Origin of the sequence: Aeromonas sobria (assembly GCF_000820145.1) — a bacterium.
Classification (GTDB): Bacteria; Pseudomonadota; Gammaproteobacteria; order Enterobacterales; family Aeromonadaceae; genus Aeromonas; species Aeromonas sobria.
The window spans coordinates 1-114,354 of the sequence record NZ_CDBW01000045.1 but is presented as its reverse complement, the minus strand read 5'-3'; the positions used below and the strand labels follow the sequence as shown (position 1 = coordinate 114,354).

107 protein-coding genes, 3 tRNA genes and 1 riboswitch (1 of these 111 only partly in view) are annotated in these 114,354 nt (G+C 60.1%); of the genes, 43 read left to right on the top strand and 67 right to left on the bottom strand.

All coding sequences use genetic code 11. The features are described from left to right. Nucleotides 1-370, bottom strand: the 5' end (the start) of a protein-coding gene (gene murJ / locus BN1135_RS20065; protein WP_042024286.1) for a murein biosynthesis integral membrane protein MurJ. Its footprint begins 1,193 nt before the window's first position; only the first 370 of its 1,563 coding nucleotides appear in the window; the start codon lies at nt 368-370; its stop codon lies off the left edge, out of view. Nucleotides 371-561: 191 nt separating this feature from the next. Here murJ and rpsT point away from each other — a divergent pair, with 191 nt between their 5' ends. Further along, nucleotides 562-825, top strand: coding sequence for a 30S ribosomal protein S20 (rpsT, locus tag BN1135_RS20060; protein ID WP_005892298.1), 264 nt, complete (start codon nt 562-564; stop codon nt 823-825). A 49-nt stretch (nt 826-874) separates the two neighbouring features. On the opposite strand, the gene BN1135_RS20055 is transcribed toward rpsT, so the two are convergent. The 8 genes from BN1135_RS20055 to rppH all read right to left on the bottom strand — a co-directional run bounded on the left by BN1135_RS20055 (nt 875) and on the right by rppH (nt 8,473). Next, nucleotides 875-1,177 carry an ArsR/SmtB family transcription factor gene (locus BN1135_RS20055; RefSeq protein ID WP_042024280.1) on the bottom strand — a complete coding sequence of 101 codons (303 nt, stop codon included), beginning with the start codon at nt 1,175-1,177 and terminating at the stop codon, nt 875-877. Between the two features lie 51 nt (nt 1,178-1,228). Continuing rightward, nucleotides 1,229-2,161, bottom strand: a complete 933-nt coding sequence (nhaR, locus tag BN1135_RS20050; RefSeq protein WP_042024276.1) for a transcriptional activator NhaR — start codon at nt 2,159-2,161, stop codon at nt 1,229-1,231. Continuing rightward, the gene (locus BN1135_RS20045) at nt 2,148-2,555 is read right to left on the bottom strand and encodes a Rossmann-fold NAD(P)-binding domain-containing protein (protein ID WP_042024275.1); all 408 of its coding nucleotides are present in this window, start codon (nt 2,553-2,555) and stop codon (nt 2,148-2,150) included. Before BN1135_RS20045 ends, nhaR begins: the two co-directional genes overlap by 14 nt. After that, on the bottom strand, nt 2,552-3,742 hold the full coding sequence (nhaA, locus tag BN1135_RS20040) for a Na+/H+ antiporter NhaA (RefSeq protein ID WP_042024274.1): 1,191 nt from the start codon (nt 3,740-3,742) through the stop codon (nt 2,552-2,554). Before nhaA ends, BN1135_RS20045 begins: the two co-directional genes overlap by 4 nt. Before the next feature lie 224 nt (nt 3,743-3,966). After that, entirely contained in the window at nt 3,967-4,761 is a 795-nt protein-coding gene (thyA, locus tag BN1135_RS20035) for a thymidylate synthase (RefSeq protein ID WP_042024271.1), read from the bottom strand. Continuing rightward, nucleotides 4,761-5,585 carry a prolipoprotein diacylglyceryl transferase gene (gene lgt / locus BN1135_RS20030; RefSeq protein ID WP_042024269.1) on the bottom strand — a complete coding sequence of 275 codons (825 nt, stop codon included), beginning with the start codon at nt 5,583-5,585 and terminating at the stop codon, nt 4,761-4,763. The genes thyA and lgt overlap by 1 nt, the downstream gene beginning before the upstream one ends. 67 nt (nt 5,586-5,652) lie before the next feature. Further along, entirely contained in the window at nt 5,653-7,932 is a 2,280-nt protein-coding gene (ptsP, locus tag BN1135_RS20025; protein WP_042024266.1) for a phosphoenolpyruvate--protein phosphotransferase, read from the bottom strand. Between the two features lie 13 nt (nt 7,933-7,945). Then, nucleotides 7,946-8,473: an RNA pyrophosphohydrolase gene (gene rppH, locus BN1135_RS20020; protein ID WP_042024265.1), complete on the bottom strand. Its 528-nt coding sequence runs from the start codon at nt 8,471-8,473 to the stop codon at nt 7,946-7,948. A 733-nt stretch (nt 8,474-9,206) separates the two neighbouring features. On the opposite strand from rppH, the gene mutH reads away from it, so the two are divergent. Continuing rightward, a complete protein-coding gene (gene mutH, locus BN1135_RS20015) occupies nt 9,207-9,881 on the top strand; it encodes a DNA mismatch repair endonuclease MutH (protein ID WP_042024264.1) in 675 nt (224 codons plus the stop codon). An 80-nt stretch (nt 9,882-9,961) separates the two neighbouring features. Then, entirely contained in the window at nt 9,962-10,285 is a 324-nt protein-coding gene (locus BN1135_RS20010) for an isoamylase early set domain-containing protein (RefSeq protein WP_042024263.1), read from the top strand. Between the two features lie 103 nt (nt 10,286-10,388). On the opposite strand, the gene rplS is transcribed toward BN1135_RS20010, so the two are convergent. The 5 genes from rplS to ffh all read right to left on the bottom strand — a co-directional run bounded on the left by rplS (nt 10,389) and on the right by ffh (nt 13,902). After that, nucleotides 10,389-10,736 carry a 50S ribosomal protein L19 gene (rplS, locus tag BN1135_RS20005; RefSeq protein WP_005313505.1) on the bottom strand — a complete coding sequence of 116 codons (348 nt, stop codon included), beginning with the start codon at nt 10,734-10,736 and terminating at the stop codon, nt 10,389-10,391. Nucleotides 10,737-10,768: 32 nt separating this feature from the next. After that, nucleotides 10,769-11,518: a tRNA (guanosine(37)-N1)-methyltransferase TrmD gene (gene trmD, locus BN1135_RS20000; protein ID WP_005340400.1), complete on the bottom strand. Its 750-nt coding sequence runs from the start codon at nt 11,516-11,518 to the stop codon at nt 10,769-10,771. Nucleotides 11,519-11,552: 34 nt separating this feature from the next. Continuing rightward, entirely contained in the window at nt 11,553-12,074 is a 522-nt protein-coding gene (gene rimM / locus BN1135_RS19995; RefSeq protein WP_042024262.1) for a ribosome maturation factor RimM, read from the bottom strand. A gap of 24 nt (nt 12,075-12,098) precedes the next feature. Continuing rightward, nucleotides 12,099-12,347 (bottom strand): 30S ribosomal protein S16, encoded by a 249-nt coding sequence (gene rpsP, locus BN1135_RS19990; protein WP_021141082.1) that lies wholly within the window; start codon nt 12,345-12,347, stop codon nt 12,099-12,101. A gap of 178 nt (nt 12,348-12,525) precedes the next feature. Further along, the gene (gene ffh, locus BN1135_RS19985) at nt 12,526-13,902 is read right to left on the bottom strand and encodes a signal recognition particle protein (protein ID WP_042024260.1); all 1,377 of its coding nucleotides are present in this window, start codon (nt 13,900-13,902) and stop codon (nt 12,526-12,528) included. A gap of 202 nt (nt 13,903-14,104) precedes the next feature. Between ffh and BN1135_RS19980 the strand changes: the two genes are divergently transcribed. Further along, entirely contained in the window at nt 14,105-14,893 is a 789-nt protein-coding gene (locus tag BN1135_RS19980; RefSeq protein ID WP_042024259.1) for a cytochrome C assembly family protein, read from the top strand. Nucleotides 14,894-14,935: 42 nt separating this feature from the next. Then, on the top strand, nt 14,936-16,216 hold the full coding sequence (locus tag BN1135_RS19975; RefSeq protein WP_042024258.1) for an HlyC/CorC family transporter: 1,281 nt from the start codon (nt 14,936-14,938) through the stop codon (nt 16,214-16,216). A 31-nt stretch (nt 16,217-16,247) separates the two neighbouring features. Here the strand turns inward: BN1135_RS19975 and BN1135_RS19970 are convergent, their stop codons facing one another. After that, entirely contained in the window at nt 16,248-16,715 is a 468-nt protein-coding gene (locus tag BN1135_RS19970; protein ID WP_042024256.1) for an Rrf2 family transcriptional regulator, read from the bottom strand. 111 nt (nt 16,716-16,826) lie between these two features. Between BN1135_RS19970 and hmpA the strand changes: the two genes are divergently transcribed. After that, nucleotides 16,827-18,020 (top strand): NO-inducible flavohemoprotein, encoded by a 1,194-nt coding sequence (gene hmpA / locus BN1135_RS19965; RefSeq protein WP_042024253.1) that lies wholly within the window; start codon nt 16,827-16,829, stop codon nt 18,018-18,020. A gap of 99 nt (nt 18,021-18,119) precedes the next feature. On the opposite strand, the gene BN1135_RS19960 is transcribed toward hmpA, so the two are convergent. The 6 genes from BN1135_RS19960 to BN1135_RS19935 all read right to left on the bottom strand — a co-directional run bounded on the left by BN1135_RS19960 (nt 18,120) and on the right by BN1135_RS19935 (nt 23,079). Next, complete coding sequence (locus BN1135_RS19960) at nt 18,120-18,788, bottom strand: tetratricopeptide repeat protein (protein WP_139245123.1); 669 nt, start codon at nt 18,786-18,788, stop codon at nt 18,120-18,122. A 310-nt stretch (nt 18,789-19,098) separates the two neighbouring features. Next, nucleotides 19,099-20,034 carry a malate dehydrogenase gene (gene mdh / locus BN1135_RS19955; protein ID WP_042024251.1) on the bottom strand — a complete coding sequence of 312 codons (936 nt, stop codon included), beginning with the start codon at nt 20,032-20,034 and terminating at the stop codon, nt 19,099-19,101. A gap of 222 nt (nt 20,035-20,256) precedes the next feature. Then, nucleotides 20,257-20,919 (bottom strand): arginine ABC transporter permease ArtM, encoded by a 663-nt coding sequence (gene artM / locus BN1135_RS19950; RefSeq protein ID WP_042024248.1) that lies wholly within the window; start codon nt 20,917-20,919, stop codon nt 20,257-20,259. A gap of 3 nt (nt 20,920-20,922) precedes the next feature. Continuing rightward, nucleotides 20,923-21,573 (bottom strand): arginine ABC transporter permease ArtQ, encoded by a 651-nt coding sequence (gene artQ, locus BN1135_RS19945; RefSeq protein WP_042024246.1) that lies wholly within the window; start codon nt 21,571-21,573, stop codon nt 20,923-20,925. 3 nt (nt 21,574-21,576) lie between these two features. After that, nucleotides 21,577-22,314: a transporter substrate-binding domain-containing protein gene (locus BN1135_RS19940; protein ID WP_042024243.1), complete on the bottom strand. Its 738-nt coding sequence runs from the start codon at nt 22,312-22,314 to the stop codon at nt 21,577-21,579. Nucleotides 22,315-22,338: 24 nt separating this feature from the next. After that, nucleotides 22,339-23,079 (bottom strand): ATP-binding cassette domain-containing protein, encoded by a 741-nt coding sequence (locus BN1135_RS19935; RefSeq protein ID WP_042024241.1) that lies wholly within the window; start codon nt 23,077-23,079, stop codon nt 22,339-22,341. Between the two features lie 201 nt (nt 23,080-23,280). Here BN1135_RS19935 and argR point away from each other — a divergent pair, with 201 nt between their 5' ends. Next, the gene (argR, locus tag BN1135_RS19930) at nt 23,281-23,751 is read left to right on the top strand and encodes a transcriptional regulator ArgR (protein ID WP_005340378.1); all 471 of its coding nucleotides are present in this window, start codon (nt 23,281-23,283) and stop codon (nt 23,749-23,751) included. Nucleotides 23,752-23,841: 90 nt separating this feature from the next. Here the strand turns inward: argR and BN1135_RS19925 are convergent, their stop codons facing one another. The 5 genes from BN1135_RS19925 to glnK form a co-directional block, all read right to left on the bottom strand. Then, entirely contained in the window at nt 23,842-24,747 is a 906-nt protein-coding gene (locus BN1135_RS19925; RefSeq protein WP_042024238.1) for a Dyp-type peroxidase, read from the bottom strand. 103 nt (nt 24,748-24,850) lie between these two features. Further along, on the bottom strand, nt 24,851-25,885 hold the full coding sequence (locus BN1135_RS19920; protein ID WP_042024236.1) for an ABC transporter ATP-binding protein: 1,035 nt from the start codon (nt 25,883-25,885) through the stop codon (nt 24,851-24,853). 82 nt (nt 25,886-25,967) lie between these two features. Further along, the gene (locus tag BN1135_RS19915) at nt 25,968-27,593 is read right to left on the bottom strand and encodes an ABC transporter permease (protein ID WP_042024232.1); all 1,626 of its coding nucleotides are present in this window, start codon (nt 27,591-27,593) and stop codon (nt 25,968-25,970) included. Between the two features lie 39 nt (nt 27,594-27,632). Further along, nucleotides 27,633-28,640: a Fe(3+) ABC transporter substrate-binding protein gene (locus BN1135_RS19910; RefSeq protein WP_139245115.1), complete on the bottom strand. Its 1,008-nt coding sequence runs from the start codon at nt 28,638-28,640 to the stop codon at nt 27,633-27,635. Between the two features lie 258 nt (nt 28,641-28,898). Next, nucleotides 28,899-29,237 carry a P-II family nitrogen regulator gene (gene glnK / locus BN1135_RS19905; RefSeq protein WP_005341406.1) on the bottom strand — a complete coding sequence of 113 codons (339 nt, stop codon included), beginning with the start codon at nt 29,235-29,237 and terminating at the stop codon, nt 28,899-28,901. A gap of 201 nt (nt 29,238-29,438) precedes the next feature. On the opposite strand from glnK, the gene arfB reads away from it, so the two are divergent. Together arfB and BN1135_RS19895 are read left to right on the top strand one after the other, a co-directional pair. After that, nucleotides 29,439-29,855, top strand: coding sequence for an alternative ribosome rescue aminoacyl-tRNA hydrolase ArfB (arfB, locus tag BN1135_RS19900; RefSeq protein WP_042024227.1), 417 nt, complete (start codon nt 29,439-29,441; stop codon nt 29,853-29,855). Between the two features lie 31 nt (nt 29,856-29,886). Then, a complete protein-coding gene (locus tag BN1135_RS19895) occupies nt 29,887-30,378 on the top strand; it encodes a methylated-DNA--[protein]-cysteine S-methyltransferase (protein ID WP_042024225.1) in 492 nt (163 codons plus the stop codon). 363 nt (nt 30,379-30,741) lie between these two features. On the opposite strand, the gene BN1135_RS19890 is transcribed toward BN1135_RS19895, so the two are convergent. The 4 genes from BN1135_RS19890 to tapT form a co-directional block, all read right to left on the bottom strand. Then, on the bottom strand, nt 30,742-31,167 hold the full coding sequence (locus tag BN1135_RS19890; RefSeq protein ID WP_042024223.1) for a hypothetical protein: 426 nt from the start codon (nt 31,165-31,167) through the stop codon (nt 30,742-30,744). Nucleotides 31,168-31,363: 196 nt separating this feature from the next. Continuing rightward, entirely contained in the window at nt 31,364-32,137 is a 774-nt protein-coding gene (yaaA, locus tag BN1135_RS19885; protein ID WP_042024222.1) for a peroxide stress protein YaaA, read from the bottom strand. Nucleotides 32,138-32,184: 47 nt separating this feature from the next. After that, on the bottom strand, nt 32,185-33,294 hold the full coding sequence (gene tapU, locus BN1135_RS19880) for a type IVa pilus ATPase TapU (protein WP_042024220.1): 1,110 nt from the start codon (nt 33,292-33,294) through the stop codon (nt 32,185-32,187). Between the two features lie 28 nt (nt 33,295-33,322). After that, entirely contained in the window at nt 33,323-34,357 is a 1,035-nt protein-coding gene (gene tapT, locus BN1135_RS19875; RefSeq protein WP_042024218.1) for a type IVa pilus ATPase TapT, read from the bottom strand. A 39-nt stretch (nt 34,358-34,396) separates the two neighbouring features. Here tapT and BN1135_RS19870 point away from each other — a divergent pair, with 39 nt between their 5' ends. The 5 genes from BN1135_RS19870 to BN1135_RS19850 all read left to right on the top strand — a co-directional run bounded on the left by BN1135_RS19870 (nt 34,397) and on the right by BN1135_RS19850 (nt 37,393). Beyond that, complete coding sequence (locus BN1135_RS19870; protein WP_042024216.1) at nt 34,397-35,098, top strand: YggS family pyridoxal phosphate-dependent enzyme; 702 nt, start codon at nt 34,397-34,399, stop codon at nt 35,096-35,098. Between the two features lie 142 nt (nt 35,099-35,240). Continuing rightward, complete coding sequence (proC, locus tag BN1135_RS19865) at nt 35,241-36,065, top strand: pyrroline-5-carboxylate reductase (protein ID WP_042024214.1); 825 nt, start codon at nt 35,241-35,243, stop codon at nt 36,063-36,065. 11 nt (nt 36,066-36,076) lie between these two features. After that, complete coding sequence (locus tag BN1135_RS19860; RefSeq protein ID WP_042024212.1) at nt 36,077-36,628, top strand: YggT family protein; 552 nt, start codon at nt 36,077-36,079, stop codon at nt 36,626-36,628. Next, the gene (yggU, locus tag BN1135_RS19855; protein WP_042024209.1) at nt 36,628-36,930 is read left to right on the top strand and encodes a DUF167 family protein YggU; all 303 of its coding nucleotides are present in this window, start codon (nt 36,628-36,630) and stop codon (nt 36,928-36,930) included. Before BN1135_RS19860 ends, yggU begins: the two co-directional genes overlap by 1 nt. Nucleotides 36,931-36,973: 43 nt before the next feature. Further along, on the top strand, nt 36,974-37,393 hold the full coding sequence (locus BN1135_RS19850; protein WP_042024206.1) for a DUF4426 domain-containing protein: 420 nt from the start codon (nt 36,974-36,976) through the stop codon (nt 37,391-37,393). Nucleotides 37,394-37,464: 71 nt separating this feature from the next. Here the strand turns inward: BN1135_RS19850 and BN1135_RS19845 are convergent, their stop codons facing one another. The 7 genes from BN1135_RS19845 to BN1135_RS19815 form a co-directional block, all read right to left on the bottom strand. Beyond that, nucleotides 37,465-38,661, bottom strand: a complete 1,197-nt coding sequence (locus tag BN1135_RS19845; protein ID WP_042024204.1) for a NupC/NupG family nucleoside CNT transporter — start codon at nt 38,659-38,661, stop codon at nt 37,465-37,467. A 182-nt stretch (nt 38,662-38,843) separates the two neighbouring features. Next, complete coding sequence (locus BN1135_RS19840) at nt 38,844-39,779, bottom strand: LysR family transcriptional regulator (RefSeq protein ID WP_042024202.1); 936 nt, start codon at nt 39,777-39,779, stop codon at nt 38,844-38,846. Between the two features lie 82 nt (nt 39,780-39,861). Further along, nucleotides 39,862-40,398: a glutathione peroxidase gene (locus BN1135_RS19835; RefSeq protein WP_042024200.1), complete on the bottom strand. Its 537-nt coding sequence runs from the start codon at nt 40,396-40,398 to the stop codon at nt 39,862-39,864. A 58-nt stretch (nt 40,399-40,456) separates the two neighbouring features. After that, nucleotides 40,457-41,020 carry an NnrU family protein gene (locus BN1135_RS19830; RefSeq protein ID WP_042024198.1) on the bottom strand — a complete coding sequence of 188 codons (564 nt, stop codon included), beginning with the start codon at nt 41,018-41,020 and terminating at the stop codon, nt 40,457-40,459. A gap of 227 nt (nt 41,021-41,247) precedes the next feature. Beyond that, nucleotides 41,248-42,381: a glycerate kinase gene (locus BN1135_RS19825; protein WP_042024196.1), complete on the bottom strand. Its 1,134-nt coding sequence runs from the start codon at nt 42,379-42,381 to the stop codon at nt 41,248-41,250. Between the two features lie 9 nt (nt 42,382-42,390). Continuing rightward, nucleotides 42,391-43,653: a GntP family permease gene (locus tag BN1135_RS19820; protein WP_042024193.1), complete on the bottom strand. Its 1,263-nt coding sequence runs from the start codon at nt 43,651-43,653 to the stop codon at nt 42,391-42,393. A 117-nt stretch (nt 43,654-43,770) separates the two neighbouring features. Next, a complete protein-coding gene (locus tag BN1135_RS19815) occupies nt 43,771-44,886 on the bottom strand; it encodes a sugar diacid recognition domain-containing protein (RefSeq protein ID WP_042024191.1) in 1,116 nt (371 codons plus the stop codon). Between the two features lie 209 nt (nt 44,887-45,095). Here BN1135_RS19815 and BN1135_RS19810 point away from each other — a divergent pair, with 209 nt between their 5' ends. Beyond that, the gene (locus BN1135_RS19810) at nt 45,096-45,470 is read left to right on the top strand and encodes a YacL family protein (protein ID WP_042024453.1); all 375 of its coding nucleotides are present in this window, start codon (nt 45,096-45,098) and stop codon (nt 45,468-45,470) included. Nucleotides 45,471-45,523: 53 nt separating this feature from the next. Continuing rightward, on the top strand, nt 45,524-45,820 hold the full coding sequence (locus BN1135_RS19805; RefSeq protein WP_042024188.1) for a hypothetical protein: 297 nt from the start codon (nt 45,524-45,526) through the stop codon (nt 45,818-45,820). 117 nt (nt 45,821-45,937) lie between these two features. Here BN1135_RS19805 and BN1135_RS19800 read toward each other — a convergent pair whose 3' ends face one another. Next, nucleotides 45,938-46,642 carry a substrate-binding periplasmic protein gene (locus BN1135_RS19800; RefSeq protein ID WP_223290169.1) on the bottom strand — a complete coding sequence of 235 codons (705 nt, stop codon included), beginning with the start codon at nt 46,640-46,642 and terminating at the stop codon, nt 45,938-45,940. A 161-nt stretch (nt 46,643-46,803) separates the two neighbouring features. Between BN1135_RS19800 and BN1135_RS19795 the strand changes: the two genes are divergently transcribed. Further along, nucleotides 46,804-47,634, top strand: a complete 831-nt coding sequence (locus BN1135_RS19795; RefSeq protein WP_042024185.1) for a CPBP family intramembrane glutamic endopeptidase — start codon at nt 46,804-46,806, stop codon at nt 47,632-47,634. Nucleotides 47,635-47,637: 3 nt separating this feature from the next. Here the strand turns inward: BN1135_RS19795 and BN1135_RS19790 are convergent, their stop codons facing one another. After that, the gene (locus tag BN1135_RS19790; protein ID WP_042024183.1) at nt 47,638-48,867 is read right to left on the bottom strand and encodes a DEAD/DEAH box helicase; all 1,230 of its coding nucleotides are present in this window, start codon (nt 48,865-48,867) and stop codon (nt 47,638-47,640) included. Between the two features lie 144 nt (nt 48,868-49,011). Between BN1135_RS19790 and BN1135_RS19785 the strand changes: the two genes are divergently transcribed. Next, nucleotides 49,012-49,839: a type 2 periplasmic-binding domain-containing protein gene (locus BN1135_RS19785; RefSeq protein WP_042024181.1), complete on the top strand. Its 828-nt coding sequence runs from the start codon at nt 49,012-49,014 to the stop codon at nt 49,837-49,839. A gap of 76 nt (nt 49,840-49,915) precedes the next feature. Here the strand turns inward: BN1135_RS19785 and tpx are convergent, their stop codons facing one another. Next, nucleotides 49,916-50,416 (bottom strand): thiol peroxidase, encoded by a 501-nt coding sequence (gene tpx, locus BN1135_RS19780; protein ID WP_042024179.1) that lies wholly within the window; start codon nt 50,414-50,416, stop codon nt 49,916-49,918. A gap of 230 nt (nt 50,417-50,646) precedes the next feature. On the opposite strand from tpx, the gene BN1135_RS19775 reads away from it, so the two are divergent. Then, entirely contained in the window at nt 50,647-53,109 is a 2,463-nt protein-coding gene (locus BN1135_RS19775; protein WP_042024178.1) for a zinc/cadmium/mercury/lead-transporting ATPase, read from the top strand. Between the two features lie 200 nt (nt 53,110-53,309). Here the strand turns inward: BN1135_RS19775 and pulA are convergent, their stop codons facing one another. Then, nucleotides 53,310-56,984 (bottom strand): pullulanase-type alpha-1,6-glucosidase, encoded by a 3,675-nt coding sequence (pulA, locus tag BN1135_RS19770; RefSeq protein ID WP_223290168.1) that lies wholly within the window; start codon nt 56,982-56,984, stop codon nt 53,310-53,312. Nucleotides 56,985-57,248: 264 nt separating this feature from the next. On the opposite strand from pulA, the gene BN1135_RS19765 reads away from it, so the two are divergent. Beyond that, nucleotides 57,249-57,662 (top strand): hypothetical protein, encoded by a 414-nt coding sequence (locus tag BN1135_RS19765; RefSeq protein ID WP_042024177.1) that lies wholly within the window; start codon nt 57,249-57,251, stop codon nt 57,660-57,662. Between the two features lie 56 nt (nt 57,663-57,718). Here the strand turns inward: BN1135_RS19765 and dmeF are convergent, their stop codons facing one another. Continuing rightward, nucleotides 57,719-58,681 carry a CDF family Co(II)/Ni(II) efflux transporter DmeF gene (dmeF, locus tag BN1135_RS19760; RefSeq protein WP_042024175.1) on the bottom strand — a complete coding sequence of 321 codons (963 nt, stop codon included), beginning with the start codon at nt 58,679-58,681 and terminating at the stop codon, nt 57,719-57,721. Between the two features lie 71 nt (nt 58,682-58,752). Here dmeF and BN1135_RS19755 point away from each other — a divergent pair, with 71 nt between their 5' ends. Further along, complete coding sequence (locus BN1135_RS19755) at nt 58,753-59,028, top strand: metal/formaldehyde-sensitive transcriptional repressor (RefSeq protein WP_005348831.1); 276 nt, start codon at nt 58,753-58,755, stop codon at nt 59,026-59,028. A gap of 39 nt (nt 59,029-59,067) precedes the next feature. Here BN1135_RS19755 and bcsC read toward each other — a convergent pair whose 3' ends face one another. The 7 genes from bcsC to bcsG are packed head-to-tail and all read right to left on the bottom strand — an operon-like array spanning nt 59,068 to nt 71,180. Next, nucleotides 59,068-62,514 (bottom strand): cellulose synthase complex outer membrane protein BcsC, encoded by a 3,447-nt coding sequence (bcsC, locus tag BN1135_RS19750; RefSeq protein WP_042024173.1) that lies wholly within the window; start codon nt 62,512-62,514, stop codon nt 59,068-59,070. Next, nucleotides 62,496-63,824: a cellulose synthase complex periplasmic endoglucanase BcsZ gene (bcsZ, locus tag BN1135_RS19745; RefSeq protein WP_042024171.1), complete on the bottom strand. Its 1,329-nt coding sequence runs from the start codon at nt 63,822-63,824 to the stop codon at nt 62,496-62,498. Before bcsZ ends, bcsC begins: the two co-directional genes overlap by 19 nt. Nucleotides 63,825-63,827: 3 nt before the next feature. Next, entirely contained in the window at nt 63,828-66,071 is a 2,244-nt protein-coding gene (bcsB, locus tag BN1135_RS19740) for a cellulose biosynthesis cyclic di-GMP-binding regulatory protein BcsB (protein ID WP_042024170.1), read from the bottom strand. Then, a complete protein-coding gene (bcsA, locus tag BN1135_RS19735; protein ID WP_042024169.1) occupies nt 66,068-68,647 on the bottom strand; it encodes a UDP-forming cellulose synthase catalytic subunit in 2,580 nt (859 codons plus the stop codon). The genes bcsB and bcsA overlap by 4 nt, the downstream gene beginning before the upstream one ends. Then, nucleotides 68,644-69,306: a cellulose biosynthesis protein BcsQ gene (bcsQ, locus tag BN1135_RS19730; protein WP_042024168.1), complete on the bottom strand. Its 663-nt coding sequence runs from the start codon at nt 69,304-69,306 to the stop codon at nt 68,644-68,646. Before bcsQ ends, bcsA begins: the two co-directional genes overlap by 4 nt. Then, on the bottom strand, nt 69,303-69,506 hold the full coding sequence (locus tag BN1135_RS19725) for a cellulose biosynthesis BcsR family protein (protein ID WP_042024167.1): 204 nt from the start codon (nt 69,504-69,506) through the stop codon (nt 69,303-69,305). Before BN1135_RS19725 ends, bcsQ begins: the two co-directional genes overlap by 4 nt. A 15-nt stretch (nt 69,507-69,521) precedes the next feature. Next, nucleotides 69,522-71,180 carry a cellulose biosynthesis protein BcsG gene (gene bcsG / locus BN1135_RS19720; protein WP_042024166.1) on the bottom strand — a complete coding sequence of 553 codons (1,659 nt, stop codon included), beginning with the start codon at nt 71,178-71,180 and terminating at the stop codon, nt 69,522-69,524. Between the two features lie 315 nt (nt 71,181-71,495). Between bcsG and BN1135_RS19715 the strand changes: the two genes are divergently transcribed. After that, nucleotides 71,496-72,692 (top strand): amino acid aminotransferase, encoded by a 1,197-nt coding sequence (locus tag BN1135_RS19715; RefSeq protein ID WP_042024165.1) that lies wholly within the window; start codon nt 71,496-71,498, stop codon nt 72,690-72,692. A gap of 179 nt (nt 72,693-72,871) precedes the next feature. Next, nucleotides 72,872-73,804: a LysR family transcriptional regulator gene (locus tag BN1135_RS19710; protein WP_042024164.1), complete on the top strand. Its 933-nt coding sequence runs from the start codon at nt 72,872-72,874 to the stop codon at nt 73,802-73,804. A gap of 63 nt (nt 73,805-73,867) precedes the next feature. Here the strand turns inward: BN1135_RS19710 and BN1135_RS19705 are convergent, their stop codons facing one another. The 4 genes from BN1135_RS19705 to BN1135_RS19690 all read right to left on the bottom strand — a co-directional run bounded on the left by BN1135_RS19705 (nt 73,868) and on the right by BN1135_RS19690 (nt 77,414). Next, entirely contained in the window at nt 73,868-74,191 is a 324-nt protein-coding gene (locus tag BN1135_RS19705) for a DUF1820 family protein (protein ID WP_042024162.1), read from the bottom strand. Nucleotides 74,192-74,329: 138 nt separating this feature from the next. Beyond that, on the bottom strand, nt 74,330-75,232 hold the full coding sequence (locus tag BN1135_RS19700) for a YjjW family glycine radical enzyme activase (protein WP_042024161.1): 903 nt from the start codon (nt 75,230-75,232) through the stop codon (nt 74,330-74,332). A gap of 11 nt (nt 75,233-75,243) precedes the next feature. After that, entirely contained in the window at nt 75,244-76,770 is a 1,527-nt protein-coding gene (locus BN1135_RS19695) for a YjjI family glycine radical enzyme (protein ID WP_042024160.1), read from the bottom strand. Between the two features lie 164 nt (nt 76,771-76,934). Further along, complete coding sequence (locus BN1135_RS19690; RefSeq protein ID WP_042024159.1) at nt 76,935-77,414, bottom strand: L,D-transpeptidase family protein; 480 nt, start codon at nt 77,412-77,414, stop codon at nt 76,935-76,937. A gap of 279 nt (nt 77,415-77,693) precedes the next feature. On the opposite strand from BN1135_RS19690, the gene BN1135_RS19685 reads away from it, so the two are divergent. Further along, nucleotides 77,694-80,861, top strand: a complete 3,168-nt coding sequence (locus BN1135_RS19685; protein WP_042024157.1) for a S41 family peptidase — start codon at nt 77,694-77,696, stop codon at nt 80,859-80,861. A gap of 10 nt (nt 80,862-80,871) precedes the next feature. On the opposite strand, the gene BN1135_RS19680 is transcribed toward BN1135_RS19685, so the two are convergent. Next, a complete protein-coding gene (locus BN1135_RS19680) occupies nt 80,872-82,164 on the bottom strand; it encodes a ferredoxin reductase family protein (RefSeq protein WP_042024155.1) in 1,293 nt (430 codons plus the stop codon). Nucleotides 82,165-82,470: 306 nt separating this feature from the next. On the opposite strand from BN1135_RS19680, the gene BN1135_RS19675 reads away from it, so the two are divergent. Beyond that, nucleotides 82,471-82,704, top strand: coding sequence for a hypothetical protein (locus tag BN1135_RS19675; protein WP_042024154.1), 234 nt, complete (start codon nt 82,471-82,473; stop codon nt 82,702-82,704). An 83-nt stretch (nt 82,705-82,787) separates the two neighbouring features. Here the strand turns inward: BN1135_RS19675 and BN1135_RS19670 are convergent, their stop codons facing one another. After that, nucleotides 82,788-84,653, bottom strand: coding sequence for a M3 family metallopeptidase (locus BN1135_RS19670; RefSeq protein ID WP_042024153.1), 1,866 nt, complete (start codon nt 84,651-84,653; stop codon nt 82,788-82,790). 277 nt (nt 84,654-84,930) lie between these two features. On the opposite strand from BN1135_RS19670, the gene BN1135_RS19665 reads away from it, so the two are divergent. Both BN1135_RS19665 and gbpA read left to right on the top strand, forming a co-directional pair. Next, nucleotides 84,931-86,619: a methyl-accepting chemotaxis protein gene (locus BN1135_RS19665; RefSeq protein WP_042024151.1), complete on the top strand. Its 1,689-nt coding sequence runs from the start codon at nt 84,931-84,933 to the stop codon at nt 86,617-86,619. Between the two features lie 254 nt (nt 86,620-86,873). Continuing rightward, nucleotides 86,874-86,955, top strand: a riboswitch (cyclic di-GMP riboswitch). A 71-nt stretch (nt 86,956-87,026) separates the two neighbouring features. Then, nucleotides 87,027-88,451: an N-acetylglucosamine-binding protein GbpA gene (gene gbpA / locus BN1135_RS19660; protein WP_042024150.1), complete on the top strand. Its 1,425-nt coding sequence runs from the start codon at nt 87,027-87,029 to the stop codon at nt 88,449-88,451. A 73-nt stretch (nt 88,452-88,524) separates the two neighbouring features. Here gbpA and cbl read toward each other — a convergent pair whose 3' ends face one another. From cbl to BN1135_RS19630, 6 genes are all read right to left on the bottom strand, one after another. Continuing rightward, a complete protein-coding gene (cbl, locus tag BN1135_RS19655) occupies nt 88,525-89,472 on the bottom strand; it encodes an HTH-type transcriptional regulator Cbl (RefSeq protein WP_042024147.1) in 948 nt (315 codons plus the stop codon). A 123-nt stretch (nt 89,473-89,595) separates the two neighbouring features. Further along, nucleotides 89,596-90,663, bottom strand: coding sequence for a sulfate/molybdate ABC transporter ATP-binding protein (locus tag BN1135_RS19650; RefSeq protein WP_042024145.1), 1,068 nt, complete (start codon nt 90,661-90,663; stop codon nt 89,596-89,598). Nucleotides 90,664-90,686: 23 nt separating this feature from the next. Next, nucleotides 90,687-91,577, bottom strand: a complete 891-nt coding sequence (gene cysW / locus BN1135_RS19645; protein WP_042024143.1) for a sulfate ABC transporter permease subunit CysW — start codon at nt 91,575-91,577, stop codon at nt 90,687-90,689. Beyond that, on the bottom strand, nt 91,574-92,413 hold the full coding sequence (gene cysT / locus BN1135_RS19640) for a sulfate ABC transporter permease subunit CysT (protein ID WP_042024141.1): 840 nt from the start codon (nt 92,411-92,413) through the stop codon (nt 91,574-91,576). Before cysT ends, cysW begins: the two co-directional genes overlap by 4 nt. Before the next feature lie 270 nt (nt 92,414-92,683). Beyond that, nucleotides 92,684-93,259 carry an RBBP9/YdeN family alpha/beta hydrolase gene (locus BN1135_RS19635; RefSeq protein WP_042024140.1) on the bottom strand — a complete coding sequence of 192 codons (576 nt, stop codon included), beginning with the start codon at nt 93,257-93,259 and terminating at the stop codon, nt 92,684-92,686. A gap of 56 nt (nt 93,260-93,315) precedes the next feature. Then, complete coding sequence (locus BN1135_RS19630) at nt 93,316-94,317, bottom strand: sulfate ABC transporter substrate-binding protein (protein ID WP_042024137.1); 1,002 nt, start codon at nt 94,315-94,317, stop codon at nt 93,316-93,318. 222 nt (nt 94,318-94,539) lie between these two features. Between BN1135_RS19630 and BN1135_RS19625 the strand changes: the two genes are divergently transcribed. From BN1135_RS19625 to BN1135_RS19610, 4 genes are all read left to right on the top strand, one after another. Continuing rightward, nucleotides 94,540-95,802 (top strand): MgtC/SapB family protein, encoded by a 1,263-nt coding sequence (locus BN1135_RS19625; protein ID WP_042024133.1) that lies wholly within the window; start codon nt 94,540-94,542, stop codon nt 95,800-95,802. Between the two features lie 86 nt (nt 95,803-95,888). After that, on the top strand, nt 95,889-96,479 hold the full coding sequence (locus tag BN1135_RS19620) for a sugar O-acetyltransferase (protein WP_042024132.1): 591 nt from the start codon (nt 95,889-95,891) through the stop codon (nt 96,477-96,479). Next, the gene (locus BN1135_RS19615) at nt 96,476-96,814 is read left to right on the top strand and encodes a DUF1294 domain-containing protein (protein ID WP_042024130.1); all 339 of its coding nucleotides are present in this window, start codon (nt 96,476-96,478) and stop codon (nt 96,812-96,814) included. The genes BN1135_RS19620 and BN1135_RS19615 overlap by 4 nt, the downstream gene beginning before the upstream one ends. Before the next feature lie 177 nt (nt 96,815-96,991). Then, nucleotides 96,992-97,204: a hypothetical protein gene (locus tag BN1135_RS19610; protein WP_042024127.1), complete on the top strand. Its 213-nt coding sequence runs from the start codon at nt 96,992-96,994 to the stop codon at nt 97,202-97,204. A 69-nt stretch (nt 97,205-97,273) separates the two neighbouring features. Here BN1135_RS19610 and yrfG read toward each other — a convergent pair whose 3' ends face one another. Continuing rightward, a complete protein-coding gene (gene yrfG / locus BN1135_RS19605) occupies nt 97,274-97,954 on the bottom strand; it encodes a GMP/IMP nucleotidase (RefSeq protein WP_042024125.1) in 681 nt (226 codons plus the stop codon). Between the two features lie 147 nt (nt 97,955-98,101). On the opposite strand from yrfG, the gene nudE reads away from it, so the two are divergent. Continuing rightward, complete coding sequence (nudE, locus tag BN1135_RS19600; RefSeq protein ID WP_042024122.1) at nt 98,102-98,710, top strand: ADP compounds hydrolase NudE; 609 nt, start codon at nt 98,102-98,104, stop codon at nt 98,708-98,710. Nucleotides 98,711-98,747: 37 nt separating this feature from the next. Then, nucleotides 98,748-99,539: a 3'(2'),5'-bisphosphate nucleotidase CysQ gene (gene cysQ / locus BN1135_RS19595; protein ID WP_042024120.1), complete on the top strand. Its 792-nt coding sequence runs from the start codon at nt 98,748-98,750 to the stop codon at nt 99,537-99,539. 29 nt (nt 99,540-99,568) lie between these two features. Here cysQ and BN1135_RS22280 read toward each other — a convergent pair whose 3' ends face one another. Further along, nucleotides 99,569-99,853 (bottom strand): hypothetical protein, encoded by a 285-nt coding sequence (locus BN1135_RS22280; RefSeq protein WP_098972019.1) that lies wholly within the window; start codon nt 99,851-99,853, stop codon nt 99,569-99,571. A 123-nt stretch (nt 99,854-99,976) separates the two neighbouring features. Here BN1135_RS22280 and BN1135_RS19590 point away from each other — a divergent pair, with 123 nt between their 5' ends. Then, complete coding sequence (locus tag BN1135_RS19590) at nt 99,977-101,248, top strand: aromatic amino acid transport family protein (RefSeq protein WP_042024119.1); 1,272 nt, start codon at nt 99,977-99,979, stop codon at nt 101,246-101,248. 75 nt (nt 101,249-101,323) lie between these two features. Here the strand turns inward: BN1135_RS19590 and metJ are convergent, their stop codons facing one another. After that, nucleotides 101,324-101,647 (bottom strand): met regulon transcriptional regulator MetJ, encoded by a 324-nt coding sequence (metJ, locus tag BN1135_RS19585; protein ID WP_042024118.1) that lies wholly within the window; start codon nt 101,645-101,647, stop codon nt 101,324-101,326. A gap of 295 nt (nt 101,648-101,942) precedes the next feature. On the opposite strand from metJ, the gene metB reads away from it, so the two are divergent. Together metB and BN1135_RS19575 are read left to right on the top strand one after the other, a co-directional pair. Further along, nucleotides 101,943-103,115, top strand: coding sequence for a cystathionine gamma-synthase (gene metB, locus BN1135_RS19580; RefSeq protein WP_042024117.1), 1,173 nt, complete (start codon nt 101,943-101,945; stop codon nt 103,113-103,115). Next, a complete protein-coding gene (locus BN1135_RS19575; RefSeq protein WP_042024115.1) occupies nt 103,115-105,565 on the top strand; it encodes a bifunctional aspartate kinase/homoserine dehydrogenase II in 2,451 nt (816 codons plus the stop codon). Before metB ends, BN1135_RS19575 begins: the two co-directional genes overlap by 1 nt. A gap of 92 nt (nt 105,566-105,657) precedes the next feature. On the opposite strand, the gene BN1135_RS19570 is transcribed toward BN1135_RS19575, so the two are convergent. Both BN1135_RS19570 and BN1135_RS19565 read right to left on the bottom strand, forming a co-directional pair. Beyond that, on the bottom strand, nt 105,658-106,923 hold the full coding sequence (locus tag BN1135_RS19570; protein ID WP_042024113.1) for an inorganic phosphate transporter: 1,266 nt from the start codon (nt 106,921-106,923) through the stop codon (nt 105,658-105,660). Between the two features lie 26 nt (nt 106,924-106,949). After that, nucleotides 106,950-107,630: a TIGR00153 family protein gene (locus BN1135_RS19565; protein ID WP_042024112.1), complete on the bottom strand. Its 681-nt coding sequence runs from the start codon at nt 107,628-107,630 to the stop codon at nt 106,950-106,952. Nucleotides 107,631-107,798: 168 nt separating this feature from the next. Here BN1135_RS19565 and BN1135_RS19560 point away from each other — a divergent pair, with 168 nt between their 5' ends. Continuing rightward, nucleotides 107,799-108,767, top strand: a complete 969-nt coding sequence (locus BN1135_RS19560) for a CYTH domain-containing protein (RefSeq protein WP_042024110.1) — start codon at nt 107,799-107,801, stop codon at nt 108,765-108,767. Between the two features lie 70 nt (nt 108,768-108,837). Here the strand turns inward: BN1135_RS19560 and dapA are convergent, their stop codons facing one another. Continuing rightward, nucleotides 108,838-109,710 carry a 4-hydroxy-tetrahydrodipicolinate synthase gene (dapA, locus tag BN1135_RS19555; protein WP_042024108.1) on the bottom strand — a complete coding sequence of 291 codons (873 nt, stop codon included), beginning with the start codon at nt 109,708-109,710 and terminating at the stop codon, nt 108,838-108,840. A 280-nt stretch (nt 109,711-109,990) separates the two neighbouring features. Between dapA and rsmC the strand changes: the two genes are divergently transcribed. The 6 genes from rsmC (at nt 109,991) to BN1135_RS19525 (ending at nt 114,327) form a co-directional block, all read left to right on the top strand. Beyond that, nucleotides 109,991-111,019 carry a 16S rRNA (guanine(1207)-N(2))-methyltransferase RsmC gene (rsmC, locus tag BN1135_RS19550; protein WP_042024106.1) on the top strand — a complete coding sequence of 343 codons (1,029 nt, stop codon included), beginning with the start codon at nt 109,991-109,993 and terminating at the stop codon, nt 111,017-111,019. A 150-nt stretch (nt 111,020-111,169) separates the two neighbouring features. Further along, complete coding sequence (gene glgC / locus BN1135_RS19545) at nt 111,170-112,387, top strand: glucose-1-phosphate adenylyltransferase (RefSeq protein WP_042024104.1); 1,218 nt, start codon at nt 111,170-111,172, stop codon at nt 112,385-112,387. Further along, entirely contained in the window at nt 112,377-113,837 is a 1,461-nt protein-coding gene (glgA, locus tag BN1135_RS19540; RefSeq protein ID WP_042024102.1) for a glycogen synthase GlgA, read from the top strand. The genes glgC and glgA overlap by 11 nt, the downstream gene beginning before the upstream one ends. A 135-nt stretch (nt 113,838-113,972) precedes the next feature. After that, nucleotides 113,973-114,058: transfer RNA gene (locus BN1135_RS19535), tRNA-Leu, on the top strand. Nucleotides 114,059-114,111: 53 nt separating this feature from the next. After that, nucleotides 114,112-114,197, top strand: a tRNA-Leu gene (locus BN1135_RS19530). Between the two features lie 44 nt (nt 114,198-114,241). Continuing rightward, nucleotides 114,242-114,327 (top strand) — tRNA-Leu (locus BN1135_RS19525). Nucleotides 114,328-114,354 lie beyond the last annotated feature (27 nt).

Sequence of the window (114,354 nt, the reverse complement as noted above, 5' to 3'; positions counted from 1 at the left end):
GCCAGTCCCAGAACCAGCCCCAGCCAAACAGTGCAGTCAGCACACCCGAACCCAGCACCCCGAGCAGGGTGACCACCGTCACTATGCCCCCCAGCGTACCCGCCACCGCAGCCAGCAATTCACGCACTTCGCGCTCGTCGCCATTTTTCTTGTACTCCGTCATCACGGGGACAAAAGCCTGGTTGAAAGCACCTTCAGCGAACAATCGGCGCAAAAAGTTGGGGATGCGATTGGCAAAGAAGAAGACATCGGCGGCCACACCTGCACCGAGCAGATTGGCGATGACAACATCACGAACCAAGCCCATTACACGGGACACTAGGGTCATTCCGGACACTATCATGCCGGATTTGATCAATTTCTTACTCAAGACGAGGCCTCTGGAACTGTCAGAATGAAAAGAATGCTGCTAGAATCGGCCGACAGTTTAACCGCCTCCCAACTGACACACCACCGGGAGGCGGTGTTTATTTGCACAAATCATTTGACATTATGTGGTTGAGAAGGCATATTTCCGGGCCTTTTCAATACACTCGCTAAGACAGTTTTAGGAGTTTTACCTTGGCTAACATCAAATCTGCTAAGAAGCGCGCGATTCAGTCAGAGAAACGTCGTCAACACAACGCCAGCCGTCGTTCAATGACCCGTACCTATCTGAAGAAAGTAATTGCTGCAATCGCTTCTGGCGACAAAGCTGCCGCCGTAGCTGCTTTTGCTACCGCTCAGCCGATCATGGATCGCATGGCTACTAAAGGCCTGATCCACAAGAACAAAGCTGCTCGTCACAAGAGCCGCCTGTCTGCCCAGATCAAAGCTATGGCTTAATCAGCCTCGGCTGACTTACGCTAAAAAAACCGGCCTTCGTGCCGGTTTTTTATTTATCTGCGCTGCAATAAAGTCGATGCAGCAAACCGATCACCTCACGCACCTCATGGCTGCGCAGCGAATAGTAGACCGTCTGGGCCTCTTTACGCGTCGTCACCAGCTCATCCCGCCGCAGCAATGCCAGATGCTGTGACAAGGCAGACTGACTCAATCCCAACCGCTCGTTGAGCTCCCCCACCGATAGCTCCCGCGCCAGCAATTGGCACAAGATAAACAGCCGCCGTTCATTGGCCAGCGCCTTGAGCAAGGCCACCGCTTGACTCGCATTGGCCTCCATCTCTTCAAGTTGCATCACATCTCTCCTCTGCCGCTTATCGTCAATGATACGTGCTGACGCATCGTTTTAAAACGACAGGGTCGTTGGCTGAATGGTCGAGAAGTTCTCCTGCCCGGCAAACAGGAAGGTAAAGTCACTCTCGCACACCCGTTTAACCGCCGGGTGCTGGATCATCCGCTCGGCGAAGATAACGTAGTACTCTTCCATCAAATCCAGGGTTTCACCGATTAACATGACACCTTCCCCTTCCAGGATCTCCTCCCGATAGATGGTGGGAGCCATAAAAATCCCTTGATTGAAGAAACCAAAGGCCTTCATCAAGGCCGCATCGTCAAACTCACCGAGGATGCTGGGTGACACCCCCTGCTGCTCGAACCACTGGGTCAACTGGCGCCCCATGGCGGTACGGCGACCGGGGATCAGCAGTTTGCGCTCCTCTAGACAGGCAGGAAAAGGCTTCTCGGGCAATGGTGCCTTACAGAAGAAGCTGACGCCACAGCCCCCCAATCGCTTGGAGAGCAACCCCGCATGCTGGCTGGAGTCCACCGGACAGTCGGAGAGGATCATGTCGAGCTTGTGCTCGCTCAGCTGTTCCAGCAGCAGCTCGTGAGTCGATTCGAAGCAGCGCAGGTGGATGGAGCCATCGTTGGGGATAACGGAGAGCAGCACGCGGCTGGCAAGGCGCTTGGAGAGGGCATCGGCGATGCCGACATCGAACAGGATCTGGCTCTCCTTGCGGTAGTTGACGATATCGAGCATCTCGTAGGAGAGGCTGAACATCTTGTCGGCATAGCGAAACACCAGCTGACCGAGCTCGGTCGCCTCTAGTGATCGCCCCTTGCGCTTGAGCAACTTGCCACCGAGCCGCTGCTCCAGCAGCTTGATCTGACCGGTGACGGTTTGCGGGGTCAAAAAAAGGGCTTCCGCTGCCTGGGTAACGGAGCCCTTCTTCTGAGTCATCCAAAAATAGTAGAGATGGTTGTAGTTAAGGTGTGACATCCGATGGGGTTCCCGCTGTTCGCGGACTCCGGTAGCAGCTGAGTTCAACCGCCAGAATGTCATACATGTCGCTGACCGAGTCAACCTTGTTCGCGCCAAACTGCTCCATCAGGCTGGCCTTTAGGCGTACTTTGTCCGGCATTCGCTCGGCGCAATAGCGTTTGTTGGAATGTTTGACCATCTCGCCAGCCCGACTGCTCAGTGCCCGCTCGGAAAAGGTCTCGCCAAAGCGAGCCTTGGCCTGCTTGTCCCCCAGCAGCAGGGCACTGTCTACCACTCCATTCAGATAGGCAGAGCAGTTCGCCGAGGCGGCGTCCTGCTTGCAATCCTCCAGCCCGCCGGCCCAGGCCGCGGGGGTCAGCAACAGCATCAACAACCCTGTATGTAGCTTCATAGTCCCTCCGTACTCTGTTCCCCTTCACCCTTGGGAAGGGCCATGCGCAAGGCCAGATAGCCGACTACCGCCGCCATGGTGGAGCCCACCAGGATCCCGAGGCGAGAGTAGCTGCCGTAATCCAGCCCACCGTGCTCGAAGGCAAGCGACGCGATAAACATCGACATGGTGAACCCGATGCCACAGAGGATGCTGACCGCAAAAATCTGCTTGAAGTTGACCCCGGGCGGCAACTGGGCGATGCCCAGCTTGACCGACAGCCAGCTGATGGTGAACACCCCGAGCGGCTTGCCGATAAACAGCCCCAGCATGATCCCCATCGGAACCGGACTCATCAGCGCTGACAGACCAATCCCCTCCAGCGATACCCCGGCGTTGGCAAAAGCAAACAGCGGCAGGATCAGATAGGCACTCCAGGGATGCAGCTGATGCTCCAGATACTTGAGCGGCGAAGCGTAACGCTTGCCGTTAAGCGGAACCATAAAGCCAACCACCACACCCGCCAGGGTCGCATGGACGCCAGACTTGAGTACAGCCACCCAGAGCACCAGACCGACCAACATGTAGAGGCTGATCCGATCCTCACCGCGGCGATTCATCCAAAACAGGGTGAGGGTTGCCAGAATACCGATGGCCAGCGCCTCCAGCGACAGCTGCTGGGTATAGAAGAGCGCGATGATGATGATGACACCGAGGTCATCCATGATGGCCAGCGCCAGCAGGAACACCTTGAGGCTCACCGGCACCCGCTTGCCGAGCAGCGCCATCACCCCGAGGGCAAAGGCGATATCGGTCGCAGCCGGAATCGCCCAGCCAGCGCGCGCCACGTCGTCCGAATAGTTGAAAAAGGCGTAGATCAAGGCCGGAGCCAGCATGCCGCCCACCGCCGCGATGGCTGGGAAGGTCGCCTGAACCCGGGTGGAGAGCGCCCCTTCCAGCATTTCACGCTTCACTTCCAGACCAACCAGCAGGAAGAAGATCGCCATAAAGCCATCGTTGATCCACAGCAGCAGCGGCTTGTTGATGTCGAGAGCCGCGATACGCACCTGCACCGGCGTGTCGAGAAACGCCTGATACCCGCCAGCAAGCGCGGTATTGGCTAAAATCATTGCCAACATGGCCGCCATGATCAAAATAATTCCGGAGGCAGCCTCCAGCTTCAAGAACTTTTTGATTACGTCACTCATGGTTAAATTTTCCACCGTATTGCTTTGATTTGAGTCTATATCCTGCAACAACCAATGAAAAATCGTTTCTTGCTGCTCAACACAACGAAAAAACCGAAGGCAAAACAGAACATACCTGCTATAGGCAGGTTTTCGCCTCGTCTCTGACTACCGTCTTATTAATCAATAAAGTGAATTTTCAATTATTCAGCTGCATAAAAAAGGCGCCCTGAGGCGCCTTTCGATCAGATGGCGACGGGCGCCCTGATCCCGGGGTGAGGGTCATAACCCTCGATCTCGAAATCCTCGAACTTGTAGTCGAAGATGGAGTCAGGTTTGCGCTTTATCACCAGTTGCGGCAACGGACGCGGCTCGCGCGCGAGCTGCAGCGCAGTCTGCTCCATGTGGTTGGAGTAGAGGTGCACATCACCGCCGGTCCAGACGAAGTCACCCACTTCCAGGTTGCACTGCTGGGCCATCATGTGGGTCAGCAGGGCGTAGCTGGCGATGTTGAACGGCAAGCCGAGGAAGACATCACAGCTGCGCTGGTAGAGCTGGCAGGAGAGCTTGCCATCCGCCACGTAGAACTGGAAGAAGGCGTGGCATGGGGCCAGCGCCATCTTGTCCAGCTCGCCCACGTTCCAGGCTGAGACGATGATGCGACGCGAATCCGGGTTGTGCTTGATGTCATCCACCGCTTTCTGGATCTGGTCGATGACAGAGCCGTCGGCTGCAGGCCAGGAGCGCCACTGAGCGCCGTAAACCGGCCCCAGCTCGCCATTCTCGTCGGCCCACTCATCCCAGATGCTGACGCCGTTTTCCTTCAGATAGGCGGTATTGGTATCGCCATTGAGGAACCAGAGCAGCTCGTGAATGATGGAGCGCAGGTGGCACTTCTTGGTGGTGACCAGCGGGAAGCCTTCCGCCAGATTGAAGCGCATCTGATGGCCGAACAGGGAGACGGTACCGGTGCCGGTACGGTCTGACTTGACGGTGCCCTCATCGAGGATCTTCTGCATCAGGTCGAGATAAGCTCGCATTATTTCGCCTCCTTGACGGCATTACCAAACAACTGCGGGCGCTTATAGGCAACCCAAATCATCAGGGCACCAACCACTATCATCGGGGTGGAGAGGATCTGGCCCATGCTGATCTCCTGGAAGTAGAGACCAAGCTGACTGTCCGGCTGGCGCACAAACTCCACCAGGAAGCGGAACAGGCCGTAGAACAGCAGGAACATGCCAGAGATGGCGCCGCGCGGCGGGTTCTTGCGCCAGAACAGGTTGAGGATGATGAACAGCACTACCCCTTCCAGTGCGAACTGGTAGAGCTGGGAAGGGTGACGCGGCTCGGGGCCGGCCTCCGGGAAGATGATGGCCCAAGGCACATCGGTGATCCGCCCCCACAACTCGCCGTTGAGGAAGTTGCCGATCCGGCCAACGCCGAGACCAAACGGAATGAGCGGTGCCACAAAGTCGGCCACGGTGAAGAAGTGGCGCTTGGTCTTGTGGGCAAACCAGATCATCGCGGTGATAACCCCGATCAGACCACCGTGGAACGACATACCACCGGTCCAGATCTTGAACAGGTAGGTGGGATCGGCCAGGAAGAGATCGAAGTTGTAGAACAGCACGTAACCGACACGGCCACCGAGGATCACCCCGAGGAAGCCGTAGAACAGCAGATCCGACACCTCGTTACGGGTCCAGCCGCTGTTCGGTGCATCGGCGCGACGGCCGGCAAGCCACATGGCAAAAGCGAAACCAAACAGGTACATGAGACCATACCAGCGTACCGATAGTGGTCCCAAACTGAATGCTACGGGATCAATCTGCGAGAAAACCCAATATCCATCGTGCTGCATAAGCGGCCCCAGTCATAAGAAAAGCCGCATTTTCCGATCATTCGTCAGCAGGGACAAGGCATGATTATCAATCACTCTGTTTCGATTTATGACCGGCTCGCAGCAAACCACCCAAACCATGCTCCTCCAGATAGCGAGCAAACAGGCCGCGCAGCACGTGGGGATTGTCATGTTTGAGGCCATCAGCCATCAGTTCGGTCAACTCGCTCAGGGTGGATTGACGCAGCACGAACTTGATCCGGGCGATGTTGTGAGTGTTCATACTGAAGCGGCGATAGCCCATGGCCAGCAGCAGCAGCACACCGACCGGATCACCGGCCAGCTCACCACACACCGACACCGGCTTCTGGTAGCGATGGGAGGCATCAACCAGCTGTTGCAGGGCACGGATCACCGCAGGATGGAAGGCATCGTAGATATTGGCAACACGGGAGTTGTTGCGATCCACCGCCAGCAGGTACTGGGTCAGGTCATTGCTGCCCACCGACCAGAAGTCGATGAGCGGCGCCATCTCCGGCAAGATAAAGAGGGCGGAGGGCACCTCGATCATCACCCCGAGGCTGGGGTAGCGGATCACCGCATCACGGCTGGCCGCCTCTTCCGACACTTCCCGCCACGCCTGATCCAGCAGACGACGAGAGGCTTTGATTTCGCTGACGCTGCTGATCATCGGCAGCATGATGGCCAGATTGTCCAGCCCTTCGCTGGCGCGCAGCATCGCCTTGAGCTGCACCAGAAACAGTTCGGGGTGATCCAGGGTGATCCGGATCCCCCGCCAGCCAAGGAAGGGATTTTCCTCGACGATGGGGAAATAGGGTAACGGCTTGTCGCCCCCTACATCCAGCGTCCGCATGCAGACCGGCCGGTTGCGGTAGGTCTCCAGAATGCCACGATAGCGGGCGGTCTGCTCCCACTCGGAGGGGAAGCTCTCCTGCAGCATGAAGGGGATCTCGGTGCGATAGAGACCGACCCCGTCCGCTAGCTGATTGAGGGAGATCTCGGTATCGGCACTGAGCCCGGCGTTGAGCAGCAGAGAGACCTTGGTGCCATCGGCGGTTTCGGATGGCAGGTTATCGACGCTGCGCACCAGCGTATCTAGCGCCCGCTCTTCATTGAGCAGTTGGCGATACTCGGTCAGGATCACCTGATTGGGTTCGATGAAGAGATCACCGCTGTAGCCATCGACCACCAACATACGACCGCCGATGTCGCCAAGGGGCAGATCAACCCCCATGATGGCGGCCACCCCCATGGCGCGGGCCAAAATGGCGGCATGGGAGTTGGTGCCCCCTTTGAGCGATACCACCCCGGTCAAATACTCGCGAGGTACTTCTGCCAGAATAGTGGCGGTCACCTCGTCGGCAACCAGCACCACCGGTTCGCCGATGGCGATATGTTCCGGTTCATTTTGCACCAGTCGGCTGATCAGCCGCTGGGCGATATCCTTCACGTCAGTGGAGCGCTCCTGCAGGTAAGGGTCCTTCATCCCCTTGAACTGCTCGATCAAGCGATCGCTGATGAGCTTGACCGCCGACACGGCCGTCCAGTGCTCTTTGCTCACCTTGTTGCGAATGGGCTTGATGTAGCCGGGATCGTTCAGCAGATGGAGGTAGATGTCGAAGATCGCCACCGAATCCTGGCTGTAACTCTCGCGAAAACGCAGCGCCAGACTCTCCAGATCGTGGCGAACCTCCTCCACGGCCAGCTCCAGCCGCGCCAGCTGGTTCCCATGATCTTCATCCTTGCGCGGGGTGATGGACGAGAGCGCCTTGCGCGGCCGCCACACCCAGGCCTTGGCAATGGCAATACCGCTGGCCCCGGCAATGCCACGCAGCGGCTTGCTCCAGTCGGTCTTCTGCAGCCACCCCTTGGCTTGCGCCTGAGCGATACGCGCTGCCAGCTGGGCTGCCAGGGTGACCATGAAGGACTCCTCCCCCTCATCGAAGCGGCGACTCTCCTTCTGCTGCACCACCAGAATGCCGACCACCTGACGCTGGTGCATGATGGGGGCGCCAAGGAAGGAGCGGAACGCCTCTTCGGCAACATCGGGCAGGAATTTGAAACTGGGGTGAGCGGGGGCATCGGCCAGGTTGATCAGCTCTTCTCGCTGGCCCACTAATCCGACGATGCCCTGCTCGTATGGCAGGGTCACCTTATCGACCGCAGAGGATGCCAACCCGTCGGTGGCAGCCAAGCGATAGCGACGCATCTCGGGTTCCGAGACGTACACAGAGCAGCAGTCTACGGCCATGGCCTGCCGGGTCTGGCTTACCAGGGCCTGCAGGGCCTGCTCGAGGGTGTTAGCCTCGGCCATGCTCTCGACGATACGTCTCAGCTCCGTTAACAACTAATAGTGCTCCTTAACGAGGACGGTTACGCCGTCCATCCTTCTTGTTGACCTGTACTGCCGGCACCGGCATCGCCAGCGGGACAAACTCTGTCATGACCCGGCGGTAAACCTCCCGCTTGAACGAGACGACCTGGCGTACCGGGTACCAGAAGCTGACCCAACGCCAATCGTCAAATTCGGGATGGCCATGACAGCCGAACTGGATCCGCGACTCCCTGCCCTGACCCAGTTGTAACAGGAACCATTTTTGCTTTTGGCCAATACAGACCGGTGAACTGTCCCAGCGGACAAGACGTTTGGGTAAACGATACTTTAGCCAGTTACGACTGGTGGCCAAAATGGTCACATCTTCGGGCTTGAGGCCAATCTCCTCATACAGCTCTCGATACATGGCCTGCTCTGGCGTTTCACCATCATCAACTCCCCCCTGCGGAAACTGCCAGGAGTGCTGCCCATAGCGTTTAGCCCACAACACTTGTCCTTCACGGTTACAGATCACGATACCGACATTGGGACGAAATCCGTCGCCATCAATCACGTGATCACCTTATAAAGGCTGAATCTATAAGGAGATTGTTCCACATTCACTCCGTGGCAGCAAACAGGGAGTGAATCCCCTGTTTCATGAATAACTTTCCATTTCAAACATAGTTATAAACAAATTCAACGATCCTCCCGCCCAAGTTGCCCACCCAGACTGTGCATAAAGCTGTTAGCAAACGGGTATATACAGTACTTTTTGACGATAACAAAAAAGCGCCAGCCTGTTCCACCACGCCATGGAAATACAAAAAAACAATTAATATACATAGACTTAAACTATAAAAACCTGCGTTTGATCCCTCGCATCATCCATGCAGGATCCACGATCCTGATTGTGAACAAGTTCAACTGTTCAAAGATCCACCACGACCAAATTATCCACAGGTGTGGCACAGTATCTACTCGGTTAGCAGGGTAAAAATGGGGTTGCATTCACAATTTTTTGTAACATCTCAGAGACTCATCCCACTTTCATCCACTTATCCAAGATTTCTGTGGATAACTGTGTGTAACATCATGCACAAACCCTTGGACAACTATTTAGAGCTCAAGCAGTGCCAGGATCGCCACTCGATAAAATATATAAAACCCTTTAAAATCATTGTGATGAGCCAACAACCCCCAGATTCTCGGTATTTGATCTTATCCACTCTGGATCGGTTATAAAAACAGCGATCCATCTCAGGATCCTCCCCTGTTAGACTATGGCGAGCAAGATGGAGCCAAACATGCCAAGCAATCCTCAATCCGAACAGGAGTTATTGAGCCGGGCCTACGCCATGGCTGGCTTCACGTTGGCACAACTGGCCGCAGAAGCTGGCGTCGCCGTGCCCAACGATCTGCGCCGTGACAAGGGGTGGGTCGGTCAGTTGATCGAGCTGCAACTGGGGGCCAGCGCAGGGAGCAGGCCGGAGCAGGACTTCCCGGATCTCGGCATCGAGCTCAAGACGATCCCCATCGATCCTCAGGGCAAACCGCTGGAGACCACCTTCGTCTGCGTTGCCCCACTGATCGGTGTCAGCGGTCAACGCTGGGAGGAGTCCAACGTGCGCAACAAGCTCTCCCGGGTACTGTGGATCCCGGTGGAAGGCAGCCGCGAGATCCCGGTTGGCGAGCGGCGGGTAGGCATGCCGCTGATGTGGAGCCCGAATGAAGAAGAGGATCGGCTTCTGCGCCAGGACTGGGAAGAGCTGATGGACATGATAGTGCTGGGAGAAGTGGAGCAGATCAGCGCGCGCCACGGTCAGGTGATGCAACTGCGGCCCAAGGCTGCCAACAACAAGGCGCTGACTCGCGCCATCGGCCGCGATGGTCAACCCATCATGACCCTGCCCCGCGGCTTCTATCTCAAGATCGACTTCACCCACAGCCTGCTGCAACGCTATTTTGCCTTGCCGACTTGATCTGCCTTATCAACATCTTTGTCATATGGTGGTATAAAAATAGTCAGTAGCCATTTTTAACTCACAGACAAGGAGGCGTCATGCCACTGATAAAACAGTTTTTGAAGTCCAAGCCCGAGGTCAAGGTGACCTTTGCCGTAGAGAAAGAGGCTGCCGCAGGCGCGGAGCAGGTGATGCTGATCGGCGAGTTCACCCAGTGGCAACCGGTCGAGTTGAAACGCATGAAGAGCGGCGAGTTCAAAGCCACCCTCAATCTACCGACCAACGGCCCGGGTTACTTCGAATATTGCTACCAGCTCATCACGCCGGCAGGGGAAACCCTCTACGAGAATGACTGGGAAGCGGATGACTATGTGCCAGGCCCCTTCGGGCGCGACAACTCGGTGGTACGCGTCATCCAATAGCGACTCAACCCAAGAACCTGATACAAAAAAGGCTCGCCATTGGCGAGCCTTTTCACTACCTGTCGAGCTATTTGCCGACATATCGACACTAATTCGAATCGAATTAGTTGAGCTTCTCTTTGATACGAGCAGCTTTACCGGACAGGTTGCGCAGGTAGTACAGTTTGGCGCGGCGAACATCACCACGACGCTTCAGTTCTACACTGTGGATCAGCGGAGAGTGAGTCTGGAATACACGCTCAACACCTTCGCCGTTGGAGATCTTGCGAACGGTGAAAGCAGAGTGCAGACCGCGGTTACGCTTGGCAATAACGATGCCTTCGAAAGCCTGCAGACGCTCTTTGCCACCTTCTTTAACACGCACTTGAACACGTACGGTGTCGCCCTGGGCAAAAGCCGGGATGTCGGTACGCAGTTGCTCTTGTTCAAGCTGCTGAATAATCTTGCTCATTGTCTTTCCTTACCTAGGATAAACTGAAAACTCTACTTAACGCTGTCACGCACTTCGCGGACATACTCGGCAAGAAGTGATTCTTGCTCGTCAGTCAGAGCTAGGTTGTTAATAAGTTCCGGCCTTCTTTGCCAGGTTCGTCCGAGCGATTGCTTGAGACGCCAGCGTCGAATCACTTCGTGATTGCCGCTTGTCAGCGCCTCGGGCACTGCCAATCCATCCAACACCTCTGGCCGAGTGTAGTGGGGATGATCCAGCAAGCCATCCGTGAAGGAGTCCTGCTCGGCACTGGCCTGATCACCCAAGACCCCGGGGACCAGACGCGAAACCGCATCGATCAGGGTCATGGCAGGCAACTCGCCACCACTTAACACGTAATCCCCGATAGACCACTCTTCGTCGACTTCGGTTTGTATCACGCGTTCATCGATACCTTCGTATCGACCGGCTACCAGAATCAGTTTCTGATTCGTCGCCAGCTCGGTTACGCCCGCTTGAGTCAGCTTGCGTCCCTGAGGGGAGAGATAGATGACTTTCGCCCCGTCTCCCGCCGCTTGCTTGGCTGCATGAATCGCGTCACGCAGCGGCTGAACCATCATTAACATGCCGGGCCCACCACCATAAGGACGATCATCGACCGTACGGTGTTTATCGTGGGTAAACTCCCGGGGGTTCCAGCACTCAATCTGCAGCAGGCCACTCTTGACGGCCCGACCCGTTACCCCGTGCTCGGTAATGGCTCGGAACATTTCAGGGAAGAGGCTAATCACCCCAATCCACATAAGAAACCTCCGGCACCCGTGTTAGCGCGGGAAACTAGAAACCAGGATCCCAATCAACTTCGATTGTTCGAGCAGTCAGATCAATATTCTTGATCACCTGCTCTTCCAGGAACGGAATCAACCGCTCCTTTGCACCAAAGGCATCTTTTACATTGGCCTCAACCACCAACACATCGTTGGAGCCGGTTTCCATCAATTCGGTCACCTTGCCCAGGTCGTATCCCTTGGTGGTCATCACGGAGCAACCAATCAGGTCACGCCAGTAGAACTCACCTTCAGGCAACGCAGGCAATAGATCGGCGGGTACGCCAATCTCGACATTGGTCAATGCCAGGGCATCTTCGCGCACATCGATACCATCGAGTTTGCAGATCAGACCCTTGTTGTGACGCTTCCAGGCCGAGACCTTGAGTTCACGCCACACCCCGTTCTGACTAATCAGCCAGGGGTTGTAATCGAAAATCGCTTCGGCAACATCGGTGAAGGAGTTCACTTTAAGCCAACCCTTGATGCCATAAACGGTACCCAGGGTGCCCAGAACTATAGGTTTTTCCACCTTAACTCCTTACCGTTTGGCTGATTAAGCAGCTTTAGCAGCGTCTTTGATCAGCTTGGCAACGCGGTCAGAAACAGCGGCACCAGTAGCAACCCAATGCTCGATACGAGCCAGGTCCAGGTTCAGCTTTTCGGCAGAACCAGAAGCAACCGGGTTGAAGAAACCAACGCGCTCGATGAAGCGACCGTCACGGGCGCAACGGCTGTCAGAAACTACTACCTGGTAAAACGGACGCTTTTTCGCGCCACCACGTTGTAAACGAATGGTTACCATATCGTCCTCATTAACATCTAATGAACAAGGCCCGCAAACACGCGGACCCTAGCTTAAAATAAGCCGCGTAATTCTACTTGGATTCGTAATAATTGCAACCAAGCCAGCCATTTTTTGCGCAGAACAGCAATGAAAAAGGGCCTGCCACCGCAGACCCCCCATAAACCTACAGGCCGGATCAGAACGGACCGCGACCGCCACCGAAACCCGGGGGCATCATGTTCTTCATCTGACTCATCATCTTGCGCATGCCGCCCTTGCCGGACATCTTCTTCATCATGCGCTGCATCTCGGTGAACTGCTTGAGCAGCTTGTTCACGTCCTGCACCTGCATGCCGGAGCCTGCGGCGATACGGCGTTTGCGGGACCCCTTGATAAGGTCAGGATGAGCACGCTCCTTGGGCGTCATGGAGCTGATGATCGCTTCCATCCGCACGGTAAGCTTGTCATCCATCTGATCTTTCACGTTATCCGGCAAGCCGGACATGCCGGGCAGCTTGTCGAGCATCCCCATCATGCCGCCCATGTTACGCATCTGGGCCAGCTGCTCGCGGAAGTCTTCCAGATCAAAGCCCTTGCCACTCTTGACCTTGTCGGCCAGCTTGGCGGCTTTCTCTTTATCAACGTTGCGCTCTACTTCCTCGATAAGCGACAGCACATCGCCCATGCCGAGGATACGGGAGGCGAGACGATCCGGGTGGAATGGCTCCAGCGCATCGGTCTTCTCGCCCATACCGATAAATTTGACCGGCTTTCCGGTGATGTGGCGTACCGACAAAGCAGCACCACCACGGGCATCACCGTCCGCTTTGGTGAGGATCACGCCGGTGAGCGGCAGTGCCTCGTTAAACGCCTTGGCGGTGTTGGCGGCATCCTGACCGGTCATGGCATCGACCACGAACAGGGTTTCGACCGGCTTGATGGTGGCGTGCAGATGCTGGATCTCGGCCATCATCGCACTGTCGACGTGCAGACGACCGGCGGTATCGACGATCACCACGTCATAGAACTTCTTGCGCGCCTGATCGATGGCGGCAGTGGCAATGTCGACCGGCTTCTGGCTGGCATCGCTCGGGAAGAAATCAACGCCGATGTCGCTGGCCAGGGTCTCCAGCTGTTTGATCGCCGCAGGGCGATAAACGTCGGCACTGACCACCAGCACCTTCTTCTTGCTGCGCTCTTTGAGCAACTTGGCCAGTTTGCCGACCGTGGTGGTCTTACCGGCACCTTGCAGACCGGCCATGAGGATGATCGCAGGCGGCTGGGCAGCCAGGTTGAGCTGCTCGTTGGCCTCCCCCATCACGGTGACCAGCTCACCATGCACAATCTTGATGAATGCCTGGCCCGGGCTCAGGGATTTGGCCACTTCCTGCCCGACGGCGCGCTCTTTGACACGCGCCACGAAATCACGCACTACCGGCAGGGCGACATCCGCCTCGAGCAGCGCCATGCGGACTTCGCGCAGGGTTTCCTTGATGTTGTCTTCGGTCAGGCGACCACGGCCACTGACATTGCGCAAGGTGCGCGAGAGTCGTTCAGTCAAATTCTCAAACATGACGGATTCCGGTTCTTGGCGTAATAAATTGGGGGCATTATAACCCAGAGCGGGCGCGAGGACGATTATTCACCGCACGGCAGCAATAGGGACCTTCTCCCTATATATGGGCAGATCGGCCGTTGCACAACTGGCGAGCACTTCATGTGCAAGGTATACTGCCCCTCTTACCCTCAAAAGCTTGTGTAACAACGACCTGGTTATGATCGTAATCTCTGTTCTGGCCCTGGCGTTCTATCTGCTGGCCATCATCGCCTCCCTGCATCTGTTACTGAGCGCCAAGCCGGTGGGACAGCGCTCCCTGTTTGCCTGTATCGGATTGGCCCTGATCGCCCATGCCAGCTCCCTGGGTTCAGAAATCCTGCAAGGGACTGGCCAAAACCTGAGTATGCTTAACGTCGCCTCGCTGGTGAGTCTGATCATCAGTTGTTTCATGAGCTGTATCACGCGCCGCTTCAACGGCTGGATACTGCTGCCGGTGGTATACAGTTTCTCTGCCCTGCTGCTGGCCGCCAGTGCCCTGATCCCGGGGCGTTACATCACCCATCTTGAGGCCCATCCCCAGCTGTTACTGCATATCGGCCTCGCTTTGATGGCCTACTCGGTGTTGATGATCGCCTGCCTGTTTGCACTGCAGCTTGCCTGCCTAAATAAACAGCTTAAATCGAGAAAAATCAGTAACCTGCCAGCCATGCCGCCGCTAATGACAGTGGAGAAACGGCTGTTCCAGCTGATCTCTGCCGGGGTACTGCTGCTGACCCTCTCCATCGCCTCCGGACTCTTCTTTCTTGAAGACATGTTCGCCCAGGGCAAATCTCACAAGACGGTGCTCTCGATCTTGGCCTGGTGTGTCTACGTGCTGCTGCTGTGGGGCCACCACACCTATGGCTGGCGCGGCCGCAAAGTGATTACCCTGAGCCTCATTGGCAGCTTCATCCTTACCCTCGCCTACTTTGGCAGCCGCTTCGTCAAAGAAGTACTACTGAGCTGACCCTCTCTTTATTTTCGTCACACCATCCAACAGGAGCCCTTTTTGGACAGCATCTCAACGAGCACATTACTGATTGTTCTCGTTATTTTGATTCTCTTATCCGCCTTCTTCTCCAGTTCCGAAACTGGCCTGATGTCCATCAACCGCTACAAACTCCGGCATTTAGCCCAAACCAAACATAAAGGCGCACGCCGCGTCGAGAAAATGCTGGCCCGCCCCGATCGCCTGCTGGGGTTGATCCTGATCGGCAACAATCTGGTTAACATTCTCGCTTCCGCCATCGCCACCATCGTCTGTATTCGGCTGTTTGGTGATCTCGGGGTCGCCATCGCCACCTTCGGCCTGACCCTGGTGGTACTGGTGTTCGGTGAAGTGACGCCTAAGACGCTGGCAGCCATGTATCCGGAAAAAATTGCCTATCCGGCCTCCTGGATCCTCAAAGGTCTGATGGTGCCACTGTCACCGCTGGTCTGGCTGATCAACGGCATCACCAGCGGTCTGCTCAAGATGCTGAAGATCACCCCCAACAAGAATGACTCCCTCAATACCGAAGAGCTGCGCACCATCGTCAACGAGGCGGGCAGCCTGATACCGCAACGTCATCAGGAGATGCTGATCAGCATCCTGGATCTCGACAAGATGCTGGTCGAAGACATCATGGTGCCACGCAGCGATATCTACGCCATCGACATCAACGATGACTGGAAAACCATACTGCGCCAGCTGGCTCACTGCGCCCACACCAAGATCCTGCTCTATCGCGACAACATCGACGACGTTGTCGGCTTTTTGCACGCTCGCGATGCCCTGAGGCTGATGGCCAGGGATCAGTTCAACAAATCAAGTCTGTTACGGGAAGTGGACGAAATTTATTTCATCCCGGAAGGGACACCCCTCAACGTGCAACTGGCCAAGTTCCAGCGCAACAAGGAGCGGATCGGCCTGATTGTCGATGAATATGGCGATATTCAGGGCTTGATCACCCTGGATGACATATTGGAAGAGATTGTGGGTGACTTCACCACCTCCATGACACCAGCACCGAGCGACGAGATCCACCCCCAGCCGGACGGCACGTTTCTGGTGGAAGGCTCTGCCAGCATCCGCGAACTGAACAAGGAGATGAACTGGCACCTGCCCATCGACGGGCCACGAACCCTCAACGGTCTGATCCTCGAGTATCTGGAGGAGATCCCCCAAGCCAACATCGGGCTCCGGCTGGCTGGTTATCCTATCGAGATCCTCGAAGTGGAGAACAACATGGTCAAGATGGCGCGGATCATGCCGGCTTCTTATCTGGCCAAGCCAGACTCACAACATTAAAAAAGGGCTGCCGATGGCAGCCCTTTTCCTATCACTCGTCCTCTTCATCCGGCTCCAGCACCAGGGTCGGGATCAACTCGCCGAACACCTTCTGCAACTCGTCACGGTTGGCCAGCAAGTCTTGCAGGGTATAACTGTCCATCACCGCCAGAAATGCATCCATCGCCTCTCGCAGCGCACTCTTGAGCAAACAGACCGAGACGATGTGGCAAACGGGCGAGCCGCAGTCGATCCCGTCCAGATTGCCTTCCAGCGCCCGGATCACCTGCCCGACATTGATGGTGGCCGGATCGCAAGCCATGCGAATACCGCCATTCTTGCCACGCTGGGATTGCAGATAGCCCAGCTTTACCAGCTGATTGACTACCTTCACCATGTGGTTGCGGGAAACACCATAGAGAGCCGATACCTTGGCAACGCTCGACAACTCCCCTTCCGGCAGGGTGGCAAGATAGAGCAGGGCTCTCAATCCGAAATCTGTATAACTGGTTAGTCTCATAAAACCTGATTAGCGCGATGCGAAAAGTGGAGTATTGATTCAAATCAAATAAACATCTAGGATGCCACTTATTAAATGACATTTTATATGTTCAATTAGAACGAGGCCCCTATGCTAGATCAAACCACAGTTGCCGTCATCAAAAGCACCATTCCGCTGCTCGAATCGGCAGGTCCTGCCCTCACCCAGCACTTCTATCAACGGATGTTCAGCCATAACCCGGAGCTGAAAGATATCTTCAACCTGGCCCATCAACGCAGTGGTGGCCAGCCGCTGGCCCTGTTCAATGCGGTCGCAGCTTATGCCAAGAATATCGACAATCTGGGGACGCTCGCCGGTGCAGTCGAGCGGATTGCGCACAAACATACCGGATTCCTGATCCAGCCGGAACAATATCACATTGTAGGTAGTCATCTCTTGGCCACGCTCAAAGAATTGGGCGGAAGTGCGGTCACCGACGAGGTGCTGGAGGCATGGGGCAAGGCATATGGCGTGCTGGCCGACATCTTCATCGGCCGCGAGCGGGAGATCTATCAGGAGAAGGCCAATCAGGATGGCGGCTGGCAAGGTACCCGCACCTTCATCATCAAAGAGAAGCGGGCCGAGAGCGCCCTCATCACCTCCTTCCTGCTGGCGCCGGAAGATGGCAAGCCAGTCCTGACCTTCAAACCGGGTCAATACCTCAGCGTCAAGCTGGTTCACACCGAGCTCGAATACCAGGAGATCCGCCAATACTCCCTCTCCGATGCACCCAACGGGCAAGACTACCGCATCAGCGTCAAGCGCGAGCCACAGGGTCAGGTCTCCAACCTGCTGCACGATCACCTGCAGGCGGGCGACAAGATCGAGGTGATGCCCCCCACTGGCGACTTCTACCTGAAAGCCGACAGCCATACCCCGGTCGTGCTGCTCTCCGCCGGTGTCGGTGTGACGCCGATGATGAGCATGCTCAACCAGCTGCTGGCAAGCAGCCATCAGGCCGATATCACCTGGCTGCACGCCTGTGAACAGGGCGCGGTGCACGCCTTCCGGGAGGATATTCAGCACAAGTCCAGCCAGCACTCCAACTTGCTGAGCCGGGTCTGGTATCGGGAGCCGGAGGCCAGTGACGTACCGGGCGAAGATTACGACCTTGCCGGCATCATGGATCTGACCGCAGTGACGGAGCGCATCACACCGCAATCCCACTACTACTTCTGTGGCCCAGTCGGCTTCATGCAGGAGATCAAGCGGCAGTTGCTGGCGGCGGGGGTGCCGGCCGGGCAGCTCCATTACGAAGTTTTTGGCCCCCATCAAGATCTCTAAGGCGCGGGCAGCCATATAACAGAGGGAGGTTGCGGCCTGTCATGGCACGGCGGCTGGAACCGGACCCACAGATGCAGATCTGTGGGTCATTTTTTTGGATCAGTGCATCGCCTTGGCGCGGGCTACCACGTTGGCCGGCATCCGGTTACCAAGACGGCTGAGCAGACTCGCCGCCTTCTGGTGCAGCGTCTGGTCACCGATGATGGAGCCATGGAGCCAGCGGTAGGCATCCTCATAATCGAGCGGACTGCCCATCCCCTGCAGCAGCATCTCGACCCACTCGATGCGGGCCCGCAGAAAACCGAGGCTGGCCGCCTCGCGCATCAGGGTCTCGGCTCGCACCAGATCCTTCTGCACCATGGTCCCCTTCCAGTAGTAGCGGCCCAGCTGCTCCAGCGCAGGCGCCAACCCGTGATTGGCGGCCTCCCACATGTATTGCACCCCAAGCTCGGCATTGGGCTTGGTACAGACGCCCCACGCCAGCATATCCCCCCACAGGAATTGATAGGCCGGGATCTTCATCACCGAGGCGCGCGCTTCGATATCCTGAGTCAGCTGACAGCGATCCTGCTTCACCTGAGTGAGATGACGACCCTGCTCAATCCAGTTGAGCAGTTCGTCCTGACGATAGAGCGGCACCGCCTGCAACTCGCCAGCAGCCAGAGGGGCGGGAGTCGCCACCGCAGCGGCAGACTCCGCCGGTTGTGGCAGCGGCGCCGCCCCTTCGCCACTGCTGGCGACCGGCGTGACCGGCTCGGCCGGGAGCAAGACGGGGGCGGCTTCAGGAGGGGTGGCCGTGGCCGCAGACACCGGCGCAGTTGCCATCGCAGCACTGCTTTCGGTCGGCATCGATGCACTGACCGCTGGCGCATCGCTCGATACGGCAGCCGATACCGCCTCGGCGCCATAGAGGGGCGAGCTGAATGCACCGACAAGAACGAGAAGGGTAAGGGGTTTCATCATAAGGATCTCCTGCTGCACTCTGTTATCGGCACCAACCCTCATCCCCTTAGCCTGCGGGCAGATCTCATCAATACAAAAGGGAGCCGAAGCTCCCTTGTTGGCACGGTAGACCCGCTTATTTGACGAAATCGACACCCAGCTGGATATCGGCTTTCAGGGTAGCCAGCATGCCTTCCATCGCTTCCTGCTCGAAGGCGCTCAGCTTGCCGTAATCCAGTACGGTTTCGACGCCGTTCTTGCCCAGCAGCACTGGCTGCGCGAAGAAGGTGGCGTGCTCGCCGTTGCCTTCCACGTAAGCGCACTCAACAACGTTGGCTTCGCCCTGCAGACCCTTGATGAGAGAGAGACCGAAACGGCAAGCCGCCTGACCCATGGAGAGGGTCGCAGAACCGCCACCGGCTTTGGCTTCCACCACTTCGGTACCGGCGTTCTGGATACGCTTGGTCATGGCAGCCACTTCTTCAGCAGTGAAGGAGGCGCCTTCAATCTGGGAGAGCAGCGGCAGTATGGTGACGCCACTGTGACCACCGACCACGTTGACACGTACCTTGTCGACGTTCAGCCCTTTGGCGGCAGCGACGAAGGTCTCGGCACGGATCACGTCCAGGGTAGTAATACCAAACAGGCGGCGCTTGTCATAAACACCGGCTTTCTTCAGCACTTCGGCGGCGATGGCCACAGTGGTGTTGACCGGGTTGGTGATGATACCGATCAGTGCTTTCGGGCAAGTGGCCGCGCACTTCTCGACCAGATTCTTGACGATACCGGCATTGATGTTGAACAGGTCGGAACGATCCATACCCGGCTTGCGTGCCACACCGGCAGAGATCAGCACCACATCGGCGCCCACCAGCGCAGGAGTCGGATCTTCACCGCAGAAGCCCTTGATGGCGACGTCGGTAGGAATATGACTGAGGTCAACGGCTACACCCGGGGTAACCGGGGCGATGTCATACAGGCTCAGTTCGGAACCAGCCGGCAGACGATTTTTCAACAGCAGAGCGAGGGCTTGACCGATGCCACCAGCGGCACCCAGAACGGCAACTTTCATGATCAACTCCATGTTTAAGCGTAGGTTTAAGGTTGTTTATTGTTGTGGGCCCAACCTTAATTGATCCCCCTATAAAAAACAATCTGATAACAGTTGCAGTCGCGGGTTCTGTGAGCAACGAAACAAGCGGGAATAAAAAATAGGGTTAAATACAGAAAGTTGGAGGGGAAGCACAGTTTTTTTGTGCTTCCACTTACCAATAAAGAGGTATTAAAGCGGCACTCAGGATTGAAACGCCAACGCCCGTTTTTCACACCAGCGAAAACCAATTGTTAACAATCCGTTCATCGCCAGATAAAGCCCGCCAGCTACCCCGAACACCGCCAGGGTATCGTAGGTCTGGGCATTCAACCCCTGAGCAAGCCCCATGATATCCATGATGGTGATGGTACTGGCGAGGGAACTCCCCTTGAGCACCAGGATCACCTCGTTGGAGTAGGCGGGCACCAGATGGCGGGCAGCGTGACGCACCTTCATCCAGAGGGTCTGGCCAGCCGAGAACCCCAGCGCCCGACATGCCTCTATCTCACCGGCCGGGATGGCATCGAGCGCCCCCTTGAACAGTCGGGTGGAGTAAGCCGCCGTGTTGAGACCCAGCGCCAGCACGGCGCAAAACCAGGGCTGTTTGAGCAGCGGCCAGAGCGGGCTGGCTTTCAGCCACTCGAACTGACCAGGCCCGTAGTAAATCAGGAAGATCTGAATAAGCAGCGGCGTACCAGTAAAGATCAGCACCCACAGCTGCACCAGCTGGGTCGCCACCGGCAGACGCAACTCCAGCACCCAGGTCATCAGGGCCGCCAATGCGATTCCCAGCAGCAGGCTGAACAGGGTCAGCTCCAGCGTAGTGACCAGACCGCCCAGCAAAGTGACGAGATACTCTTGCATCAGTTAGCCTCCGTAGCGGCGGGTGTAGCGGGCAGCCAGCCCGAGGCCGAACTCACTTACCAGACTGATGGCCAGATAGATAAGGGCGGCGGCGGCATACCAGGTGAATGGCTCATAAGTACTGGCCGAGGCCATCTGCGCTTGGCGCATCATCTCGTTGACCCCGATCAGCGACACCAGCGCGGTATCTTTCAGCAGCACCAGCCACTGGTTGCCAAGGCCCGGCAAGGCGTGACGCCACGCCTGCGGCAGCACGATACGAAAGAAGATATGGCCCTTGCCTAGCCCCAGCGCCAGCGCCGCCAGCCGTTGACCTGAAGGCACCGCATTGAGCGCCGCCCGCAGGGTCTGGGTCGCATAGCTGGCGAACAGCAGGGAGAGCGCCAGCACGCCACAGGCGAACGGGCTGAACTCCACATACTCGCCGGTGATGAGGAACAGCACCTGGGTCGAGCCGAAGTAGATGAACAGCACCACCAGCAACTCGGGCAGGCCACGGATCAGCGTGGTCAGAGTGGCCACCGGCCACACCAGCGCACGCTGTTTGCTGAGCTCGGCGGCACTGAACGCCAGTGCCAATACCATGCCCCCGACCAGTGATGCCAAGGCCAGCCCGAGGGTCATCCAGGCTGCATCCAACAACAGGCTCAACATGGCTTACTGCGCGAAGTATTTGTCGAAGATTTTCTGATAGGTGCCGTTGGCCTTGATCTCGGCCAGCCCCTTGTTCAGCTGAGTCAGCAGCTCCTGATTGCCCTTGGCGACCGCGATGCCAAAGCCGGTACCGAAGTATTTAGCATCGGTCACCGGCGTACCCACCACCGCATACTCCTTGTGCTGCTTCAGCCAGTCGGCAGCGACCGCGGTATCGGCAAATACGCCGTCGGTACGGCCGTTCATCATGTCGAGGAAGGCGCTCTGGTAGCTGGCGTACGGCACGGTCAGCAGACCCTTGCTCACCCAGTTATCCACCAGATAGGACTGGTGAGAGGTACCGTTCTGCACGCCGACGGTCTTGTCGACCATCTCTTCCGGCCCCTTGAAGGCATCTTTCTTGGCCACAAATACCGCCGAGTTCTCGTAATAGATGTCGGAGAAATCGACCTGAGCGGAGCGCTCCGGGGTTACGTCCATGGCGGCGATGGCAGCATCGTAGCGACGGAATTTCAGGCTGGGGATCAGGCTGTCAAAGGCCTGGTTGTGGAAGCTGCATTCCAGCTTGGCCTGCTCGCAGATGGCGCGGGCCAGATCGATGTCAAAACCCTGAAACTCGTTCTTGTCATCCAGGTATTCGAACGGCGCGTAGGTGGCCTCGGTGGCGAACTTGATCTCTTTGGCCATGACGGAGGTACTCAACAGACCCATGGCAGCAACCAACAACAGACTCTTTTTCATGACAGCTTCCTTATCGATTCAATATCAATGCATCAAGAATTCGGCAAACCGGCTGGTTTGCGGGGATAGGAAAATGGCGGCGGTGCCGGATTCGATGATCCGCCCCTTCTCCAGATAAATCACCTGACTGGCCACCTTGCGGGCAAAATCGACCTCGTGGGTCACCACCACCTGGGTAATGCCGGTCTGACTCAGATTACGGATGATCTCGGCCACCTCTTTGGTGATCTCGGGATCCAGCGCGGCAGTCGGTTCGTCAAACAGCAGCACTTCCGGATCCATCATCAGGGTACGGGCAATGGCCACCCGCTGTTGCTGGCCGCCAGATAAACGGGCAGGCCAGGCATCACGCTTGTCGGCCAGCTGCAGCTGGGCCAGCAGATAGGCCCCCTTCTCGATGGCGGCCTCCTTGCTCATGCCGAGCACCTTGACCGGCGCTTCAATCAGATTCTCCATCACAGTGAGATGTGGCCAGAGATTGTACTGCTGGAACACCATGCCCACCTTGCGACGCAGCAGTTGGGACTGGCGGTTGAATTCGGCAGCAGAGAGGGAGTTCGGGAAAGAAAATTCACTTTCGCCAATCCGCAGAACACCCGCATCCGGGGTGTCCAGCAGGTTCATCATCCGTAGCAGGGAACTCTTGCCAGCACCGCTCGGGCCCAGCAACACCAAGGTTTCACCGGGGGATGTCCGAAAGCTGACCTGTTGCAGAACCGGCACCTTGTGCCAGGATTTCTCGATACCTATTAATTCAATACCCATACAGCCCAATTGAATAAGTTTTCAAAATTTCATCCCGATTCTATCCCTAATGAAGGTCGATGCAAGCCATTTTTGAATCAATATGCAGAACAAGCGCCGCTTCCTTGCAAAAAACGGCATATGAATGCAAAATGGCCTCGCTGTTCGTATCTGCCGCCTGTGTCGCACAGGCCGCCACACCTCCTCATTCGTGAGACCAAGATGAAACACAACGACAAGCAAGAAAAACTGGCCAAGGCCTTTAAAGCCTTGCTGAAAGAAGAGCGCTTTGGCTCCCAGGCAGAAATCGTCACCGCTCTGCAAGAGCTGGGCTTCGAGAACATCAACCAGTCCAAGGTGTCGCGCATGCTGAGCCGCTTCGGCGCCGTTCGCACTCGCAACGCCAAGATGGAGATGGTCTACTGCCTGCCGGTGGAACTGGGCGTGCCCACCACCTCCAGCCCGCTCAAGAATCTGGTGCTGGACGTCGATCACAACGGCGCATTGGTGGTGATCCACACCAGCCCGGGCGCAGCCCAGCTGATCGCCCGCCTGCTAGACTCCCTCGGCAAGGCAGAAGGGATACTTGGCACCATCGCCGGTGATGACACCATCTTCATCACCCCGACCAGCGACACCGATATCGAAGAGCTCTACCTCTCCGCCCTCGAGCTGTTCGAACAGACCCCGTAATGGCCGCCACCGCCTCATAGCGGTTAGGCCAGAACGAAAAATCCCGGCCTTGGCCGGGATTTTTGTTTTCTGCAGCTTCGTCAGGCGGGCTTATTTGCCCTGCGCCATCAAAAAGCCTTCCGATGGGGCGAAGAAGGCCGCGCCGGTCACCGCCTTGGTGAAGCGCAGCAGGTGGTCGAAGTGGCTGCCCTCCCCCTTGTACATGCTGGCCAGCATGGCGTTGAAGTGCTGCGGTGTGCGGCAGCAGGAGATGAAGTAGAGCCCCTGCTCGCGCATGGTGCCCCAGGGCATGCTCTGGCGCAGGATCTCCATGGACTCCCCTTTCGGGGTCTTGAGGTTGACCCGCTTGATGTGGGCGGTCAGCGGCTTGGCGGCAGATTCATACTCAATGTTGTCGGGCTTGGTACGACCGATAATGTCTTCCTGCTCTTTTTGCGCCAGCTTCTCCCAGTCGCTCATGGCGTGAACCCAGCGCTGAACGTGGATGTAAGAGCCACCGGCAAACTCGCCTTCCGCCAACAGCGCCACTTCGGCGCGATGCTCATCCTGCGGGTTCTCGGTGCCGTCGACGAAACCGGTCAGGTCACGGCAATCCAGGTTGCGGAAACCGCGCACCTCTTCGGCCAGATCCACCAGTCCGGCCAGCAGCGCCATCACGCGGTGACCGGCGTGGTGCAGCACGTCCACCCGATCAGCACGCAGCTGCACGAAGAGATCAAACGGGGTGTTGGGGGCTTCCTGACCGTTGGCGGATTGCGCCATAAAGCCACGGAACTGGGGCGGACGGGCAGCAGGATAGAGACCATCCCAGGTGTCGGCGCCAACGGCGACCAGACCGCTGAACCCGGCATCGGGGAAATCGGCAGCGACCGCCTGCCACAGGGCGGGCAACTTGGCCAGACGGCCGACCAGTTCGGCGGCATCACCAGTGCGATTGAACATCAGATAGAGGGCGTGCAGATTCGGCTCTGCGCAGATCCCGGCTTGGGCTTTCATATATCTCTCCCCTGAGTAGGCGTTAGCGTTACGGGCTATTTGCGTTGCGCGATTATAAACCAGAGCAGCTCCAGTTCTTTGATTTCACAACGATATCACGCGTTCAGGGTAAAGGGTCAAACAACACCAGCCCATGGGGGGCGACCTTGATGCGGGCCCGCATCCCTGCAAGGGGCTCGCCAATGCTCGCCTCCAGCCGCAGCTCGCCACACTCGAACAGCACCCGGCAGTGATGGCCGAGGAACTGCTGCTCCACCACCTTGAGCTCGCCATCTGCGGCGCTCTCCAGCAGTAGTTGCTGGGGTCTGAGCATCAGTTGCAACTGTTCGCCCACCGCGCGACCATGAGGCTCGCTGCCACAGATGACCCCGAGCGCCGTCTGCACACAGTGGCGGTCCACCACCTCGGCGGCCAGATAGTTGACCCCGCCGAGAAACTCCGCCACAAAGCGGTTTTGCGGGCGGCGATAGAGCTGCTCCGGCTGACCCACCTGCTCGATATGACCAGAGCGAAACAGCGCCAGCCGGTCGGCGAAGGCGAAGGCCTCCTCCTTGCTGTGACTGACGAAGATGGCGCCAATCCCCTGCTGTTTGAGCAGGGCACGGATCTCGAGGATCAACTTCATCCGCACCTGGGTATCGATGTTGGAGAAGGGTTCATCCAGCAGCATCAGCCGAGGCTTGCATACCAGCGCCCGGGCGATGGCCACTCGCTGCTGCTGACCACCAGAGAGCTGGTGCGGATAACGATCCCCCAGCCCCTGCAGATTGACCAGCGCCAACGCCTCATCCACCTGCTGCTGACGAGCACTGCGGTCGAGTTTGGTCAGACCAAAGCCGACGTTGTCGGCCACCGTCAGGTGGGGGAAGAGGGCGTAATCCTGGAAGATCATCCCGATATTGCGCGCCTCGGGCGGCACGCTGGCACCCGGCCCGTCGAGCTGGGTATCGCCGAGGCAAATCGAGCCCTCTGCCAGCGGCAACAGCCCGGCGATAGCCTTGAGCAGCGTGGTTTTGCCGCAACCACTGGCCCCCAACAGGCAGACGATCTCGTTGTCTGCCACCGTCAGGGAGAGCTGTTCCAGCACATTGCGGCCGTTGTAACGGCAACTGACATTTTCAACCTGCAAGCAAGACAAGGCTGACTTCCTCTCGTTTCTGGCGGTGCGCAGCCTTTCGATCAAGCACACCGCATGCAATTTCATTAGCCGACGTGGCGACTCAGTGACCCGGGCTGTCCAGACTGCGATTGACCCAGATCAGCGGCAACAGTCCCACCAGCACGATGACGATGGCCCCCAGCGCGCCGCGCTCCAGCATCTCGTCCGAGACGAACTGGTAGACGTGGGTCGCCAGGGTATCGAAGTTGAACGGCCGCAGCAGCAGGGCGGCGGGCAGCTCCTTCATGGACTCGATGAACACCAGCATGGCCCCGGCAAACAGACCGCGGCGCACCAGCGGCAGATGGACCCGCCGCAACATGGCGCCATCCCCCTGCCCCAGGGAGCGGGCCGCCATGTCGAGACTGGGGGAGATCTTGCCCATGCTGCTCTCCACCGAGCCGATGGCGATGGCCACAAAGCGCACCAGATAACCGAACACGATGGCGGTAATGGTGCCGGTCAGCAGCAGCCCCGGGCCCTGACGCCCCAGCCACTCGGCCAGATCGTTGATGGCAAAATCGAGGGCGGTAAGCGGCACTAGCACCCCGATGGCCAGCACGGTGCCCGGCATGGCATAACCCATGGCGGCGATGCGCAGGGGCAGCAGGCTCTTGATCCCGCCATCGAGGCGGCGGAAGAAGCCGAGCAGCAGGGCAATCCCCATCGCCAGCAGGGCGGTCAGCGCCGAGATGAGCAGACTGTTGCCGGCGAAGCGGACAAACTCCGGCGTCCACGACAATTCGAAGTAGCGCACCCCGTAGTCGAGCAGGATGACAAACGGCAGGCCGAAACCGGCCAGCACCAGTCCCCAGCACCAAAAAGCGGCCAGCCAGCGACTCATCCCCTTGAGCGGATAGCGCAGCGGCTGCTCATGACCCATGGACTTCTGGAACACCTGCTGCCGACTGCGCGAGCGGCGCTCCAGCGCGATCAGCAGCACCACAGCCAGCAGCATCAGGCAGGAGAGTTTGGCCGCGGTGGCCAGACTGCCATAGCCGAGCCAGGTATCGTAGACCGCCGTGGTCAGGGTGTTGATGGCAAAGAAGTGGACGGTGGCAAAATCAGCCAACGTTTCCATCGCCACCAGCGACACCGCCACCATGATAGCCGGGCGTGCCAACGGCAGACTGAGACGGCGGAAGCTCTGCCACGGGGTACAGCCGAGCAGGCGGCTGGAGTGAATGAGGCTGACCGACTGCTCAAGAAAGGAGGCGCGGGTCAGCAGATAGACATAGGGGAACAGCACCAGCGCCAGCACCCAGGCGGCGCCGCCAAGGGAGCGAATGGCCGGAAACCAGTAATCGGCCGGACTGTTCCAGCCAAAGAGAGCGCGCAACCCGGCCTGTAGCGGGCCCGAGTAGTCGAGCAGGTCGGTATAGACGTAGGCGACGATATAGGAGGGCATCGCCATCGGCAGCATCAGCGCCCATTGCAGGGCACGGCGCCCCGGCACCTGACACATGGCCACCAGCCAGGCGGTAGGCACGCCAAACAGCAGGCTGAGCAAGACCACGCCGACCACCAGCCCCAGGGTATTGGCCAGATAATCGAGCAGCACGGTATCGGCGAGGTGGCGAAACAGCTCTCCCTCAGCCGAGAAGGCAGAGAAAACAAGGGCAATAACCGGTAAAGCCAGCAGCAGGGCGGTGGCCCAGCTGCCGGTAATCCATCCAAAATTTTTCATGAGACCACAGAGGTTGATGGGGCCGTTGGCCCCATCTGATTACAAGTCGAACTTCACTTCATCCAGCAACTGCAAGGCGTCCTTGCGGTGCTTGGCGTAATCGCTGACCGGTAGTGCGTCAGACTTGAAACTGCCCCAAGATTTGACCATGGCGGAAGGCTCGACCCCGGCCTTGACCGGATATTCGGCGTTCACGTCCGCATACATGTGCTGGGCGGTATCGCCAGCCAGAAACTCCATCAGCTTCTGGGCGGCTTCTTTGTTCTTGGCATACTTGGTCATGGCCACGCCGCTCACGTTGACGTGGGCACCGCGATCAGCCTGGTTCGGGAAGTTGATATAGACGGCATCCGCCCAGGATTTCTGCGCTGGATCTTTCAACATGGCGCCCAGATAGTAGCTATTGCCGAGCGACACATCACAGATGCCATCCTTGATCGCCTTGACCTGATCCCGGTCGTTGCCCTGCGGTTTGCGCGCCAGGTTGGCCTTGACCCCTTCCAGCCAGGTTTTGGTCTCGGCCATACCGTGATGGACGATCATCGAGGAGACCAGCGCCACATTGTACTCATGCTTACCGCTGCGGGTGCAAATTTTCCCTTTGAATTCAGGCTTGGCCAGATCTTCGTAGCTGATGGTATCGAGCTTGCCGAGGCGCTCCTTGCTCGAATAGATGGCACGCACCCGGGTGGTCAGGGCGAACCAGCGGTTCTCCGGATCGCGATAGCTGGCGGGGATGTTCTCCTGCAGGATCTTGCTCTCAACCGGCTGCACCAGCCCCTTCTCCACCAGATCGGTCAGACGGCTGATATCGGTCGTCAGCATCAGGTCGGCCGGGGAAAGCTTGCCTTCCCGCTCCAGACGCTCGTTCAACCCCTCTTTGGCGAACACCACGTTCACCTTGATGCCAGATTCCTTCTCGAACTGCTGGATGATGGGCTTGATCAGCTCATCCTGCCGGTTGGAGTAGACATTCACTTCCCCGGCCGCCAATGCCGATTGAGCCGCCAACGCAGAGAAAGCCAGTGCCAACATCTTCATTTTCATCATCCATTCCTTGATTTGCTATGCAGAGTGATAACGATTGCCGTTTGCATTCTGCATACATCTTATGAGCGGATCAAGAACGCTCGCCGTCGCCACATCACATATTTAATCTCCCCTAAATGAAAAGGGCCGGATGGAATCCCATCTGGCCGCTTCTTACCAAAACATTATGTAAATCAGGCTTCAATAAGCTCTCACCCATCGGGATTCCCCCGAGCTCGGGAGGTTAGCAGATCTGTACGTCACGGCTGCGGTTCATCACAGCGCCTCGTCGTCACTCTCGCCGGTGCGGATCCGTACCGCTTGCAGCAAGTCGTAGACAAAAATCTTGCCGTCGCCGATCTTGCCGGTATAGGCCGCCTTGCAGATCGCCTCGATCACCCCTTCCACGTTATCATCAGCGGTGGCAATCTCCAGCTTCACCTTGGGCAGGAAGTCGACCTGATACTCGGCTCCCCGGTATAATTCGGTGTGTCCCTTCTGGCGGCCAAATCCCTTGACCTCGGACACGGTCAGCCCTTCCACCCCCAGGTTGGCAATAGCCTCGCGGACATCGTCCAACTTGAACGGTTTGATAATCGCACTAATCAGCTTCATCTGGTTGCTCCCAATCCATGGTGTGTCATGAATCGGGTTTCAATTCTTATGCCAAGTATTTTTATTGTTTTATTTCATATAGATAGACTTTAATGCCTGCGCCATTCGCCAGGCTCATCCCCATAACCGGCCAGCACGCCCCATAATGAGGCACCATGCTGCAGCGGCCAGCGGGTATGCACCAAACAAGAGCAAAACAGCATGTTAGTTATCTCCAACAGCATCACCCTGCCCTGGCATGAGCTGCAATTCCAGACCATGCGGGCACAGGGCAACGGCGGACAGCACGTCAACAAGACCGACTCCGCCGTCTGGTTGCGCTTCGATTACCGCAACTCTCCCAGCCTGACCCCCCTCTACAAGGAGGGCCTCGACAAGCTGAGCGACAGCCGGGTACACGATGGCTTTATCATGATCCGGGTCGAGAGCCATCGCAGCCAGGACATGAACCGCAAGGAGGCGATGAGCCGTCTGGTGGAGTTGCTAAAGAAAGCAGCCTGGCGCCCCAAGGCTCGCCATGCCACCAAGCCGACCCGCAGCTCCCAGCGCAAGCGAGTCGATGCCAAAAAGCGCAAGGGGGATATCAAATCCACCCGCGGCAAGCCGGTTCTGGACTGAGCCACTCCCAGCCCCCAAAGGATGTCAGCCGATGAGATACAGTTTTTGCGACAACGCCCGCGGCCCGCTGCTGGTCGCCATCGACGAGGATGGCCTGCGCCACGTGGAGTTCATGCACGGGGAGCGGCCCGTCATGCCGCACGCTGACTGGCAACGGGATGACAATGCGCTGGCCCCCTATCTCGCCCAGTTCACCGCCTATTTCGCCGGAAAGTTGCAGCAGTTCGACCTGCCCATGGCAGCGAAGGGCACCCCGTTCCAGCAAACGGTGTGGCGCGCCCTGTGTGATATCCCCTATGGCGAGACCGTCAGCTATCTCGAGATAGCCCAAGCCATCGGCAATCCCAAGGCGGTGCGGGCGGTGGGCGCCGCCAATGGCCGCAATCCGCTCAGCATCATAGTGCCCTGCCATCGGGTGATCGGACGCAGCGGCGATCTGACCGGCTATGCTGGCGGTATTCCCATCAAGCGCTGGTTGCTGGCACTGGAACAGGCGGGCGCGACATTCGAACTGGCCCCATGACACTATGACCGTCCATAGAGAGTGACTGGACAATGTAGTGACCAAAATGAAAAGGCTTTCAGCCAGTGACAATACCTTGCTGACAAGATGAACAGAAAATGAAGAATTGCCTCAGAACTACTTCAGATTGCAACGGGCATAGTGACCCTATGCTTGAATGTGACAGCTTATCCGCTTATTCAAGTAGCACCCATGTGACGCTTCCAATCTGTCTTTTTCCCCGCGCCTCCTCTGAGGCGCTTTTTTTGTGCCAACACAACAGGCCAACCCTCTGACTGAGTGACCTGAGCAGCACACGCTCTGCACCAACGCAAAAACAAAGAGGCAAAGGATCATCCTTCGCCTCTTTGTTATCAGGAGTAGCTACTCGCTCTGGGGCAAAAACTGCAGTTCTGGCGTAGAGGAGGTCAGCACATCTGCGCAGTAATCCCAGGTGGATATCCGGTAGTGCTGCAGATCTTCATCCAGATGCAGGCCGTCAGACTCTTGATGGAACCAGCTGGCAAAGCGGGAGGGGGTGATAAGCTGGATCTGCTCTTCGATGGAGTGACTCTCCTTTCCCTCGGTCAAGTCACAATCCTCGACCACCCGCAAAGCGTAGATATGACGAAAATGCACCCGACAAAGAATTTGGGGAGGCAGATCTATGCTCCGCGCCCGGCCCAACATGATGGTCAGGGAGTCGCTCCAGAGATCCTGATGCAGCTCGGCAACGACCAGTCCGGGGGGGAGCTGGCGGGACGGAGCCCAAGGTACGGCAACCTGCCGAATGGCATTTTTCTGTTCCATAACTCACCTCGCAACAACTCACTCCCTGTCTTGAGTCTATCTGAACCACATTGTCCCGGCGAAGACAATCAATGAGCAGTAAAAGCGGGCAATAAAAAAGCCGACGTATCAAACGTCGGCGAATAAAAAGTGCTTACAACAGAGGATTCATATATTCAGACCCGCGAGTCGGAAGATTGGTTCCCTCTTTTTGTAATTAATTTTCGGCGCGTTTAAACATCAAGGTATTGGCGTCCGACTCTTCCGGCACGAAGTAGTAACCCTCCGCGTTGAAAGTGGTCAACTGCTCCACCTCGGTCAGCCGCTGCTTGATGATATGGCGGGCCATCATGCCGCGCGCCTTCTTGGCATAGAAGCTGATGATCTTGAACTGGCCGTTCTTCTCATCCTTGAACACCGGCGTGATGATCCGCCCTTTCAGGCTCTTGGGCCGTACCGACTTGAAATACTCGTCGGATGCCAGATTGATCACTACCTCATCCCCCTGCGCGGCCAGCGCGTCGTTGAGGTGGTGAGTGATCACCTCGCCCCAGAACTGGTAGAGATCCTTGCCGCGGCGATTGTCGAGCCGGGTCCCCATCTCCAGCCGGTAGGGCATAATCAGATCGAGGGGGCGCAGCACTCCATAGAGGCCAGAGAGCATCCGCAGATGCCCCTGAGCGAAGTCCAAATCGGCCTCGCTGAAATCCTCGACGGCCAATCCGGTGTAGACATCCCCCTTGAAGGCCAGCAGCGCCTGACGGGCGTTGGCTGGCGTGAAGTCTGGCTGCCACTCGGCAAAGCGGGCAGCATTAAGACCTGCCAGCTTGTCGCTGATCTTCATCAGACTGGCGATCTGATCCGGGCTCAGTTGGCGGGCCCGGCTAATCAACTCGGCGGAGTGATCAAGCAATTCAGGTTGGGTGAAACGGGGGGTCACCAGCGGTGACTCGTAATCCAGCGTCTTGGCCGGGGAAACCACAATCAGCATAACGTTCCTTTATGGCGAGGGGCCGAACTACAGCACGGCCCCATGATTCATTCATCCAGCGTAACATTATCCAGCATGCCGGTACCGAGAGTATCCTGACCGGAGAGTTTGATTTGCAAGCGCAAATCATTGGCCGAATCGGCATGGGCGAGAGCCTCACTGTAGCCAATCTGGCCGGCACAGAACAGCTTGAACAACGCCTGATCGAAAGTCTGCATGCCCAACTCAGAGGATTTGGTCATCACCTCCTTGAGCCGGTGCACCTCCCCCTTGCGGATGATATCGGTGATCAGCGGGGTATTGAGCAGCACCTCGAAGGCCGCAAAACGCCGCTTGCCATCCATGCTGGGCACCAGCTGTTGGGCAACGATGGCCTTGAGATTGAAGGAGAGATCGAACAGGAACTGACGGTGTTTGTCTTGCGGCACCAGATGGAGAATGCGATCCAGCGCCTGATTGGCGTTGTTGGCATGCAAGGTGGCGAGACAGAGGTGGCCCGTCTCGGCAAACTGCAGGGCAAACTCCATGGTCTCCTGACTTCGGATCTCGCCGATCAGGATCACGTCAGGCGCCTGACGCAGCGAGCTTTTCAGCGCCACATCGAACGACTCGGTATCGATCCCCACCTCTCGCTGGGTCACCAGACAACGGCCATGCTGATGGACGAACTCCACCGGATCTTCCACCGTCAGAATGTGGCCATCGGCATGCTGGTTGCGATAGCCGATCATCGCCGCCTGGGTGGTGGATTTACCCGCCCCGGTGGCCCCGACAAATAGCACCAATCCCCGCTTGGCCATCGCGACCTCTTGCAGGATATTGGGCAGTTGCAGGTCTTCAAAGGTGGGGATGCGGGTTTCGATGCGGCGCACCACCATGCCGGGCTGCTCCTGCTGCCAGAAGGCGCTGACCCGAAAGCGGCCAAGGGCCTCGCGATAAATCGCGTAGTTGGCCTCCTTGGTGCGGATATAGCGCTCGAAGTGATCGCTGCTCAAGGTATCCCTGACCAGCGTCAGCGCCCCCTTCTTGTCTAGCGCCTCCCCCCCCAGCGATACAAGATGACCGTTCACCTTGAGGGTGGGCGGTGAGCCCACCGTCACAAACAGATCCGATCCCTTTCGCTCGACCAGCTGGCTAAGCAGATCATCCAGATTCATTATTTCTCCCTCCCTGGGTTTGGCATCCTTAAATACTGTTGGGATCAACCGCCTTGACCTTGGCATCGAGGGATGCCACCACACCGCGGCTAACCAGCTGTTTCAGACTTTGATCCATGGTCTGCATGCCGTGGGTCATCCCGGTCTGGATCACCGAGTAGAGCTGGGCGATCTTGTCTTCTCGAATGAGGTTACGCACCGCGGGAATGCCCATCATGATCTCGTGGGCCGCTACCCGACCGCCACCAATACGCTTGAGCAGGGTCTGGGAGATAACCGCCCGCAGGGATTCGGAGAGCATGGAACGCACCATATCCTTCTCCGCACCGGGGAAGACGTCGATGATACGGTCGATGGTCTTGGCCGCCGACGAGGTGTGCAGGGTGCCAAACACCAGATGGCCGGTCTCTGCCGCAGTCATGGCGAGGCGAATAGTCTCGAGGTCACGCATCTCGCCCACCAGAATAATGTCCGGGTCTTCCCGCAGAGCCGAGCGCAGGGCGTTGCTGAAGCTCTTGGTATCCCGGTGCACTTCCCGCTGGTTCACCAGACAGCGTTTGTTCTCGTGAACGAATTCGATGGGGTCTTCGATGGTGAGAATGTGGTGGTGGAAGTTCTCATTGATGTAGTTGACCATGGCCGCCAGGGTGGTCGACTTACCAGAACCGGTCGGGCCGGTCACCAGCACCAGACCTCGGGGAAATTCCGAAATTTTGCGAAAAATCTCCGGCGCATCAAGATCTTCCAGGCTCAGCACAGTGCTGGGGATGGTCCGGAATACTGCGCCTGATCCGCGGGATTGCTGAAAGGCGTTAACCCGGAAACGGGCCAGATTGGGCACCTCAAACGAGAAATCGACTTCGAAGTTCTCTTCCAGCTCCTTGCGCTGGTGATCGTTCATGATGTCATAAATGAGGCTATGTACTTCTCGATGTTCGAGGGCGGGCAAATTGATCTTGCGCACCTCACCATCAACCCTGATCATCGGGGGAACACCGGCCGAGAGGTGTAGATCCGAGGCTTTATGCTTTACACTGAAAGCCAATAACTCTGTGATATCCATAGACTTGTCATTCTCCCATCACAAGATCACTAACGAAATATGAACCAGATTGCCCAGCACCTGTTTCAGGTAAAGGAACGTATTGCCCAAGCTGCTGCGCGGGCAAACCGCAACCTGCAGCAGATCCTCCTGCTTGCCGTCAGCAAGACCAAGCCTGTCGAGGCTGTCATGGCTGCCCATGCCGCAGGTCAGCGCTGTTTTGGCGAATCCTACGCCCAGGAAGCAGCGACCAAGATCGATACCTTGCGCCAGCAGCCGGAATATTGCGACATAGAGTGGCACTTTATCGGCCCTTTGCAATCGAACAAATCCAAACTGGTCGCCGAACGGTTTGACTGGGTACAGAGCGTGGATCGGGACAAGCTGATCGACCGCCTCAACAACCAGCGCCCGGCCTGCATGGCACCGCTAAATATCTGTCTGCAAATCAATATTAGCGGAGAGAGCAGCAAATCCGGAACGTCGGAGCAAGAGATTTTCCGTCTCGCCGAACTGGTTTCTCACAGCGAGCGGCTGGTATTGCGAGGAGTGATGGCCATTCCCGAGCACACCAGCGATGAAAATGTATTGGCCACCCAAATGACCCGTATGCAGACTCTGTTCACCGAGCTTGCGCGACAATACCCCACGGTTGATACCCTCTCGATGGGCATGACCGAAGATCTTGAGCTGGCCATCGCCCACGGTAGCACCATGGTGCGGGTCGGCACCGCCATCTTCGGCGCCCGTGACTACTCATAAGCAGGGCCGGCGGATAACAGATACATCCGCCCCTTGCAGCGACTTCATCAACAGGAGCGTTTGATGGAACACCGAATGTTGGCGTTAGCCTGTGCAGGCAGCACAGGCTGTGCCGTGACCGCATGTGCAACAGGAGCATCTGATGCAGCATAGAACTCTGGCCTTTATCGGCGCGGGCAACATGAGCCGCAGCATCATTGCCGGACTGGTCAAGGCGGGCTACCCCGCCGGGCAGATCACTGCCGCCAACCCAAGCCTGCCCAAGCTGCAGGCGCTGGCCAGTGACTACGGCATTCGCATCACCCAGTCCAATATTGAGGCGGCCCGCAATGCCGAGGTGATCGTGCTGGCGGTCAAACCGCAGTTGATGGCGGGTATGTTGGCGGCGCTGGTTGCCGAGCTGGGTTCCCTTGAAGGCAAGCTGCTGATCTCCATCGCAGCCGGTATCAAGGTGGCGCGCCTTGGCGAGATGGCCGGTGGCCACCACCGCATCATCCGCACCATGCCCAATACCCCGGCCCTGCTGGGTCTGGGAATGACCGGCCTCTATGCCCCCGAGCATATTGCCGCCAGCGATCGCGACTTTGCCGAGCAGATGATGCTGGCCGTCGGTAAAACCCTCTGGGTGGAGCAGGAGTCCGGTATTAACGGCGTTATTGCCGCTGCGGGCAGTGCCCCGGCCTACCTCTTTCTCTTTATGCAGGCCATCGCCGAAGAGGCAGAGGCGATGGGCTTCTCACCCGAGCAGGCACGCCTGCTGGTGCAACAAACCGCGCTGGGGGCAGCCGCCATGGTGGAGCAAAACCCAAATATATCGCTGCAGACCCTGCGTGAGCAGGTCACCAGCAAGGGTGGCACCACCTTTGAGGCGATCAACACCTTCCAGCAGCAGGGGCTGATGCCGCTAACTGCCCACGCCATGCAGGCTGCCGTTGCTCGCGCCGCCGAAATGGAAACACTCTTCTAACAGGAGCCCAGATGAACACTGCTTACTTTCTGATTAACACCGTTTTTGATCTCTACCTGATGGTGGTGCTGCTGCGCGCCTGGTTGCAGTGGGCTCGCGCCGACTTCTACAACCCGATGAGCCAGATGGTGGTCAAGTTGACCAATCCGCTGGTGATCCCGCTGCGCCGTGTTATCCCCGGCTTTGGCGGCATCGATCTCGCCTCCGTGGTACTGGCGCTGGTCATCGCCTTCGCCAAGCTGGCGCTGCTCAAGAGCATGAACGTACTGATGGCCGACTGGCTCAACATCAGCCTGTTCGCCGCCCTCACCGTACTGAAAAAAGCGGGCTCGATGATCTTCTGGGTACTGCTGATCCGCGCCATCCTGAGCTGGGTCAGCCAGGGTCGCAACCCCATCGAATACGTGATGCATCAGCTGACCGAGCCATTCCTTGCCCCTATCCGCCGCATCCTGCCGGCACTGGGTGGACTGGATCTGTCGGTGCTGGTCGCCTTTATCGGCCTGCAAGCCATCAACTACCTGCTGGGCGACCTGTTCGGCCAGCTGTGGTGGATGATTTGATGCCAGCCGTCCTGCAACAAGGGGATGAACTGGTACTGCATCTGGTGATCCAGCCCAAAGCGAGTCGGGATCAGATCATCGGATTGCATGGCGACGAGCTGAAAGTGGCCATCACGGCGCCGCCGGTCGATGGCCAGGCCAACAGCCATCTGATCAAGTTTCTGGCCAAGCAGTTCAAGGTGGCCAAGGGGCAGGTCACCATAGTGCGGGGCGAGCTGGGACGGCACAAAACCGTCGCCATCGACAGCCCCAAACAGTGGCCACAAGAAGTGAGTGCACTGCTGAATGACCCGCAAGGCTGAATGAGTCGGCCTGTGCCAACCGTAGATATGAGAGGGATGACAGATGAAAACAGTCTGGATGAGTGGCTTACTGGCACTGCTGATGACCCTGCCACTCAAGGCAGAACAGATGAAGGAGCTGGGGCCCTGGCAGGTTCACTACAGCGCCTTCAACTCCAGCTTCCTCACCCCCGAGGTTGCCAAGGCGTATGGACTGGAGCGCAGCCGCTACAACGCCATCATCAATATCGCGGTACAGGACAAGCAGAAAGTGGCGCAAGCCGTGGGGATCACAGGTGAGGCCAAGAACCTGACAGGCACCATCCGCACTCTGAGCTTTCAGGAGGTAAAAGAGGGGGATGCCATCTACTATCTGGCAACCCTCCCCTACCGCAACGAAGATACCTATCAGTTCACCCTGAAGATCATGGGCGGCGGGCAGCAACAGAACCTCACCTTCCAGCAGACCTTCTACGTCGACTGAATGTGAGCGATAAAAACAACAAGGGCGCCATCACGGCGCCCTTGTTGTTTTCAAATCTGACACTCGCCTGGTTACAACGCGAGGAACAGACCAGCCAGACAGGCGCTCATCAGGTTCGCCAGCACGCCGGAGAGAATGGCGCGCATGCCGTAACGGGCGATGAAGGATTTGCGCTCCGGCACCATGGAGCCCAGACCGCCGATCAGGATCGCCATGGAGGAGATGTTGGCAAAGCCGCACAGAGCGAAGGTCACGATGGCCTTGCTCGACTCGCTCAGGGTCTGATCCTGCACCAGACCAATGAAGGCGACGAACTCGTTGACCACGATCTTGGTACCGATCAGCGCGCCAGCGGCCTGCGCCTGATCCCAAGGCACACCGATCAGCCAGGAGACGGGAGCAAACAGCCAGCCCAGAATGACCTGGAAGCTCAGATCCAGCCCCACCAGACCGCCAGCCCAACCGAGCAGGCCGTTCAGCATGGCGATCACGCCGACGAAGGCCAGCAGGGTGGCACCGACCGCCACCGCGATATTGAGGCCGGACATGGCACCATCGGCCGCCGCTTCGATCACGTTGGTGGCACGGGGGATCACCACATCCTGATGGTGATCGACCTCGCCTGCACTCGGCGGCACCAGGATCTTGGCCATCGCCAGACCGGCAGGGGCCGACATGAAGGCGGCGGCGATCAGGTATTTCAGCTCAACCCCAAGGCTGGCATAGCCCACCAGAGTACCACCGGCGACGGAGGCGAGACCACAGCTCATCACCGCGAAGAACTGGGAGTCAGACATCTTGGAGAGGTAGGGTTTGACCACCAGCGGCGCTTCCACCATGCCGACGAAGATGTTGGCGGTGGCGGAGAGACTCTCGGCACGGCCGGTACCCAGCAGCTTCTGCAAGCCACCACCCAGCAGGGCGATCACCCGCGGCATGATGCCGATGTGGTAGAGGATGGCGATCACCGCAGAGAAGAAGATGATGACCGGCAATACGTTGAAGGCAAAGATGAAGCCCAGCTTGAACTTGGCCAGATCACCGAACAGGAAGGCGATCCCCTCCTGACCATAACCGATCACGCTACTGACGCTTTCGCTGACCCCGTTAAGCACGTGCTGACCGGCAGGCAACCAGAGCACCAGACCGGCAAAGATGACTTGCAGGCAGAGGGCGAGGCCAACTGTTCGCAGCGGGATACGACGACGATTATCAGAACAGATCACGGCAAGCGCCAGGATACTCAGGATGCCGAGCAGGGCAATCATAGGGACTCCATCAGGTGGGGCAAAAGATGGGCGCGGATTCTGCGCCTCTCACCCCATCACTGCAAGTCCGCTTGGTTACAGGCTTGTTGGAAAAAACGTTTGCACGATATCGGTTGCGCCAACTGGCTGATTTGGCTCAATTTTAGTTTCATGCGAAAGCCAGAGTTTTTATATGGAAACGATTATTCCTCCGTGCCGGACAATTTCCCCCCGAGCCAGGGTGCCAACCGCTGCTCCCAATAGGGTTCAGCGCCAAAGCGAGCCTTGAGGAAATCGATGAACAGCCGGATCTTGGGATCCAGGTGTTCGCGCCGGGCATAAACGGCATGCAGCGCCATCTGCTGGTTCGGCCGCCACCCGGGCAGCAACGGGATCAGCTTGCCGCTCTGTAACTCCTTGTCCAGCAGGTAGTTGGCGATATAGGCGATGCCCAGACCGGCCAGCGCCGCATCGCGCACCGCTTCCGCCATATCCACCCGATAGTTGCCCGCCACCTGTACCGTCTGGCGCTCCTTGCCCTGGCGAAACGACCACTGGTGATAGCGGCGTTCGCGGCTCTGGTAGGTGATGCAGTTGTGCTGGGCCAGATCCTTGGGATGGAGCGGGGTGCCGTGACTCAGCAGGTAATCCGGCGAGGCCGCCACCACGAAGCCGATGTCGGCCAGCCGTTGGCCTACCAGCCCTTCGGGCTTGTCCTCATAGGTGGTGAGCCAGAGATCCAGCCCCTCATCCACCAGATTGGTTCTGTGATCGAACAGCGAGACCTCCAGCTCCAGCTCGGGATAGCAGTCCTGAAACCCCTTGAGGTGAGGCAGAACGTGGAGGCGGCCGAATGATTGACCCACCCCAAGATGGAGCACGCCGCTCACCTTGCCGCGCCGCTCGGCGATCATCGAGTCCGCCTCGTGCGCCACCGCCACCAATGCATGGCAGTGACGGGCATACTCCTGACCCAGCTCGGTCAGGACGAAGCGGCGAGTGGTGCGCTGCACCAGCTGAGCACCGAGGGTGGTCTCCAGCAGTGCCAGCTGCTTGCTGATATGGGATTTGGAGACCCCGAGACGACGGGCGGCGGCAGAGATCCCCTGCTCGCGCACCAGCGCATCGAAGATCACCATTTGAGGGAGACGTTGCAGCACAAAATAACCAGATTGAGTGGCGGGAGCCCATTATTCCAGAGCCGCCCGCCAAGGGGTAGGGTCAGAGCCCCAGCGCCCGGGTGATCTGCAGTTTGAGGGGATCGTCAGCCGGATTCTGGTTGGCGCCGTAGCTGGCGATCAGCTTGCCATCGCGCCCCACCAGATACTTGTGGAAGTTCCAGTTCGGCTCATCGCCGTCAGCGGCCGCCGCCAGCCCCTTGAACAGCGGCACCGCATCGGAGCCACTCACCGCCACCCGATTGAACATGGGGAAGGTCACCCCATAGTCGCGACGGCACACCTCGGCGGTCTTGGTCTCGTTGCCCGCCTCCTGCCAGAAGTCGTTGGAGGGGAAGCCCAGAATAATCAGCCCTTTATCCTTGTAGCTCTGGTAGAGCTTCTCCAGATCGCGGAACTGACCGCTGTAGCCGCAATAGGAGGCGGTATTGACCACCAGTACCACCTTGCCCTCGGTCAGCTGACAGAGGTTGTGGCGCTGGGCATTGTTGAGCTCCCGCATCTCCACATTGAAATAATCGGGGCACGCCGCAGAGGCCGCACCTGCCCCCAATAACAGCAACAGAGTGAACCATTTCATCGCCAAGACTCCTTTTGTTTTGTCCATCATACGCGGTTACCAGAGCCGCAGTTCACTCTCAATGCAGGGGAATGCCGGTCAGCCAGCCGTGGCCCCAGAAAACCAGTAATGCGGTAGCCACCAAGCCAGCCACGACGCTGATGCCGGTGCCGGTCCAGTTAGCCGCCGGACGGGGATATCGCTGCCAGTCCCGCACCGAAATCCAGATGATGCTCACCAGCGCCCACAAGCCGATGCCGCCAAACAGCACCAGCGATCGCGCCTCGCTATTGACCAGCAGATGGGCCACCGCCCACAGCAGGGTGCCGAGCAGTTGGGGATGCACCAGCCAACGGCGCAGATGGTTGGGCCCCTGACCGGAAAAGAAGAGGATCAGCGCGAAAGGCATCATCACCGTCATGGTCATCGGCCCCCACTCGGGCAGGAAGTAGAGCGGCAACGAACTGGCACTGCGCCAGCCCGCGATGATGCAGGCGATGGCGACAAACACCAGCAGGGAGAAGAGCCCCTTGTAGCGATTCTCACCCAGCCGCTCGCGCACCCGCGCCCGATGGGCCACGGCAAAACAGGGGTAGAGATGGATCAGGGTAAACAGCGCAACCCCCAGAGTCAGCAGGAACATGAGTCTCTCCTTGTACTTGGTACGACCACTATGCCGCAAAGGGAGAGGTGCGCCTATAGAAAGCAGTGGCACGACGGCAAGCCAGCAGAGGGAGGAAGATAAAAAAGCCGACCTCGATGGGTCGGCGAAAAGTGCTAAGGGCAACCGGATTTCTCATCAAATGAGAATGGCCCCTCACGGGCCAAGGGATGGCCGCCGCCCGAATATCGGGCGGCAACCAAATCAGATCAACGGGGCAGCCGATAGAGCGCGGCCACGTTGCGCGCGGTCAGCTCGATATTGGTGCTGGCGGTGGCCAGTGCTTCCGGCAGGGACATGGCGCGGTTGACCACTGCGAATACCGCATCCAGTCCATGCTCGTGTACCACACCGCAGTCGTCGGTCAGACAACCGGAGATACCGATCACCGGCTTGCCGAACTGCTTGGCGCAACGTGCGACACCGATTGGCGTCTTGCCGTGAATGGTCTGGCTGTCGATACGACCTTCGCCGGTGATGACCAGATCCGCATCGGCCACTTCATCGGCCAGCTTCAAGGCTTCGATCACAATCTGGATACCGGGCTTGAGCTCGGCACCGAGCAGGCCGACCAGCGCGGCGCCCATGCCACCGGCGGCGCCCGCCCCCGGAATATCCTTCACCTGTTTGCCGAGCGCCTGTTCGATGCAGTCGGCGTAACGGGCAAGGTAGCCATCAAGCTGCGCCACCATTTCGGGGGTCGCCCCCTTCTGCGGGCCAAACACCGCGGAGGCCCCTTTCGGGCCGCACAGCGGGTTATCCACATCGCACGCAACCTCGATAACCAGATCGCTCAAGCGCGGATCCAGGCCACTCAGGTCGATGGTCGCCAGCTCGGCCAAACCAGCACCACCCAGCGCAATAGAAGTGCCATCCGCTTTGAGCAACTTGCCACCGAGCGCCTGGATCATGCCGGCACCGCCGTCATTGGTAGCGCTGCCGCCGATACCGAGGATCAGGTGCTTCACCCCCATCTCCAGCGCAGCCAGAATCAGCTCGCCGGTGCCGAAGCTGGAGGTGAGCAGCGGATTGCGCTGCTCGGGCGCCACCAGATGGATGCCGGAAGCGGCGGCCATCTCGATGACGGCGCGCTCGCCATCTCCCAGCAGGCCGACGAAGCCCTGCACCTTGTTGCCAAGGGGCGCTGTCACTTCGACCGGCAGAATGTGACCACCGGTGGCATCCACCAGTGACTGCACTGTGCCTTCGCCGCCATCGGCCATCGGCAATTTGATATAGGTGGCATCCGGCAACACCTGTTTAAAACCGGCCTCGATGGCATCAGCCACCGCCATGGCGCTCAGACTCTCCTTGAATGAATCGGGGGCAATAACAATTTTCATATCAATTCCTTAGGCGAGGCCAAACACGCCAAACATCAGGGTGGAGACAGTTGCAATGGTCAGACCGACCGCAGTTTCGTAAGGGATGAGCTTGAGGCGCTCACCCACGCCCATGTGGACACTGCCACCGGTAGCGTGGAAGAAAGAGCCGTGGGGCATATGGTCAAACACGGTGGCACCGGCATGGATCATCGCCGCCCCGGCCAGACTGCTGATCCCCAGTTCAATCAGGGTGGAGCTGAATACGTTGGAGGCCACCACGGTACCGGCTGTGGTCGAGGCGGTCGCCAGTGACATCATGGCACCGGAGATGGGCGCCAGCAGGTAGGAGGGCAGACCGGAGGCGGTCAGACCGCTGATCAGTACATCTTTCAGGCCGGAGTTGGCGATGATGCCCGCCAGAGTGCCGGTACCCAGCAGCATGATGGCGACCGGCGCCATGCGAGCAAGACCCGCGACCGCAAACTGGTTCACCTTGCTGAACTTGCCCATCATCAGGGCACCGACCAGACCGCCGAGGGGCAGTGCAATCAGCGGGTCCACCACGATACCGGCGACCGGACGCAGGGCCAGCAGCAGGATGGCGACCAGCGGTGCACTGATGGCAGCGGCAAAGCCCGGCAACTTGGCACCGTCAAAGCTCACCACCTCGTCGGCGGCAACCTTGCTGCCCTTGTTGTTCAGACGCTTGGCCAGCCAGTAGGCCATCACCAGACCGAACAGACCCGGAATGATACCCGCCGCCATCACCGAGGTGAGGGGCAGATGGAAGGCGTCAGCCGCGGCAATGGCGTTGGGATTGGGGGACATCACGTTGCCCGCCTTGCCGCCGCCGATCATCGCCAGCAGGATGGCCGCCTTGGAGAGGTCGGCACGGCGGGCAATGGCCAGCGCAATGGGGGCGACAGTGATGACGGCCACGTCCACGAACACGCCGACTGCAGTCAGGATCAGGGTCGCCAGCGCCAGCGCCAACAGGGCACGGGTTTCACCCAGCTTCTTGACGATGGTCTCGGCGATGGTGGTGGCGGCGCCAGATTCGATCAGTACGCCAGCCAACACACCGGCCGCCAGGATCCGCATCACCGCCGTGGTGATCCCTTGGGCGCCACCGATCATCAGGGCAACGGTCTGGGTCAGATCGGCACCGCCAATCAGGCCACCGGCCAGGGCACCCACGATCATGCCGTAAGCCGGCGGAACCTTCTTCAGAATAAGGAAGATGGCGATGGAGAGCGCAGCGATGGCGCCAAGCGCGGTAACTGGGATCATGACGGGCACCTTGGATAGATAGAGTGCTCGCCATTATGGGGATGCCAAGAGATAAATCTTTAGACGAAACGACAAATAACAGGCAGTGAAAATCAGGTTAATTGTAAAAAATCACAATCACATACTCAGATTAAGCCCCAGATAAAGCTGAAATTTGTCGTCTAACTTGTTGAAATTCAACCCGGTTATCTGCTCGATCCGGCCCAGCCGATAACGCAGGGTATTGGGGTGGATAAACAGCGCCTCGGCACAGCGATGCAGATCACAATCCTGCAAGAAATAGTGGCGCAGGGTCTTCTGCAAAGCGCCTTTGGAGTCCTCCTTGGCAAGCCTCAGCAAGGGGGTACGCAACTGATCCGCCTGCCAGGAGTCCATCAGACTCCCCAGCAGCACCGGCAAACGGTAATCCTCAAAGAAGTAGACCTGCTTGCGCGGCGCCTGCCGCATGCCACGGCGCAAGGTATCCCGCGCCGTCTGGTAAGAGCGCGTCAACCCGTCGATGCCAGCGAAGTAATCGCCCACCGCGATATGCACCTTGAAGTGGGGAATCCGCGCCAACAGCTGTTTGATCCGGTTACGTTCCTGATCCGATTGCCAGACACCGTCACAGAGCTGGGCCGGTTTGAGCACCACTATCTCGTCGAGACCATGGATAGCCACTAAATTGTCCCGCTCCGGGTTTTCCAGCTGATGAACCAGCTCTCTTAACCGGGCGGGATCCGCCTCCTCCAGCGCCAGCACGGCCACCACCCGAGGCTGGGCCAGATCCAGCCCGAGAAAACGGGCCGCCTGTTGCAGCTGATCGACCCGCCCCTCGCCACGGATCAGCTGCAGCACCAGCTCCTCCTTGTGGCGCTTGTCCCACTGCAGCTGTTCGGTGAGTGCCGCCTGCTCCAGGATCAGTTCTGCCGTCATCCGCACCAGTTCAGCGTAAGCACGAACTTCCTCCGGATCGCCGGAGATACCGATCACCCCGAGCAGTTCTCCCTGATAGGAGATGGGCAGATTGATACCGGGCCGCACCCCCTTGAGCTGCAGGGCGGTCGCCTCGCTGATCTCCACCACCCGGTTCTCGGTCAATGCCAGCACGGCCCCTTCGTGGCGCTGATGGATCCGCTCCGGATTACCAGAAGCGATAATGAGGCCGCTCTCGTCCATCACGTTGACCGAAAACGACAGGATCTTCATCGCCCGACTGACTATCTGATGGGCAAGGCTCTCATTTAGCTGCATAACATCTCCGGACAATAGGCGGTTCAGACGGTGCTGCCTGGCACCAACCCGCAGCAGATGGGCGCAAAGATGCCACATCATCAAGACAAGCGAGAGGGGGATCGCTAGAATAGGCCACTTTACCCGATGTGTGCCCCGCCATGGAGCAGGAATTGCGTGCTTGCACCCGCCTGTCCGTGATGGCCCATCCCTCCGATATGGACTGCGCTATGGATTATGAGTTTCGCCGCGACCCGTTTGGTGGCTATCGCGCCCGGTTCTCCATGGGCCATGAAGCCATCGGTCAGTGGCTGATCGACGAAGTTGGCAAGGATGAAGAGAAGCTCGACGAGCTATTCTCCATCATTGACCAGCTATCCAACCGCACCCGGGTCGAATACCGGCTCAATGGTGGTGATTACTCCCTGCTACTGACCCATGAAGAGGCGGAGGTGAAAGCCAACGCCCTCAATATCGAGCTGGATGAGGATCTTGACGATCTCGCCTACTACGATGATGAACAGCTGGCCATGTGCGGGCTGGAAGATTTTGCCCAGGTGCTCGGCTCCTGGCGCGCCTTTATCCGTAACGAGGATATGGGCTGATTAACCCAATGTCGGGCAAACTTGCCCTTTTGCCTAACCCAACAGGATTAACTATGTCTATTTACGATTTTGATGACGAACTGCCAGAAGACGAAGAACAGGAATCTACCCAGAAAGCGGCCGTGCCTGCCAAGAAGAAAGGCAAGCAAGTGATGAACACTCAGGTTAACTTGAGCCCGCGCGATGCCAGCCGTTTGAATGGTATCCATATTGAAGCGATCGCCACGCTGGACGACGTCAGCCTGCCGAAGAACGTCATCTTCAAAGCAGGCCTGATCGCCCTGGGTGAGCTGAAAGCCGACAAACGTGCCGATATCATCGCCCGCGTGATCGCTGAATCCGGTCGCTAATCCCCCGGGAAAACCGACTGGCCGGCGTATCGCCCATTGCGGCGATACGAAACGCCGAAAAAATCAAAGCCGGAGCCACTGCTCCGGCTTTGTTGTATCTGTCATCCCCTTCAGTACTTACTGTTGCTCACAGCGAAGCAAGCGGGGCTGCGCCCAGGGCACCAGCTTGTCGTAATAACCGCTGGCACGAGCCGCCGCCAGTGCTTCGTTGAACCGCTCGATCAGCTCGATCCCGCCAGGCATCTGACGCGAAACCAGCAGATAGAAGGTATCACTCTGGCGAAAATAGGGTAACGACTGCAGGTGATGGGGATCGCCAAAGACCGCCATGCTGGCATCTGCCGTGACGGCATCGTTCATCGGCATCAGGTCAACCCGCTTGAGTTCGAGCATGCGCAAGCACTGCGCCAGCGTTTTGGGGCGAGTGAGCTGCAAAGAGAAACTGGCGATCACCTCATCCGCGTGGCTGGTACTCCAGCCGGCGGGAATACAAACCCGTAACCCCTGCCACTTGCCATCAAGCACAGCCTCGCTGCCCCGATAGGTAAACCAGGAGAGGTGATCAATATGGATGGGGGCACTGTAGTAGAAGAGTTTTGCCCGTGCCCGCGTCCAGGCGTAGGGGTAGGTGGCGGATGCCAAGCCGTTGCGAGTCAGCTCGTAACCACGGTTCCAGGGCAGATAATCCACTTTAACCTCGTCATACCCCGCCTCACGCAGCAGGGTCGTCACCAGCCGGGTACTCTGGCCGCCATCCGCCAGCGCAGCGCCGGTATAGGGTGAAAAATCTCCGGTCACCAGCGACAACGGAGCACCGGACACCCATCCACACCAACAACAGAACAACCACCCATAGCGCTTCATCACCACCCCCTTCTTACTCTGTTACTGAGTATAGGAGAGCGGCTTGGAAAACCCGGTCGAGTTGCCTTGCGGACGATGCCCCTGCTAAGGTGCAGCCCTTTCACTACAGAGGTGTTTCGATGTTACCCCTACCCGATACCCTGATCTGGGGCGCACTGGCGCTGGGCACCCTGCTCTGTCTGGCACGACAACGGCTGCCCGGTTTCCTGCTGCTGGCGGTAGCCCTGCTACTGGCGCTCTGGCTGGATCGCATCACCACTGCCGCCCTGTCGGTGTCGCTGGCAGCCTTGTTGCTGGCATGGCGTCTGCCGTCATTGTCCGGCTATGGCCGAACCCTGGCATGGGGAGCCCTGCTGGCATGGGCGGTAGCGCTGACCCTGCACCTGGTTCCCGGTTTCAATAATCTCAAGGTGCTGGATCAGGCGCTGGCGGGCCCCGCCAGCGTGCCGTTCAACATGTACCTGAACCTCGACAAACCGCTGCTCTTCTTCGGCTTGCTGCTGGCCTGCCCGACCCTGCTCGGCAAAGGAGGTGCCATCCGTTGGCGGCCGCTGGCCATGTTGCTGCTGCCGCTGGGGGCCCTGCTGGTGATCGCCTGGCAGTTGGGGGCATTGCGACCGGAAGTGGGACTGCCCCACTGGTGGTGGCTGTTCGCCCTGAACAACCTGCTGTTCACCTGTGTGGCGGAAGAGGCGCTGTTTCGTGGCGCGATCCAGCAGAGGCTGGCAGAACGCTACCGCCCCTGGATGGCCATTGTCGTGGCCGCCATGCTGTTCGGCGCCATCCACCTGCCCGGCGGCCCACTGCTGGCGCTGTTTGCAACCCTGGCTGGCTGCTGCTATGGCCTGGCATTCCAGCTAAGCGGGCGGCTCTCGGTGGCAATCCTGATCCACTTCGCCTTCAACTTCGCCCATCTGGCGCTCTTTACCTACCCGCTGGCACGTACATGACCCTCAGCCGCGTGGCGTCTTGCCTTTGAACGCCTTGACGCTGCGCTTGGCCTGAGTACGACGATTGGCCTGCTTGTCACGGGCCGGGCGCTTTCCCTCGCCGCTGGCGGGCTGGTCGGTCACCGGGAATCCGGCCAGATCGCCCAGCGGCAGCTCGCGGCCGGTCAAGGTCCGAATAGCCGTCAGGATCTCGCTCTCGCCATGGCAAACCAGCGAGATAGCCAGCCCCTCGCGGCCAGCCCGGGCGGTACGGCCAATACGGTGCACATAGACGGGGGCGCTGGCGGGCAAGTCCAGATTGATCACCACCGGCAGCGCCTCCACATGGATGCCACGCGCCATCAGATCGGTAGCCACCAGCACCCGCACCCGACCCTCCTTGAAATCGGCGAGCGCCTGCTCGCGCACCACCTGATCCTTCTCGCCATGAAGGGACGCTACCGCAATGCCGGCTTTAGCCAGCTTCTTAGCCACCCCATCGGCGTCATCCCGCGCACTGATAAAAACCAGCACCTGCGGCCACTCTTGCTCCTTGAGCAAACTGATCAGCGCCGGTACCTTGCTGCTCTTGTTGACCAAAAAGAGCTGCTCTTCAATCTCGTTCACCACGCTGTTGAGCGGATTGGCCTCGATGCGGATGGGCTCGCGCAACAGGCCGTTGGCCAGCGTCTCCAGTTCGACAGGCAAAGTGGCCGAGAAGAGCAGGGTCTGGCGATCCGCCGGAATAAAGCCGAGCAGCGCCTTGATATCGGGTGCAAAGCCCATCTCCAGCAGGCGATCCGCCTCATCCAGCACCAGCAGTTGCAGACCATCCAAGCCCAGCAGTTGCTGAGTCAGCAGATCCCGCAGCCGCCCCGGCGTTGCCACCAGCAGCTGTGGCCCGTGCGCCAGCTCGGCCTGTTGCCGCTCCTGCGCAACGCCCCCACACAGCGTCACTATGCGCAGTCCAAGCGCCTCGGCCCCCTCTGTTAGCGCGGCAGTGACCTGAATCGCCAACTCGCGGGTCGGCACCAGAATCAACCCCTGAACCTGGCTGGAGGCAGGATCCAGCCGTTGCAGCAGCGGTAAACCAAACGCCAGGGTCTTGCCGCTGCCGGTCTGGGCCAGTGCCAGCAGATCCTGCCCCGCCAGTGCCGCCGGAATGGCCAACTGCTGGATGCGGGTCGGGCTGTGCAAGGTGGCTGGCAAAGAGGCCAGCAGAGCGGGATGGAGGGCAAGTTCACTAAAGGTCATGGCGCTACGTCAACAAAGAAGTGGGAGGCGAAGTCTAGTGAGCGGGGGCCGAGAAGTAAAACCCTATCCATGATGGCCCGACCGAGGGGAGCTGGCGGCAGGCTGACTACACTTGAGCTGACTCATTGGACAAAGAGACAAGCCATGACCAGACATATCCCCCTCCTGTTGCTCGTGGCCGTCCTGCTCGGCAGCACCACCCTCGGTCTGTCACAGACCCCGGAGAACGACGCCGCCCCAACTCCGCCCAAACCGCTGCGCATCCTCAATGCTCACCTTGGGGAGCTGCCGGGGCTTATCAACGCCGACAAGACCGGCCCCTTCGTCGATCTGGTGCACGCCATCGACGATCTCTACCCCGATGTGACCATCAAGATCACCATCTACCCCATAGCCCGCGCCATGGCAGGGGTGATTGCCGGCAAGGCTGACTTGGGGCTGCCCGCCATCCGCAACCTCAAGGAGGTCGATATGCTGGCTTATCGTTTCAGTACCCGCAGTTTTGGCAAGGTTGCCCATGTGATTTACAGCAACACCACCCATCCGGTCAGCACAGATATGGCCTACGGCATAGTGCCCACCAAACGGGATCTGCTGATCGAGGCAGTTCCCGACTATATGCCCTTCCCGGTGCAGCGCTCGATGAGTATCGAGCAGTCACTGCGCAAGCTCTCACGCGGCCGTATCGACGCCTTTGTCTGGGCGCAAGAAGAGGCCGACCTGATGCTCAAGCAGCTGGGGCTGACCAATATCAGGCGAGAGTTTTTCGGGGATTTCGAAGATGTCTTCATCATCCAGAAAGGGGCTGATGGTGATGAGATGGACGAATTTCTTCGCCAAGCCATCGATCAGCTGGCCGCCACCGGCAAACTGGCCGAGATCTACCAGAAGATCCACCGCCCCTATGTGGAGTGGCAACCATCCCCGCCCGCCAAGGCTGAACCGGCGACCACCCCGCCCGCAACGCCCTGAACAGGCCATTCCCGCATAAAAAAATCCCGCCAGGGCAGAAACCCTGGCGGGATTTTTCATTTAGCGTAGCGGGAGCTTACAGCGCAGCGAGAGCTGCGGCGTAGTTCGGCTCGTCGGCCACTTCGGCGACCAGCTCGCTGTGCAGTACCTTGTTATCACCATCCAGTACCACGATGGCGCGAGCAGTCAGCCCTACCAGCGGGCCGGAAGAGAAAGCAACACCGTAATCTTCGATGAAGGCAGCGCCACGCAGGGTGGAGAGGGTCACCACCTTGTCCAGACCTTCGGCGCCGCAGAAGCGGGACTGGGCGAACGGCAGATCGGCGGAGATGCACAGCACTACTGTGTTCTCCAGCGCGCTGGCCTGCTCGTTGAACTTGCGCACAGAGGTAGCACAGGTCGGGGTATCGACGCTCGGGAAGATGTTCAGGATTTTGCGCTGACCGGCAAAGCTTGCCAGGGTCAGGTCGGAGAGATCCTTGGCTACCAGCGAGAAGGGCTTGGCTTGCTCACCGGCTACCGGGAAGTGACCAGCGACGGAGACCGGGTTGCCTTGCAGAGTGACTGAGTTGCTCATGTTTTATGTCCTTTTTTATTGGTGTAGTAAAAATCAGGCCTCCAGTATAAGCGTGGCCAGCGCTTACAAACACCCGCCAACCTCAGGGATATACGTGGTAAACGCCCGCTCTCCAGTCGAAACGTCAACACCATAAAAGGGTGTTGACCTTGGATATAACACCAAGGTTTAGACTCCCTCTCAGTAATCAAGGATCTCGCAGGGGCGGGATCCATCAAGAGGGACTCATCATGAGCAAATCCTGCTGCTCCACCCAGCATGCCGCCGCCCCCATCAAGGCCGTCAGCAAGGCGGTATCCGGCCAGAGTGAACATCACCACGATAGCCACTGCTGCGACAACACCACGCCCGTCAGTGGCAGCTCAGCCACGACGCCTCATGAGCACTCATCCCGTGACGGCAATGAATCTCCCGGGGATGAAGAGCCACCCCGAGGAAATTGTCACGATCAGCCGTGCTGCAGTGCGTCCATATCGCCAGCTCATAAACATGCACATGAACATCAGCACGATATGCCACCTGCCGATCCGCTGGTTACGCCTGCGCAAGGCAACAGCCGCCATAGCTGGCAGGTGATGGGAATGGATTGCCCCAGCTGTGCCCGCAAGATCGAGACCGCCGTCAGCCGGGTAAGCGGTGTGCAGCAGGCGCGCGTGCTGTTTGCCACCGAGAAGCTGGTGGTAGATCTGGCCCCCGGCCTCTCCCCCGATCCCGTCACCGCCGCCGTGCTGGCCGCCGGTTTCCAGCTCAAAGGGGAAAGCGCTGGCAAGCAGGCCGCTGGCCGCGAGAAAGCTTCACAGCCGACCCTGCTGGGCAATCTGTTTGGCAAGGTGCTCGGCAACTTTTTCGGCAAATATTGGCAGCCCCTGTCACTGGCCAGCCTGATGCTGGTCGCCGCTCTGCTGCCGAGCGAGCTTGGTCAGCCGCTGTTTACTCTGGCGACCCTGTGGGGTCTGTGGCCCATCTCCCGCAAGGCGTGGGCACTGACCAAAAGCGGCTCCCCCTTCGCCATCGAGACCCTGATGACGGTCGCCGCCGTGGGCGCCCTGTTCCTCGGTGAAACCGCCGAAGCAGCCATGGTGCTGCTGCTCTTTATGCTGGGGGAACATCTGGAGGCCTACGCCGCCGGACGCGCCCGGGCCGGGGTGACCGCCCTGATGGCGCTGGTGCCTGACAAGGCGCTGCGGATCCGCACCACTGCCGAGGGCGAGGTGCGGGAAGAGGTAGCCGCCGATCAGCTGCGTCCCGGCGATGTCATCGAAATCGCCCCGGGTGCCCGCCTGCCCGCCGACGCCCGCCTGCTCGATGCACTTGGCGCGTTTGACGAGAGCGCCCTGACCGGTGAATCCATTCCGGTGGAGCGTCGCCTAGGTGACAAGGTGCCGGCCGGTAGTCTGGCGGCCGATCGGGTGCTGCGTCTTGAGGTGGTCTCCGAGCCCGGCAACAACGCCATCGACCGCATCCTGCACCTCATTGAGGAAGCTGAGAGCCAGCGCGCCCCCATCGAGCGCTTTATCGACCGCTTCAGCCGCTGGTATACCCCGGCCATGATGCTGATCGCCCTGCTGGTCGTCATCATCCCGCCGCTCGCCTTCGGCCAGAGCTGGGACGAGTGGATCTATCGCGGACTGGCGCTGCTGCTGATCGGCTGCCCCTGCGCGCTGGTCATCTCCACCCCGGCAGCGGTCACCTCGGCGCTGGCCGCCGCCACCCGTCAGGGGGCGCTGATCAAGGGTGGTGCCGCACTGGAGCGACTGGCCCATATCGATACTGTCGCCTTTGACAAGACCGGCACCCTGACCCTGGGCAAGCCGCAGCTGACCGAGCTGGTCAGCCTCAATGGCCAGCCGGAGGCCGAGCTGCTGGCACTGGCGGCTGCCATTGAGCAGGGTTCCCACCACCCGCTGGCCCGCGCCGTGGTCGCCAAAGCGAGCGAACAGGGACTCTCGCTGGCAGACGCCCGCGACCTGCGCGCCCTGCCGGGCATGGGCGTTGAGGGGCGCATCAACGGCGAGCTGTGGCAACTGCTGGCACCGAGCCGGGTAGCAACCCTGAAGGCGGAACAGCAGACCCGGATTGGTACGCTGGAGCAGCAGGGCAAGACCGTCGTGGTGCTCTGCCAGAGCAGCGGCGACCAGCCGCTGCCGGTCGCCCTGCTGGCGCTGCGGGATCAGATCCGGCCGGAGGCGGCGGCTGCGCTGCAAGAACTCCATCAGCTCGGGCTCAACAGCATAATGTTGACCGGGGATAACCCCCGCGCCGCCGAGGCGATCGCCACCGAGCTGGGCATGGGCTGGCGCGCCGGTCTGCTGCCGGAGAACAAGGTAGAAGAGATCGCCAAGCTGGCCAGCACTCGGAAGGTTGCCATGATCGGCGATGGCATCAACGATGCCCCCGCCATGAAGCGGGCCAGTATCGGCATCGCCATGGGGGGCGGCACCGATGTGGCGCTGGAGACTGCCGATGCGGCGCTGACCCACAACCAGCTCGGTGGCATCGCGGCGATGATCCGGCTGTCGCGGGCAGCACTGGCCAATATTCACCAGAATATTGCGCTGGCACTGGGGCTGAAGGCCATCTTCCTGGTCACCAGCCTGCTCGGCATCACCGGCCTGTGGATTGCGGTGCTGGCAGATACCGGCGCCACCGCGCTGGTGACCGCCAACGCCTTGCGACTGCTGCGCAAGCGCTAAGCCAGCCGATAGCATCCTGGCCAAAAGCCGTCCCCAACCGGGACGGCTTTTCTCTTGCTCTCCTCCTGACACCTGCAAAGAAAAAGCGCGCCTGCCGGTCGGCAGTCGCGCTTTGCTTACTCTCTCGGAGTTATCCCACCCTTGGCGAGGTGGAATTCAACCCGGGGACGCCGAGCCATCCCCGGACTCAATGGGTTTGCCTATGGCGTTGCATCCGCCACGCTGACGCTCAGGGTCGGCTTCTCCTTGTTCATGGCGGTAAAGACAAACTTGTAGTTGCCCGCCTTGCTCAAGGTCATGCCGACATCACTCCCCCCTTTACACAGGGTAAGAGGGACTGAAACGGTCAACAGGTCGCCCGGCGCACACTTGCCGTAGTTGGCGATATTCCAGCTGGCATCAGCGATCTTCAGCGTCGTCTCGCCCAGCTGCCCCTCGGCAACCGGAGTGGTCTGCTCGTACATATAGTTGCCGCTGAACGCCATCTGATTGACTGGATCCCACTGGCCAAGGAAACCGCGAATAAAGATCCCGGTCGTGCCAAACGGTGGCAGCGTACTCAGGTCGGTCTTCTTGCTGACCGGCAGGCCCGCGCCCTGCGCGCCAGACTGCGGCTTGACGAACACCGCGGCAGACCAGGCACCCAGTGTCAGCTGGCCGTTGTTATAGGCAGCGCCGCTGGCGATGCTGTCGACTGCGCGATGCTTGCTGCTTAGCACCATACCGCTCAGATCGATGGGCTGACCGTTACCGTCAAGGAAGTCACCGATGCTCTGGCTCTGGTTACTGGCGTTGATCATCACCACCAGACCGTCGATGGCAGGATCCAGATCCGCCCCCGCCTTGACGCCATCATCCACCGTCATGACGATGAGGCCCGGTACCTGATCCGGCCCGGTATTGCGAAAATCAACCCGCTTGATCACCTCGGCACCGCTGCCAAGACGCAACAGCCGGGAGGAGTTGCGCAGCTCCGCCAGCTCCTGATAGAAGCTCACCATCTGCGCCATCTCGGCTCCGCTCGGCTTGACGTGCTGGCCCAGCACCTGCTCGATCAGCGGATAGTTGTCGCCATCCTTGTCCTTGCGCGGCAGCCCCTTGTCGAAGTTGTTATCAGTCAGGGTGTAATCGACCTTGTTGTACCAGTCGCCCGAGTCATAGCTGTCCCGCTCCATGGATTTGGAACGCAGCAGCTCGACACCGGCGTGGGTAAACGGAATGCCCTGCCCCAGCATGGCAGTCGCCAGCGATACCCCCTGCATCCGCACCAGATCGGCACCGGCAGGCGCCTTGTAGATCAGGTTGTCGAACAGGGTCTGGTTGTCGTGCTTGTCGACATAGTTCTGCACTTCCACCGGATCCTGGGCATAACCGGCAGGCTGACCGTTGTAGTCGATCTCGGCCCCCTTCTTCGGCATGCCATCCTTATCGGTCAGCACGAACTCCTTGAGGTTGCCCGCCATGCCGAGCCGCACCAGGTCGGACTGGTGCAAGGCTGTTGCCAGCTCCACCTTGCTCATTTCGTTAGGATCAACAAGGGCGCCGTTGCCAAAACCCTGGGTTTCACGAATGGCATCTTTACTATCAAACGGACTGCCGCCACGCACCGCATCCCGCAGCCGGTCAGAGAAGGAGCCGATGCCGGTACCTGCCAGATGTTTCTGGGTCGCCTGCACGAAACGCTTGTCATCCTGCACCTCGCCGAAGTTCCACCCCTCGCCGTAGAAGTACATCTCGGGATTGACCTTCTTCACCGCGGCCAGCGCCTGCACCATCTGATCTTTCGGATGGTGGCCCATCAGGTCGAAGCGGAAGGCGTCGATCTTGTAGTCGCGGGCCCAGGTCACCAGCGAATCATCCATCAGCTTGGCGAACATGGCGTGTTCCGGCGCCGTGTTGGAGCAGCAGGTGGAGTTCTCCACCGAGCCGGTCTCCGGATTGAGGCGCTGATAGTACCAGGGCACTATCTTGTCGAGCACCGACTTGGGCCCCAATCCGGATTCGTTGGTGTGGTTGTAGACCACGTCCATCACCACGTTCATGCCGATGTTCTGCTTGATGGCCTTGACCATCTCGCGGAACTCCAGAATCCGTTTGGTGCCCTCGGCGTTGGTGGCGTAGGAGCCTTCCGGCGTGGTGTAGTGGTAGGGGTCATAACCCCAGTTGAAGGAGTCGACGCCGCGCAGGTAGCCAGAGAGCTCCTGCACCTGCGGATTCTCCTTGCTGTCGCCCCCTTGCAGGTCGGCCAGCACATCGCCCACGGTCTGACCGCTACCGCAGTAAGTGCCAAATTTGGATGTTTTCACATCCGGATTGACCTGACAGAGTTTGCTGAACTCATCGCCGAGATTGGCCACCTTGGCCGGATCCTCGTTGACGGTGGCGATATCGAACACCGGCAGCAGGTGCAGGTGGCTGACGCCGCTTTTTGCCAGGGCTTTCAGATGGTTGACCGGCACAGAGTCGGGCTGGGTCAGGCCGACAAACTTACCGCGTTTTTCTTCATCGGTGGAGGCGTCGTTACCGGTCAGGTCACGGACATGGGCCTCATAGATGGTGATGTCGGCAGGGTTCTGCTGGCTGTGGGGCGCCTTGAGGCTATCCCACCCTTCCGGTTTCAGGGAAGGATCGTCGAGATCCACCACCTGACTGAACTCGGAATTCATCGCCAGACTCAGGGAGTAGGGATCGGTCACCTCGTAGCGCTCCACCTTGCGGCTTAGCGGGTGGTAGACCTCCATGTCGTAGCGGTAGAACTGGCCGACCAGCTCGCTGCCCCCTTCGTAACTCCAGCTGCCGCTGGCGCTGTCGAAGGTCATGGCTACCTCGCCACTCTTCTGGTGGCTGGCGTTGTAGAGAGCCAGCTTGACCGACTTGGCGGTCGGCGCCCAGAGCCGGAAGGTCACCCGGTTGCCCTCCACCACTGCGCCATAGCCAAGCTTGGTCGCCTCGGGGGCATAGAGCGCATCGAGGGCACCGGCGCTCTGCACCAGGGTTGCCCCCTGCAGGATGCCGTCAGCATCGGTACCGATAGCCACCAGTTCCCCCTTGAGCAGGGGCTTGAGATCTTTACCGGCGGGCAGAGCAAAAGCGGCCGCATCCTTGAGGTGCGGATATTTGGCCTGCTGCTCGGCATTGAGGCTGGTCGCCGTCAGAGTGATATAGGGGAAGTCGAACACCCCATCAGCATTGGCCTTGATGGTGCCCGAATCGGTGTAATAGAGACGAACGTGGGGCTTGTCCTTGCCCCCTTGCCAAATCAGGGTATTGCCATCGATCAGATGGGCGCTGGCACCCGCCACGCCGAAGGCGGCGGTGAAGGCCTCGGCACGGCTGCCGAAAACCTCGCTCTTTCCCGCAACAATGGCGACGGTGCGATCCGGATGATCCTGGAAGATCACCTTCATGTTGCCACCAGTCAGGTTGGCCAGATCGCCGTTACGGGCAATGAAGTTGATGCACCCTTCCAGCTTGGCCAGCGGCACCACCCAGGCCGGACCAAAGCTGTCGGCGGAGGCTGGCGTCTTGCTCTTGTCATCCCACCCGGTATTCAGGCCGCTATCGGCCGTTGCGTTGCATGCCTCATCGTTCCAGAGATGGAGACTGTGGCTGTCAAAGGGCGTTTTGGCCGCTTTGGCTACCGACTGGGTATCCACCAACGCGATGACCACCTGATTGTCGCCAGCGACCAGCAACTCTTTGGGGGGATCCATCTTGGGCAGACGGGCAACAGGCCCATCGGTGACTTCAGGGGTAGGCGGTGTAGGGGGGATGGGTTTCACACCGGAGGCATCAGAGCCGTTGTCATTACAGCCAGACAAAAGCGCGAGCAGTGAGGCTGTTACCAGCGCCACTTTGGTCTTTTTCATATCCATGATTTTTATAATTCCCGCTGTAGTTAGTCTCGATAATCGAGCACCCGGTCATTGCCAGGCTGTGCCATATTAATCAGCGAAAATCGATTCAAACGTGAGCAGCACGGCAAAAAAAAGCAACCAGATTCAACAAGATAACGTTTTCAGGTTGAAACTTAGATCCGGCTCACAGACCTCACGGCCATTTGGCCTCATATCTGGAAAACGGCAGTCACAGGGTCAGAAACGCAATGTCTGATCAAGTGGATAGACAAGGAGCAAACAATGAAACGGATTGAAGAACAAGCCAGGCGGCTGGATGAGGAGTATCAGGCGATCGGGCAGCTGTTCGATCAGTTTTGCCAACAAGCCGGGGCGCTGGCCGAGCAGTATCACTTCTTCAACTGGCCCGATTATGAAGACTCGCCCCCGCTGAGCCGCGCCTTCACCCTGCTGGGGGAACCCCGCGAGCTGCGGCTGCGCTGCCAGCCCGGTGAGCGTTCCGCCCTCAATGGCCTGATCCAGGTGATAGGGGCAGATGGCACCACAGATGCCAGCCTCGGGTTTCGCGCCGATGGTCAGCTGCTGCTGGAATCCGGCAAGCTGCTGGACAACCCACCCGGACTGCTGCTCAAGCTGCTACTCGGCGCTGTGTGGCAACACAAGCCCCAGGATGAGAGCACCGGGCAACCGCACTGACATCAGAGAACCAACGGCACTGAAACCAAGGGGGCCAACGGCCCCCGCTATTTATCCTATTCGCTGGCGATCTCGATGGTCACATGCACCAGCTCTTCATGGATCGCCAACCGTTCGCGGATCTGCTGTGCCGGTAGCGGATTGACCATCAGCAAAGAGAGCACGCAGGCATACTGCTGCTGCCCCACCCGCCAGACGTGCAGATCGCGGATATCGGTACCCGGCAGCTCGGCGATGACCTCACGGATCTCCGCCACCAGCGGGGTATCCATCTCGGCATCCAGCAGCACCCGGCCGGAGTCCCGCAACAGACCCCAGGCCCATACCGCTACCAGTCCGGCACCCACTATACCCATCAGCGGGTCGAGCCAGTCAGCCCCCCACAGCATGCCTCCCACCAGCGCCAGAATCGCCAGCACGGAAGTGGCCGCATCCGCCAGCACGTGGATATAGGCGGCGCGCAGGTTGAGATCCTGATGACCGTGGTGATCGTCATGGTCATGATGATGATCGTGGTCGTGATGATCATCATGGTGGTCATGTCCATGGCCGTGGTGGTGATGGCCATGATCATCCTTGAGCAGCCAGGCGCAGGCGAGGTTCACCAGCAGCCCCACCAGCGCGATGGCGATCGCCTGTTGATAGTGGATCGGGCTGGGATCGAGCAACCTGAACACCGACTCGAACAGCATCAACCCGGCCACCCCCACCAGCAACAGGGCGCTGGTGAAGCCACCCAGCACCTCGATCTTCCAGGTGCCGAAGCTGAATCTGTGGTCGCGAGCAAAGTGGCGGGCGGCGCGATAGGCCAGCACCGAGAGACCGAGCGCCAGCGCGTGGGAGCTCATGTGCCAGCCATCGGCCAACAGCGCCATGGAGTTGTAGAACCAGCCGCCACCGATCTCCGCCACCATCATGATGACGGTCAGCAACACGGCCCAGCGGGTCTTCTGTTCGGCCAGCGGATTGCCCTCGTGGATGACGGGTTGATGGCAGTGGGATTGAGCGAGGGATGACATGGATTTCTCCTGAGAGCGATGATGCAATATACTATACCCCAGTATAGTTTTATTGATCGAGAGGATCCGCCATGTCCCACACCATTCACGACAAAAAGAAGCTGCTGGCACGGGTGCGCCGCATCAAGGGACAGGCCGGTGCGCTGGAGAGCGCACTGGAGCAGGAGAGCGACTGCGCCGCCATTTTGCAGCAGATCGCCGCCATCCGCGGCGCCGTCAACGGCCTGATGCTGGAGGTGCTGGAGGGGCATATGCGCGAGCACCTCGGCGCCGCCGATGCCACCCCTGCCGAGCGGCTGGAGGATCTGGATCAGGTGGTCAGCGTCCTGCGATCCTATTTGAAGTAGCGCAATGCAAAGACGCCCGGCAGCAAGCCGGGCGTCTCGTCAATCAAACTCCCCGTAGGGGGTCAGGGGCAGCGGTGGCATATCGAGATCCCCCCGCCACGGCTTGAAGGTGTAGCGCAAAAACAGGGTGGCATGACTGGGGGCATAGTCATCCGCCTGCTGGATATCGATCCGACCGCCGATGCGCCAGTGATCCGTCAGCCGGTGCTCGACCAGCGCGTTGACGGTATAGCCCATGCCACGGCTGCTGCCACCGGCCACGGTGGCATCCTGATCCGGCAAACCATCCGGCAACAGACCGGGCAGAGGATAGCGGCGACTTGCGTTGCTGTGAGAGCGAGACCAGGCGAGCGTCCCGCCCAGATCCCATGACCAGTCGCCACTGCGTTGACTGAATCGCACTGGCACACCGAACGAGAGATAGCGCTCGGGACTGTAATATCCGCCGCGCCCCAGGGTATAACCGCTCAAATCCTGTTCATGGTGCCAAGCCATGACCCGCCCCCCGATGGTTACCCGTCGGTTGGCCTCGTTGATCAGCTTGTAATAACTGCCCCCCATCAGGCGGGTACGCCAGTTATCCGGCACATTCTCGCCTGTCAGCAGGTGCTGTTGCAGGCTGCCCCAGTGACCCAGTGCGCCACCCTGATCATGACTCAGGTTGAGGCGCACGCCGTTGGCCCGAATGCCCCCCCAGCGGATGCCGGTCGCAGGATCCACCGCCCCGCCATAGGAGAGCAGCGAGCTGTTCAGCGGTCGCCGTGACAGGGTGGCGCGCCAGCCAATCTCATGCCACTTGCCGCGCACCGTGGCGCCGCCGACCCAATCCACCACCTCGAACCCCAGCGGTGTGGTGCCGAGATCCGCCTGCCACTGCTCCCCCTTCCAACCAACCGCCAAGGTGTGCCCCGTCGCCTGCTGTGACTCGTTGCCCCAACACTCGCGAGTAGTACAAGTGCCAAAACTGGCGCGGTAAGGAGAGTCAGGGAAAGATCCGGCATCCATCGCCACCCGTTCGATACGGCCAAACAGAGCACCACCGGCCAACGGGGTATCCAGCTGTAACATCTGGGTCAGGGCCTGCAGATCCGAGGTTCCCTCCGATCCCTTGCTCCCCCAATAGTCACTGTCAAACGACACAGTGGTTTGGCTCTGTCGATAGTGGCGGTCAAGATCACGGCGCACGCTGCCGACCAGCCAGTCATCCTGATCCCGACTGAGCGCCCGGGCAGTCAGTGCCGCATCATCCAGCGGCTCAGCGGGTGCCAACCCTGCGGCGGTGAGCGCCTTGCGATCCAGCGCCAGCGCACCCTGCGTATCACCAGTGGCAAAACGCTGGCGAGCTGCATCGCGCCAGAACAGCGCACTCCCCTGGGAAGGGGCGCCAGCGGCCACCGTGGGGGCATAGGCGGTGAAGATGTCGCGGGCGACCCCGGGCTCACCCAACTGCTGATAGAGATTGGCGACCCGGCGGTAATGGTTGAAATCATCACCTACCACAGCGCTTGGCGACCAGACAGGCAGCCAGTGACGGCTCCCTGCCCTGTCTCCCTGCGCTAGCGCCAGTTCCGCCATGCCAAGGCGTGCCCCCTGATGATCCTCGTCGTTGCTCAGGATCCCCCGATAGTAGTGCCCGGCCTGCGACCAGTCACCGCGACCGGCAGCCCAGCCAGCCAGTGTCAGCGCCACCGAATCATCCGGCAGCAGAGGGATCAGCAGACGCTCGGCCGCCGCCACCTCCCCCTTGTCATGGCGTGCTCCGGCCTCTGCCATCAGCTCCCGCCTTGCCAAGCGGCTATCAAGTTGTGCCATCTGGCTGCTCCTGCGCTGGGGGGGCACCTCGGCCAGGATCCTGCGGGCGCGGGATAGCGCACCCTGCCCGGAGAGATAGAGCGCAGTGGCGTAGCGCAACTCACTATCTTGTGGATTGGCTGCCAGCGCACTCTGCAACAACACGCTGGCGGCCGTGGTATCGTTGGCCGCCGCCATGGCGACAGCGGTGCGATAACGCCGCCACGGATCCTCCGGTGTCAATGCCAGCGCGAGATGGCGTTTATTCAATGCCTGCGCCCGATAGCCAGATTGCTCCAGCGCCGCAGCATCCCGCTCCAGCAGATCAGCCCTGAGACGATCCCCCTGTTTTTGCAATGCCGCTGACCCCCCCGAGGAGAGCAGCGCCAGCGCCCGCTCAGGATCCTGCTCCCGATAGAACTCAAACAGCCGTAGCCGTGCCCGTTCATTCTGGGGGGCGATATTCAGAGCCCGCAGATAAGCCTGCTCGGCGGCACCGTGCTGGTGACGTGCCAATTCGCAATCCCCCAGCCCCAACCAGGCTTCCGGCCTGCTGCCATTCAGCCCGATCACTTGCCGATAGAGCGTGGCAGCCTGCTCCCACTGCTGGCTGGCCTGCGCCTGTTTTGCCCGATCGAGGATCAGCCAGTAACGATTGTTCTCCCACTGCCGTTCCCAGCGACCTCGCTGGGGGAGATCGGGATGGCGTAGCAACCGCTCAAACAGGCGGTTGGCCTGCTCACGCTGATGCTGGCGGGCATAGGCCACCCCGAGTACCCCCATCACTTCGGGATCATCCGGGTAGCTTGTTTGCAGCCGCTGCAACTCGGCCAGGGTGGCGCGCTTGTCTGCCGCCCGCGCCAGAATGGCCTGACGCTGACGAAATGCAGGAGAGGCCCAGAGTTCCTCCTGCTGCGCCAGCAGGGTCTGTGCCTCGTCACTGTGGCTGTCCGCCGCAAAGGTGACGATAAACTGCTGCAAGGATGCCAGACTGGCTGAGCCAACCGGCATGCGGCGAATATCCGCCAGCCAGATCCTAGCCGCGCTGTCTCGCGTCGGATGACTGGCCGCCATCTTGTGCAGCAGGGCCATCCCCTCGTCACGATGGCCGGATGAGAGCAGGCGATGAGCCAGCGTGGCACGCAATCTGGCATGCCCCGGGTAACGCAATTCCAACTCCCGCATCATGGCCAGCGCCTCGGCACGGTGTGCCGGGATCCGGTCATTAAGCACCGCATATTCAACTGTTAGCTCCAGGTTGGGCGCCTCATCCCCGCCAAACAGGGCGCGATAGCACGCCCGGGCTCCCTCCAGATCCCCTTCGTTGGCCAATTGGCGAGCCTGCTGTAGCCGGGCTCTCGACGCCGGCTCATTGATCCGCAGGTTGCGCATGCCCAGCCGGTAGAGGGAGGAGTCGGGGGCCAGCTTGCCAAGTCGTTTCAGCAGCGCCTCCGCCTCCTCCAGCTTGCCGCTGGCAAGGGCAAACCTGGCCTGGGCGGCCAGCAACTCGGGATGTTGCGGCGCAATCAGGGAGAGCGAATAGAGTGAGTTGCCGAGCAGATCTTCGTTATGGGTCACTTCCCCCAGCCGGATCTGGGACAACAGCCACTCAACCGGCTCGACCACCGCCATCGCCGGCACGCTGCCCAGCAGGCTGGCCAGCAGCCAGATCAGGGTCAACGGACGCGTTGGCATTCATCACTCCAGCGCGGCAACAGGGTGCCATCGGCTGCGAAACGGAAGCGCCCCTGTGCCCAGCCATGACCAAACAGAGTCAGCACACTGGCGTAATAGCCATCGCCCTGAATAAGGGACTGCTGCGGCAGTTGCGCCGCCAGCGGCAACCCGCTGGCCAGTGGCAGCAGTGCAGCAGCAAAGCCATGATCGCCCCGGCTCAGCACCTCGCCGGTCAGGGTATCCACCCGTTCCGGTACACCCTGCCCAGTCAGCGTCGTCGGCATGGGCTTGACGTGACTCACCTGCGCCGCTATGGCCGGGTCATCCTCGCGTGACGCCTCGCCGGTCGGGGTATCCATCTGTTCCGCTACGCCCGGCTCAGTCAGCGCCGCCAGCATGGGGTTGCGGTGACTCACCAGCGCCTCTCTGGCCGGGTCATCCTCATGCAACACCTCGCCGGTCTGGGGATCTACCGGTTCCGGTACGCCCGGTTCAGTGAGCGCCGCCAGCATGGGGTGGAAATGTCGCACCAGTGCCTCTTTGGCCGGGTCATCCTCGCTCAGCATGCCGAGCCAGAGGTAGACCCGGATCCCGTCATAACTGCCCACGCTGCCTTTCCCTTCGGTCACCTGCCAGCCAGACGCCTGCTGCCAGTCGATCCAGTCAGGGGCAAAACCACGGGGCGCGGTGGCGGTCAGCAGCGCAGGCAACAGGGTGCGCATCTCCTGCCACGGCCCCTGCATGGAAGCAAAACGGGCCAGCAACTGGGGCGGCAGGTAGCTCGGGTTGAGGGTCCAGCGCCCCTCCCCGCTAAAGCCGCGGGGAGCAGGCAACAGCACAGGGCCAAGGCCCGGCAGCCGGGCCACCTCTTCACGGGCGATGCGACGCAGCAGCATGGTACCGATGGATTGATAGCTGTGGTTTTGCCAAAGCCGCCCTGCCTCCAGCAGGCTGTAGGCAATCCAGAGATCCGAATCGGCGGCGCTGTTGTCATCGAGCACGCCGAGGCTGCCATCACTACGCGTCCCCCACTGCCAGGCTGGCAGAAAACCGGTCAGATCCCCTCTGGCGAGCTGCACTTCGGTCCACTGCAACAGGCGTTCGAAGGTCTCCCGATCGTCGTTGACCAGCGCAAAGAACAGGCCGTAGCTCTGCCCCTCCGACGTGGTGATGCGGCGGCCATCGGCAGGATCAATGACCCGCCCCTCCTCGCTGATGTAGTGATCCTTGAACTGCTCCCATTCGGGCCAGTCACAGCCCGCCCGGGCAGGCTGCAGCGAACAGGCCAACAACAGCAGGCAACCCCAGATACGCAACGCGCTTCTCATCTCTTACTTTTCCTTCAAACGACGACGGCTGATCCCGGCCAGCAGGACCCGCAGTCCCCAGCCAAGCAACAGCATGCAAGTCACGGTCAGGCCAACCAGCCGCAATGGATGGTGGGCAAACTGCTGCCAGATGTGCTCCCACCAGGGCAGGTAGCCCACTGTGTAGCGCTCCCCTACCGCCAGACTGCTCACCCCGGATGCCCGGATGATGGCCACCGACCCCGCCACCTGTGACCGCAGATCGTTCTGCTGCAACGTCTCATTGAGCAGCCTGGCGCCAGCGGGGCCATCGGCCAGCATGGCCACCATACTGCGCTGGGGATGGACCGGGGATTGCAGCCCCACAATGGCGGCAATGGCCCGGTTGCCCGTCATGGCGACCCGACTCTCGGGCTGGCGATCGCTGGGGGAGCCCGCCAGCTCCGGCCGGTTCTCGCGTCTTGGCCGGTTGACCCAGCTGCGAGTCGATGCCAACAGGGCATCCGGTTCGGCATCGTGACGAAATTCGGCGGGCAGCTCGCCGATCAGCAAGGTATCGAAGTCGGCCTCCCGCGCCTGCTGCCAATCACTGGTCAGGGTCACCGCCAGCGCCGGATAACCGGTCTCGGCCCCGATAGCCCCCAGGGTATCGAGCAGGGTCGTTATCTGCTCTGACGATGGACTTTGCGGCATCACTATCTGGGTTTGTGAGAGATCAGCCAACCGACTGAAGGGGAAACCGGCGCCGGAGAAGGCCCGCAGATCCGGCATCTCGATAAAATGGCGATAGCCGGTGAAGTCGATGGTCGCCTCGTCATCGATACGCACCAGATGGGGGGGCGGCAGGGTCAGATCGCAGCGCCCCTCCTCATCCCCGCCCATCATCTGGCGCGCATATTCAAACTTGAACCCCAGACTGTTGGCCTGGCTGGTCTTGAGCCCGGGCATGGTCAGCGCCCGGGAGCCGTCATCCCCCGCCAGCCAGAGCGGCAGGGTGAGCCACTGCTGGCCACGGGTTGCATCCGGTTCGAGGGGGTATGACTTCATGAACTGGCCATTGACCATAATGTCCAGTCGGGAGCCGTTGCGCAGGGTCGGCGTGCTGTAGTGATAGTCGAGATTGAGTTTTACCCCTTGCGAGCCCGCCATATAAAGATCGGGGGGCAACCGCAGGGTCAGATTCATCGGCCAGGGGGCATAACCAGAGGCTTGCAGCTGGGTCGGGTAGTCGAGCAGCTCGGCAAAACGCATCGGGCGATCCAGCCGCACCCAGTTGGGCGCGTCATAGGGGACTCTCGGCGCCAGCGGCGTCACGGCATCCACCTGCACACTCTGGCCACGCAGCAACACATTGCCCTGGGCAATCCCCTTGCTGGCGGTGACCAGATCCTGATCATCCCGCCCCAGGATCAGCAGCAATTTCACATAGGGGTTATCGGGGGCACTGATCATGTCGATGGTCGGCCCGCTGACCTCGGGGTAGTCGCGAAGGAACGCGGGGCGCTGCCCGTTGGTCGCGAAGATGATGCCATTGCGCTCCGGCACCCTGTCCATCAGCACCGGAAAGTGCTGCCCGCGCCATTTGGCCTGGACCCCGAACCAGGAGGCGAGGATCGCCGCCGCCTGCTGCTGGACAGAAGATACGTCACCGGCAAACACCATGGGCAGTACCAGCTTGCCCTCATCCCGGGTATCGAGGAAGGGCATGGGAAAGAAGGAGAGCTCGTTGCGCACCGGCAGGGTCTGCAACTGCAGCGTCAACCGGGAGTCACGATTGATGTTGAGCCAGAGGGTATCGCTGGCCGGGTTCTCGCACACCCGCTGATAGTGACCGATGAAGTTGAACTTCAGGTTGTTGAAATCCTTGGCGTAACGGGGCTCCAGCTCGAAACGGGCCTGACTACGCTGCCCCATCTGCTCCTTGGCAAATGCCGAGACCCCCATCAGCTCGTTATTGAAGTAGAGCTTGAGCTGGGAGATCAGCGGCAACAGGGCCGGAGAGGGCGTGAAGTCGACATCGACCAAAGCCTTGGTCACCACCTCATCGCGCCGCACAGTAAAGTCGGCCAACCCATCCGGCAGATTGCCACGCAGGGAGAGGGTGCCTGGTGCGGCAGCCAGCTGCTCGAGGGTCAGCGACAAGGTGCGCACCGGCGCAGGCACGGGCGGCTGCGGCCCCATTGCTGACGAATCGGCAAGCAAGCCGGTGGCGAGCGCCACCGGGGCGGCCAGCAACAGCGGCAGTATTAGGTGTTGTAGTTTCATCATCCTTTCACCGTCTGGATCATCGATGTCGGCAACCGGCCAGCAGGCGCAACGCGACGTGGAATATAAGAGCGCAGCCAGCGGGCCAGGCGTTCGAACTGATTACATAGCGGGAGCAACGGCGTGCCCCGGGAAAAACGCCAATAGGCCCCCCATCCGACCCGGGCAATATCGAGCAAGCTGTGCAGCGGGCGATCCTTGCCAAACCCCTGCTGCCAGAGCGACCAGTTATCGGCGCGAGCAAAAGTGCACTGGATAAAGGCGATGTGTTGCCCTTTATCCATCTCTTCCAGCTCCAGCCCCACGCGATGTGCCATCACACGCCGCACCCGGGCGGCAAAGGCCGACTCCCGCAGGCCATTGCGCAGCAGCAACCAGACCCGGTCGTTCTCCTGCAGGGGCTGCGCCGACGCCAACGCCAGACCGACGCCGCCGTTGGAGTAATCCGTCAGGTTGCAGGGGTAGATAAAGCCGTTGCCCAGCTTGATGGCGGCGCTCATGTTCATCTCCACTCTGGGGTTGCTGCGCACCTGCCTCGCCTCGAATGCCACCGCCAGCGCCCCACCCAGAATGGTCAGGTTGTAGAGGGTCCATACCATGCTGAGCAGCACTGCGGGCACTTCGTCCGCTTGCCCGGCCAGCAGGCGCCAGAGCCCGAATCCCAGCCCGCAGAAGTTGAGCAGAACCAGCACCAGATAGGGGCGTGACAGCGCCAGATCGAGATAGCCCTGTTCGTTCAATCCCCCCTTGGCGGTGACATTGAACTTGCCCCGGTGGGGAGCAAACAGGGCAACCGTGGTGGGCCAGGCGATATACCAGGCCAGCACTGTCTCGTAGACCTCCCCCCAGAAGGAGTGGCGCACCTTGCCCTGCAGCCGCGAGTTGGTGATGGCGCTATGGAAGATATGGGGCAGCATGTAGAGGGCGATGGTCATGGCCGGGGCGTAGATGATGTAGGCATGCAGGATCAGGAAGGCGAGCGGCGCCGTCAGGAAGATCAGGCGCGGGATCCCGGAGAGGAAGTGCAGCATAGCGTTGAAGTAGCAGAGCCGCTGCCCCAGGCTTATCCCTTTGCCAAACAAGGGGTTATCCAGCCGCAGGATCTGCACCATGCCGCGCGCCCAGCGGATGCGCTGGCCGATATGGGCCGACAGACTCTCGGTCGCCAGCCCGGCAGCCTGGGGAATGTTGATATAGGCGGAGTGATAGCCCTTGCGATGCAGGCGCAACGAGGTGTGGGCATCCTCGGTCACCGTCTCCACGGCGATGCCACCAATCTCATCGAGGGCGCTGCGCTTGATCACCGCACAGGAGCCGCAGAAGAAGCTGGCATCCCAGATGTCATTGCCGTTTTGTACCAGACCGTAGAAGAGGGCCCCTTCGTTGGGCATCTTGCGAAAACGGTGCAAATTGCGCTCGAAGGGATCCGCCGAGAAGAAGTGATGGGGAGTCTGTACCAGCCCGAGGGCCGGATCTTTGAAAAACCACCCCACCGTCATCTGCAAGAAAGAGCGAGTCGGCAAGTGGTCACAGTCGAAGATGGCCACCAACTCGCCGCTCGCCATCTGGAGGGCATGGTTGATATTGCCTGCCTTGGCATGCTCATGAGTGGGTCGCGCCACGTAGCGGATCCCGGCCTCTTCGGCAAACTGCCGGAACGCCTCTCTATCCCCGTCGTCGAGCAGCCAGACGGTCAGCTTCTCTTGCGGCCAGTCGAGCGCCAGCGCCGCATAGACGGATCCTTTGACGATGGAGAGATCCTCGTTGTAGGTCGGGATCATCAGATCCACCGTCGGCCAGCACGAACGATCCCTTGGCAGGGGCGCCGGTTTGCGATGCAGCGGCCAGGCGGTCTGCCAGTAGCTCAGCAACAGCACCAGCCAGGCGTAGGTCTCCGCCAGCAGCAACAGCAAGCCGCAAAACAGGCTCACGGGATCGAACCAGTCGAGGGTCGAGGTGTAGCGCCACCAGATATAGCGGCAGGAGACGGTCACCGACAGCACGATCAGCATCAGCGCCGGATAGCGCCCCGGCACCACCCGCAGCAGCAGAGCGATGAGAGCCAGCAACAGCACAAAAAAGAGCTGGGCCTGCGGATCAAAGGGTTGGGTGATGCAGAGCAGCGAAAGCAAGCCTGCCACAGTACCGAGCACCTTACCCTGCCAGCTCAGGGTGCGGGCCGTCAGCGGCGCCTCATAGCGCGCCACCAGATGCCCCGTAACCCGTTGCACTCGCTGCGAGAGCGCCGTGCCAACCCCGGCAAGCCTGACCCGCCAGCGGGAACGGCCAGCGACCCGACTCCCAGCGTCAGCTCGCCAGCAGAGCAGCCAGAGCCCCTGCAGCAACAGCCGCAACGGATCACCGGCGCCGGGGCGCGCGCTCGCCGACGCAAACCGCGCTCGCTGGGCCAGCAACCACTGCCAGTTGGCATTCTCAAGGGGGAAGAGCGCCCAGGCCAGCAACCCGCAAGCGGTCAGGATGAAGGCGGCCCAACGGGAGGCGTGGCGCTGGCGCAGCAGCCGGTAGCGGGTACGGATCCGCGTGCTGGCCTCGGGGGTCACCAACCAGAACAGACTCACTGTGCCAGCTCGCCCCGCAGGCACCAGCTGGCAATTTCCGTCAGTTCATGGGCAATCATGCTCTCTGGTGCATAGGCCCCTGCCGGTTGCTTGGCCGCCAGCGCACAGGCCATGACCTCGTCCCGATGCAACCTGACGCTGAGGATGGGCAGTCCGGCTTGCAGCCAGAGCTCCAGCAGATCCTGCTGCAGGGCGCGGCGACTGCTGAACTGGGTCAACAACAGCCGTTCGTTGGGGGCCAGCTGATGGCGATAGAGCCGCACATGGCAATTGGCATCGGCATGGATCACCGTCAGTTGCAGACTCAACCACGGGAGTGCGAGTCCGGGCGGCATATCCAGCAAGATCAGGTCATATCCCGACAACTGTTGCAGCCAGTCGAGGGCGTCCGACACCTCCGCGCCACCGTGGGCCAGCAGGTCGATATCGACAGCGCAGTTCAGCACCTTGTCGCGCCACTGTTGCGCGGGAGCCGTCAGCTGGCTCCAGCCAGACTGCTCATCATGGGGGCGGCCAAAATGGAGCCCGAGCAGATTATCCTGACAGAGATCGACCACCAGCACCCGGCCCCCCTGCTGGGCAACTGCCCAGGCGAGACCGGCCACGATAGAGGTCGCCCCCACGCCACCGCGCAATCCCCGCACGCCGATCACCCTCATTGGCCGCGGCGCCTCATGTCACACTCGACCAGCAGGGGATACTGCTGGCGGATGGCGGCCAACTGCTCCTCCAGCAGGATATTCTGATAGTTCAGATGCAGGGCAAACTCCTGCTGCAAACGGCCCACATCGCTCTGGCTCTCCTGCTTGCCTGTGCTGGCAGCAAGCGGCGGGTTGACCGTCAACATCCCCTGATTCATCGCTGATACGCTCCGTTAACGGGGATAGGGAACCCAGTCCCCTTTCCCCTGCTTGATGTAGTACTGCCCCTGATACTGGATAACGCTGGCACCCTGGTTTTCAGAGACAGCCGGGGTCTGGGGCAAGTTGTTGAACAGCCCGCCCCAGTCGATGGTGTCGCTACCGAAGTAGTTGCCCGCCACCACTCTGGCGACCAGTTCCGAGACCACCAGCAGACTGCTGGGCTGATCGATGACACGGGTGGGGGCATGCTCTGCACGGGCCCCCACCAGCCGGATACCGACCGGCACCCGGGTGATGGCGGGGCTGGGAATATCGCGCAAGCCGGACATCTGCAGACGATCACCGGAAAGGGCCGCGCCATGCTCCGGCACCATCACCACCATCACCTTGCGACCGGACTGCTCCAGCCGGGTGATGAAGCCATCGAGCTGATCCATCAAGGCACGCAGCCGCGCCTTGAACGGGGCGATCTGCCGGGAGCTGGCCCAGCGATTGCCATCGTGCAGGGTGGTGATGTTGAAATAGGCGATGTTGCGGCTGGATGGACTCTCGACACGTCGCTGCAACCAGCGCGCCAGCAAGGCGTCGCTGTTGGGGATCTCCTCCCCGATAAATGAGGTCACCTCATAGGGCAGACCCTGTTTGTCCATGGGCTCGCTGCTGACCCCGGCGTAAGCCTTCAATGACTTGAGGTCGTTGCCATAGGTGCCCGAGTGATCCATCACTATCTCTTTTGCAAACCCGAGCCGGGCCAGGTTATCCATCAGCAGACACTCTGCCTGGGGCGCCTGATAGAGATCGTGATGGCTGACCTGACCACAGCTGGATCGCAACAATCTGATGGCGGCAGGCCCGCTGTAAGAGGTCGACGAGTTGAAGCTCTTGAACAGAGCGTCGAAGCGGCTCAGCAGGGGATGATCGGTCAGGCCGCTCGCCTCGATATCGCTCCAGGAGAGAGAACAGATTTGCAGCAACAGCACATCAAAGGGTTCAGCGTCAGCTGGCAGGGACGATGCGAAGCTGACCCGCCGATCCCGCTCCGACTGGTAGAAGCGATCCAGATAGCCATTGAGATTGTCGCTGGTCGGCGCAGCCCCCTGATCCAGCGCCTGACTGGCGGTAACCGGCATGGCGGCCACCGCCGCCCCACCCGGCACATTGGCTTGTGCTTGCGCCTCACGGAAGGGAGATTGCAATCCCAGCGAGGCAAGGTGGGGTGAGAGCGTCAGCCACAACAGGGAGATCAGCATCCAGGGGGTAAAGCGCAGCCATCTGGCCAGAAACAGGTACCCTGTCAGCATGACAAAGGCGACCCCCACCATGTTCCAGTTGATGAAACGGCCCAGCAGCTCGAGGAAGTAATCGAAGGTGAACGAGAACACCATCTTGCCCTGCCCCATGATGCTCTCGATCCCCGGCAGCCAGGTGTCGTGATAGAAGAGCCCGACACCTGCCGGCAAGGCGATCAACAACCTTGCCCGCCGCATCAGCGTCGAGGAAAGTGGGAAGAGCAGAAACGCGGCAAAGACCAGATTGGCCAGCGGGTGGAAATTAAGATATCCCCCCCACAACAGCGCCAGTTTGCCCAGAAAATAGAGGTTCCAGCCGCCCAGCCCGCGCCAGTTAGCACCGGGGGCGGTGAGAGAATCAGAAGGTGTATATTGTGTCATAGAATCCGGTCTACCCATCGCCACCGAACCGGACAGTGACCGCTCTGGTATAACGTCTGTAACTAGATGAAATAATTGATGACTCACCATATTAATCGATGAACCATGTACTGGAGCTTAAGCGAGATCAAGGTCAGCACGGGTTTGGTGATAAATCTGGCTATCCCTGTGGAGCGACCGCCAGCCACCACAACTTGAAACCAGGGGGAGATCGGGGATGGATGCGAACTGCTTGAGGCGTAATGGGGATTACGCCATGATGTCCAGCCCGGCTGACCGCCGGTTTTACTGGACAGTCAATTTCAAGGATCCCCCATGTTTGAACACGTCGATGCCTATGCTGGCGACCCTATACTGACCCTGGTCGAGACCTTCCACAAAGACACCCGCGAGCAGAAGGTGAACCTGGGGATCGGCCTCTATTACGACGAGCAGGGCCGCATTCCGCTGCTGCCGTCAGTGCAGCAGGCCGAAGCGCAGCGCGCAGCTGCCCCGGCGCCGCGCCCCTACCAGCCGATGGAAGGCGCCGCCAACTACCGCACCGCAGTGCAGCACCTGCTGTTTGGTGCCGACCATGAAGCGGTCAAGGGGGGACGTATCGCCACCATCCAGACCATCGGCGGCTCCGGCGCCCTGAAGATCGGGGCCGATCTGCTCAAGCGCTACTTCCCGACCTCCGAGGTGTGGGTCAGCAATCCGACCTGGGATAACCACAAGGCGATGTTCGAGGGTGCCGGCATCAAGGTGCACGACTACCCCTACTACGATGCGGCTACCGGCGGCGTGCAGTTCGATGCCATGCTCGACTGCCTGAGCGCCCTGCCAGCCAAGAGCATCGTGCTGCTGCACCCCTGCTGCCACAATCCGACCGGGGTGGATCTCTCCCGCGCCCAGTGGGATCGGGTGATCGCACTGGTGGTCGAGAAGAACCTGATCCCCTTCATGGATATCGCCTATCAGGGCTTCGGTGACGGGCTGGAAGAGGATGCCTACGCCATTCGCGCCATGGTGGCCGCCGGTGTCAGCTTCTTCGTCAGCAACTCGTTTTCCAAGAATCTCTCCTTCTACGGCGAGCGCTGCGGCGGCCTGTCGGTGATCTGCAAAGATGCCGAAGAGGCAAGCCGAGTGCTGGGCCAGATGAAGGCCACCGTGCGCCGCAACTACTCCAGCCCTCCCACTCACGGTGGCCAGATCACCGCGGCGGTGATGAGCCAACCCGCGCTGCACGCCCTGTGGGTCGAGGAGGTGACCGAGATGCGTACCCGCATCAAAGGGATGCGCCAGAAGCTCTATGAGGTGCTGAGCGCAAAGGTGCCGGGCCGCGATTTCAGCTACTTCATCAACCAGCGCGGCATGTTCAGCTACACCGGCTTCACACCGGAGCAGGTGGATCGCCTGCGCGATGAGTTCGCCGTCTATCTGGTGCGCTCCGGCCGCATGTGTGTGGCGGGCCTCAACAGTCGCAACGTCGACTACGTGGCCGACGCCATGGCCGCGGTGCTCAAGGGCTAATCCGTACCAGCCCCGCTTTGGCGGGGCTTTTTTTGTCTGTTGCGTTCACAGTAGCGTCTTGATGGATCTGCTCACCCTCCCCCAGCTGTGAGAGAATGCCAGCGGGTCACCCTCAATCCCCCGTATTGTTGACTCTGTCTATCTTCATCCGCTTATCTTCATCTACTTCAGGAGCCACTATGGATCTGATCGCTCTCTCTCGGCTGGGAGGTCGCCATCTGGTCACCCTGCACCTGCTGCTCGACAACCAGAGCGTCACCCGCACCGCCGAGCGGCTCTGCACCACCCCCTCCACCGTCAGCAAGACCCTTAACCAGCTGCGGGATCTGCTGGGGGATCAACTGCTCTATCGTCAGGGCAACCAGCTGCTGCTCACCCCCATGGCCGATCGACTGGCCCCCACCCTGCACCGGCTGCTGGGGGAGCTGGACGGTCTCACCCGCCAGAATGCCTTCAACCCGCAGCAGTGGCAGGGCAGCTTGCGGCTGGGATTGCGCGAGAGCGTGATGACCTGGCCGGTTGGCCCCATTCTGGGGCAGCTGATGAAGGAGGTGCCGGGCATGGTGCCAGAGATCTGGAACAAGGATGAGAAGGGGCTGGAGGCGCTGGCAGCGGGCAAACTCGACTTCGTGATCCTGCCCCATGACCAGAGCCAACCCTTGCCCCGCCAACCGGGTCTGGTATGGGAGACCCTGCGGGAAGAAAAGCTGGTCTGCCTGCTGCGTAAAGATCACCCGGCACTGACCCAACCCTGGGATCTCGATGCCTACCTGAGCTGGCACCATATCGCCATCCGCGATCAGGAGCTGGCCAACCCCTTCTTCGAGCAGAGCCTGGCCCAGCAGCAGGTGCGCCGCCAGATTGGCGCCACCCTGCCCGATTTTGCCAGCGCCGCGGCCCTGCTGCCCCAGACCGACCTGATCCTCACCGCCATCGGTGGCTGGGCGGCCTGCATGGCCAGCCAGCCGGATCTGGTGCTGCGTCCGGCACCGTTCGATTACGGCAAGGTGAGTCACAGCCTGGTCTGGTATGGCCCGGCCGGAGACGGTTCGGCCCGCCACTGGTTCCGCCAGCGGATCCTGCAACTGGGTCGCGAGTTGATACAACCCTGAGCCGGGCGACAGAAAGAAGAGGTTGATGTTTCGCCGCGGCGAAACATCAACGGCAATGAGATATCAGGGGCGTTTGGTATAGATAGGGCTGGGGAAGGAGGCAACGTTGTTGCCCAGATCCGTGATGCGGGCCGCCCCCTGCTTTCTGACCTGATCGATGCGCAGCACCTGATGCATGGGGATCAGGGTGTGGCGCACATCGGCAAATTCGCTCTTGAGCTTCTCGTGACTGGGATCGACGATGAGCGCCGTGTGGTTGTCCCAGACAAAGTCGGCAATCTCGATAAAACCGAACAGCTGGCCCTGATTGACTTCGCGCACATAGACTTCGTAGCGCTCGCTGTGGCAAATAAACTGAACCCGATATAACGCCTTGCTTTCACTCATGATTATCTGTCATTGAGGGGGAGGAAGATGGCCATTATTCTAGCCGCCGTTGCGCTCCCCTCCAATAGACAGAAATCACAGTTGCATCCTTTCTATGTAACTCCTGATACCAAGCCGGTCACGAAGTGACGCAGTCGCTCAGAGCATCAAGGCAGGCAGTGATACCGGCCCCAATTGCGCCGCGCGCAAGCGGTTGGCCAGCCGCTCCAGCTCGATTTGGCTAGCCTGCGGCCATTGCGCCGCCTCCCCGCGCACCCCGTGGTGGCGAAAGCCGTTGATGCGAATGGGCACTGGCCCAAGCCGCTGCAGGAAGGCGGTGAGATCCGGTTCCAGCTCACCACTCCCATCCAGAAAATCGCTCTTGCCCGGCACATGGAGCAGCCGCAGTTCGGTCAGCTTGCCGTGGCTTGCCAGCAGTTGCAGCGAGGCCAGCACCCGCTCGCGGCCATAGTCGGTCAGGGTGTGATGTACCGAGTCGCGCCACCCCTTGAGATCGAGCATGGCGCCGTCGAGCACTGGCAGCAGCCGCTGCCAGCCGGTCTCGGCCAGCGAGCCGTTGCTGTCGAGCAGGCAAGTGAGATGGGCCAGATCCGGCGCGGCCTTGATGGCGGTAAAGAGCGCAACCACGAAGGGGAGCTGGGTGGTCGCCTCGCCGCCGGAGACGGTAATCCCGCTCAGCAGCGGACCGTAGCGGCGCAGCAGGGCAAGCACCTCGGCCACCGTCATGGTGGCGGTCTTGGGATTGGCACTGCGCGGGCAGGCATCGAGACAAGCGTCGCAGTCGGTGCAGAGCGCCGCCTGCCAGCGCACTCGGCGCTCGCCATGGCGGCCCTCAGCAAGGGTGAGCGCGCCGCTCGGGCAGACCGCAAGACAGTCGCCGCAATCATCGCACAGCCCTATGGTGTGCGGGTTGTGGCAGCCGGGGCAGCGAAAGTTGCACCCCTGCAGAAACAACACCAGCCGGTTGCCCGGCCCGTCGACACAAGAGAACGGCAGCACCCTGCTTACCAAGGCGCTGCGTGTTGGCAAGGCATCAGCCATCAGAAGCGAACTCAATACTCGCAGATGGTCGATTCGTGGGCGACCACTCGCGGTGCCCGCTGACGGATGGCGGTCACTTCACTCGCCTCGGCACCGAGGCAGGTGGTCTGCAACCGCGAGCCCTCCTCTGCGAAGCGGGCCACGTCGCTCTTGCGGATCATGTAGCCGGTCACCCGCACCAGATCGCTGTCGGCCACGTTGGCGGTGAACTCGCGCATGCCGATGGCGAGTGCCCCCTTGCAGAGCTGCAACAGCGCCTGCGGGTTCTGGCGGATGGTGGGATCCAGCGTGAGGATCTCGCTGATCCCCGAGTGGTAATAGCTGTGGTGCGGCGCCAGCGCCAGCACATGACTGGCCGGATCCGGCTCATGACCGTAGGGGATGCGCACCCCGGGGGTGACGGCCACATCGACGCTGAGGCCACCCTGCGAGTGCAGCAGCGCACGGCCACCCCAGGCATGGGTCTGCGGGGTGGTGGTCACATAGGCGGAGAGCTGGGCCGAGATGCGATAGCCAAGTTGGTTCGCCTCCTCGTTGTGGCCGTAGCGATCCGGCAGATTCTCTTTATCCATCAGGATATTGACCGCTTCCGCCATGCCGTAGATACCGAACATGGGGACAAAGCGATCCTCATCCAGCAGCCCCTCTTTCACCAGGAAGCTGTCGAAGAAGCCGGACTCATCATGGAGGAAAGCGGCACGCGCCTCGATCAACTGGGAGGCCAGACGGCAGTAGTGGGGCAGCAGGCAGCCGAGGAAATCATCGATCCCCTGACACTGCTCGGCGACCCGCTTGAGGGAGATACGCACCAGGGTATTGGCGCCACCGGCCTGCGGCAGGGCGTTATAGCAGCTGACGATACCAAAGCCGCGATTGTCGAAGGTGTCGCGATGGATCGGGTAGTTGGCGATGTGCGGCTTGCTGCACTCGGCGATGTTCTTCACCGCCTGCAGCAGCAGGCTGTCAGGGGTCTGCTCCGGATCGTGGAAGAAGGTGAGGTTCGGCGCCACCTGCTTGAGCTCGTTGTCGATGCGCAGGATCAGGCGGCAGATACGGTTGTCATCCGGCCCGATGTTGACGTGCATGAAGGCATCCGGCAGCACCCGATCCAGATAGACCCAGAACCCCTTCAGCTTGCGATAGAGGGTCTCGTCATCCAGCTCACCGACAAACGGCAGCAGCAAATGGTCGAGGCGACCCAGCCAGACCGGCATGCCGGTGACGGAGGGGACATGGTGATAGAGGATGCGCAGGGCGTTGAGCGCCTCGTCGAAATCCTGCGGCGCCGCCAGCTCCAGCCAGGCTGAGCCCTGACTCAGGAATTTTTCATAGTCCGGCAGCACATAGCGCGGCTTGTAGGGAGCATGCCCTTCGAACATGTCACAGAGAAATCCCTGATCCATCGCCTCGGCGACTGCGGCAGGCAGATCGGGGTAAGGCAAGGCATTCTCGGCGGTCAGCGCCAGGGCATGGCTCTTCTGGGCGGCAGAGAGATGGGGATCGCGCACGATGCGCTGACAGGTTTCGATCAAAGACATGGGACACTCCTTCACGGACAGAGCCCATATCCTCACCTTTTGCAGGCTTTTTTTGAAGTGACATTCACAACAATACGAATGTCTCAAAAAGACATCCGCAAGAAAGGATCACACCCTAAACAGAACGGGGGCCTTGTCTGCCGACAAGGCCCCCGTTGCGCGGATCAGGGCTCGATGACGATGGGCGTGCCCGGTTCGATGGCGCTCCACACCTCATCAAGGTCATGGTTGAGCATGGCGATGCAGCCGTTGGTCCAGTTGGATGGCTGCAAGCGGCGGTTGCCAATGCTGTTGCGCTGACCGTGGATCATGATCATACCGCCCGGACGAACTCCCAGCTCATTGGCTCGCTTGATATCATCCAGATTCGGATAGTTGATATGGATGGCTTTGTAGTAGCCGGAATTGGTCTTCTTGTAGTCGAGGGTGTAGCGCCCTTCCGGCGTACGCTGATCCCCTTCCTGCTGCTTGTGCCCCTTGGGCGCCGGGCCCAGTGCAATCCAGTAGCGCTTCAGTTCTTTGCCATCCTTCATCAGGGTCAGGCTATAGGTCGACTTCTTGACCACCACCAAATCGGCTTTTTCGGTAAAGGCAAAACTCAATGCGGGCCAAAGCCCCAACAAACACAGTAATACGGCTCTCATTCCATCCCTCGACAAGCCTCTGGTGCGGGCTTTTCTTGTTACCAGATCATCTGAACTATGCCCGCCGAGCGGCGAGCGAGCGCCATGATATTGGATCGCCATCAATACTCAATATGCCCGGCAAAACATATCTTGCCGCAGCCAGGCCATCAGCCTTGAACGCCGTCATTTTGCGTTGGCAATTAACAGTTAAAACAACAAGATACCAAAAATTATCGCGCTGGCACCCGGGGCAATGATCGGCGAAGATAACACTCCACTCCCCGACAGGATCATGCCATGGGCTCTTCGTGCCGCCTCGCCACCCTGCTGTTCTCGCCGCTGCTGCTCTGGCTGCCCGCTACCTTCGCGGCCGATGCTCTCTGGCTGCGCGAGCCAGCCCTCTCCCCCGATGGCAAGCAGCTTGCCTTCACCTGGCAGGGGCGCATTTTTGTGACCAGTGTCGAGGGTGGCCCCGCCACGGCGCTCACCGGCAACGACTACCTGAGCCAGCGGCCGGTCTGGTCGCCGGATGGCAAACAGCTCGCCTTTGCCGCCAACCTCTATGGCAACGAGGATGTGTTCGTGATGCCTGCCAGCGGCGGCGAGATGGTGCGCCTCACCCGCGATTCGCGCGCTGACCTGCCACAAGCCTTCAGCGCCGATGGCAAACGGCTGCTACTGAGCAGCCAGCGCCCTTGGTCACCGGATGCCGACCACTTCGTGGCCGAAGGGATTCAGGGGAGCGCCCTCTACTGGACACCCATTGGCGGGGGGGCGCTACAGGCGGATCTGCCGTTGCCCGCGACCCTGGCTCGCCCCCATGGGCAGCAGCTCGCCTACCAGATGCCGGCGATGGATCAGCCCTTTCGCAAGCACCAGCAATCGTTCGCGGTGCCCCGCCTCTGGCTGTTTGATGGCCAGCAGCACCAACAGCTCACCGAAGATCGGGTTGCGGCCACCGATCCGGTCTGGAGTGACAAGGGGGATAGCCTCTTTTACCTGAGCGAGCGCAGCGGCGATTTCAACGTCTGGCGCCGCGATCTCGCCAGCGGTCAGGAGCAACAGCTGACCCACTATCAGGGCCATCCGGTGCGGGGGCTCAGCACCTCCCGAGCCGGGGATCTGGTCTGGTCATGGTTGGGCGAACTCTATCGCCTCGATGCTGGCAGCAGCGAACCATACAAGCTGGCTATCACACCGCAGGTGGCCAGCGAACCGGATGAGGAGAGCCAACAGCTCACACTGGCGGACGAAGCACTGGTCAATGAAGAGGGCAATGAGTTGATCCTGGTGAGCGAGGGAAACCTGTTTGCCGTCGATCCCGAACGGGAGCGAGTGCGCCAGCTCACCCGCTCCCCGAGCGAGCAATCCAGCCCCCTCTATGCCGAGCAGGGGCACTCCCTCATCTACCTCTCCGAGCAGCAGGGGCCTGCCGCCCTCTATCGGCTGAACAAGACGCAACCGGATCGGCTATTCAGCGATCCCGGCACCCTCGCCGAGAGCCTGCTGCTGGCCATTCCCGGCAAGGGGATCAGTCGTCCGCTGCTCTCCCCCGACGGCAAGCAGCTCGCCTTCGTGGTGGATGGTCAGGCCATCCATCTGCTGGATCTGGCGAGCAACCAGCAGCGGGAGCTGGTGCCTGCCAGCTTCAACCCCTCGCGCCATGAGGCGCATTTCGCCTTTGCCCCCGACTCCCGCCATCTGGCTATCACCTTTCGCCCCGACTCTGCCCAGCAGGAGATCGCCGTCATCGACACCCGCGCCCCCAAAGCCAAGCCGGTCAATGTCAGCCTCAACGGCTATCAGGATGGGGCTCCAGCCTGGAGTCAGGATGGCAGTGTGCTCTATTGGCAATCGACCAAGTACGGGGTGCTGGCCGCCGATGGCGAACCCCTTGGCAACAACCTGCTCGGCATCTATAGCTGTCGTGCCGCCAAGGCTGACTTTCTGGCAGAACAAGCACCCCCCAAGGAGGGCTATGGCTTTGAAACCGATCGCCTTGCCCATCGAGAGGCACTGCAACTGTTCCCTACCGGCAATCTGCTGGCCAGCCGGATCGTCGATGATCAGCTGATCTACCTGGTGGAAGAGATTGGCGCCAACGAGGAGAGCGAGATCAAGGGGTACGCCAGAGATCTGCGCAAGGGTGATACCAAGCTGCTGTTTGCCGAGCAACCGGGCCCGGCATTGGCCAGCCTCAATCAGCAGGCCACCCTCGCGACCCTGGTACGGGATGGGGAGATCAGCCAGATCACCCTGGAGTCTGGCGAAGCTATCACGGCCCCGTTCACTCTGCAGTCCGATGTCCGCTGGCAAGGACGGATGGAGGCCGCCTTCGATCAAATAGCCCGGCTCACCCAGGATGAGTTCTATCGGGATGATATGAACGGCGTGGAGTGGGATAGCTATGTCGCGTCTTACCGCCGCCTGCTGCCGGGTATCGGCAACCCGCGGGATTTTGGCAAATTACTGGCAGAGCTGGCCGGTGAGCTCAATGTCTCCCACACCTGGGGGGATGGCCCGGCGCCCTTCCCACGCATGGCGGACGACACCGCCAGCCTTGGCGGCTACTGGCAAGAGAGTGAGCACGGGGTAGTGCTCAGCGCCCTGCTGGCGGGCGGCCCGCTGGATCAGGAGAGCGACATTGCCACAGGTGCTCGCCTGCTCGCCATCAACGGCGTGGCAATTGCCAAGCTGGCCGAACTGGATCAGGCCCTCAACCATCAGGCCGGTGCCCGGCTTGCCCTCACCTTCCAGCAAACCGGCAGCAAAGATCCTGACGAGATCGAGGTCTCCGCCATCGACCTGCAACAGGAATATCGCCTGCAACTCGATAGCTGGATTGCCAAGCGGCGAGAGCTGGTCGCACAACTGAGCGATGGCAAGGTGGGCTATGTCTATCTACCGGAGATGAACAGTGCCGTCTATGAAGAGCTGGTGGCGGAGGCGCTCGGGCGACTGCGCAGCAGTGAGGCGCTGATCGTCGATGTTCGCTTCAACAAGGGGGGGTATCTGGCCAATACCCTGGTGGAGTTCCTGACCGGCAACGGCAGCACCAAAGGGATGGCCAGCAGCTGGCCACGGCTTGGCAAGGGAGAGACAGACGCAGCCACCCGCCAGTGGACCAAGCCCTCGGTGGTGCTGGTCAATGCTGGCAGCTACTCGGAAGGGTCGGTCTTTCCCGAATACTACCGCGCCCTGAAGATTGGTCCCATTGTCGGAGAGCCGGTGCCGGGCACCGGCACCATGGTGTATAGCCACGACTCGCGGCTAATCCCGGGGCTGGCCTACGGCATTCCGACCCTGGGGCTGCGCAAACCGGACGGCACCTTCTACGAGAATCAGGAGCTGATCCCGGACCTGCAGGTGCCCCTCACTCCCGCTGACATGGTGGCTGGGCGCGACCCGCAACTGGAGGCGGCAGTACAAGCCGCGCTCAAGCAGTTGCCAGCCAGCCCCCAGTAACGGTCAGAGCTCAACGAAAGCGAAACAGCTCGCGATGCAGACGCCCGTCCGGCAATAGCCGGGTCAGGGCGTCTGCCATCCCCTCGGGCCCGCAAAACCAGACCGACCCAGAGGCACGCTGTGCGACACGAGCCAGATCCAGTCGCTCCTCGACTTTATCCAGATGCAGCTGATAACTCACCCCGGTGCGATGACAGAGCTCGGCCAACCGCTGGTGGTAGACAGCGCCCGCCATATCTGGCGCGCACTGGATCAGGGTGATCCCCTCGCCACGGCCACCTTGTGCCGCCAACGACTCCAACCAGGCGACAAAGGGGGTGATACCGATCCCGGCCCCCAGCCAGAGAGATCTACCCTCCCCAACCGGCGCCACAAAGGCGCCATAAGGCCCGGTCACCACCACACCATCCCCCACCCGAGCCTGTGCCACCAGCTGACGGGTGTGATCCCCGAGCGCCCGCACCGCGATCACCAGTTGCCGCCGATCCGCTGACACCCGCACCAGGGTAAACGGATGTGGCTCCTCCTTGGCATCAAACTCGAAGAAGGCAAACTGGCCTGGGCGATAGTGGGTCAGCGGCCTCTCCAGTTGCATGGTCAGCTCGCAGGTCTGATCCGCCAGCGCCCGTACCGCAATGACCCGGCCCGGATGGCGATCCCGCGCCCCCACTTGCCCCAGCAGAGAGTAGAGGGCGCCGATAGCACCTATCCCGCCAATCAGCCAGATCGACACCCCTACAGGGGTCATGGCCCCCACCTGAGGCAGCAAGCAGAGCCCGTGACCCCAACCCACCAGATAGATGATCGGTGCCAACCGGTGGATCAGTCGAAAGCGGCCATAACTCACCAGTGCCAGCAAGCTCACCACCACCAGCGCGATCAGCAGATAAAAACTCCACTCCCCCAGGGTATTGCCAAGGGCATGGAGCGAGATGCCATTGCCTGCGCCAGCTCCGACACCGCTGGCCCCACGCCGGGCGGGACGACTCAACCAGCCTACCGAGACCGCCCACTTGGGCGCCTCCACCAGCAGCCAGTGAGCGGTCAGCGCCAATGCGCCCCCGATGGCCGTCTGGCGGTGCAATCGCAACATCCGATCCAGACCGCCACACCAGACCTCAAGCTGCGGCAGGCGCAACGCCAGCAACAGCGAAATCGCCATATAGGTCATCCCAAGCAGGCCAGTCAGCAGCAACATCTCATGGCGCCAGGGCCACACCCCGTTGGCATCCCCCGCATAACCCAGCCACCAGATCCCGACCGCTAGCAGTGGCAACAGCCACCACATCCGTTTGCCCGTCATAACATGCTCCTTGGTTCCATCACTGCAGGGCCTCATCTCCCTGCTCATGGCGCCATTAAAAACCCTACTAGTCACAAGACTTTGCCAGAGGGGGAAGGTTGTGTGGCAATGTGTGACAAACGGAAACATCAGAGGAGCCAACTGCCCCCCCCTGCTCACGCTTGCTGGCTCGTCCCCTCTTCACAGGGGATGGGCAACTGTTGTCTCTGCATTGGTTGACACCCTGCCAGAAAAAGGAATCAAATGGGAACTGTTAATATCTGCGGCGAGAAAACCCATTACCCGCCCACGGACAAGGAGAACCCCTTGCTTGCATCCACCGAAAAACGCTTCTGCCCCAGCTGTCAGCGCGAGACCAGCCATGTCGTGGTGCTGGTCGACAAATCCTTTGGCAAACAGCCAACACCGGAGCAAAAGCACAAAGAGTTTATCAAGGACTTTATTACCGGCTGGGCAGCAGGCCCCTTTCTGGCCAACATGGATCGCTTTGAACGCCATGTCATCTGTGAACATTGCGGAAAAAAGGTAATCGATGAGTAGTGAATAATGAGTAAAAAAATGGCAGGAAAGTCCCCCCTCCTGCCAGTTGCCCATTCAGAACAAGCCTGTCTCCATAACATCACTTACTGCACGCGGCTCAGCTCCTCTCTGACATCCCCAACAAAATAGCGCTGGGTAATCCACGCCTCGAAGTCGGCCAGCATGCGGGTTTCCGACTCGCTGTTGTCGGTGATGAGCTCTGCGCCGTGTACCACCCGGATATGGGCGTCAAGCGGGGTGCCCTCACCGTCGGCGGGACGTTGCTGCGCGGCGGCCATGCAGGCCTGAGCCTGTTGCCACGCCTCGGCGGCGCTCAGGTTGCACGCCTCGGCCAGCGGCACAGCGCTGAACCCCTCGCCGGTCAGGCTGCGCAGGGTTTCATCGTGGCTCATACCGTTGCCCGGCCCCCAGTAGTGGGCAGCCAGATCCGGCCCGATGCGCGGGTTGTCGGTGAGGTAGCCATCACGCTTGAGGAAGTAGGCGCGGGTCTGCTCCACCGCCATCAGCGCCAGCAGATAGCCGTGATAGGCGCAGGCCGACTCCTGATTAAGGAGGTGCGGAATGGCCAGCAGCGGACGCGGGCTCTCGACCCCGACAATCTTGCGCTCCCAGTGGCGGGCCAGCGCCAGCACTGCCTCGGGAGTACGCTCAGCCTCATCCATGGCATAGAGATCCCGCTCGAAGTAGGCCACCAGCGCAATCTGGCGCTCGTTGAAGGCACGAAACGGCTGGCGCGCCTCGATCATTGCCTTGATGAGGGCATCGGGGATCGCCTCTCCCGCCGCGTTTCTGGCGTAGCGTTTGAGCCAGTCGGCATCGTCCAGCAGGCTGTCGCAGAACATCGACTGGGTCTCGGCATAGGCCATGGAGGTGGGTGGAAACTCCTGTGAGAAGCAGGGGGCGTTGCCGGTGACATTGGCAAAGTGCGCGGCATGGCCCCCCTCGTGGAACAGGGTATTGAGGCCGTTCCAGCCGCTGCCCACCTGCGCCGGATCGGCGAGGCTGGTGAAGTTGACCACCGCCGGCACCCACTCGCCCTGTTGGAAGAGGCTCGGTACCGGGCCGTGGCAAAAGCCGTTCTCGTATTTCCCCTCCCGGGTCAGCAAGTCGAGCGTCAGGGTCGCGCAGCGATACTGGATACCGAGACGGCGGAAGCTCTCGACCCAATCCTTCAGCGCCCGCGAGAAGGGCACATAGGGGTCGAGCTGGCGGGTCACATCGCCACTGATGGAGTAGCGCAGGTTGTGGGGCAGCAAGGCCGCCTCCCCCTTGGCTGCTTTGAGCTCGGCCAGGCTCTGCTGCAGCCGCAAATCGGTGCGGGCAATGAAGTCGTCGAGGATCGCGAACAGCTGCTCCGGGCTCATCTGCTCGTTCTTGCGCACCTTGTAGTCGAAGTAGTCGCGATAGCCCATGGCGCGGGCAAAGCGGTTGCGGATCGCCACCACCTCGAGAAAACCGTTACCGACTACCCACTGCTCCAGAGTGTGGAACATGGCGAGCGCACTTTGGCGCACCGCCTCGTTCGGGCTGGCGGCCAGCGAGGTGCTGGCGGCAGGCAGACTACCGGCCACTTGCTGCCCCTGCTCATCCAGCAGGGTCAGTTGCAACCCCTTGCGGCGGGCGAACAGATCCGCCTCGGCAGCCACCAGCTCATCCATCAAGGCGGCAGCGGCGGGATCTTCGATGACGTTGCACTCGAAGAAGGCGATCCAGCCTTGCAGACCGCGCTTGAGATCATCCTGTTCGGCCTTCGCCAGCATCTCCCGCAATGCGGGCAGGCGGGCCGGATTGGCACAAAAGGCCTTGTAAGCCTGCTCGGCTGCGGTGAAACCGGGCTGATCGTCGCTGGTGCCCATATAGGTGGACCAGAAGAGATCCTCCTTGCACCTGTGTACCTGCAAGTAGTCAGCGTTGAGCTGGTTGAAGTAATTCCTGGCAATGGAACTCATAAATTCCCTCTTGTTGTGGGGGCTCCCGCAGCGGGGCCCACTCCTTATTTTTTGCTGAAATGCCAAACCATTCACACTCTTTGGCAAAAATGACGCAGGGATGCGCATGAACACGCTACCAAAAAGTGAGTATCGCTGTCTGCTGGCTATACTGTTGTCAAAACACTCATTTGAAAAAGGCCGACGAACGGCTGCAACAATGAGTCGTTAATTTATGAAACTAGGCTACCGCGGTAACGAGCCACGTCACATCAATAGGGATAATGAGGGTTTCGTCATGTTCAAGCTCGGTGATATCACTGTGAGCCGCAAATTGATCTTGCTGCTCACGGTCGCATTTGTCGGTTTTATCTCGCTGCTGTTTATCTCGGCCAATGCACTCCAGCGCAATCTGATGAGCGAGCGAGAGGCGCGGCTCAATGCGGTGCTGGGACAAACCATGAGCCAGATCCAGTTTCTGGCCAGCACCTTGCCAGCAGAGCAGGCCCAGCAGGAAGCGCGCAAGCTGCTGACCAACACCCGCTTTGATGGCAACAACTACCTGTTTGTCATCGACGAGAGCCGCACCATGCTGGTTCACCCCATCCGCCCCGAGCTGGTCGGTCAGAAGATGGGGGAAGGGGGAGCTGCCACCGCTGGGCAGTTCTGGTTCCAGATGGTGGATATCGCCAGAGGGGGTAAACAGGGCACCCTGCAATATGTCTGGACCGGTCCGTCAGGCGAAACGGCTGACAAGCTCTCCATGGTCTCCGGCTATCAACCCTGGGGCTGGATCCTCGGTTCAGGCATGCTGCTGCAGGATATCCAGCAGACCATCTGGGCCCAATACATGAAGATGGGTACCGCCACCGCCATCGCGGTCTTGCTGATGGGGCTGCTGGGCTGGCGCATCACTCACTCCATTGTCTCCCCCCTCAATCAGATCAACCACGCCATGCAACGGGTTGCCAAGGGCGATCTGGTGGTGAGCATCCCGGTGCACGGCAAGGATGAGTTGGGTATGGTCGCCCGCTGCACCAACCAGAGTCTGGATGCCATCCGTCACGCCCTGCTGGAAGCAAGTCTGGGGGCCCGCAACGTGGCGGATGCCGCCCTGCGCATCGCCGCCTCTGCCGAGCAGACCAACCAGGCTGTCACCAGCCAGCGGGATCAACTGGCCCAGCTCGCCACCGCCATGAACGAGATGAGTGCCACCATCACCGATGTGGCGGGTCATGCTGAAAATACCGCCCGCGATACCCAGGATGCCACCAGTGAAGCAGGCTTGGGCAACCAGGATGTCCATGCCAGCGTTCACGGTATTCAGGCGCTGGCTACCGAGGTGGAACAGGCAACCGTGCAAGTCAATCAGCTCAAGGAGGGGGTGATGCAGATCAGCGAAGTGACGGCTGTTATCAGCGCCATTTCGGAACAGACCAACCTGTTGGCCCTCAATGCCGCCATCGAGGCAGCACGGGCCGGCGAGCAGGGCCGTGGCTTTGCCGTGGTGGCCGACGAGGTGCGCCAGCTGGCCAGCCGCACCCGCCAGTCCACCGAAGAGATCCAGAGCACCATTGCCCAACTGCAACAGCGAGCCGTTAGTGCAGCCAGCGCCATGGATGCCAGCCGCAAACTGGCGGAGAGCAGCGTCAATCAGTCACGCCAGGCAGGTCAGGATCTCACCCAAATCGTCAACCGCATCCAGCATGTGAGCGATATGGCGACCCAAATTGCCACCGCCGCCGAACAGCAGAGCATGGTAGCCGAGGATATGAACCGCAATGTCAGCGGCATCAACGACTCGGCGCTGGAGATGTCTCAGTCAGCCTCACAACTGGCCCAAGAAAGTGAGCTGCTGGCTGGCCTCTCCCGCAGTCTGGATGAGCGGCTTGCGGTGTTCAAACTGGGCAAGGAGTCGACTATCACCCCGATGCAAATCCCCCATGCGAGCCCTCGAACCGTCACAGAACAGAGCGCCCGCCACTGATCGACGACACAATCATCGCCAGCAACAAGGCTGGCGATGATTGACCATAGCTAAAATCGCCAAAGCCCCATTGTGCGCACAACTTAAGGAACAAAAAAGCGGCGCAGCCACTTGGTGCGATAACAAAGGAAAAATAAAAACAGACACTTAAGCAGACAAGAGGTCAGTCTGAAATCTCAGTTAAACGTTTATTCTTAACACATTAATCATTGATTGATATAGTCTCGCCGATTATCTGGCTCCGGCCACCTTACATAGTCAATTGGCAAACTGATTGTAAAATCAGGACGCAAAGCCTCCGGTCCTTCGACACTGTAGGATAGCGGGGTTACCACTCCATCCATGGGGTGCTGACACCCGCCAGCTATCGCCCATTGACTGCCCAGTTCTAGTTCCCAGAGGAATATATGGCAGCAAACACCCACCTTAGTCATGCCGCAGTGGCACTGGCACTACTGGTCAGCGGCAGCGCCCTGGCCCACGGTTATATCAGCCAACCCGAAAGTCGCAACTACCTGTGCAAGACCGGCGGCAATAGCCAGTGTGGCGGCGTGCAGTGGGAGCCACAAAGCGTGGAAGGCCCCTCCGGCTTCCCGCAGTCTGGCCCGCAAGATGGTCAGATCGCCTCGGCGGGCAGCCCACGCTGGAGCGAACTGAACGTTCAGACCAGCGATCGCTGGACCAAACGTGATGTACAAGCTGGCCCCTTTGCCATCAGCTGGACCTTCACCGCCAACCACGTGACCCGCAACTGGCGTTACTACCTGACCAAGCAGGATTGGAACCCCAACCAGCCGCTGACTCGCGCCTCGTTTGACCTTAATCCCTTCTGCGTCATTGAAGGCAACATGGTGCAGCCACCCAAGCAGGTCACTCATCAGTGCAACCTGCCAGAGCGCACCGGTTACCAGGTCATCCTGGGTGTGTGGGAAGTGGGTGATACCGCCAACAGCTTCTACAACATGATTGATGCCCAGTTCAAGGATGGCAATCAGCCACCGCTGGAGTGGAGCCAGGCTGGCACCATCTATCCCTCCATCGATCTGACCATCGGCGACAAGGCAGTAACCCGGGTATTCGATGCCATCGGCGAGCGCCACGAGCTGCAGACCGTGCTGACCATTACCAGCAATGAGCAAGGCCTGAAAAATAACTGGACTCATGCGCTGGCAACCAAGATCAACGCCGAGCAGAGCCAGATCCGCGCCGGCCAACAGAGCGCCAATGGCGAGTTCAACCCGATCTACGGCATGAACCCTGTCTATCTGAAGCGCGGCAGCAATCTGGAGCGAGTCGAGATTGACCTGCTGCAACTGAAACCACCGGTCGTAGACACCGTCAGCGTCAGCGGTTTGGCCAGCGACTATGTGCTTGAAGATGGCAAAGTCACTCTCGATTTTACCGTTACTGCACAAGGGGATCTGGCCGTCACCAATACCCTGTATGACCACGGCGGTGTCGCCAAAGGCCAGAGCAGTGCCGATATCAAGGACAGCAGCCACACCTTCACCATGGCACTGGAAGGGCTCAAAGCAGGCCATCATCAACTGGTGATCAAAGGCATGCCAAAAGCAGGCGGCGAAGCCATCCAGCAGACCATGGATCTGATGTTTAAAGAGGCAAGCAGTGGCGGCGACTACCAGTTCGTCTTCCCGAACGACATCAAGTCCTACACCGCCGGTACCAAGGTACTGCAGCCGAAAAATGGCAAGGTCTATCAGTGCAAGCCGTTCCCCTACAACGGCTACTGCGTGCAGTGGGCAACCACCGCCACCCACTATGAGCCGGGTGTCGGTTCCAACTGGCAAGATGCCTGGATTGAACTGAACTGACCCCGCACCGGGTCATGACACCATCAATAAAACGGGGAGCCATTGGCTCCCCTTCTTGTCTTCTCTTCCGACCTCAAATCTGGAAGTCGATGGCGGGCTCGCTGCCCATGGCGCGGGCCTGAATATCCGCCAGCGCCAGCTCGGGGTTGCAGAGCTGGATAAACTGCCAGGCGAAGTTGTGGTGGAACTGCCCCTGCTTGAGGCCGATCCAGGCGGTGTGGGGGGCAAACAGATGGCTGCCATCGAGCTGCACCAGCCCCTGATCGCGCTGGGGATCGAACGCCATATCGGCCAGAATGCCGACCCCCATCTCCAGCTCGACATAGGTTTTGATGACATCGGAGTCCTGCGCGGTCAGCAGGATCTGCGGCTCTATGCCTGCCTCGGCAAACGCCTCGTCCACTCGTGCCCGCCCGGTCAGCCCCGCCTGATAGGTGACGATGGGCCAGTTGGCCAGTGCCGCCAGAGTCAGAGCCCGCTCGCCAGCCAGCGGATGTTGCTCGGGCACCACAATATTGTGGTGCCAGCGGTAGTAGGGAAAGGCCACCACCCCTTCGCTCTTGTCGAGCTGCTCGCTGCTGATGCCAATATCCACCTCGCCGGTCTGCACCAGCCGCACTATCTCCTCAGGGCTGCCCTGGCGCAGCTCCAGCTGCACCAGCGGGAACTGCTCGCGAAACGCCTTCACTACTCGTGGCAGCGCATAGCGCGCCTGGGTATGGGTGGTCGCAACCAGCAGGCGTCCCGCCTCACGGTTGGCAAAGGTACTGGCCAGTTTGCGGATATTGTTGGCGTCACCCAGGATACGCTCGGCAATCACCAGCAGCTCCTTGCCCGGCTCGGTCATGCCGAGCAACCGCTTGCCGTAGCGGATAAAGAGCTCTAGCCCAAGCTCCTCCTCCAGCTCGCGGATATGGCGACTCACCCCGGATTGGGAAGTAAAAAGGGCATTGGCCACCTCGGTCAGGTTGTAATCCCGCCGCGCCGCTTCCCGGATAATACGTAACTGCTGAAAATTCACCTTGTCGCCTCCTGCGAAGGGTGGGCGACACAACCTGGTCACTCCCCTCATTTTTGTTATATGGCCGGGATCACGCCCGGCTGACAGCCTGAACCGGGCGGCTACACTGCCCGCAACACTGCATCAAATCTGGTAGTCGGGATAGAACTGCGCCTGTCTGGCCACCAGCCTCACCCCCTGCCCCGGCGCAAACAGTTTGGCCGCCTCTTTGGTCAGCTCCGCCTCGTAGTGGGCACCTTTGGTCTCGCCATCGCCACGCAGCTCCACCCGAATGCGCGGCCCCATGGGCAGCAAGCGGGTAATGGTGGCGCGGATCCCGCCCGGCGCATCGGCTGGCAAGATCTCCAGCTCATGGGGACGGACATAGGCGATGGCGGCACTGCCGTGGGCCAGATGGGAAGCCGATGGCCCGCCGAGCAGCTGCTCGCCAATGCCGAATCCCTGCTCGGCCACCCGACCACGGAACTGGTTGACGCTGCCGAGGAAGCTGTGGACAAAGGAGCTGGCGGGCTGGTCGTAGACCTCGGCCGGGGTGCCGATCTGCTCGACTCGCCCGGCATTCATCAGCACCACCCGATCCGCCACCTCCAGCGCCTCCTCCTGATCGTGAGTCACGAACAGGCTGGTGACGTGCAGCTCGTCGTGCAGCTCGCGCAGCCAGCGGCGCAGCTCCTTGCGCACCTGGGCATCAAGGGCGCCGAAGGGCTCGTCCAGCAGCAGCACCTTGGGCTGAACCGCCAAGGCTCGGGCTAGCGCGACCCGCTGACGCTGACCGCCGGAGAGCTGGGTCGGATAGCGCTCGGCCACGTGGCTGAGCTGCACCAGATCCAGCAGCTCCTTGACCCGGGCACGAATGGCCGCCTCCGCCGGGCGCTCGCTGCGCGGTTTGACCCGCAAGCCAAACGCCACGTTCTCAAACACCGTCATGTGGCGAAACAGAGCGTAGTGCTGGAATACGAAGCCGACGTTGCGCTCACGCACGTGCAGATCCGAGGCATCCTCGCCACGGATGATGACGCTGCCACTGTCGGCCTGCTCCAGCCCGGCGATGATCCGCAGCAGGGTGGTCTTACCACAACCGGAGGGACCAAGCAGCGCCACCAGCTCACCGTCGTGAAAGTCGAGGTTGATGTCTGCCAGCGCCGCGTACTGATTGAAATGCTTGTTAAGTTGTTGAACCTGAATGCTCATGGCTGCCTCTTTAATACAGTGATTCAGTGAGATTTGGTGGGCTGACCACGCAGCCGTGCCAACAGGGTTTCACCCAGCAGGGTGAAGATCCCGAACAAAGCCAGCAAGCTGGCCACCGCAAAGGCGGCGCCGGTCTGGTACTCGTTGTAGAGGATCTCGATATGCAGCGGCAGGGTATTGGTCTGGCCGCGAATATGGCCGGAGACCACCGACACGGCACCAAACTCCCCCACCGCCCGGGCGGTACAGAGCAGCAGGCCATACATCAGGCTCCAGCGGATGCCGGGCAGGGTGACGCGCCAGAACATCTGCAGGCCGCTCGCCCCCAACATGATGGCAGCCTCCTCCTCTTCCGGGCCGCGCGCCTCCATCTGGGGCAGCAGCTCGCGCACCACGAACGGCACTGTGATAAAGGTGGTGGCCAGAATGATCCCCGGCGTCGCGAAGATGATCTTGATGTCGTGCTCGCTCAGCCAGTCGCCAAACCAGCCACGACTGCCAAATAGCAGCACCAGCATCAGCCCCGCTATCACCGGCGACACCGAAAATGGCAGGTCGATGATGGTGATCAGCAGTTGCCGACCGGGGAAGCGGAAGCGGGCGATGGCCCAGGCCGCCGCGATCCCGAACAGCAGGTTGAGGGGAACGGCGCAGAGCGTCACCAGTGCGGTGAGGCCAAGGGCGCTCAGGGCATCCGGTTCGCTGATGGCGTGCCAGAAGAAGGCGAGCCCCGGCGTCAGCGCCTGAATAAAGACGGTGGCCAGCGGCAGCAGCAGCAGGGCGGCAAACCAGCCCAGACCCACCGTGATCAGCAACCACTTGACCCACTGGGGCTCGCGGATCACGACCGGAGCCTTCCGGCCGGGGGCCGCCTCCACAGGGGCCACCTCAATGGCGATGGCAGATGAACTCATATCCGGCTCCCTCCGATGCGAGACCAACTCCAGGCCTGCAACTTGTTGATTAGCAGTAACAAAATGAATGAAATCAGCAGCATCACCACGGCGATGGCGGAGGCACCGGCATAGTCGTACTCCTCCAGATGGCTCATGATCATCAGCGGCGCGATTTCGGAAACCATCGGCAGGTTGCCAGCGATAAAGATGACGGAGCCGTACTCCCCCACCCCACGGGCAAACGCCAGGGCAAAACCGGTGAGCAGGGCCGGGATCAGGGTCGGCCACAGCACCCGCAGAAAGGTCTGCCAGCGGTCGGCGCCGAGGCTGGCGGCCGCCTCCTCCTGCTCGATCTCGGCTTCCCGCAGCACCGGCTGCAGGGTGCGTACCACAAACGGCAATCCGATAAAGGTCAGCGCAATCACTACACCAATGGGGTTGTAGGCGAGTTCGATACCAAAGGGGGCGACCCACTGACCAATCCAGCCGTTGGGGGCGAAGATGGCGCACAGGGCGATGCCGGAGACAGCGGTCGGCATGGCAAATGGCAGGTCGATCAGCGCATCCACCAGTCGACGACCGGGGAAGGTGTAGCGCACCAGGATCCAGGCCAGGATCAGCCCGAACAGACTGTTAAGCAGTGCCGCAATAAATGCCGCGCCGAAACTCAGGCGAAAAGAGGCGAGCACTCGCGGCGAACCGATCACCTGCCAGAACTCGGCGGCACTCAGGTTGTTCACCGCAAACAGCACCAGCGCCGAGAGCGGCAACAGCACCAGCAGACCCAGATAGAGCAGAGTGAAGCCAAAGGTAGGGCCGAAACCCGGCAAGACAGAATAAGAACCAAATCGCATAACACATCCGTCTGTTATGAATAATTTAAGATGTGGTGATTCTGCGCACTCTTCCTGTCAGCAACAAACACCGTTTGCGACTTTGCTAATTACTTTTTTGTCTAACAACGGTGGGACAAGGCTTTTAGAGCGATCCAAATAAAAAAAGGTCTTTTATATAAATAAAAGACCTAAGAAATGGAGCAATACGGAGCGGAACATTCAAAGAACGGGGCATGGCGCAACCAGCGAACCACGCGATCGCCGGCCCTCCAACCACTTCACAGATAACTAGCGAAAACCGAGCACCACGGGCCGGGGCGAGGCGGCCTTGACCGGCGCCACCACCAGCTCACCACGGCGATAGAGGGCACCCAGCAGATTAAGCCCCTGATGCCAATCCCCATGACCGGACTGGGCATTGATATGGCCCGCCTCACCGGCATCGAACAGCGGCACCTGCCACTGACGGCTCCAGTATTCGGCCCGCTCAAAGCTCATCCAGGGATCGTTGCGGCTGGCCACCAGCTGGGCCGACACCTGCAGCGGCTCGGCCAATGCCTCATCCGCAATGCCAAAGCGGGCGGGATCGGCGGGGGCCACCAGAAAAATCGAGGCGACCTTCTCCGGCTGTAACCTGGCCGCCGCGATGGCGGTCAGCGCGCCGAAGGAGTGGGCCACCAGATGGACCCTACTGCGACGACTTTTAAGCTTGCTCGCCAGCTTGGCACTCCAGACCCTGAGGTCTGGCTTGTCCCACGGCAGCCCCGTCATGCGCTGCCATTGGGGAAAGTGATCGTGCCAGCGGCTCTGCCAATGATCCGGCCCGCTGTTGTGCAGACCGGGAACCAGGAGGATCTTGTTCATCTTGGTGCTCCTATCGGCTGGCACAGGGGCCAGTTCAGTGATGGATATAGCGGCTATCAACGACCCGGCTGGTAGATCTGGTCAAACAGACCACCCTGGGCGAAGTGCTTCTTCTGGGCCTTCTCCCAATCCCCTTCCAGATCCTTGACGGTAAAGAGGGCAAGCTGCGGGAACTGGGCCGCAGTCTCCTTCAGGATCGCCGGGTTGCTGGGGCGGTAGTGATGCTTGGCGACGATATGCTGCCCCTCGTCCGAGTAGAGATATTCGAGGTACGCTTTCGATACCGCTTCGGTGCCGTGCTTCTTGGCGACCTTGTCCACCACAGCAACCGGCGGCTCCGCCAGAATGGATACCGATGGCGCCACCAGCTCGAACTTGTCGCTGGCCCCCGCCTGACCGAGCACCAGCAGGGCTTCGTTCTCCCACGCCAGCAGCACGTCACCGAGACCGCGCTCGGTAAAGCTGGTGGTGGCACCGCGCGCCCCCGAGTCGAGCACCCTCACGTTCTTGTAGAGATCGCCGACAAACTGCTTGGCCCCCTCTTCATTGCCACTCTTTTTCAGGGCATAGCCCCAGGCGGCCAGATAGTTCCAGCGCGCCCCGCCGGAGGTCTTGGGGTTGGGGGTGACGATGGCCACATCCTTGCGCACCAGATCATCCCAATCCTTGATCTGCTTGGGATTGCCCTTGCGCACCAGGAAAACGATGGTGGAGGTATAGGGTGCGGCATTGTTGCCGAGGCGGCTCTGCCAGTCGGCGGCGATTAATCCCTCCTTGGCGATGGCATTGACGTCATAGGCCAGTGCCAGCGACACCACGTCGGCCTCCAGACCATCCACCACGGCGCGGGCCTGCTTGCCGGAGCCACCGTGGGACTGGCTCACCACCACGTCATCACCGGTCTTCGCCTTCCACTCCTTGGCAAAGGCGGCATTGTACTCCTGAAACAACTCGCGGGTCGGATCGTAGGAGACGTTAAGCAGGCGGATCTCGGCGGCATTGGCCTGGCCAAATGCCAGCAGGGAGAGCAGGGTCAGGGCGGTCATTCGCAGTTTCATGGTGATACTCCATATCTCGTTGGGTTGAGAGCAGCATGCCGTGGAGTTGTTATGCCGAGAAGAAAGAAATAGCTCTTTGCTTATCTCTTTTGTTCATATCGAGCCGCTATGCCCATTGACACAAAGCCCCGGACGCAGACTCTGTGAGCCATGCCCCTCTGCCACCTTGAACCCTGTGCCATCATGGGAACAAGGCAGACAGATGACGAAAAGGAAGTCGTTATGTGGATCAATGCAGAACCCGTCAATGGCGCCCTGGTCTCGCTGGCCATCGGCCTTATCATCGGGCTGGAGCGGGGCTGGCAGGTGCGCCAGCTGGGGGATAACCAGCGCATCGCCGGGATGCGCACCTACGGCCTCATCGGCCTGCTCGGCGGGGTGTGCGGTTTGCTGCTACCTACTCTGGGCCCCTGGCTACCGCTGCTCGGCCTGCTGGCGGTGGTGATCGGCTGCGGCCTCTCGGTCTGGCTGGCCCAGCGCTGGCAGGGGGAGTTTGGCCTCACCAGCTCGGTGGCCATGCTGCTCACCTACCTGCTCGGTCTGATGTCGGTGCTGCTCAGCCCGAGCGAGGCGGTGGCCTGCGCCGTGCTGGCCGCCCTGCTGATGGGGCTCAAGGGCAAGATCCAGCAGGGGATGCTGTTTCTCAGCGAAACCGAGTTCCACGCCACCCTGCGCTTTCTGCTTATCTCGCTGGTGCTGCTGCCGGTGCTGCCCAACGAAGAGATGGGGCCGCTTGATGCCTTCAACCCCTTCAAGATCTGGCTAATGGTGGTGGTGATCGCCGGCATCTCGTTTTGCGGCCACTTTGCAGTGCGGCTGCTCGGCACCCGTGCCGGACTGGTGCTCACCAGCATACTGGCAGGACTGGCCTCCTCCACCGCCCTCACCCTGCAGTTCGCCCGCCTCAACAAGGAACAAGGGGGGCTGGAGCGGCTGCTGGCTACCGGCATCCTGCTGGCGGGAGCCACCATGTGGTTGCGACTGCTGGTGCTGGTGTTGCTCATCCACAGCGAGTTGGCGATGCGCCTCGCCGCCCCTCTGCTGCTGCTGGCAGCCACCGTCTACGGCTTTGCCTTCTGGTTCTGGCGCCAACGCGAAGAGCTGACCGACGGCCCGGTAAAACCGGAAACCAACAACCCCCTCGACCTGCCAACCGCCATCAAGTTTGGCCTGCTGCTGGCACTGATCGGCTTTATGGCCACCCTGCTGCAAGACAAGGTGGGCAACTCCGGGGTCTATCTGCTGGCGCTGGTGTCGGGGATCACCGACGTGGACGCCATCACCCTCTCCCTCTCCCAGCTCTCCCACAAGGAGCTGGCACTGGAGGTGGCCGCTCGCGGCATTCTGCTGGCCGGGCTGGTCAACTCGCTGGTGAAGGGGTTGCTGGCACTTGGCATCGGCGGTCGCAGTCTCGGGCTGCGGGTGCTGCTCCCCTACTTCGTCTCGGCCCTGCTGATCCTGCCCCTTATCTGGCCTGCAGGTTGACGGGGGTCATCTGCAACAAGTGACAGACTGACGCCCCCCCTGACTGTCACGTATACTGCCCGCTCTTGCAGCATGAGGAGGTAGCAATGGCGAGCGACTGGGACAAGGTACTGGCAGGTGGGGCACTGGATAGCAAGAGCGAGGAGATAGCCAACGACCGGATCCGCGGTCAGGCGCTGCTGGCCCAACTCAATGGGTCATCTGCGGGCGATGGCCCTCTGCGCCAGCAGATCTGCCGCGAGCTGTTCGGCCACTGCCCCGACTCCTGCTGGATCAGCACGCCGTTTACCTGCGAGTTTGGCCGCAACATCCATATCGGCGAGAAGACCTTCTTCAACTTCAACGTCACCATTCTCGATGTGGGTGAAGTGCACATCGGCAGCCATGTGCTGCTGGCCCCCAACGTGCAGATCTACACCGCCACCCACACCATGAACTATCTGGAGCGACGCAACTGGACCGCCTACAACAAGCCGGTGCGGATCGGTGACGACTGCTGGATTGGCGGCGGCGCCATCATCTGCCCCGGCGTCACCATAGGGCCGCGATCCATCATTGGCGCGGGCGCCGTGGTCACCCGCGACATCCCGGCCGACTCGGTGGCGGTGGGCAATCCGGCCAAGGTGATCCGCACCCTCAAGCAGGATGAGGAGCGCTGCTGGGAGCTGGCCCAATGATGGCGCTGGCACTGCTGCCACTGGGCGCCGCCCTCTGGCTCGGCCTCAACGGCCAGCAGTGGTGGCCGCTGGGGATACTGCTGACCATGAGTCTGCTCACGGTGGCCGCCTACGCCTGGGACAAGCGGCAGGCGGTGCGCGGTGAGTGGCGCATTCCCGAATCCCGCCTTCATCTGCTGGAGCTGTGCGGCGGCTGGCCGGGAGCCTTGGTGGCCCGCCAGTGGCTGCGCCACAAGACCCAGAAGCGCAGCTACCGGCTGGTGTTCTGGTTTATCGTGCTGTTGCACCTGACCCTGTGGGCGCTCTGGCTTGGCCGCCCGCTCTGGCAGCAATAGCCACCCGGGTAACAAGATTGTGGCTTGGCCGCGCGCTCTGGCAGCAATAGCCAACTGCATCACAAAGGCGAAACGGGCCCCATTGCGGCCAATTGGCGACTATGAGAAAACAGAGCTGATCCATCAGCGTTGTCGCCGTTTATGACGACCATATTGATAACGACAAGGAGTCGTGACATGACCATGTGGACAGGCATAGTCCTGATCGTATTTATCAGCGTATTGTTCGGATATCTCGGCAAGCGGGCACGCTACCAGATGGGGGATTCCCGCATCACTGACCGCCTCGGCAAGCAGGATCTGGTCATTCGGGAGCTGCAGGAGCGGGTCGCCAATCTGGAGGCGATCGTCATCGAAGAGGAGAAGCGGCGCCCGTTTCGGGAACTGTGATTTTTCGTCATCAGGCTTCAGATAAAGAGAGAGGGCTGCATGATGCAGCCCTCTCTTGTTTGAACTGATTCAGATTACCAGCGGCAGCAACTCGGCATAGTCGCGGATCGCCGGGAAAGCGGTGATACTCTGCTCGGGCTTGCAGCTATCCGGATTCTGGATCGCCAGCTGATAGCCGATGCCATAGTCGGCGGCGGCTCGCAGGATCCGCTCGCTGTCATCCACAAACAGGGTGCGGGCCGGATCGAACGCCAGTCGCTCCGCCAGTGCCTGCCAGCAGAGCTGGCTCTCTTTCGACCAGCCCAGCTCGTGGGTGCTCACCATCAAATCCAGATGGTCGGCAAGGCCAAGCTGCGCATCCTTCACCGACAGGCTGGCGGGGTGGGCATTGGTGAAGAGCACCAGCTGCTTGCCCGCGGCACGCAGTTCGGCCAGAAAGGGGATGGCGTGAGGACGCCACTGGATCTTCGCCAGCAGCTCCTGCTTGAGGGCGCGAATATCGAGCCCCAGCGTCTCGCTCCAGTAATCCACGCAGTACCAGTTGAGGGTGCCGTTGACCGCCTGATAGTGCACCTCGATCTGCGCCTTTGCCTCATCCAGTGGCAGCCCGAGCCGCTCGGCGTAACGCTCCGGCACCAGCTGCTGCCAGAGGTGGTTGTCAAAATGCAGATCGATCAGGGTGCCATCCATATCGAGCAAGACGGTATCTATCTGGTGCCAGGGCAAGGTAGTGGAGCGGGAGTGTGGCATCGGGTCTCTTGATCTCGGTGTCGCGGAAGAAATGGAGCGGCAGTATAGCGGATTTTTCCTCCCCCTTTGCCCTCCCTGGCCCGTGGTGTTCGGTGTGAGAGTCGTTTACTCTTGAAGCACTATTTTTTAACGAGCAGCCAGCGTCCGATGAGCGACCCCCACAAGAGCAAACCCGAGCAAATCTCTGCCGACCAACTGGATCATCCCAAGTGCAAACCGGAGATCCTCAAGGCCGAAATAGTAGCCGAGAGCCGACTGTTCAAGGTGGAGTCCCTGCACCTCAAATTCTCCAACGGCGAAGAGCGGGTTTACGAGCGGATGCGCGGCGGCAACCGGGGCGCCGTCATGGTGGTACCGCTGTTCGACGCCCACACCCTGCTGCTGGTGCGCGAATACGCCGCGGGCACCCACTCCTACGAGCTGGGCTTTCCCAAGGGGTTGATCGACCCGGGCGAAGATGCCTTCGAGGCGGGCAACCGGGAACTGATGGAGGAGGCGGGCTTTGGTGCCAACAACCTGACCCTGCTCAAGCAGGTGTCACTGGCGCCCGGTTACTTCTCCAGCCGGATGGATATCCTGCTGGCGCGGGACCTCTTCCCCGAGCAGCGGATCGGCGACGAGCCGGAGCCCCTCGAGGTGATCCCCTGGCCCCTCAACCGGATTGACGAATTGCTGGCACGACCCGACTTCACCGAGTCGCGCAGCATCAGTGCCCTGCTCTTGGCCCAAAAGTGGCTGGCGGAGCAGGCAGAGTAGCCCGCAGACGGGCAGTTAATAGACAGAGGATAACGAGATGCAGGAGTTGTTGGCCTGGGTGCCGGGGGTCAAGCAGATTGCCCGCGAAGCCGGAAGGATCCTTCACGACATCTATCACGGCGGTCAGTTCGAGCGTCAGCTGAAGGAGGATGCGACCCCGGTCACCAGTGCCGATCTTGCTGCCGATGCCTACCTCAAGCAGGCGCTGTCGGCGCTCACCCCCCATGTGCCGGTGCTGACCGAAGAGGCGGCCGATGTGCCCTTCAGTCAGCGTGCCAACTGGCGGCAGTACTGGCTGGTGGATCCCCTCGACGGCAGCGGCGATTTCGCCACCCTGATCGCCCTGGTGCGGGACAACGTGCCGGTGCTCGGGGTCATCTATGCCCCCGAGTCTGACGTGCTCTACTGGGCGGTGCGCGGCTACGGCGCCTTCAAGGAGGTGAATGGCGAGATACTGCCCATCAGCGCCATGCACCACGAGCATGACCAGCCCGACTCGCTGGTGGTGGCTATCAGCCGCCGCCAGAAGCTGGAGAACCTCACCCGCCGCCTCAACCCGGCCATCAACTACGAGCTGATCCCGCTCGGCTCCAGCTCCCTCAAATCCTGTCTGGTGGCGGAAGGGGCTGCCGATTGCTACGTGCGGCTCGGCCCCACCGGCGAGTGGGACACCGCCGCCGCCCAATGCATCGTCGAGGCGGCCGGTGGCCGCATCCTCAGCCTGGCGTTGCAGCCACTTAGCTACAACGAGACCGAGTCGCTGGAGAACCCGGACTTTATCGTGATGGGGGATCCGGATCTCGCCTGGGGCAGCATTCTGGCCCACTAGGTAGAGGACGACGTCACCACACCAGACAATCAGGCGGCCCGATGGCCGCCTGATTTTTCAGGGGAGTAGCCCAGGGTGATGGTCGGTGTGATCCGCTGGCTAAGGCCGCCTTGAACAGCGTGATACGCTGGCAAAACAGCGAAATGACAGTGAAACATCACAATCAGGCGGTGAGAAATGGTACGATTTTTCATGTAATCCTGAAAATACGCCATTGGCCAAAATAAAAAAATGAGTAGGAATGAAATTTTGGTTTTATATTTCACAAAATAGAACGATGTCAGTTTTGTTGCATTCCGGGATCCAGATTCCATTCCCAATCTCACTGGCTAAAGCCAGTAATGGCAGTGATATGTTTCAGCCCAGCTTTTTGAGAATTAAATCCCGATAAACCACAATAAACTCAGATTAAAACACTAACAAAAAGTGAATTAGTAATGAGTTTATCTGTAGAGGCTACCAAGGAGCTATCCGGTTCCTGCTCCACCACTGCCAGCATCACCCGCTGGCGCCGTCACGACACCCACTGGGTCATCAGTCTGTTTGGCACCGCGGTTGGCGCGGGCATCCTGTTCCTGCCCATCAATCTGGGTCTGGGCGGGATCTGGCCCCTCGCGATCGTCGCGGTACTGGCGGGCCCCATGACCTTCCTCGCCCACCGCGGGCTGGCGCGCTTCGTGCTCTCCTCTTCGCGCCCCCACGCCGACTTCACCGAAGTGGCGGAAGAGCATTTCGGCAAGATGGCCGGTCGCCTCATCTCGGCGCTCTACTTCCTCTCCATCTTCCCGATCCTGCTCATCTACGGGGTCGGGCTGACCAACACGGTGGAGAGCTTCATGGTCAACCAGCTCGGCATGGCAACCCCGGATCGGGTGATGCTCTCCGGTGTGCTGGTGTTCGCCATGATCGCCGTGATGCTGGCGGGGGAGAAAGCGATGCTGCGCGCCTTCGCCTTTATGGTCTATCCGCTGGCGGCCATTCTGGCGGCGCTCTCCTGCTACCTCATTCCCCAGTGGCAGTGGCCGGAAATGACCGAGTTTGAAGGTGTCAGCTTCCTCAACACCGTCTGGCTGGCGCTGCCGGTGACCGTGTTCGCCTTCAGCCACGCCGCCGCCATCTCCGGCTTTGCCAACGTGCAGCGCCGTGAATATGGCGAGCAGGCGGAAGCCAAGAGCGGCCAGATCCTGCGCAACACCACAGTTATGCTGGTGGGCTTCGTGCTGTTCTTCGTCTTCTCCTGCGTGCTGAGCCTCTCGCCAGCCCAGCTGGCTGAAGCCAAGGCCCAGAACGTCTCGGTGCTCTCCTATCTCGCCAACATCACCGACAACCCGGTGATCGTGACTCTGGGGCCGCTTATCGCCTTTATCGCCATCAGCTCCTCCTTCCTCGGCCACTTCCTCGGGGCCCGCGAAAGCCTCAAAAGCCTGATCGCCAAGCCCACCGGCCTGCCGCTGGCCAAGGCGGACAAGCTGGGCATCGCCCTGATGTTCTTCGCTATTTGGGGCGCCGCCGTGATCAATCCGGGCATTCTGGGGCTGATGGAGACCCTCTCCGGCCCGGTCATCGCCATGATCCTGTTCATCATGCCGGTGATTGCCATCTACAAGGTAGAGGCGCTGGCCCGCTTCCGTCACGGCTGGACCAACGGCTTTATCCTGCTGACCGGTTCGCTGGCGGTATCGGCGCTGATCTTCAGCCTGCTGAAATAACCACTGCCCCGTAAACGGGGCCGCAGAAACGACAAGAGGCGACCCAGGGGTCGCCTCTTGTGCATTGCAAATCGCTTACTCTTGATCGAAATCTTCGATCTCTTTGCCCAGCGCTTCCATGATGGCGCGCGCTTCGGCGGGGACACTGTCCGGATGATCCTTGCGCAAGTCTTCGTCGCAAGGGAGCGGCTGGCCGGTGAAAGCGTGCAGGAAGGCTTCACAGAGCAGCTCGCTGTTGGTCGCATGACGCAGGTTGTTCACCTGACGACGGGTGCGCTCATCGGTCAGCACTTTCAACACCTTGAGCGGGATCGAGACGGTAATCTTCTTGACCTGTTCGCTCTTCTTACCGTGTTCCGCATAAGGGCTGACGTAGTCGCCGTTCCACTCTGTTCCCATGACTCACCTGTTCTCATTTAGCCGTGAGCGCGGATTTTAACCCTTAAGGAAATTAATGGCAATCCAACAGCAAAGCCATTTAGACGTCTGGAAGTGTTGACGGCTTTTTTGTGCTGGCGTAAGGTGGTTCACCATAGGCCAGCAATGGCAGGATCGCCGTGGCGCAGGCAAAGCAGCCATCGCCCAGAGACAGTTCAAGGAGAGAGTGACATGACCCACAAGGCCCCCCTGACGCTAGGCTGCATCGGAAATCGAGCCGGATCAATCGCCAAGTCACAAAGCCAAGGAGAGCGACATGAGTCATAAGGCCACCCTGGCGGTTCGCACCGGGATCGAGACTGACACGCAACACGGTGCCGTGGTGCCCCCCATCTACCTCTCCAGCAACTACACCTTTGCCGACTTTGGCGAGCCCCGTCAATATGATTATGCCCGATCCGGCAATCCGACCCGCAGCAATCTGGCGGACGCGCTGGCGGCGCTGGAAGGGGGCGCCGGTGCCGTGGTCACCGGCACCGGCATGGGCGCCATCCATCTGGTCACTACCGCCCTGCTCAAGGCGGGGGATCTGCTGATCGCCCCCCACGACTGCTACGGAGGCACCTGGCGGCTGTTCGAATATCTGGCGGCCAAGGGCCACTACCGGGTGCAGTTTGTCGATCAGGGTGACGAGGCCGCACTGGCCGCCGCACTGGCGCAAAAGCCTGCACTGGTATGGGTCGAGACCCCCTCCAACCCGCTGCTGCGGGTGGTGGATATCAGCGCCATCGCCAACGCCGCCCACGAGGTGGGTGCCCAGGTGGTGGTGGACAACACCTTCCTCTCCCCCCTGCTGCAACAGCCGCTGGCACTCGGTGCCGACGTAGTGGTGCACTCCACCACCAAGTACATCAACGGCCACTCCGACGTGGTGGGCGGGGTCGCGATTGCCAAAGAGGCCGCACTGGCCGAGTCGCTGGTGTGGTGGGCCAACTGTCTGGGGCTCACCTCCGGGGCGTTCGACTCCTACCTCACCCTGCGTGGCCTGCGCACCCTGGCCCCCAGATTGCGCAGCCATCAGGAGAACACCGATCGCATCCTCGCCTTCCTGCAACAGCAGCCGCTGGTGAAACGCATCTATCACCCCAGCCTGCCAAGCCATCCCGGCCACGATATTGCGCGCCGTCAACAGTCCGGCTTCGGCGCCATGTTAAGTTTTGAACTCGATTGCAGCGAGGCGGGCATTCGCACCTTCCTCGCGGCCCTCACCCTCTTCTCGGTGGCCGAGTCCCTCGGCGGGGTGGAGAGTCTGGTGGCCCATCCGGCCAGCATGACCCACAGGGCCATGACCCCGGCGGCGCAGCAGGCAGCAGGCATCAGCGCCCAGCTGCTGCGCTTGTCGGTCGGTATTGAACACGGTGAAGACCTGGTGGCCGATCTGGCTCAGGCTTTTGAACAGGCGCAGCAGGCAGAACAGGTAGCGAAGTAATGGAACAGCAACAAGGAGAGATCGCGGTGACAGAGGCAGGTTTGAAGCGACGTCACGTCCACAAGTTTGGTGGCAGCAGTTTGGCGGACCCGGTCTGCTATCGTCGGGTTGCCAGCATCATTGAACAACAGACCGGAGGTGACGAGCTGATCGTGGTCTCCGCCGCGGGCAAGACCACCAACCGGCTGATCCAGCTGGGGGAACTGGCGGATACCGGTGACGAAGCCGCCGGTGAATCCATCTCGGCCCTGCAAGCCTATCAACAGAGTCTGATCGATGGCCTGCTGGAAGGGGAGTTGCAGCGCGACCTCAGCGCTCAGCTCGCCAGCGACGTGCAACAGATCGCTAAGACCCTGGAGGGGCAGTTTGATCGCTTCGCCCGCAACGGTCTGCTCGCCTTTGGCGAGGTGTGGTCGGCGCGCCTGCTGGCGGCCCTGCTCACCAGTCGCGGTGACAAGGCTGCCTGGCTCGATGCCCGCAGCTTCCTGCGCGCCGAGGATGGCGCCCTGGTCAAGGTGGATACCGCCCTCTCCAGCGAACTGCTCAAGGCGCGACTGGCGGAACATGCCGGCCGCATCGTGGTGACCGGCTTTATCGCCGCCGACATGGAGGGGCGCTCCCTGCTGCTCGGCCGCAACGGCTCCGACTACAGCGCCAGCCTGCTGGCGCTGCTGGCGGACGGTGAATCGACCACCATCTGGAGCGACGTGGCTGGCGTCTACAGCGCCGACCCCCGCCGGGTCAAAGAGGCGCGCCTGCTGGAGCGCCTCAGCCTGGCCGAGGCCAACGAGCTGGCCCGCCTTGGCTCCTCAGTACTGCACTCTCGCACCCTGCAGCCGGTCGCCGACAGCCGCCAGCGCCTCACCCTGCGTTGCAGCTACAACCCGGATGAGGGCTGTACCCATATTCTGCGCCGCGCGCCGCGCTCCGGTGGTGCCCGCATCGTCTCCTCGGTGGATCAGATCGCCCTGATTGAGCTCAAAGTGCTGCCACAGGCCAACTTTGAGCAGACGGTCGCCACCATCGAGGCCCATCTGGCCCGCCACCGCCTCAACCCGCTCACCCTGCAGCGCCAGCCGGATCGGCGGGTACTGCGTCTGGCCTACACCCTTGAAGTCGCACAGGGTGCCTTCGAGATCCTGCGGGACTTCCAGTTGCAGGGCAGCTTCACTGGCCTGATCCAGAAAGAGGGATTCAGTCTGGTGGCGCTGGTAGGGGCCGGAGTCACCGACAACGCCGAGCAGTGCCATCGCTTCTATCAGCTGCTGGCAGATCAGCCGCTGGAGTTCGTCCAGGTGGCCAGAGATGGCTTGAGTCTGGTGGCCGTGCTGCGTCAGGTGGTGCTGGAGCCGCTGCTAATCGCTCTGCACAGCGCCCTGTTCAGCCGCCCGACCCGGGTCGGACTGGTGGTGTTCGGCAAAGGCAATATCGGCGGCCACTGGCTCACCCTCTATAGCCGCGAAAAAGCCCGGCTCGAACATGAACTCAATCTGGCGCTCACCCTCTACGGGGTGTTCAGCTCGGAAGGTGGCCTGCTGGATGAAGAGGGGCTGGATCCCCGCAAGGTACAAAACAGTGTCGATGGCAAACCGCTGATCTGGCCGGAGTTGCTCTCCCAACTGGAGCAGCACAGCTTCGATACGCTGATCGCGCTGGACATGACCGCCAGCGAAACCGTGAGCCGCTACTATCCGGATTTTGCCCAACTCGGTATCCACATCATCGCAGCCAACAAGTTTGCCGGTGCCGCCGACAGCGAGTTCTACCAGCGCATCAAACAGACCTGCAGTGACCATCAGGTGCAGTGGCGCTATAACGCCACCGTGGGGGCCGGGCTGCCGATCCAGTCCAGCATCCAGATGCTGCGTCAGAGCGGCGACCGTATTCAGGGGGTCTCCGGCATCTTCTCCGGCACCCTCTCCTGGCTGTTCCAGCAGTATGACGGCACTCGTCCCTTCTCCGAGCTGGTGGACGAAGCGTGGCAGCACGGTTTGACCGAGCCGGATCCCCGCGAAGATCTCTCCGGTCAGGATGTGCGGCGCAAGCTGCTCATTCTGGCGCGGGAGGCCGGCTTTGAGCTCGATTCGGCCGATATCACACTGGAAAATCTGGTGCCCGTCACCCTGCGCAAAGTCAGCGCGGATCAATTCATGGATCGGCTCAAGGAGCTGGATGGCCCGATTCAGACCGCCTTTGAGGGAGCCAAGCGCCTTGGCAAGGCGCTGCGTTACGTAGCCCGCTTCGAGCGTAACGGCAAGGCACGGGTTGGACTGGAGACGCTGGAACCGCACCACCCGTTTGCCAACCTGCTGCCGTGCGACAACATCTTTGCCATCGAGAGCGACAGCTACCGCAGCAACCCGCTGGTGATTCAAGGGCCGGGGGCGGGTCGGGAAGTGACCGCTGCGGCAATCCAGTACGACCTGTGGCAGATCTGCGCCAGCCTCTAATGCAGAGAATGCAAAGGGAGCAACTCAGCTCCCTCGCACAATAAAAAAAGCCCGAGTCGATGACTCGGGCTTTTTGCTGAATGCCGCTTCGATTAAGAGAAGCAGGCCTGCAGCACGTAGAAGATAGCAATGGCCAGAATGGCACCGGCAGGCAGGGTGATGATCCAGGAGACGACGATATTGCGCAGCACCCCCAGATTCAACGCCGCAATCCCGCGCGCCAGACCGACACCCATCACAGCACCCACCAGGGTCTGGGTGGTGGAGATGGGCAGACCGGTACCAGAAGCAATCACCACGGTCGCAGCGGTCGCCAGCTGGGCAGCGAAGCCACGGCTCGGGGTCAGGTGGGTGATGCCGGTACCGACCGTCGCCATCACCTTCTCACCCATGGTCGCCAGACCGATCACGATACCGATACCGCCAAGCGGCAGGATCCACCAGGCGATAGACGCCTGACTGGAAATTTCACCGCCGGAGGCCACGATAGAAGCCACGGCAGAGAGCGGGCCAATGGCGTTGGCCACATCGTTGGAGCCGTGGGCAAAGGCCATGGCACAAGCGGTGATCACCATCAGGATACCGAATACCTTCTCCACGTTGGCGAAGTGCATCTTGCTGTCATCCTGCGGGTTGTACTTCTGACCGCGGATATAGAAGAAACCGGCAATCGCCAACGCAATAGAGATAGCCACAGAGAGCAGAATGCCCTCGCCATCACTCAAGTGCAGACCAACGTGGGTCAGCCCTTTCTTGATGGTCACCAGACAGATCACCAGCGCCGTCAGGAACATGTAAAACGGCACATAGCGCTTGGCGTTAGCCAGCGGATCATCGGTGTTGAAGATAAGCTTCTGCACGCTGATAAACATGAAGTAGGCGATCACACCGGAGATAGCCGGAGTGATGATCCAGGAGCCGACGATGCCGCCAAACTTGCTCCACTGCACCGCTTCCGGACCAATGCTCACCACCGCAAAACCGACGATGGCGCCGATGATGGAGTGAGTGGTAGAGACCGGCCAGCCGAAGTAGGAGGCCAGGATCAACCAGGCACCAGCAGCCAGCAAGGAGGCGATCATGCCGAGTACCAGTAGGTCCGGTGTATCGGCAAATGCATTGGTATCAATGATGCCATTGCGGATGGTTGCGGTCACTTCACCGCCCGCCAGATAAGCACCGGCAAACTCGAAGATCATGGCAATGATGATGGCCTGACGGATAGTCAGGGATTTGGTGCCGACCGATGTGCCCATGGCATTGGCAACGTCGTTTGCACCAATGCCCCAGGCCATCAAAAAGCCGAACAAGGCCGCCACGAGCACCAGTGTGGTGCCGTAATTCGCGATAATGTCCATTAGTAGTGTTTTACCCAGTCAGTCGATTACGAACGAGCCAGCATCAGTTCCAGACGGGCGCCTACACGCTCGGCCTGATCTGCCAGGTCACCTACCCATTCGAGGATCTTGTAGAGGAACATCACATCAATCGGATTGTAATTGTGCTCAACCGCTTGCAGCTGTTGGCGCAGTCCGATCTGCATGGTGTCTGTATCGTCCTCGATCAGATCCAGCTGGTGGATCATCTCGGCAACCATTTCCACTTCCCGTCCCTTGAAGCCGGTCTCGAGCAGCTCGTCGAGCTCCCCGATCGCTTTCTCGGCCTGAGCGGTCGCATCAATACAACGTTTGAGATAGGCCATGAAATCAACCCGCATTTCAGCAGGGAACTCCATGCGACGACCAAGCATGCGGCCGGAGATATCCTTGGCACGGTTGGCAATCTTGTCTTGCTGGGTCAACAGCTCCAGCAGGTCGGTACGCGCGACCGGCAGGAACAGGCCGCGAGGCAGTTTCAGACGGATTTCACGCTTGAGGATATCCGCCTCTTTTTCCAACTGGGCAATCTGCTGCCGGATCTTCTCGGCATCATCCCAACGGTCTTCCGCAACGGCGTCAAAGAAAGGGACCAACTGCTGGGAGCACTGGTGAACCTTGACGATATGCTTCTGCAACGGCTTGATGGGGGACTTGGCAAAAAGCCCCAAAATAGTATTTACTGGCATGGTCAAACCTGTGTCGGTGAAAAAACACTCGATACGATTTTATGAGGCGCGCATGGTAACCGAACTGCGCACTCAATTAAACCGCGAATTAATCTAGTCGCCTCGCGGCATTATATCCTCGCGACCCGAATCCCGCCCCTCAAAGTTACCTGCCAGCCCGGAATAACTATGCAAATCGAGATCGAGATAAAGTTTTTTGTCGCCTGCGACATTCAAGCAGGGTTATCCAACCTGCTGAATTCTCTTGAAATTAAGGAATCCTCCCAACAACAGCTCGGCAACGTCTATTTCGATACGCCAACCCTCGCCTTGCGCCAGCTGGATATGGGGTTGCGGATCCGCCGCTGCGATAGCTTTGCCGAACAGACCATCAAGTGTCGCGGTCAGATAGTGGGCGGCCTGCACGCCAGACCCGAATACAACACCCCCGTCAGCGGCGATCTGCCGACCCTCTCGGCCTTTCCCGATGAGATCTGGCCGACCCTGCCCGAGCGCGACCACATCCAGCAACAGCTGGTCGCCCAGTTTCGTACCGACTTCCTGCGGCGCCACTGGTTGATCGCCTTCGAGGGGGCCGAGATAGAACTGGCCTGGGATCAGGGAGAGATAGTCGGTAGCCAGGGCAGCACCACCATCAACGAGCTGGAACTTGAGCTCAAATCCGGTGACACCGCGGCGCTGTTTGCACTGGCGCAGCATCTTGCCAAGCTGGGCGGGCTGCGGCTCGGCGCCCAATCCAAGGCCCAGCGCGGCTATCGACTGGCAGGCCTTGGCAAACCGCTGGCCCTGCAGGCGCTGGTAGCGAGTGAAGATATAGATAGCATAACGGGGGTAAGCGAAGGGCTTCGCCACTGGCAGCATCACGAGCAGCTCTGGCTGGAACACCCACAGGATGAGGCTGTGCAGCGACAGGCGTTCGATGCCCTGTGTCAGGGGATCGCTCTGGTCACCCGCAGTGCGGCCAGGCTGCCGCAACCAGCGCCCTGGCTGCCAGCCCTGACCAGCCTGCAAGCACATCTGCAAATCAGGCCGAACGAGCATGACAAGTGGCCTGCCGAATTAGCCGATCTCTTCCTCTATCCGGCGTATGTCGAGTTACAGCTGGCCATCGCCGCCTGGCTGCATAGCGCCGCCTAACCGGCACGAGCGGCCTCAGTGGGACAACACCAGAAACAAAACGGGTGAGCCTTGGCTCACCCGTTTTGTATTACAGCAGGTTGAGCTGCTGCATGGCGCTGCGAATACGCTCGCGGGTCGCTTCCGACAGCGGCATCACCGGCAGGCGGCACTCCTCGCTGCAAAAACCGAGCAGGGAAGCGGCATATTTGGCACCGGCTGGGCTCGGCTCGGCAAACATCGCCTGATGGAGCGGAATGAGCTGGTCTTGCAGCTCACGCGCTGCTTGCCACTTGCCCGCCAGCGTGAGGTTCTGCACCTCTGCCACCAGCTTGGGGGCCACGTTGGCAGTCACTGAAATACAACCCTGACCGCCACCGATGTTGTAAGCCACGGCAGTGGCATCTTCACCAGAGAGCCAGGCGAAGGGCTTGTTGATCAGCTGGCGCTCGGTCCAGGGACGGGCCAGATCGCCGGTAGCATCCTTGACCCCGGCAATGCGCGGCAGTTCGGCCAGACGGGCCAGGGTCGCGGGCTGCACATCGACGATGGCACGCGGCGGAATGTTGTAGACGATGATCGGCTTGGCGGTGGCGTCGTGGACGGCCTTGAAGTGGTGGTAGAGCCCCTCCTGATTGGGGCGGTTGTAGTATCCGGCCACATGCAAGGTGGCATCGGCACCGACCCGTTCGGCATGGAGGGTGTACTCGATGGCTTCGACCGGATTATTGGAACCCGCCCCGGCGATCACCGGAACGCGCCCCGCCACCTGTTTGACCACCAGTTCGACCACTTTACAGTGTTCGTCGTGGGTCAGGGTCGGGCTCTCCCCCGTGGTGCCCACCGGCACTATGCCGTGGGTACCCTGCTCGATATGCCACTCCACCAGACGCAACAGCGCCTCTTCATCCAGCTTTCCCTGTCGAAACGGGGTGATCAACGCAACAATAGAACCTTGAAACATGGAATTTCCTTCTCCTGAATGACCCGCATATGGCAATAAAAAACCCCGGTACGATGTGCGCAACCGGGGTTTGAAGCTTCTCAGAAATGAGAGGTTACGCGCGAACGTCGGCAGGCCCGAATGTCAGGCTTTTTTTGTGCTTTCGTTTCAACCCGTTGAACCGCATTTCGTCATCTCTGGTCAAAAAATGGTGTCTGGGCATATTTCGGGAACACAGCATAAATGTCAAGGCGAAAGGGGCTATGTATAATGGCCGCCCAAAATTGAGTGGAGAGACCCGATGAGCAGCCCTATCAGTGCCGTCAGCCAGATGCTGGAACGAAACCAAGCCCTCTTTGTCGGCAAGCGGCTACTTGTCTGCGGCGCGCTGGAGGATGACTACCCGCGCCAGCTGGCCACTCTAGCCGAGACCCTGACCGTCTTTACCACGGATTACTGCTATTACCGCAGCCAACAGACCGCCCTGGGTGACGCCATCCTGTTCGACCACCAGCTCGATGGCGCCCCCCGCTTCGATGCGCTGCTGCTGCTGATGCCCAAGGCCAAGGCCGAGGCGCAATATCTGCTGGCCATGATGACCCCCTTGCTGGAGGCGGGTGCCGACCTGTTCCTGGCCGGTGACAACCGTGGCGGCATCAATGGCGCCGACAAGCTGCTGGCACCTTATGGCGAGAAGCCGATAAAACGTGACTCGGCCCGCCGCTGCTCCCTCTATCACGGCGAGCTCTGCAAGCCGGTTGCCCCGTTCGAGCTGGATAGCTGGTTTGGCCGCTACCAGTGCAAGGCCGGCGATACCGAGCTGACCGTGCTGGCCCTGCCCGGCGTCTTCAGCGCCGCCGAACTGGATCTCGGCACCCAGATGCTGCTGGCCGCAGTGCCGCCGATGAAGGGCGAACTGCTCGATTTCGGCTGTGGCGCAGGGGTAATTGGATCTGTGCTGGCCAAGCGCAATCCAGATCTGCTGGTCAACATGGTGGATATCAGCGCGCTGGCGCTGGAGTCGAGCCGCCGCACCCTGGCGATCAATGGTCTGCAGGGCAAGGTCACCCCTTCCGATGTCTATTCCGATGTCTCCACCCGTTTCCAGCACATCGTCTCCAACCCGCCATTCCATGCGGGCCTCAAGACCTTCTATGCAGCGACCGAAACCTTCCTCGCCAAGGCGCCGGAATTTTTGCTGCCAAATGGCTCGCTGACCATTGTTGCCAACGCCTTCTTGCGCTACCTGCCTATACTGGAAACACATTTCAAACGGACAGAAGTGATCAGCAGCGATACCAAGTTCAAGGTCTATATGAGCAAAGTGTAAATAAGTGCAAGCAGTACAAGAAAACAGCTAGAGAGCGCCATCCGGTATCTGGTAAGGTACTAAAAGGACAATAAAAACACCCCTTAAGGGGTGTTTTTATACCGAACATTGAAAACCTTTTCATAGTGTTCATGCAGGGAGATTAATACGATGGCAGGTATCTTGACCATGATCCTGGCTGGCGGCGAAGGTACTCGTCTGCAGCCTCTCACCACTACCCGCAGCAAGCCTTCCGTCCCCTTCGGCGGCAGTTACCGGCTGATCGATTTCGTCCTCAACAACTTCGTCAACGCCGACTTTCTACGCATCTATGTCCTGACCCAATTCAAATCCCAGTCCCTCTATCTGCACATGAAGAAGGGCTGGAATATCGTCGGCATCACTGACCGCTTTATCGACCCCATTCCGGCCCAGATGCGGATGGGTAAACGCTGGTATGACGGCACCGCCGATGCCATCTACCAGAACCTCGGCTTTATCGAGCGGGCCGAACCGGATCATGTCTGCATCTTCGGCTCCGACCACATCTACAAGATGGATGTGAGCCAGATGGTCACCTTCCACAAACAAAAGAGCGCCGCCATGACAGTGGCCGCTCTGCGCATGCCCATCGAAGAGGCGAGTTCATTCGGCGTGATCGAGGTGGATACCGAAGGGCGGATGATCGGTTTTCAGGAAAAACCCAAGCATCCCAAGCATATCCCCGGCGATCCGACCCAGGCGCTGGTCTCCATGGGTAACTACATCTTCGAGACTGACGCCCTTTGCCGTGAATTGAAACGGGATGCTGCCGAAGATAGCTCCAGCCACGACTTTGGCAAGGATGTGATCCCGAGCCTCTACCCGCGCGCCCCCGTCTATGTTTACGACTACAGCACCAACGTCATCCCGGGTGAAAAGCCGAGTGTGTACTGGCGGGATGTGGGCACTCTGGACTCCTACTGGCTGGCTCACATGGACTTGGTGGCTGACAACCCCCCCTTCTCCCTCTATAACCGCAAGTGGCCACTGCACACCCACTATCCGGCACTGCCGCCAGCGACCTTTATCGACAGCGACGTGTGCAAGGTCAATATTGCCAACTCCCTGATCTCCGCCGGTTGCTTCATTCAGGGCAGCCAAATCCAGCGATCCATTCTCGGTTTTCGCTGCAATATCGGCGCGTGCAGCCACATAAGTGAATCCGTGCTGCTGGGGGATGTGAAGATTGGTGAAGGGTGCTCCATCCGGCGGACGATCATCGACAAAAACGTTGAAATTGCGCCCGGCACCGTTATCGGTGAAAATCTCGACCATGATAGAGAGCGATTTACCGTATCAGAAGGCGGTATCGTGGTGGTACCTAAGGGAGCAAGAGTTGGCTATTAACCCACTGAAAATCCTGTTTGTTGCCTCGGAAGTTGAGGGGCTGGTCAAGACCGGGGGCCTGGCAGATGTTGCCAAAGCCTTGCCTATGTACCTGGTCCAGAAGGGGCATGATGTCAGGATCATGCTGCCCTTCTACAAGACGATTAAGCGACGGGATGAGGCCAAACTGGTAGCGTCACGCTGGTTACCCACCCATCCGGGCCTGCCGGATATCGGCTATCGCATCTACCAGATGGAGCTGGATGGCGTCTGCGTTTATCTACTCGACTGCCCGCAATATTTCGATCGTCCCCAGCTCTATGCCGAGAACAATCAAGCCTATCCGGATAACGGCGAGCGTTTTGCCTTCTTCTCGGCGGCTGCCCTCCATGCCTGCGAGCAGCTCGGCTTCGCACCGGATATCGCCCACTGCAACGACTGGCACACCGGGCTGCTACCCTTGCTGCTGAAAACCCGCCATGCCAACAACCCTTTCTTCCAGCAAACTCGCAGCGTGATCAGCATTCACAACGCGGCGTTTCAAGGGGTGTTCGGCCGCGAGCAGTTCTGGGCCATGCCCGAAATTGCCGATTACGAACGCCGCATCAACTATGACTACGGCCACGTCAACCTGCTTAAATGCGGGGTGCTCTACGCCGACAAGATCAATGCGGTCAGCCCCAACTATGCCCAGGAGCTGCTGACTCACCTTGGCGCCCACGGTATGGCGAGCATTTTTCAGCAACGTAGGGATGACCTGTGCGGCATCCTCAACGGCTGCGACTACAAAGATTGGGATCCGGAGTTTGACGCGTTCCTGCCCGCCACTTACAGCATCGACAACATGGCAGGCAAACAGATCTGCAAACAGCATCTGCAGCAGGAAGCGGGATTGCCCGTTGCAGACCTGCCTATCTACGGCATGGTGTGCCGCCTGACCGAGCAGAAGGGTGTCCCCCTGCTGCTCCCTGCGCTGGAGAAATTCCTCCACCATCAGGTGCAAGTGGTGATCGTAGGCTCTGGCGATCCTGCGCTCGCCACACAACTGCAAACCATGGCCCAGCAGTACCCAGGCAAGCTCGCCTTCATCAATACCTATGATGATCGCCTGGCTCATCTGGTGGAAGCCGGTGCCGACTTCTTCCTGATGCCCTCGCTGTTCGAGCCTTGCGGCCTCAACCAGATGTACAGCCTCGCCTATGGCACCCTGCCACTGGTGCGTGCCGTGGGTGGTCTGAAAGATACCGTGGTGGATTGGGATGCGGACCCGGAACATGCCACCGGCTTTTGCTTCAATGATCCGACCGCCGCTATCCTGCTCGATACCATGCGCCGCAGTCTGCTCTATTTTCTGCAAGACAAGACACAATTTGCCAAGGTGCTGCACAACGCTATGAACACCCGCTTCAACTGGCCTGACTCCATCACCCAGTACGAGCAGATGTATCATGGCGCAATGGGGCACAGCTAATCTGCGAGTCACCAACCCAAGCTAATTGCTGAAGTTTTGTACCCTTGGCTCCACTTTGAGCGTCAACAGCGAAAAAAGTACCTTTTGCTTGTTGACGCTCCCCCAAAACTCTATAGAATCCCCCTCCGCAGTGATGCGAAGGTGGCGGAATTGGTAGACGCGCTAGCTTCAGGTGTTAGTGTCCCACGGATGTGAGGGTTCGAGTCCCTCTCTTCGCACCAATACTGCCATGCTGATTCAGCAGCATGTAAATCCAACTAGAAAGCCCGAATGTGCGAAGGTGGCGGAATTGGTAGACGCGCTAGCTTCAGGTGTTAGTGCCCCCCGGGTGTGAGGGTTCGAGTCCCTCTCTTCGCACCATGCTTCTCCAGATAGCATGTAAATCTAAACTGGTAACACAATGTGCGAAGGTGGCGGAATTGGTAGACGCGCTAGCTTCAGGTGTTAGTGTCCCACGGATGTGAGGGTTCGAGTCCCTCTCTTCGCACCATGCTTCTCCAGTCCTGCCTCTTATCTC

Bases quoted from the DNA above. Each gene is read 5' to 3' on its own strand.
- BN1135_RS20055 (WP_042024280.1), bottom strand. From the start codon at position 1,177: ATGCAACTTGAAGAGATGGAGGCCAATGCGAGTCAAGCGGTGGCCTTG.
- nhaR (WP_042024276.1), bottom strand. From the start codon at position 2,161: ATGTCACACCTTAACTACAACCATCTCTACTATTTTTGGATGACTCAG.
- BN1135_RS20045 (WP_042024275.1), bottom strand. From the start codon at position 2,555: ATGAAGCTACATACAGGGTTGTTGATGCTGTTGCTGACCCCCGCGGCC.
- nhaA (WP_042024274.1), bottom strand. From the start codon at position 3,742: ATGAGTGACGTAATCAAAAAGTTCTTGAAGCTGGAGGCTGCCTCCGGA.
- thyA (WP_042024271.1), bottom strand. From the start codon at position 4,761: ATGCGAGCTTATCTCGACCTGATGCAGAAGATCCTCGATGAGGGCACC.
- lgt (WP_042024269.1), bottom strand. From the start codon at position 5,585: ATGCAGCACGATGGATATTGGGTTTTCTCGCAGATTGATCCCGTAGCA.
- mutH (WP_042024264.1), top strand. From the start codon at position 9,207: ATGCCAAGCAATCCTCAATCCGAACAGGAGTTATTGAGCCGGGCCTAC.
- BN1135_RS20010 (WP_042024263.1), top strand. From the start codon at position 9,962: ATGCCACTGATAAAACAGTTTTTGAAGTCCAAGCCCGAGGTCAAGGTG.
- rplS (WP_005313505.1), bottom strand. From the start codon at position 10,736: ATGAGCAAGATTATTCAGCAGCTTGAACAAGAGCAACTGCGTACCGAC.
- trmD (WP_005340400.1), bottom strand. From the start codon at position 11,518: ATGTGGATTGGGGTGATTAGCCTCTTCCCTGAAATGTTCCGAGCCATT.
- rpsP (WP_021141082.1), bottom strand. From the start codon at position 12,347: ATGGTAACCATTCGTTTACAACGTGGTGGCGCGAAAAAGCGTCCGTTT.
- ffh (WP_042024260.1), bottom strand. From the start codon at position 13,902: ATGTTTGAGAATTTGACTGAACGACTCTCGCGCACCTTGCGCAATGTC.
- BN1135_RS19980 (WP_042024259.1), top strand. From the start codon at position 14,105: ATGATCGTAATCTCTGTTCTGGCCCTGGCGTTCTATCTGCTGGCCATC.
- BN1135_RS19970 (WP_042024256.1), bottom strand. From the start codon at position 16,715: ATGAGACTAACCAGTTATACAGATTTCGGATTGAGAGCCCTGCTCTAT.
- hmpA (WP_042024253.1), top strand. From the start codon at position 16,827: ATGCTAGATCAAACCACAGTTGCCGTCATCAAAAGCACCATTCCGCTG.
- mdh (WP_042024251.1), bottom strand. From the start codon at position 20,034: ATGAAAGTTGCCGTTCTGGGTGCCGCTGGTGGCATCGGTCAAGCCCTC.
- artM (WP_042024248.1), bottom strand. From the start codon at position 20,919: ATGCAAGAGTATCTCGTCACTTTGCTGGGCGGTCTGGTCACTACGCTG.
- artQ (WP_042024246.1), bottom strand. From the start codon at position 21,573: ATGTTGAGCCTGTTGTTGGATGCAGCCTGGATGACCCTCGGGCTGGCC.
- BN1135_RS19940 (WP_042024243.1), bottom strand. From the start codon at position 22,314: ATGAAAAAGAGTCTGTTGTTGGTTGCTGCCATGGGTCTGTTGAGTACC.
- BN1135_RS19935 (WP_042024241.1), bottom strand. From the start codon at position 23,079: ATGGGTATTGAATTAATAGGTATCGAGAAATCCTGGCACAAGGTGCCG.
- argR (WP_005340378.1), top strand. From the start codon at position 23,281: ATGAAACACAACGACAAGCAAGAAAAACTGGCCAAGGCCTTTAAAGCC.
- BN1135_RS19925 (WP_042024238.1), bottom strand. From the start codon at position 24,747: ATGAAAGCCCAAGCCGGGATCTGCGCAGAGCCGAATCTGCACGCCCTC.
- BN1135_RS19915 (WP_042024232.1), bottom strand. From the start codon at position 27,593: ATGAAAAATTTTGGATGGATTACCGGCAGCTGGGCCACCGCCCTGCTG.
- BN1135_RS19910 (WP_139245115.1), bottom strand. From the start codon at position 28,640: ATGAAAATGAAGATGTTGGCACTGGCTTTCTCTGCGTTGGCGGCTCAA.
- glnK (WP_005341406.1), bottom strand. From the start codon at position 29,237: ATGAAGCTGATTAGTGCGATTATCAAACCGTTCAAGTTGGACGATGTC.
- arfB (WP_042024227.1), top strand. From the start codon at position 29,439: ATGTTAGTTATCTCCAACAGCATCACCCTGCCCTGGCATGAGCTGCAA.
- BN1135_RS19895 (WP_042024225.1), top strand. From the start codon at position 29,887: ATGAGATACAGTTTTTGCGACAACGCCCGCGGCCCGCTGCTGGTCGCC.
- BN1135_RS19890 (WP_042024223.1), bottom strand. From the start codon at position 31,167: ATGGAACAGAAAAATGCCATTCGGCAGGTTGCCGTACCTTGGGCTCCG.
- yaaA (WP_042024222.1), bottom strand. From the start codon at position 32,137: ATGCTGATTGTGGTTTCCCCGGCCAAGACGCTGGATTACGAGTCACCG.
- tapU (WP_042024220.1), bottom strand. From the start codon at position 33,294: ATGAATCTGGATGATCTGCTTAGCCAGCTGGTCGAGCGAAAGGGATCG.
- tapT (WP_042024218.1), bottom strand. From the start codon at position 34,357: ATGGATATCACAGAGTTATTGGCTTTCAGTGTAAAGCATAAAGCCTCG.
- BN1135_RS19870 (WP_042024216.1), top strand. From the start codon at position 34,397: ATGAACCAGATTGCCCAGCACCTGTTTCAGGTAAAGGAACGTATTGCC.
- proC (WP_042024214.1), top strand. From the start codon at position 35,241: ATGCAGCATAGAACTCTGGCCTTTATCGGCGCGGGCAACATGAGCCGC.
- BN1135_RS19860 (WP_042024212.1), top strand. From the start codon at position 36,077: ATGAACACTGCTTACTTTCTGATTAACACCGTTTTTGATCTCTACCTG.
- yggU (WP_042024209.1), top strand. From the start codon at position 36,628: ATGCCAGCCGTCCTGCAACAAGGGGATGAACTGGTACTGCATCTGGTG.
- BN1135_RS19850 (WP_042024206.1), top strand. From the start codon at position 36,974: ATGAAAACAGTCTGGATGAGTGGCTTACTGGCACTGCTGATGACCCTG.
- BN1135_RS19845 (WP_042024204.1), bottom strand. From the start codon at position 38,661: ATGATTGCCCTGCTCGGCATCCTGAGTATCCTGGCGCTTGCCGTGATC.
- BN1135_RS19840 (WP_042024202.1), bottom strand. From the start codon at position 39,779: ATGGTGATCTTCGATGCGCTGGTGCGCGAGCAGGGGATCTCTGCCGCC.
- BN1135_RS19835 (WP_042024200.1), bottom strand. From the start codon at position 40,398: ATGAAATGGTTCACTCTGTTGCTGTTATTGGGGGCAGGTGCGGCCTCT.
- BN1135_RS19830 (WP_042024198.1), bottom strand. From the start codon at position 41,020: ATGTTCCTGCTGACTCTGGGGGTTGCGCTGTTTACCCTGATCCATCTC.
- BN1135_RS19825 (WP_042024196.1), bottom strand. From the start codon at position 42,381: ATGAAAATTGTTATTGCCCCCGATTCATTCAAGGAGAGTCTGAGCGCC.
- BN1135_RS19820 (WP_042024193.1), bottom strand. From the start codon at position 43,653: ATGATCCCAGTTACCGCGCTTGGCGCCATCGCTGCGCTCTCCATCGCC.
- BN1135_RS19815 (WP_042024191.1), bottom strand. From the start codon at position 44,886: ATGCAGCTAAATGAGAGCCTTGCCCATCAGATAGTCAGTCGGGCGATG.
- BN1135_RS19810 (WP_042024453.1), top strand. From the start codon at position 45,096: ATGGATTATGAGTTTCGCCGCGACCCGTTTGGTGGCTATCGCGCCCGG.
- BN1135_RS19805 (WP_042024188.1), top strand. From the start codon at position 45,524: ATGTCTATTTACGATTTTGATGACGAACTGCCAGAAGACGAAGAACAG.
- BN1135_RS19795 (WP_042024185.1), top strand. From the start codon at position 46,804: ATGTTACCCCTACCCGATACCCTGATCTGGGGCGCACTGGCGCTGGGC.
- BN1135_RS19790 (WP_042024183.1), bottom strand. From the start codon at position 48,867: ATGACCTTTAGTGAACTTGCCCTCCATCCCGCTCTGCTGGCCTCTTTG.
- BN1135_RS19785 (WP_042024181.1), top strand. From the start codon at position 49,012: ATGACCAGACATATCCCCCTCCTGTTGCTCGTGGCCGTCCTGCTCGGC.
- tpx (WP_042024179.1), bottom strand. From the start codon at position 50,416: ATGAGCAACTCAGTCACTCTGCAAGGCAACCCGGTCTCCGTCGCTGGT.
- BN1135_RS19775 (WP_042024178.1), top strand. From the start codon at position 50,647: ATGAGCAAATCCTGCTGCTCCACCCAGCATGCCGCCGCCCCCATCAAG.
- pulA (WP_223290168.1), bottom strand. From the start codon at position 56,984: ATGGATATGAAAAAGACCAAAGTGGCGCTGGTAACAGCCTCACTGCTC.
- BN1135_RS19765 (WP_042024177.1), top strand. From the start codon at position 57,249: ATGAAACGGATTGAAGAACAAGCCAGGCGGCTGGATGAGGAGTATCAG.
- dmeF (WP_042024175.1), bottom strand. From the start codon at position 58,681: ATGTCATCCCTCGCTCAATCCCACTGCCATCAACCCGTCATCCACGAG.
- BN1135_RS19755 (WP_005348831.1), top strand. From the start codon at position 58,753: ATGTCCCACACCATTCACGACAAAAAGAAGCTGCTGGCACGGGTGCGC.
- bcsC (WP_042024173.1), bottom strand. From the start codon at position 62,514: ATGCCAACGCGTCCGTTGACCCTGATCTGGCTGCTGGCCAGCCTGCTG.
- bcsZ (WP_042024171.1), bottom strand. From the start codon at position 63,824: ATGAGAAGCGCGTTGCGTATCTGGGGTTGCCTGCTGTTGTTGGCCTGT.
- bcsB (WP_042024170.1), bottom strand. From the start codon at position 66,071: ATGATGAAACTACAACACCTAATACTGCCGCTGTTGCTGGCCGCCCCG.
- bcsQ (WP_042024168.1), bottom strand. From the start codon at position 69,306: ATGAGGGTGATCGGCGTGCGGGGATTGCGCGGTGGCGTGGGGGCGACC.
- BN1135_RS19725 (WP_042024167.1), bottom strand. From the start codon at position 69,506: ATGAATCAGGGGATGTTGACGGTCAACCCGCCGCTTGCTGCCAGCACA.
- bcsG (WP_042024166.1), bottom strand. From the start codon at position 71,180: ATGACACAATATACACCTTCTGATTCTCTCACCGCCCCCGGTGCTAAC.
- BN1135_RS19715 (WP_042024165.1), top strand. From the start codon at position 71,496: ATGTTTGAACACGTCGATGCCTATGCTGGCGACCCTATACTGACCCTG.
- BN1135_RS19710 (WP_042024164.1), top strand. From the start codon at position 72,872: ATGGATCTGATCGCTCTCTCTCGGCTGGGAGGTCGCCATCTGGTCACC.
- BN1135_RS19705 (WP_042024162.1), bottom strand. From the start codon at position 74,191: ATGAGTGAAAGCAAGGCGTTATATCGGGTTCAGTTTATTTGCCACAGC.
- BN1135_RS19700 (WP_042024161.1), bottom strand. From the start codon at position 75,232: ATGGCTGATGCCTTGCCAACACGCAGCGCCTTGGTAAGCAGGGTGCTG.
- BN1135_RS19695 (WP_042024160.1), bottom strand. From the start codon at position 76,770: ATGTCTTTGATCGAAACCTGTCAGCGCATCGTGCGCGATCCCCATCTC.
- BN1135_RS19690 (WP_042024159.1), bottom strand. From the start codon at position 77,414: ATGAGAGCCGTATTACTGTGTTTGTTGGGGCTTTGGCCCGCATTGAGT.
- BN1135_RS19685 (WP_042024157.1), top strand. From the start codon at position 77,694: ATGGGCTCTTCGTGCCGCCTCGCCACCCTGCTGTTCTCGCCGCTGCTG.
- BN1135_RS19680 (WP_042024155.1), bottom strand. From the start codon at position 82,164: ATGACGGGCAAACGGATGTGGTGGCTGTTGCCACTGCTAGCGGTCGGG.
- BN1135_RS19670 (WP_042024153.1), bottom strand. From the start codon at position 84,653: ATGAGTTCCATTGCCAGGAATTACTTCAACCAGCTCAACGCTGACTAC.
- BN1135_RS19665 (WP_042024151.1), top strand. From the start codon at position 84,931: ATGTTCAAGCTCGGTGATATCACTGTGAGCCGCAAATTGATCTTGCTG.
- gbpA (WP_042024150.1), top strand. From the start codon at position 87,027: ATGGCAGCAAACACCCACCTTAGTCATGCCGCAGTGGCACTGGCACTA.
- BN1135_RS19650 (WP_042024145.1), bottom strand. From the start codon at position 90,663: ATGAGCATTCAGGTTCAACAACTTAACAAGCATTTCAATCAGTACGCG.
- cysW (WP_042024143.1), bottom strand. From the start codon at position 91,577: ATGAGTTCATCTGCCATCGCCATTGAGGTGGCCCCTGTGGAGGCGGCC.
- cysT (WP_042024141.1), bottom strand. From the start codon at position 92,413: ATGCGATTTGGTTCTTATTCTGTCTTGCCGGGTTTCGGCCCTACCTTT.
- BN1135_RS19635 (WP_042024140.1), bottom strand. From the start codon at position 93,259: ATGAACAAGATCCTCCTGGTTCCCGGTCTGCACAACAGCGGGCCGGAT.
- BN1135_RS19630 (WP_042024137.1), bottom strand. From the start codon at position 94,317: ATGAAACTGCGAATGACCGCCCTGACCCTGCTCTCCCTGCTGGCATTT.
- BN1135_RS19625 (WP_042024133.1), top strand. From the start codon at position 94,540: ATGTGGATCAATGCAGAACCCGTCAATGGCGCCCTGGTCTCGCTGGCC.
- BN1135_RS19620 (WP_042024132.1), top strand. From the start codon at position 95,889: ATGGCGAGCGACTGGGACAAGGTACTGGCAGGTGGGGCACTGGATAGC.
- BN1135_RS19615 (WP_042024130.1), top strand. From the start codon at position 96,476: ATGATGGCGCTGGCACTGCTGCCACTGGGCGCCGCCCTCTGGCTCGGC.
- BN1135_RS19610 (WP_042024127.1), top strand. From the start codon at position 96,992: ATGACCATGTGGACAGGCATAGTCCTGATCGTATTTATCAGCGTATTG.
- yrfG (WP_042024125.1), bottom strand. From the start codon at position 97,954: ATGCCACACTCCCGCTCCACTACCTTGCCCTGGCACCAGATAGATACC.
- nudE (WP_042024122.1), top strand. From the start codon at position 98,102: ATGAGCGACCCCCACAAGAGCAAACCCGAGCAAATCTCTGCCGACCAA.
- cysQ (WP_042024120.1), top strand. From the start codon at position 98,748: ATGCAGGAGTTGTTGGCCTGGGTGCCGGGGGTCAAGCAGATTGCCCGC.
- BN1135_RS22280 (WP_098972019.1), bottom strand. From the start codon at position 99,853: ATGGAATCTGGATCCCGGAATGCAACAAAACTGACATCGTTCTATTTT.
- BN1135_RS19590 (WP_042024119.1), top strand. From the start codon at position 99,977: ATGAGTTTATCTGTAGAGGCTACCAAGGAGCTATCCGGTTCCTGCTCC.
- metJ (WP_042024118.1), bottom strand. From the start codon at position 101,647: ATGGGAACAGAGTGGAACGGCGACTACGTCAGCCCTTATGCGGAACAC.
- metB (WP_042024117.1), top strand. From the start codon at position 101,943: ATGAGTCATAAGGCCACCCTGGCGGTTCGCACCGGGATCGAGACTGAC.
- BN1135_RS19575 (WP_042024115.1), top strand. From the start codon at position 103,115: ATGGAACAGCAACAAGGAGAGATCGCGGTGACAGAGGCAGGTTTGAAG.
- BN1135_RS19570 (WP_042024113.1), bottom strand. From the start codon at position 106,923: ATGGACATTATCGCGAATTACGGCACCACACTGGTGCTCGTGGCGGCC.
- BN1135_RS19565 (WP_042024112.1), bottom strand. From the start codon at position 107,630: ATGCCAGTAAATACTATTTTGGGGCTTTTTGCCAAGTCCCCCATCAAG.
- BN1135_RS19560 (WP_042024110.1), top strand. From the start codon at position 107,799: ATGCAAATCGAGATCGAGATAAAGTTTTTTGTCGCCTGCGACATTCAA.
- dapA (WP_042024108.1), bottom strand. From the start codon at position 109,710: ATGTTTCAAGGTTCTATTGTTGCGTTGATCACCCCGTTTCGACAGGGA.
- rsmC (WP_042024106.1), top strand. From the start codon at position 109,991: ATGAGCAGCCCTATCAGTGCCGTCAGCCAGATGCTGGAACGAAACCAA.
- glgC (WP_042024104.1), top strand. From the start codon at position 111,170: ATGGCAGGTATCTTGACCATGATCCTGGCTGGCGGCGAAGGTACTCGT.